Origin of the sequence: uncultured Lentibacter sp., assembly GCF_937123735.1 — a bacterium.
Taxonomy (GTDB): domain Bacteria; phylum Pseudomonadota; class Alphaproteobacteria; order Rhodobacterales; family Rhodobacteraceae; genus Lentibacter.
In genome coordinates, this window is the sequence record NZ_CAKZKL010000050.1 from 1 (window position 1) to 85,393 (window position 85,393).

The 85,393-nt window shown below is 58.7% G+C and carries 81 protein-coding genes, 1 tRNA gene, 1 pseudogene and 2 riboswitches; of the genes and pseudogenes, 44 read left to right on the forward strand and 39 right to left on the reverse strand.

Translation table 11 applies throughout. From position 1 onward, the window contains the following. The 3 genes from Q0478_RS14005 to Q0478_RS14015 all read left to right on the forward strand — a co-directional run. Positions 1-1,235, forward strand: a 1,235-nt coding sequence (locus Q0478_RS14005) for an ASKHA domain-containing protein (RefSeq protein ID WP_298680328.1), incomplete at its 5' end; no start/stop codon positions are given. A 70-nt stretch (positions 1,236-1,305) separates the two neighbouring features. Further along, positions 1,306-2,208 (forward strand): EamA family transporter, encoded by a 903-nt coding sequence (locus Q0478_RS14010; protein ID WP_298680330.1) that lies wholly within the window; start codon positions 1,306-1,308, stop codon positions 2,206-2,208. Between the two features lie 9 nt (positions 2,209-2,217). After that, positions 2,218-2,817 (forward strand): inner membrane-spanning protein YciB, encoded by a 600-nt coding sequence (locus Q0478_RS14015; RefSeq protein WP_298680332.1) that lies wholly within the window; start codon positions 2,218-2,220, stop codon positions 2,815-2,817. On the opposite strand, the gene Q0478_RS14020 is transcribed toward Q0478_RS14015, so the two are convergent. Continuing rightward, entirely contained in the window at positions 2,724-3,728 is a 1,005-nt protein-coding gene (locus Q0478_RS14020) for a DUF726 domain-containing protein (RefSeq protein ID WP_298680334.1), read from the reverse strand. The two genes, Q0478_RS14015 and Q0478_RS14020, sit on opposite strands and share 94 nt — an antisense overlap. 146 nt (positions 3,729-3,874) lie before the next feature. Next, positions 3,875-3,951: riboswitch (SAM riboswitch) on the forward strand. Between the two features lie 44 nt (positions 3,952-3,995). On the opposite strand from Q0478_RS14020, the gene Q0478_RS14025 reads away from it, so the two are divergent. The 4 genes from Q0478_RS14025 to Q0478_RS14040 all read left to right on the forward strand — a co-directional run bounded on the left by Q0478_RS14025 (position 3,996) and on the right by Q0478_RS14040 (position 8,371). Beyond that, on the forward strand, positions 3,996-5,177 hold the full coding sequence (locus Q0478_RS14025; RefSeq protein ID WP_298680336.1) for an aminotransferase class I/II-fold pyridoxal phosphate-dependent enzyme: 1,182 nt from the start codon (positions 3,996-3,998) through the stop codon (positions 5,175-5,177). Between the two features lie 192 nt (positions 5,178-5,369). Next, positions 5,370-6,470 (forward strand): GTP cyclohydrolase FolE2, encoded by a 1,101-nt coding sequence (folE2, locus tag Q0478_RS14030; RefSeq protein WP_298680338.1) that lies wholly within the window; start codon positions 5,370-5,372, stop codon positions 6,468-6,470. Between the two features lie 128 nt (positions 6,471-6,598). Beyond that, entirely contained in the window at positions 6,599-6,814 is a 216-nt protein-coding gene (locus tag Q0478_RS14035; RefSeq protein ID WP_298680340.1) for a hypothetical protein, read from the forward strand. A 108-nt stretch (positions 6,815-6,922) separates the two neighbouring features. Next, on the forward strand, positions 6,923-8,371 hold the full coding sequence (locus tag Q0478_RS14040; RefSeq protein WP_298680342.1) for a TrkH family potassium uptake protein: 1,449 nt from the start codon (positions 6,923-6,925) through the stop codon (positions 8,369-8,371). A 22-nt stretch (positions 8,372-8,393) separates the two neighbouring features. On the opposite strand, the gene Q0478_RS14045 is transcribed toward Q0478_RS14040, so the two are convergent. Beyond that, the gene (locus Q0478_RS14045) at positions 8,394-10,151 is read right to left on the reverse strand and encodes a serine protease (protein ID WP_298680344.1); all 1,758 of its coding nucleotides are present in this window, start codon (positions 10,149-10,151) and stop codon (positions 8,394-8,396) included. Positions 10,152-10,366: 215 nt separating this feature from the next. Here Q0478_RS14045 and Q0478_RS14050 point away from each other — a divergent pair, with 215 nt between their 5' ends. From Q0478_RS14050 to glmM, 8 genes are all read left to right on the forward strand, one after another. Then, on the forward strand, positions 10,367-11,296 hold the full coding sequence (locus tag Q0478_RS14050; RefSeq protein ID WP_298680481.1) for a glycine--tRNA ligase subunit alpha: 930 nt from the start codon (positions 10,367-10,369) through the stop codon (positions 11,294-11,296). Beyond that, a complete protein-coding gene (locus Q0478_RS14055; protein WP_298680346.1) occupies positions 11,293-11,811 on the forward strand; it encodes a DUF6446 family protein in 519 nt (172 codons plus the stop codon). Before Q0478_RS14050 ends, Q0478_RS14055 begins: the two co-directional genes overlap by 4 nt. A gap of 18 nt (positions 11,812-11,829) precedes the next feature. Then, positions 11,830-13,932, forward strand: a complete 2,103-nt coding sequence (glyS, locus tag Q0478_RS14060; protein ID WP_298680348.1) for a glycine--tRNA ligase subunit beta — start codon at positions 11,830-11,832, stop codon at positions 13,930-13,932. 38 nt (positions 13,933-13,970) lie between these two features. Further along, the gene (gene ppdK / locus Q0478_RS14065; RefSeq protein WP_298680350.1) at positions 13,971-16,514 is read left to right on the forward strand and encodes a pyruvate, phosphate dikinase; all 2,544 of its coding nucleotides are present in this window, start codon (positions 13,971-13,973) and stop codon (positions 16,512-16,514) included. A gap of 124 nt (positions 16,515-16,638) precedes the next feature. Next, positions 16,639-17,301, forward strand: a complete 663-nt coding sequence (locus Q0478_RS14070) for a cell wall hydrolase (protein ID WP_298680352.1) — start codon at positions 16,639-16,641, stop codon at positions 17,299-17,301. 91 nt (positions 17,302-17,392) lie between these two features. Beyond that, complete coding sequence (locus Q0478_RS14075) at positions 17,393-18,316, forward strand: dihydroneopterin aldolase (protein WP_298680354.1); 924 nt, start codon at positions 17,393-17,395, stop codon at positions 18,314-18,316. 24 nt (positions 18,317-18,340) lie between these two features. After that, a complete protein-coding gene (folP, locus tag Q0478_RS14080; RefSeq protein WP_298680356.1) occupies positions 18,341-19,357 on the forward strand; it encodes a dihydropteroate synthase in 1,017 nt (338 codons plus the stop codon). Next, entirely contained in the window at positions 19,354-20,697 is a 1,344-nt protein-coding gene (gene glmM / locus Q0478_RS14085; protein WP_298680358.1) for a phosphoglucosamine mutase, read from the forward strand. The genes folP and glmM overlap by 4 nt, the downstream gene beginning before the upstream one ends. Before the next feature lie 39 nt (positions 20,698-20,736). On the opposite strand, the gene Q0478_RS14090 is transcribed toward glmM, so the two are convergent. Both Q0478_RS14090 and ilvC read right to left on the reverse strand, forming a co-directional pair. Beyond that, positions 20,737-21,612: a DMT family transporter gene (locus tag Q0478_RS14090; RefSeq protein ID WP_298680360.1), complete on the reverse strand. Its 876-nt coding sequence runs from the start codon at positions 21,610-21,612 to the stop codon at positions 20,737-20,739. 162 nt (positions 21,613-21,774) lie between these two features. Further along, on the reverse strand, positions 21,775-22,797 hold the full coding sequence (gene ilvC / locus Q0478_RS14095) for a ketol-acid reductoisomerase (RefSeq protein ID WP_298680362.1): 1,023 nt from the start codon (positions 22,795-22,797) through the stop codon (positions 21,775-21,777). Between the two features lie 133 nt (positions 22,798-22,930). On the opposite strand from ilvC, the gene Q0478_RS14100 reads away from it, so the two are divergent. The 3 genes from Q0478_RS14100 to Q0478_RS14110 all read left to right on the forward strand — a co-directional run bounded on the left by Q0478_RS14100 (position 22,931) and on the right by Q0478_RS14110 (position 25,024). Further along, entirely contained in the window at positions 22,931-23,386 is a 456-nt protein-coding gene (locus Q0478_RS14100) for an Lrp/AsnC family transcriptional regulator (RefSeq protein WP_298680364.1), read from the forward strand. Next, positions 23,383-23,838 carry an Lrp/AsnC family transcriptional regulator gene (locus Q0478_RS14105; protein WP_298680366.1) on the forward strand — a complete coding sequence of 152 codons (456 nt, stop codon included), beginning with the start codon at positions 23,383-23,385 and terminating at the stop codon, positions 23,836-23,838. Before Q0478_RS14100 ends, Q0478_RS14105 begins: the two co-directional genes overlap by 4 nt. Before the next feature lie 61 nt (positions 23,839-23,899). Beyond that, a complete protein-coding gene (locus Q0478_RS14110; protein ID WP_298680368.1) occupies positions 23,900-25,024 on the forward strand; it encodes an aminotransferase class V-fold PLP-dependent enzyme in 1,125 nt (374 codons plus the stop codon). Here the strand turns inward: Q0478_RS14110 and Q0478_RS14115 are convergent. Both Q0478_RS14115 and Q0478_RS14120 read right to left on the reverse strand, forming a co-directional pair. Further along, positions 25,021-26,223, reverse strand: coding sequence for a UbiH/UbiF family hydroxylase (locus Q0478_RS14115; RefSeq protein WP_298680370.1), 1,203 nt, complete (start codon positions 26,221-26,223; stop codon positions 25,021-25,023). The genes Q0478_RS14110 and Q0478_RS14115 overlap by 4 nt on opposite strands. Before the next feature lie 131 nt (positions 26,224-26,354). Next, entirely contained in the window at positions 26,355-27,005 is a 651-nt protein-coding gene (locus tag Q0478_RS14120) for a pyrimidine 5'-nucleotidase (protein WP_298680372.1), read from the reverse strand. Between the two features lie 99 nt (positions 27,006-27,104). On the opposite strand from Q0478_RS14120, the gene Q0478_RS14125 reads away from it, so the two are divergent. Beyond that, positions 27,105-27,743 carry a GntR family transcriptional regulator gene (locus Q0478_RS14125; RefSeq protein ID WP_298680374.1) on the forward strand — a complete coding sequence of 213 codons (639 nt, stop codon included), beginning with the start codon at positions 27,105-27,107 and terminating at the stop codon, positions 27,741-27,743. On the opposite strand, the gene Q0478_RS14130 is transcribed toward Q0478_RS14125, so the two are convergent. The 3 genes and pseudogenes from Q0478_RS14130 to carA all read right to left on the reverse strand — a co-directional run bounded on the left by Q0478_RS14130 (position 27,699) and on the right by carA (position 30,875). After that, entirely contained in the window at positions 27,699-29,072 is a 1,374-nt protein-coding gene (locus tag Q0478_RS14130) for a glycosyltransferase family 2 protein (protein ID WP_298680376.1), read from the reverse strand. The two genes, Q0478_RS14125 and Q0478_RS14130, sit on opposite strands and share 45 nt — an antisense overlap. Positions 29,073-29,174: 102 nt before the next feature. Next, positions 29,175-29,612 (reverse strand): annotated as a pseudogene (locus tag Q0478_RS14440) (hypothetical protein); the annotation flags it as partial. Between the two features lie 108 nt (positions 29,613-29,720). Further along, positions 29,721-30,875: a glutamine-hydrolyzing carbamoyl-phosphate synthase small subunit gene (gene carA, locus Q0478_RS14135; protein ID WP_298680378.1), complete on the reverse strand. Its 1,155-nt coding sequence runs from the start codon at positions 30,873-30,875 to the stop codon at positions 29,721-29,723. 144 nt (positions 30,876-31,019) lie between these two features. Here carA and Q0478_RS14140 point away from each other — a divergent pair, with 144 nt between their 5' ends. Next, positions 31,020-31,478, forward strand: a complete 459-nt coding sequence (locus Q0478_RS14140) for a GatB/YqeY domain-containing protein (RefSeq protein WP_298680380.1) — start codon at positions 31,020-31,022, stop codon at positions 31,476-31,478. Positions 31,479-31,638: 160 nt separating this feature from the next. After that, entirely contained in the window at positions 31,639-33,927 is a 2,289-nt protein-coding gene (locus tag Q0478_RS14145; protein ID WP_298680382.1) for a right-handed parallel beta-helix repeat-containing protein, read from the forward strand. 37 nt (positions 33,928-33,964) lie between these two features. Here Q0478_RS14145 and Q0478_RS14150 read toward each other — a convergent pair whose 3' ends face one another. Then, positions 33,965-34,639, reverse strand: coding sequence for a hypothetical protein (locus tag Q0478_RS14150; RefSeq protein ID WP_298680384.1), 675 nt, complete (start codon positions 34,637-34,639; stop codon positions 33,965-33,967). A gap of 89 nt (positions 34,640-34,728) precedes the next feature. Here Q0478_RS14150 and Q0478_RS14155 point away from each other — a divergent pair, with 89 nt between their 5' ends. Continuing rightward, on the forward strand, positions 34,729-35,016 hold the full coding sequence (locus Q0478_RS14155; protein WP_298680386.1) for a zf-TFIIB domain-containing protein: 288 nt from the start codon (positions 34,729-34,731) through the stop codon (positions 35,014-35,016). Between the two features lie 173 nt (positions 35,017-35,189). Further along, a complete protein-coding gene (locus Q0478_RS14160; RefSeq protein WP_298680387.1) occupies positions 35,190-35,774 on the forward strand; it encodes a rhodanese-like domain-containing protein in 585 nt (194 codons plus the stop codon). Positions 35,775-36,013: 239 nt separating this feature from the next. Here the strand turns inward: Q0478_RS14160 and uvrB are convergent, their stop codons facing one another. Then, entirely contained in the window at positions 36,014-38,212 is a 2,199-nt protein-coding gene (gene uvrB, locus Q0478_RS14165) for an excinuclease ABC subunit UvrB (protein ID WP_298680389.1), read from the reverse strand. 163 nt (positions 38,213-38,375) lie between these two features. Between uvrB and Q0478_RS14170 the strand changes: the two genes are divergently transcribed. Further along, complete coding sequence (locus Q0478_RS14170; RefSeq protein WP_298680391.1) at positions 38,376-38,687, forward strand: ETC complex I subunit; 312 nt, start codon at positions 38,376-38,378, stop codon at positions 38,685-38,687. A gap of 108 nt (positions 38,688-38,795) precedes the next feature. Beyond that, a tRNA-Arg gene (locus Q0478_RS14175) sits at positions 38,796-38,872 on the forward strand. A gap of 17 nt (positions 38,873-38,889) precedes the next feature. Here the strand turns inward: Q0478_RS14175 and Q0478_RS14180 are convergent. From Q0478_RS14180 to irr, 9 genes are all read right to left on the reverse strand, one after another. Continuing rightward, positions 38,890-39,222, reverse strand: coding sequence for a metalloregulator ArsR/SmtB family transcription factor (locus Q0478_RS14180; protein WP_298680393.1), 333 nt, complete (start codon positions 39,220-39,222; stop codon positions 38,890-38,892). Between the two features lie 54 nt (positions 39,223-39,276). Beyond that, a complete protein-coding gene (locus Q0478_RS14185; RefSeq protein WP_298680395.1) occupies positions 39,277-40,509 on the reverse strand; it encodes a mandelate racemase/muconate lactonizing enzyme family protein in 1,233 nt (410 codons plus the stop codon). Positions 40,510-40,512: 3 nt separating this feature from the next. Next, positions 40,513-41,091 (reverse strand): HD domain-containing protein, encoded by a 579-nt coding sequence (locus Q0478_RS14190; RefSeq protein WP_298680396.1) that lies wholly within the window; start codon positions 41,089-41,091, stop codon positions 40,513-40,515. Next, on the reverse strand, positions 41,088-42,203 hold the full coding sequence (locus tag Q0478_RS14195; protein ID WP_298680397.1) for a TauD/TfdA family dioxygenase: 1,116 nt from the start codon (positions 42,201-42,203) through the stop codon (positions 41,088-41,090). The genes Q0478_RS14190 and Q0478_RS14195 overlap by 4 nt, the downstream gene beginning before the upstream one ends. An 18-nt stretch (positions 42,204-42,221) precedes the next feature. After that, positions 42,222-43,304 (reverse strand): Zn-dependent alcohol dehydrogenase, encoded by a 1,083-nt coding sequence (locus Q0478_RS14200; RefSeq protein WP_298680399.1) that lies wholly within the window; start codon positions 43,302-43,304, stop codon positions 42,222-42,224. Positions 43,305-43,373: 69 nt separating this feature from the next. After that, positions 43,374-44,594 carry a TCR/Tet family MFS transporter gene (locus Q0478_RS14205; protein WP_298680401.1) on the reverse strand — a complete coding sequence of 407 codons (1,221 nt, stop codon included), beginning with the start codon at positions 44,592-44,594 and terminating at the stop codon, positions 43,374-43,376. A 73-nt stretch (positions 44,595-44,667) separates the two neighbouring features. After that, positions 44,668-45,270: a superoxide dismutase gene (locus tag Q0478_RS14210; protein ID WP_298680403.1), complete on the reverse strand. Its 603-nt coding sequence runs from the start codon at positions 45,268-45,270 to the stop codon at positions 44,668-44,670. A gap of 240 nt (positions 45,271-45,510) precedes the next feature. Next, positions 45,511-46,500, reverse strand: a complete 990-nt coding sequence (locus Q0478_RS14215; RefSeq protein ID WP_298680405.1) for an NADPH:quinone reductase — start codon at positions 46,498-46,500, stop codon at positions 45,511-45,513. A gap of 168 nt (positions 46,501-46,668) precedes the next feature. After that, the gene (gene irr, locus Q0478_RS14220) at positions 46,669-47,097 is read right to left on the reverse strand and encodes a Fur family transcriptional regulator Irr (RefSeq protein ID WP_298680407.1); all 429 of its coding nucleotides are present in this window, start codon (positions 47,095-47,097) and stop codon (positions 46,669-46,671) included. Between the two features lie 196 nt (positions 47,098-47,293). On the opposite strand from irr, the gene fabA reads away from it, so the two are divergent. From fabA to Q0478_RS14240, 4 genes are all read left to right on the forward strand, one after another. Continuing rightward, positions 47,294-47,803, forward strand: coding sequence for a bifunctional 3-hydroxydecanoyl-ACP dehydratase/trans-2-decenoyl-ACP isomerase (gene fabA, locus Q0478_RS14225; RefSeq protein ID WP_298680409.1), 510 nt, complete (start codon positions 47,294-47,296; stop codon positions 47,801-47,803). 150 nt (positions 47,804-47,953) lie between these two features. Continuing rightward, positions 47,954-48,718, forward strand: coding sequence for a heparin lyase I family protein (locus tag Q0478_RS14230; protein WP_298680411.1), 765 nt, complete (start codon positions 47,954-47,956; stop codon positions 48,716-48,718). 155 nt (positions 48,719-48,873) lie between these two features. Continuing rightward, positions 48,874-50,103 (forward strand): beta-ketoacyl-ACP synthase I, encoded by a 1,230-nt coding sequence (fabB, locus tag Q0478_RS14235; RefSeq protein ID WP_298680413.1) that lies wholly within the window; start codon positions 48,874-48,876, stop codon positions 50,101-50,103. 5 nt (positions 50,104-50,108) lie between these two features. Further along, positions 50,109-50,897 (forward strand): enoyl-ACP reductase, encoded by a 789-nt coding sequence (locus Q0478_RS14240; protein WP_298680415.1) that lies wholly within the window; start codon positions 50,109-50,111, stop codon positions 50,895-50,897. Positions 50,898-51,164: 267 nt separating this feature from the next. On the opposite strand, the gene Q0478_RS14245 is transcribed toward Q0478_RS14240, so the two are convergent. The 5 genes from Q0478_RS14245 to ybeY form a co-directional block, all read right to left on the reverse strand. After that, positions 51,165-51,887 (reverse strand): tRNA (guanosine(46)-N(7))-methyltransferase TrmB, encoded by a 723-nt coding sequence (locus Q0478_RS14245; RefSeq protein WP_298680417.1) that lies wholly within the window; start codon positions 51,885-51,887, stop codon positions 51,165-51,167. A 100-nt stretch (positions 51,888-51,987) separates the two neighbouring features. Further along, positions 51,988-53,169: a methionine adenosyltransferase gene (gene metK, locus Q0478_RS14250; RefSeq protein WP_298680419.1), complete on the reverse strand. Its 1,182-nt coding sequence runs from the start codon at positions 53,167-53,169 to the stop codon at positions 51,988-51,990. Between the two features lie 4 nt (positions 53,170-53,173). Beyond that, positions 53,174-53,222: riboswitch (SAM-SAH riboswitch) on the reverse strand. 44 nt (positions 53,223-53,266) lie between these two features. Further along, on the reverse strand, positions 53,267-54,865 hold the full coding sequence (gene lnt, locus Q0478_RS14255; RefSeq protein WP_298680420.1) for an apolipoprotein N-acyltransferase: 1,599 nt from the start codon (positions 54,863-54,865) through the stop codon (positions 53,267-53,269). After that, positions 54,849-55,844: a hemolysin family protein gene (locus Q0478_RS14260; protein ID WP_298680423.1), complete on the reverse strand. Its 996-nt coding sequence runs from the start codon at positions 55,842-55,844 to the stop codon at positions 54,849-54,851. Before Q0478_RS14260 ends, lnt begins: the two co-directional genes overlap by 17 nt. Before the next feature lie 36 nt (positions 55,845-55,880). Beyond that, positions 55,881-56,384, reverse strand: coding sequence for an rRNA maturation RNase YbeY (gene ybeY / locus Q0478_RS14265; RefSeq protein ID WP_298680424.1), 504 nt, complete (start codon positions 56,382-56,384; stop codon positions 55,881-55,883). A 115-nt stretch (positions 56,385-56,499) separates the two neighbouring features. Here ybeY and Q0478_RS14270 point away from each other — a divergent pair, with 115 nt between their 5' ends. Then, positions 56,500-57,285, forward strand: coding sequence for a hypothetical protein (locus tag Q0478_RS14270; RefSeq protein ID WP_298680426.1), 786 nt, complete (start codon positions 56,500-56,502; stop codon positions 57,283-57,285). 172 nt (positions 57,286-57,457) lie between these two features. Here Q0478_RS14270 and Q0478_RS14275 read toward each other — a convergent pair whose 3' ends face one another. From Q0478_RS14275 to miaB, 4 genes are all read right to left on the reverse strand, one after another. Beyond that, positions 57,458-58,432, reverse strand: a complete 975-nt coding sequence (locus tag Q0478_RS14275) for a PhoH family protein (protein WP_298680483.1) — start codon at positions 58,430-58,432, stop codon at positions 57,458-57,460. Positions 58,433-58,642: 210 nt separating this feature from the next. Continuing rightward, complete coding sequence (locus Q0478_RS14280) at positions 58,643-58,993, reverse strand: hypothetical protein (protein WP_298680428.1); 351 nt, start codon at positions 58,991-58,993, stop codon at positions 58,643-58,645. Positions 58,994-59,006: 13 nt separating this feature from the next. Next, on the reverse strand, positions 59,007-59,513 hold the full coding sequence (locus tag Q0478_RS14285; RefSeq protein ID WP_298680485.1) for an OmpA family protein: 507 nt from the start codon (positions 59,511-59,513) through the stop codon (positions 59,007-59,009). A 331-nt stretch (positions 59,514-59,844) separates the two neighbouring features. After that, complete coding sequence (miaB, locus tag Q0478_RS14290) at positions 59,845-61,167, reverse strand: tRNA (N6-isopentenyl adenosine(37)-C2)-methylthiotransferase MiaB (RefSeq protein WP_298680430.1); 1,323 nt, start codon at positions 61,165-61,167, stop codon at positions 59,845-59,847. A 107-nt stretch (positions 61,168-61,274) separates the two neighbouring features. Here miaB and Q0478_RS14295 point away from each other — a divergent pair, with 107 nt between their 5' ends. The 4 genes from Q0478_RS14295 to Q0478_RS14310 all read left to right on the forward strand — a co-directional run bounded on the left by Q0478_RS14295 (position 61,275) and on the right by Q0478_RS14310 (position 65,191). After that, positions 61,275-62,150: a hypothetical protein gene (locus Q0478_RS14295; protein WP_298680432.1), complete on the forward strand. Its 876-nt coding sequence runs from the start codon at positions 61,275-61,277 to the stop codon at positions 62,148-62,150. Positions 62,151-62,238: 88 nt separating this feature from the next. After that, positions 62,239-63,585, forward strand: coding sequence for a 3-phosphoshikimate 1-carboxyvinyltransferase (gene aroA, locus Q0478_RS14300; protein ID WP_298680434.1), 1,347 nt, complete (start codon positions 62,239-62,241; stop codon positions 63,583-63,585). Positions 63,586-63,587: 2 nt separating this feature from the next. Further along, complete coding sequence (gene cmk, locus Q0478_RS14305) at positions 63,588-64,196, forward strand: (d)CMP kinase (RefSeq protein WP_298680436.1); 609 nt, start codon at positions 63,588-63,590, stop codon at positions 64,194-64,196. After that, positions 64,193-65,191, forward strand: a complete 999-nt coding sequence (locus Q0478_RS14310; RefSeq protein ID WP_298680438.1) for an aldo/keto reductase — start codon at positions 64,193-64,195, stop codon at positions 65,189-65,191. Before cmk ends, Q0478_RS14310 begins: the two co-directional genes overlap by 4 nt. A 119-nt stretch (positions 65,192-65,310) precedes the next feature. On the opposite strand, the gene Q0478_RS14315 is transcribed toward Q0478_RS14310, so the two are convergent. Beyond that, positions 65,311-66,171 carry a polysaccharide deacetylase family protein gene (locus Q0478_RS14315; RefSeq protein ID WP_298680440.1) on the reverse strand — a complete coding sequence of 287 codons (861 nt, stop codon included), beginning with the start codon at positions 66,169-66,171 and terminating at the stop codon, positions 65,311-65,313. Then, on the reverse strand, positions 66,168-67,910 hold the full coding sequence (locus Q0478_RS14320) for a carbamoyltransferase C-terminal domain-containing protein (protein WP_298680442.1): 1,743 nt from the start codon (positions 67,908-67,910) through the stop codon (positions 66,168-66,170). Before Q0478_RS14320 ends, Q0478_RS14315 begins: the two co-directional genes overlap by 4 nt. A 408-nt stretch (positions 67,911-68,318) precedes the next feature. On the opposite strand from Q0478_RS14320, the gene rpsA reads away from it, so the two are divergent. From rpsA to trpB, 6 genes are all read left to right on the forward strand, one after another. Next, positions 68,319-70,010, forward strand: coding sequence for a 30S ribosomal protein S1 (gene rpsA, locus Q0478_RS14325; protein WP_298680444.1), 1,692 nt, complete (start codon positions 68,319-68,321; stop codon positions 70,008-70,010). A gap of 274 nt (positions 70,011-70,284) precedes the next feature. Then, positions 70,285-70,566, forward strand: a complete 282-nt coding sequence (gene ihfB, locus Q0478_RS14330) for an integration host factor subunit beta (protein WP_298680446.1) — start codon at positions 70,285-70,287, stop codon at positions 70,564-70,566. A gap of 3 nt (positions 70,567-70,569) precedes the next feature. Next, on the forward strand, positions 70,570-70,929 hold the full coding sequence (locus Q0478_RS14335) for a LapA family protein (protein ID WP_298680448.1): 360 nt from the start codon (positions 70,570-70,572) through the stop codon (positions 70,927-70,929). Positions 70,930-71,000: 71 nt separating this feature from the next. Then, positions 71,001-71,642, forward strand: a complete 642-nt coding sequence (locus Q0478_RS14340) for a phosphoribosylanthranilate isomerase (protein WP_298680450.1) — start codon at positions 71,001-71,003, stop codon at positions 71,640-71,642. Further along, the gene (locus Q0478_RS14345; RefSeq protein WP_298680452.1) at positions 71,639-72,499 is read left to right on the forward strand and encodes a PHB depolymerase family esterase; all 861 of its coding nucleotides are present in this window, start codon (positions 71,639-71,641) and stop codon (positions 72,497-72,499) included. The genes Q0478_RS14340 and Q0478_RS14345 overlap by 4 nt, the downstream gene beginning before the upstream one ends. Positions 72,500-72,579: 80 nt before the next feature. Then, complete coding sequence (trpB, locus tag Q0478_RS14350; protein WP_298680454.1) at positions 72,580-73,830, forward strand: tryptophan synthase subunit beta; 1,251 nt, start codon at positions 72,580-72,582, stop codon at positions 73,828-73,830. Between the two features lie 101 nt (positions 73,831-73,931). On the opposite strand, the gene Q0478_RS14355 is transcribed toward trpB, so the two are convergent. The 3 genes from Q0478_RS14355 to pth all read right to left on the reverse strand — a co-directional run bounded on the left by Q0478_RS14355 (position 73,932) and on the right by pth (position 76,209). Next, positions 73,932-74,303 (reverse strand): DUF2237 domain-containing protein, encoded by a 372-nt coding sequence (locus tag Q0478_RS14355; protein WP_298680456.1) that lies wholly within the window; start codon positions 74,301-74,303, stop codon positions 73,932-73,934. Further along, entirely contained in the window at positions 74,300-75,466 is a 1,167-nt protein-coding gene (locus Q0478_RS14360; RefSeq protein ID WP_298680458.1) for a serine hydrolase, read from the reverse strand. The genes Q0478_RS14355 and Q0478_RS14360 overlap by 4 nt, the downstream gene beginning before the upstream one ends. A 68-nt stretch (positions 75,467-75,534) precedes the next feature. After that, positions 75,535-76,209: an aminoacyl-tRNA hydrolase gene (pth, locus tag Q0478_RS14365; protein WP_298680460.1), complete on the reverse strand. Its 675-nt coding sequence runs from the start codon at positions 76,207-76,209 to the stop codon at positions 75,535-75,537. A gap of 90 nt (positions 76,210-76,299) precedes the next feature. Here pth and Q0478_RS14370 point away from each other — a divergent pair, with 90 nt between their 5' ends. Further along, positions 76,300-76,974 carry an FkbM family methyltransferase gene (locus tag Q0478_RS14370; protein ID WP_298680462.1) on the forward strand — a complete coding sequence of 225 codons (675 nt, stop codon included), beginning with the start codon at positions 76,300-76,302 and terminating at the stop codon, positions 76,972-76,974. A 67-nt stretch (positions 76,975-77,041) separates the two neighbouring features. On the opposite strand, the gene Q0478_RS14375 is transcribed toward Q0478_RS14370, so the two are convergent. The 3 genes from Q0478_RS14375 to Q0478_RS14385 form a co-directional block, all read right to left on the reverse strand. Next, positions 77,042-77,671: a 50S ribosomal protein L25/general stress protein Ctc gene (locus tag Q0478_RS14375; protein ID WP_298680464.1), complete on the reverse strand. Its 630-nt coding sequence runs from the start codon at positions 77,669-77,671 to the stop codon at positions 77,042-77,044. 108 nt (positions 77,672-77,779) lie between these two features. Next, positions 77,780-78,400: a hypothetical protein gene (locus tag Q0478_RS14380; protein WP_298680466.1), complete on the reverse strand. Its 621-nt coding sequence runs from the start codon at positions 78,398-78,400 to the stop codon at positions 77,780-77,782. A 200-nt stretch (positions 78,401-78,600) separates the two neighbouring features. Next, positions 78,601-79,767 (reverse strand): alpha-hydroxy acid oxidase, encoded by a 1,167-nt coding sequence (locus Q0478_RS14385; RefSeq protein WP_298680468.1) that lies wholly within the window; start codon positions 79,765-79,767, stop codon positions 78,601-78,603. 133 nt (positions 79,768-79,900) lie between these two features. Between Q0478_RS14385 and Q0478_RS14390 the strand changes: the two genes are divergently transcribed. Together Q0478_RS14390 and Q0478_RS14395 are read left to right on the forward strand one after the other, a co-directional pair. Beyond that, a complete protein-coding gene (locus Q0478_RS14390; RefSeq protein ID WP_298680471.1) occupies positions 79,901-80,449 on the forward strand; it encodes a heme NO-binding domain-containing protein in 549 nt (182 codons plus the stop codon). Positions 80,450-80,451: 2 nt separating this feature from the next. Then, complete coding sequence (locus tag Q0478_RS14395; protein ID WP_298680473.1) at positions 80,452-81,828, forward strand: response regulator; 1,377 nt, start codon at positions 80,452-80,454, stop codon at positions 81,826-81,828. A gap of 21 nt (positions 81,829-81,849) precedes the next feature. Here Q0478_RS14395 and trpA read toward each other — a convergent pair whose 3' ends face one another. Further along, positions 81,850-82,641 (reverse strand): tryptophan synthase subunit alpha, encoded by a 792-nt coding sequence (gene trpA / locus Q0478_RS14400; RefSeq protein ID WP_298680475.1) that lies wholly within the window; start codon positions 82,639-82,641, stop codon positions 81,850-81,852. 184 nt (positions 82,642-82,825) lie between these two features. On the opposite strand from trpA, the gene ychF reads away from it, so the two are divergent. Next, positions 82,826-83,923 carry a redox-regulated ATPase YchF gene (gene ychF, locus Q0478_RS14405; RefSeq protein WP_298680477.1) on the forward strand — a complete coding sequence of 366 codons (1,098 nt, stop codon included), beginning with the start codon at positions 82,826-82,828 and terminating at the stop codon, positions 83,921-83,923. Here ychF and Q0478_RS14410 read toward each other — a convergent pair whose 3' ends face one another. Further along, positions 83,924-85,267: an NADH:flavin oxidoreductase/NADH oxidase family protein gene (locus tag Q0478_RS14410; RefSeq protein WP_366914923.1), complete on the reverse strand. Its 1,344-nt coding sequence runs from the start codon at positions 85,265-85,267 to the stop codon at positions 83,924-83,926. Positions 85,268-85,393: the final 126 nt, after the last annotated feature.

Here is an 85,393-nt window from a genome sequence, read left to right on the forward strand (position 1 = left end):
ATGCCTTAAAGGATCAGTGGGACATTGAAGATGTGACTTGTGATTTGGGTGTGATGACCAAATTACAGCCCCGTTTGCGCAAAGGAAATTGGCAGGCGTCTGTCGCCGTGTATCGCGATCACAAAACTGATCAGGCCCGTATTTTAGATGTGTGGCCAGGACTACACGAAGGTGGTCTATATGGTTTGGCCATCGATTTGGGTTCAACCACGGTGGCGACACACCTGACCGATTTGACCACGGGCGAAGTGGTTGCAAGCGCAGGTGTGATGAACCCACAAATCCGATTTGGCGAAGATTTAATGAGCCGCGTCAGCTATTCCATGATGAACCCTGGGGGAGACCGCGAAATGACGCGGGCGGTGCGCGATGCGATCAATACATTGGCAGAGGATATCGCAAAAGACGCAGATATTGATCCAAGCCTGATTTTTGAGGTTGTCTTTGTCTGCAATCCCGTCATGCACCATTTGTTGTTGGGCATTGACCCCGTTGAATTGGGTCAGGCACCCTTTGCCTTGGCCACATCTAAATCCGTGACATTACAAGCGTATGATCTGGACCTGACCAATATTGCAAAATCTGCGCAGATCTATGTCCTTCCTTGTATCGCAGGGCATGTTGGCGCGGATGCGGCGGCCGTTGCATTGTCCGAAGAACCCGGAAAATCCAATGATTTGGTATTGATCGTGGATGTGGGAACAAACGCCGAAATCCTGCTCGGGAATACATCGCGCGTTTTGGCCTGTTCTTCACCAACAGGTCCCGCATTTGAAGGGGCGCAAATCAGTTCGGGCCAACGCGCAGCCCCCGGTGCCATTGAACGGATCGAAATTGATCCTGTGACTAAGGAGCCGCGTTTCTGCGTGATCGGCAGTGATATTTGGTCAGACGAAGAAGGGTTTGCAGAAGCAACCGCCGCCTCTGGCATCACAGGTATCTGCGGGTCAGGCATTATTGAGGCGGTCGCAGAATTGCGCATCGCGGGATTGATGGATGAAAACGGTCTGATCGGATCGGCCGAGGCCACAGGCACCGCGCGCAGTATCCCAGAGGGGCGCACGCATTCTTATTTGGTCTATGACGGCACCGCCAAAGGCGGCGTCCTCGTGGCTCTGGCCGATAAATTCGGCCTGCCCATCCATGCCATCGGCGTCGGCGAACAGCTCGATGATCTCGCCCCGTTTGATCCGGAAGATTTCGCCGCCGCCCTCACAGGCCTGGAAAAAGAGTAGGCTTCATGCCCTTTCTTATTGCCAGAAATATCCCTGGGGGTGCGGGGGGCTGGCCCCCCGCTGCCGCCCTTTGAGCACCTGGCTGATCTCGCTTGAGGGCACAGAGGCGGGCCACACCCTCGCGCTCGGTCTCGCCCTCACAGCGGCCTTCCTGCACGCCGTCTTCGGCGCTCTGCAAAAGGGGCGGCACGATCCTTGGCTCACCCGCGGCGCGATTGATTTCTGCTATGCTGCCATTGCGGCGCCCTTCGCCTTTTTCGTCGTGCCCTGGCCTGAGCCGCATATGTGGCCCATCTTCGCTGCCGTCTTTGTGATCCATGTGGGCTATAAGCTCATGCAAAGTTGGGCCTACTCCAAGGGTGCCTACACGGTCGTCTACCCCGTGGTGCGCGGCACTGGCCCGCTTTTTACTGTCATCGGCGCCTATTTTCTCTTTGGCGAGCGTTTCAACCTTGTCCAATGGGGCGGGGTGGCCACGCTGCTTCTCGGCATCTACGGGCTTGCCGTCTACAACCTGCGCCATGTCACGGCCGAGCGCGACACGCTCAACTTTGCGCTCGTCCTCGCGGTGATCACGGGGCTTTTTGTGGCGCTTTACACCACATGGGACGCCTACGGCATCCGCGCCACGGCCAATCCCTTCACCTTCCTTGCGTGGTTTTTCTTCATCGACGGGCTGTTCTTCCCGTGGGTTGCCTATGCCCGCTACCGCTCGATGACACAGCCGCCCGCGCTTGGCCCGCTCATGCAGCGTGGCCTCATCGGGGCTTTCGTGGCCTTTGCCAGCTTTGGTTCAGTCATGCTGGCCACACGGCTTGATAACGTGGGCGAAGCGGCCATCCTGCGCGAAACCTCCACGGTTTTTGCTGCGCTCATTGGCTGGCTCGCCCTCAAAGAAACCGTCGGCCCGCGCCGGATTGCGCTTATGGCATTGATTGCTCTGGGCGCTGTGATAGTGGAAATGGGTGGATAAGGAGATCTCATGCCCGAGACAAAAGAAATCAACCCGCTGATGAAAACCGCGCTCGAGCTGGGGCCGGTGATCGCTTTTTTCGTGGCCTATATGGTGTTCAAAGATGATGTCTTCACCGTCGCAGGGCGCGCGTATTCGGGCTTTATCTTTGTGACCGCGGGCTTCGTGCCGCTCATTATGCTCACAACAGGCATTCTCTGGAAGCTCACGGGCCATCTCTCCAAAATGCAGATCATGACGCTGGTGCTGGTCATCGTCTTTGGCGGCCTCACCGTCTGGCTCAACGATCCGAAGTTTCTCAAGATCAAACCAACCATTTTCTTTACCTTGATGGGGGCGATCCTTGGCGTTGGCCTTCTGCGCGGCCAGTCCTATCTGCGCTATGTGATGGAAGGGATGATGCCGCTCAAGGATGAAGGCTGGATGATCCTCACCCACCGTTTCATGTGGTTTCTCTTTGCTACCGCGCTGGCCAATGAGCTGATCTGGCGTTTCATGTCCGAAACGACATGGGTCTATTTCAAAACCTTCGGCGATACGGCGGCGATGTTTGTCTTTTTCATCAGCCAGTCGAAACTTTTCACAGAATACGCAATCGAAGAAGAGTAGCCTTTGGCGAAAAGGTGCCAGCGTGCGTTGTCAGAGCTTGCCTGTGCGGAAGGCGGCGACGCGCATATCGCCGACAAAGGCGTCCGCTCCGGATCTTCAATCAAGGCCTGATACAACCCGAACGTGCCGTCTCGTAGATAGGGCGACCAGTGACAAAATCGCTTGCGTTGGCGGGTGATCGGAAAGCCAGCCAGCGCCAGGTGGGCAAGTGTCTCGTCACAGTCGATCTGCAGCTTGTATGTGGTTGAACGCTGGCGCACACATTGGCTCCACGGCCGGTCTCCTGCATGTTCCGGTTTTGAAAGCCCGGCCATCAACAGATCAAAGAGCCTGTTCTCGCCGCTGGTCACGATCAGCGTCTCCGTCATCGGATGCCCGTTAAACTCCAGCGCCCCCTCTGCCGCTTGGCGGTATTCGGCAGGGTTGAGCAGAATAATGCGGCGGAACGCGCCCAATTCTAGATGAAGTAGGCTTTGAAGGATGACACGCGCGCCGAGCGAATGCCCGATCGCATAGATTGGCCTGTTTGGTGCAGCCGCGCGTAAAATCCTGACCGCCTGGGCAAGGGCGCGCCCCGCCTGTTTGGCACGTTGATAGACCTTATGGAACGGTCCTCGTGCATCCCAGCCAAAGGCCACAGCCAGCGCAGCATCTTCGCATGTCTCGCTTATTCCCAAACGCTTCGGCCAACTCACCACCTTTTCCCTGCGACGCGGCTCTGTCAGCGAAAAGATGTGTTCGTGCGGGCAGTGCCGGCCCTGATGGGGGCGAAACGAATAGCCATGAATCATGAAAACAATTCGAGCCGAAGGGGACGTTGTTGCGGCGTGTTCAAGCAGGGAGCCTACCGATTGCGAGGCAAGGTGCGCTTGAAGGCCACCCTCGAAATAGTTGATCCTGCAAACCGGCATGTGGGTATCTCCACTATATCTTGTGGTTCCTCTATCTCAATTCGCTATGAAGCCTTTATGATGGGCCGGTGACAGTCCTATGACATGGGATGGTCACAACCGGGCCTGAAACCCGCGATATTGACCTTTGAGGGCGAAAGCGCTAGGCGGTGCGCAGTGGCGATTTGTTACCAGATTGCGGGCCACGTTAAACATTCTGCTAAAAGGTCGGGAAGAAGGGGCTCCTTCGGCTTGGCCGATGGGGCTTTTTTTACGGAGTCAAAACCGATGGCAAAATCACATAAGAACCGCACAGCGCTTGTCCATGGCGGCACACGCCGCTCGCAATATGGCGAGGTGAGCGAGGCGCTCTTTCTCACACAGGGCTTTGTCTACGAAACAGCCGAAGCCGCCGAGGCGCGCTTTGTCAAAGCGGGTGAGGACGAGTTCATCTATGCCCGCTACGGCAACCCCACCGTGCGGATGTTTGAAGACCGCATCTCAGGCTATCTCGGCTATGAAGACGGGTTCGCCTGCGCTTCGGGCATGGCGGCTGTCAATGGCGCGCTTATGGCCTTGCTCAAAGTGGGCGATCATGTGGTTGCCTCCCGCGCGCTGTTTGGCTCTTGCCTCTATGTGCTGGAAGACATCCTCGCGCGTTTTGGGGTTGAGATCACGCTGGTGGATGGCACCGACAACGCCGCATGGGACGCCGCCATTCGCGATGACACCCGCCTTGTCTTTCTGGAGAGCATTTCAAACCCCACCCTCGAGGTGATTGATCTCAAACATGTTTGCGAGCTGGCCCATGCCAAAGGCGCACTGGTGCTGGTGGATGATGCCATGGCCACGCCCGTGTTTTCTTATGCCCGCGATTGCGGCGCCGACATCACCATCATCTCCACGACCAAACATATCGACGGGCAGGGGCGGATGCTCGGCGGCATCATCTGCGGCTCCAAAGAGCTTATCCGCGGCCCCATCGAAACCTATGTGAAGCACACAGGTGGCGCGATGAACCCCTTTACCGCCTGGTCACACCTGAAGTCGCTTGAAACGCTAGAGCTGCGGGTGCGCGCGCAGGCTGCGGCGGCGCTCAAAGTGGCAGAGGCCCTGATGGGGCACCCCAAGCTCTCTGCTGTGCGCTATCCGACTCACCCTGCCCATCCGCAGGCGGCACGCGCCCGCGCGCAGGGTGAATCCGGCGGCACGGTGCTGACATTTGAAGTGATCGGGGGGCGTGACGCCTGTTTTCGGATGCTCAACGCCCTCAAGCTTGTGACCATCTCCAACAACTTTGCGGATTCAAAGTCCATTGCCACCCATCCTGCGACAACAACCCACCAGCGATTGCCACAGGCGCAAAAAGACCTGTTGGGAATCTCTGACGGCTTGGTGCGCTTTTCGGTTGGGTTGGAAGATGTCGAAGACATCATTGCTGATGTTCTCAGCGCGCTCAAAGCCGCTTGAGCTGAGGGGGCATGGCACAGACGTGGGGCTCTGCTGTCCATACAGCCAGCCATACAGGGCGCCATACAGGCAGCCCCACACGGAATTTTGCCACCAAAGGGTGACGCTTGTGTGAAGTTTTTGGTCTGAGCTGGCCTTCGCTGCGTAGTCTTTCTAGGTTACACTGACAGGCACCCGAGGGGGGACGAGACCATGAACAAGCAGGTTGGACCGATGATTGCCGCACCAGATCGCGCTGAAGCCGAGGCAGCCCTTGAGCGCCTGCGCAGTTGGGCCATGAGTGCAACAGCTGAAGAAGTTGCAGATCTTGATCCGGCGGTCGCGCGGCTGCTGCCTCAGGGAGCGGTTTCAAATTATCCTGCTTTGGCAAGGGCTTACCCCGAGGGTTTTGAGGTTGATGACGCTTACAAAGCAACTTTGCCTGATCTTCAGAACGGCCCCTCCAGCCTGATCAAAGGCGCGCCGCGGGTGATACAGCATGTTGGAATTTCCAATTTCCGGCTGCCGCTCAAGTTTCACACCCGTGACAACGGTGATCTGACTTTGGAAACATCGGTGACTGGCACGGTGAGCCTGGAGGCCGGTAAAAAAGGTATTAACATGTCGCGCATCATGCGCAGCTTTTATAAACATTCTGCTTCTACCTTCTCTTTTGACATCATCAAAGCCGCGCTTGACGACTACAAAACAGATCTTGAAAGTTTTGATGCCCGCATCCAGATGCGGTTTTCCTTCCCCATGAAGGTTTCAAGCCTGCGCTCGGGCCTAGAGGGCTATCAATATTATGACTTCGCGCTCGAATTGGTTGAAACTGACGGAATTAGACGCAAAATCATGCACTTAGACTATGTTTACTCGTCCACTTGCCCATGCTCGCTTGAGCTTTCCGAGCACGCACGCCAGACCCGTGGCCAGCTGGCCACGCCGCACTCGCAGCGCTCTGTTGCGCGCATTTCGGTTGAAAGTAGCGGTGCAGAGCGCTTGTGGTTTGAAGACCTGATCGAGATGTGCCGCGCGGCCGTTCCGACCGAAACCCAGGTGATGGTGAAGCGCGAAGATGAACAGGCTTTTGCCGAGTTGAACGCGGCGAACCCCATTTTCGTGGAAGATGCTGCACGCCTCTTTGCCCAGAAGCTGGAGCAAGACGAACGGGTGGGTGATTTCCGGGTGATCGCCAGTCATCAAGAGAGCCTGCACAGCCACGATGCGGTGAGTGTGCTAACCGAGGGTGAGCTGTTTGAGAGTGAAAGCCTTGATCCTAAAATGTTTTCCACGCTCTTTCATGTTGGCTAAGCTATGCACGCGGCGCGGTTTAGATATGTGAGAACAGCATTTGTAAGGTAATATTTGCTGACCTATATTCAGGGTGAGGGAGGAAGCCACACCATTGAATATGAGGTTTCCAAATGGCATATACGACTTTGAACACCACGGCCGAATTTGGCCTGTCGCGTTTTTTTTCTACGATCAAAGCAGGGTTCGTGCAGTGGGTAGAGCGGGCGGATGCGCAGCGCGTTGAACCTTACCGGCAGCGCATAGCGGCGCTCAAGGCGATGAGCGACGATGAGCTTTTTGCCTTGGGCCTTCAGCGCGGTGATATTGAACTGCGCGTGCTAAACCGCTTTTTCTATTGCTGAAAATCTGAACGGATCTGATCTGGGCACCGTCAGAAACAGCCACTTTCCAACAGAGCCTTGGTCTGGCTGTGCTTGACAGATCGGCAGCTTAGCGCCAAGCCTGCGGCCATGTTTGATCTGCGCCCTGTTGGATATGTTATCGGCCTGCTCGTCACTGCCCTTGGGCTGGCGATGCTGGGGCCCATGGCGGTTGATCTGATCGAGGGGCGCGGGCATTGGACAGCCTTTGCCGAAAGCGCCGTGATCACCGCGCTTGTCGGCGGGCTTGTGGCGCTGTCTTGCCAGAACGGGGTGAAGGAAGGGTTGAGTATTCAACAAACCTTTCTGCTTACCACGGGCGTTTGGGTGGCGCTGCCGCTGTTTGGGGCTTTGCCCTTTATCCTTGGTGATTCCGCCCTCTCACTCATTGATGCGGTGTTTGAAGCCATGTCGGGCCTCACAACAACGGGCGCGACGGTCATGACGGGCCTTGATGACATGCCCCGTGGCATTCTGCTTTGGCGCGGTATCCTCCAATGGCTTGGGGGGATCGGGATTATCGTGGTTGCGATGGTTTTTCTGCCAGAGCTACGCGTAGGTGGGATGCAGATTTTTCGTGCCGAATCCTTTGATACATTTGGGAAAATTCTACCCCGGGCGACCCAAATCGCCTCTCAGATTTCAGCAATCTATGTCTCCGTCACCGTGGCGTGCATCAGCACCTACATCTTGCTTGGCATGTCAGTCTTTGATGCGGTCACTCATGCGTTCACAACGGTTTCGACTGGCGGTATGTCCAATTATGATGCGAGCTTTGCCACGTTTTCTGGGCCGCTCGAATATGCCGCAGCCATCTTTATGCTGCTCTCGGCTTTGCCGTTTGTGCGTTATGTGCAAATGCTGAATGGCAAGTTTGATGCCCCGTTGTTGGACGTTCAGGTGCGGGGCTTTTTATATACGCTGGCCGTATTGGTTGCCCTAACGACTGTTCTCCTTACACAGATTTTTCCCCATCACTGGGAGCAGGCCTTTCGTGAGGCGCTGTTTAACATCACCTCCATTATCTCCGGGACAGGATATGCGAGCGTAAACTATATGCTCTGGGGGCCTTTTCTGATTACGATTTTTTTCTTTATCGGTTTGATTGGTGGCTGCGCTGGCTCCACGGCCTGTTCGATCAAGATCTTCCGGTATCAAATCCTCTTGGCGTCCATTGCCTCACAAATCAAGAAAATCAGGGCGCCACACGGGGTCTTTACGCCCAAATACAGTGGCCGCACAATCAGTGATGATGTTCTGAATTCGGTGATGAGCTTTTTTGTTTTTTTCACACTCACATTGGGGTTTGTCGCGGTCATGCTGTCCTTTACGGGGCTTGACTTTGTCACGGCCATTTCGGGCGCAGCGGCGACTTTGGCCAATATCGGCCCCGGTTTGGGCGATGTTATCGGGCCCGCTGGCAACTATGCGAGCCTCAATGATGCGGCGAAGGTGATCTTGACTTGTTCCATGTTGATCGGCCGGCTTGAGCTTCTGGTGGTGTATGCTTTGCTGATACCTGCTTTCTGGCGCGGGTAACGGTTCTGGCGGCCAGGTCTCCCTAATCCCAGCAGCTGACGAGCACGGTCATATCCTGTGCCTGGGTTGTAAGATCTTCCGGTGCGATGCGCCCGGTAGGTTCGGTTTGGCCTGTCACCAGCCCCGCGTTTTGCGCAAGTTGGCGAATGCTTTCCGATCCGATGGCAAAACGCACCTCTTTGGGCAACTGGCGCGGACCGGGCTGAGGGGGAAGAAGCATCCCCAAAACTGCGCCGGTTTCGTCAAAGACGGGCCCGCCCGCATCCCCCGGGAGCGCCGCAAGAGCCAGTCGCTTGACGAAGGGTTCCCCCTGAAGCCCTTTGACATCATCCAACCGTCCGAAAGTGAGGGTGGGCGCACCCAAAACACCCTCGTAACTGAAGCCGGCCACGGCAACTTCGCTTTGCAAAAGCGGATTGCGTTGGGTCAGCTCGGCGGATTTGGCAGGGCTGAGCGGCACCGCTGTCTTGAGGAGCGCAATGCCGGTTTGGGAGTCATTTGCCAGAACGGAAACCGCGAGATCTTGTTCGATGGTCAAAGATGCACAGGCGTCAACAATCTCCGTCGTGGTGACAATATGGCCCGCAGCATCAAGGAAAAACCCTGAGCGCGACAGCTTGGGGCGGCGGATTTCAAGGCCAGCCACAAGGTCAATGCTTTGATCGTCAACGCCTTCTGTTGGGTCTAGCACGCCGTCCAGCCGTTCAAACGAGCCACTCATTTCAGCGAGCAGGCGGCTGCGGCGCTCTTCATCGCCAGCGGGCCAGATTAGGGTAAAGCCCTTGATCTGCCCTGCCTCAAGGCTGACTTCGGTGTGCGAGATAAAGGTCGCGCTCTCTCCTACCAAGGTAAACTGCGTCTCTGTGATGCTGCGCGGGCCAGTGGGAGGCACGATCTCAAGCGTTTGCATGATGTCATAGAGACCGCGCAGGGTATCTTCAGTGCCGTCCTGGCTGATCAGCAGCAGGCGTGCATTGATATCGCTCGCACTTTCATATTTTGCAAAGGGTGGGCTGTATTCGGAGAACTCAATAACTTTGCGGGGTGCTTTGAGGGCAATGCCGGCTCCGGAATCCACAAGGCGCTCCAGCCCCAACCCGTTGAAAACGGCATTGTATTGGGCTGTCAGTTCGGTGCGTTGGGCTGTTGTAAGAACACCGTTCGCGGTGTGGCCGTTGGCAGCTTGCCACGCGGCCATCGCGTTTCTTGTGCCTCGCCCGAATGCTCCATCAATTGCCGCCGTATAGTGGCCAGCCCATGCCAATGCTGTCTGAAGCGCGGCGCGCTCATCGGCCGTCAACCGCGCTTCTGAGGCGCGTGCTTGCGCGATGGTTTCAGGCGGCTCCTGCGCAGGGGCTGGGGGGGTCTGCTGCGCCTCTGAGGCCGGTTCGCCCGCCTCAGCGGAGGCTTGCAGCGTTGCGGGGCTTGGCGCCTGCACCGGGGGTGTTGTGGGCGCGGCTGGCCAGAATTGTTGCTGGAAACTTGACGTATAAGCGATAAAGGAATCCCCCGGGATCAGACCGTCGCGACGATAACGGCGCAAGAGATCACGCGCATCGTCCGCGGCGTAGGGGCCGAGCACAATACCATACCAACCACCGCCAAGGGCAAAGCCGCTGACGTTGGTCAGGCTGCTGGCGTAGCTGCGAATGCGCTCTTGGGCTTGGGTGAGGCTGGGCTGCGCTTCAATCTGAACCCAGACTGGCTCGCGATTTTGGCCCTGTGCCACGCTGCTCCATAAGGTGACACAGAAGATAACAGACACAATAACCCGAAACATTTATTTAACTTTCTTGACCAATCTTCCCCGCAACTGCGGTTTGCCATCTTGTAACAAATTCCGCTGCCCATGCACTCAAATAACGCGTATGAGGTGGGAATTGTTTGTTTTTTACCTTTGATTGGCAGCGAAGCGGGCGGGTTGATTGACCTGCTGGCGCTGGCGTCATAGGTAATGCGCAAATGACAGTCCGAATGCTGAACAAAGGCAACGATATGGCCGAAAAAGCTGAGAAACCACGCAGTTTCCAAGAAATTATTTTGCGGTTGCAAACCTATTGGGCCGCGAAGGGCTGCGCGGTGTTGCAACCCTATGACATGGAAGTGGGCGCTGGGACGTTTCATCCCGCGACAACTCTGCGTTCTCTGGGGAGCCGGCCCTGGGCTGCGGCCTATGTGCAACCTTCCCGCCGCCCAACCGATGGCCGCTATGGCGAAAACCCGAATCGCCTCCAGCATTACTATCAGTATCAAGTGCTGATCAAGCCAAGCCCGCCTGAGTTGCAAACGCTTTATCTCGGCTCTCTGGAGGCGATTGGAATTGATATGGAGCGCCATGATATTCGCTTTGTAGAGGATGACTGGGAGAGCCCGACCCTTGGCGCCTGGGGCCTAGGTTGGGAAGTTTGGTGCGACGGTATGGAGGTGTCGCAGTTTACTTACTTCCAGCAGGTGGGTGGCCATGATTGCCATCCGGTATCGGGGGAGCTGACTTACGGGCTAGAGCGCTTGGCGATGTATGTGCTGGGCTGCGAGCATGTGATGGAAATGCCCTACAACGACCCTTCCGCCAGTATTGCGCTGAAATACGGAGATGTGTTCCGCCAGACAGAGCAGGAATTCAGCCGTTGGAACTTTGATGTGGCAGATACCGAGGTTTTGCTGCGCCATTTTGAAGATGCTGAAGCCGAATGTCAGCGCATTCTGGATCAGCCTGCTCGAGACCCGAAAACAGGCGCGCGGATCATTATGGCCCATCCGGCTTATGATCAGTGCATCAAAGCATCACATCTGTTCAATCTTCTGGATGCGCGTGGCGTTATTTCTGTGACCGAACGGCAAGCCTATATTGGGCGGGTGCGGGCGCTGGCGAAGCTTTGTGCCGATGCCTTTGTGCAAACGCAAGCCGGAGGGCATGTGGCATGAGCGGCAAGATTATTGCGGGGTTTATTGTTGTGATCTCTTTGATTGCGGGTGCTGCGATTTATTATTTGCAAGTCTATGCCTATTACGAGACCGTTTCGGCCCGAGGCCAGGAAGATGTGATGTTGACCGCTCTGAACAGCGGTGCGCCCGAGCCGGTTCTGCACGAGAGCTTTGAGGCGATCACGGCCACAAGCTCTCCTATCCGCTATCGCGCGTGTTTTAAGACGCCGCTCAGCATGGCTTTGCTCAGCGAAACATTTGAACCTTATGAGGATGCTGAACCCTTGGTCGCGCCAAGCTGGTTTGAGTGTTTTGATGCTGTTGAGGTTGGAGAAGCGCTTGAGAGTGGCGCGGCATTGTCCTTCTTGGGGCAAGAGAACATTCAATATGGGATTGACCGTGTTGTGGCCATCTTGCCAGACGGGCGCGGCTTTGTCTGGCATCAAATCAACGCATGTGGCGCAGAGGCTTTTGACGGTAAACCCGTGCCCGAAGGCTGCCCAGAGAAACCGTGAGCGAAGAAAGCCCAATCCATGCCAAATCTGTTGATTGAACTGTTTTCAGAAGAAATTCCTGCGCGTATGCAGCGCAAAGCGGCTGAGAACCTTAAGACGCTTGTTACCAACGGGCTTGTAGATGCCGGGTTAACATATGCGGGCGCGCAGGCCTTTTGCACGCCGCGGCGTCTGGCCCTTGCCGTGGAGGGGCTTACGGCAGAAAGCCCAACACTGCACGAAGAGCGCAAAGGCCCCAAGGTGGATGCCCCAGAGGCCGCGATCGAAGGCTTTTTGCGCGGGGCGGGCCTCACGCGAGAGCAGCTGGAAGAGCGCGACACGCCCAAGGGCAAGATCTTCTTTGCCACTATCGAAAAGCCCGGCCAAAGCGCTCAGGTGATTGTGGCCGACGTTCTGGAAAAAACGGTTCGAAATTTCCCTTGGCCAAAATCAATGCGCTGGGGTTCGGGCAGCTTGCGTTGGGTGCGGCCATTGCACTCTATTTTATGCCTGCTGGAAGATGAGTCGGGCAGCGAAATTGTGCCGCTTGATATTGACGGTATCAAGTCGGGTGACAGCACCGAAGGCCATAGGTTGATGAGCCCGGGGCGTTTTTCAGTTGCAAATTTCGAGCAATATGAAGCCCGTTTGAAGAAGGCCCATGTGATTTTGGACAGTGAAGAACGTGCGCAACACATCTGGCAGGATGCAATCAACCAAGCCTTTGCCAGTGGCCTTGATGTGGTGGAAGACACAGCGCTTCTCTCTGAGGTTGCGGGGCTCGTGGAATGGCCTGTCGTGTTGATGGGGCAAATTGGACAGTCCTTCTTGGATTTGCCGCCGGAGGTTTTGCAAACCTCGATGAAGGAACATCAAAAGTTTTTCTCTGTCAAAAATGCGCAAACTGGGCGCATTGAACGGTTTATCACCGTGGCCAACCGGGAGACTGTCGACAACGGAGACACCATTCTGGCGGGCAACCAAAAGGTTCTTGCCGCGCGTTTGAGCGATGCAAAATTCTTTTGGGAGAATGATTTGCGCGTCGCCAAGGCGGGCCTCGATGTTTGGCGCGAGAAGCTTAAAAATGTTACCTTTCACAACAAGCTTGGAAGCCAGGATGCCCGTATTGAACGCATCTCTGCTTTGGCGCGCGACCTCGCATCAGCCGTGGGCGCTCACCCTGAGGCTGCGCAGGAGGCAGCCGGTGTTGCAAAATTAGATCTCAGCTCAGAGATGGTTTATGAATTTCCAGAGCTTCAAGGGTTGATGGGCCGCTACTATGCGCAAGCGGCAGGGCTCTCAAGCGAGGTTGCGGCGGTCTGTGAAGAGCATTACGCACCACTTGGGCCGCAAGACGCTGTGCCCAGCGCTCCTTTGTCCGTTGCGGTGTCTCTGGCAGATAAGCTGGACACATTGACCGGATTTTGGGCAATTGACGAAAAGCCGACCGGCTCTAAAGACCCTTTTGCATTGCGCCGTGCGGCTCTTGGGGTGATCCGCTTGGTGCGTGAGAACGGGCTCTCTCTGAAGCTGGAAACGCTGCTCACGGCCCAGCTTGAGCGCCATTTTGCAAATTTGCCTGCCCAAGGGACAAAGGCGGCTGGCAGCGAGATTGCGCAGGATCTCTTGGTGTTTTTCCATGACCGCTTGAAAGTGCACCTGAAGGATGAAGGCATCCGCCATGATGTTATTGATGCCTGCTTGTCGACAGATCGCAACGATGATCTGAATCTGGTCGCCACACGCGCGACGGCATTGGGGCAGGTGCTTGCGACGGATGAAGGGGCCAACCTTGTGCAGGGCTTTAAGCGCGCGAACAATATTCTGTCGCAAGCCGAGAGCAAAGATGGCGTCGAGTATAGCTTTGGTGCAAACGTAAAATTTGCAGAATCCGACGAAGAGCGCAGCCTGTTCACAGCGCTAGATGCCGCAGAGGCCACGATCCAATCTGCCATGAGCGAAGACGCGCATGAAGACGCGATGACAGCGATGGCGCAGTTGCGTGGGCCGGTGGATGCGTTCTTTGAGGCAGTGCAAATCAACGCTGAAAATGAAGTGCTCAGGCGCAATCGGCTCAACTTGCTGAGCCGTATTCGAACAGTTTGTGGCCGTGTCGCTGATTTGTCGCGCCTTGAAGGCTAGGCTTGCGCCGCTTTCAGAACTGGGGTTAATGTGCCGCAGTGCAGAAAGATGATCCACATACCACGCTGATCACAGCAACAGCCCCGATTGCGCCAAATACGCATGGTGGGCGGGCAAAGTGTTTGCAGCGACTTGTCAGGCTTGACTTGCCTGTTCCAAGAACTGTGGCCCTCTCGTTCTCGGCCGTTCACGGGCTTGCGTCAGGTCAAATGCCCGACATGGCAAAGCTTTTGGCCCCTTTTGGTGAGCAGCCGCTTTTGTGCGTGCGGCCTTCCTCGGAAGATCCGGATTGGGGTGGTCCTGGCGCGGTTTTGAATATCGGTATGAATGACGCCATTTATGTCGATTTCTGCGATGCTTTGGGGCAGGAGGCGGCAGCCCAGATCTACCTGCGCTTTGTGCAATCCTATGCCATTCATGTTGCCCGGCTTGATCCTGATCTGTTTGAGGACATTGACTCAGACAGCCCTGACGGTTTGTCGGCGGCGCTCAAAGCCTATGAAGACGAGGCCGAGGAGAGCTTTCCTCAAGACCCGGCGGTGCAATTGGCAGCGGTTTTGCGCTCAATGGCGCGTGCTTGGGAGGGAACAACCGCACGGCTATTGCGACAGGCCAAGGGCGCACCTGCTGACGCAGGCCTAGGCTTGGTCGTTCAGCAGATGGTGTTTGGGATTGGGTCTGGAGAGAGCGGCTCTGGGGTGATTCAGCTTGTTGATTCATCCTCTGGTGAGCCACAGATCACCGGGCGGTATCTGTCTCAAAGTCAGGGTCGGGACGCTCTTGTGAAAGGAGCAGAAGCGCTGTTTCTTGAAGCTGACGCGCGTGGCCCCTCACTTGAGGAGCTGGCCCCGCAGGCTTTCGCTGATCTTAAGGCCTATACCGCCTTGATGCGTCGCAAGTTGCGAGAGGAAATGCAGGCAGAGTTTGCCATCGAGAACGGCAAGGTTCACTTGTTGGACGGCGTGCGTATTGCGCGCTCGGCGCGTGCGGCTGTACGTATCGCCGTGGATTTGGCGAAAGATAAAATTATCGCCAAAGAAGAAGCCTTGTTGCGGATTGAGCCGCGTGCTCTGAACGAGCTTCTACACCGCCAAGTTGATCCGGCTGCCATGCGCGATAGGATTGCCACAGGCGTGGCTGCCAGCCCGGGGGCTGCAACAGGTCGGATCGTGTTTTCGTCTTCAGAAGCTCAGGCCAGTGCCGCGCGCGGGGAAGCCTGCGTGCTGGTGCGGCGCGAGACGGCACCGGAAGATATTCGTGGAATGCACGCAGCCGTGGCCGTTTTGACAGAGCGGGGCGGCATGACCAGCCATGCCGCGGTCATTGGGCGTGGTATGGGGCTGCCCTGTGTCGTTGGGGCTTCTGAGCTGACATTCAACCTTCAAGCGCGCTTGATTTCAGCACCGGGAGGCCGCACCTTCAAGGAAGGTGATGTTATCACAATCGACGGCACCTCGGGGGATGTCCTGGCTGGAGAGCCTGCTATGCTTGAGGCGGCACATGATGACGCCTTTCAAGAACTGATGGTGTGGTCAGACGCTGTGCGCGACATTGGGGTGCGGGCCAATGCCGATACGCCAACGGATGCCGCCACGGCGCGCAATTTTGGTGCTGAGGGCATAGGGCTTTGCCGCACAGAGCATATGTTTTTTGAGGCGGACCGTTTGACGCCGATGCGCGAGATGATTTTTGCCGACAAAGCGCAGGATCGTCGGGCCGCTTTGGAACGCTTGCTGCCAATGCAACGGGAAGATTTTACTGAGCTTTTCCGGATCATGCAGGGAAAGCCTGTATGTATCAGGTTGCTTGATCCGCCTTTGCACGAGTTTTTGCCACATGACAAAGCAGGATGTCGCGAGCTTGCCGAGGCCTTGGACTTGCCGCTCTCAGATGTGACCCGACGGGTTGAAGCTCTGGGCGAGTATAACCCAATGCTCGGAATGCGCGGTGTGCGCCTTGGGGTGACCGTTCCGGAAATCTATGACATGCAGGCCCGCGCCATTTTTGAAGCGACGATTGCGGCCAGCCGGGAGGGAGCACCTGTTGTGCCTGAGATCATGATTCCGCTGGTTTCGGCCATGCGGGAGGTTGAACTCGTGAAAAGCCGTATTGACGCCGTGGCTGCTGAAGTCCGCTCTGAGACCGGGCAGGATTTTGAGTATCGGCTTGGCGTTATGGTCGAGACACCACGCGCCGCGCTGCGGGCTGATGAAATCGCAACGCAGGTTTCTTTTCTAAGCTTTGGCACGAACGACCTAACGCAAATGACATATGGCCTGTCGCGCGATGATGCCGGGCGCTTTATGTCGGCCTATGTGCAGTTGGGGGTTTACCCGGAAGACCCGTTTCACACGCTTGACACGGATGGTGTGGGTGAGCTTTTGAAGATCGGGGCCGAAAGAGGCCGCGCGGCCTCGCCTGATTTGGTTTTGTCTATTTGTGGGGAACACGGCGGCAACCCTGAATCTATCGCATTTTGCCGCAACGCGGGTTTCAGTTATGTGTCTTGCTCGCCCTTTCGCGTCCCTGTCGCCCGCTTGGCGGCCGCGCAGCTGGCCTTGCAAGACAAAATAGCACCCTAGGCATATTGTTGCCTGAATATGCCTGCAACTCTTGTTGAGGCGGCGTAAATATATCACAGAGCTGATTTTCGCGACATTACGCCCGCTTGCCATAACGGCACAAACCCTTAAGAGCACCGCAGATATGGATAACCACGTTAAGGAGGCCCTGCGTATGCTGCGGCTGCTTTTGGCATTTTCGATCTTCATTTGTAGCGCCGGTTCGGTGTTTGCGGATGTGACTCTCAAGCAGCTCTTCAGCAATGAACAGCGTGCACTCAATGCGATTCCTGATGCACGGATTGCAACGCTCTTTGAGCGTTCAAAGCAGGCGAAGCATAGTCTCAAAGACGTGACCTATACCAAGGGATGGCTGGCGGCTCAGCCAGATGCGACTGGTGGCGCGGAATGGCAGTGTCTGGCGGAGGCCCTTTATTTTGAGGCGCGCGGCGAGAGCGTGCGGGGGCAATTTGCTGTTGCCGAAGTTATTTTGAACCGCGTGAGCAGCACGCGCTACCCTGATACGATTTGCGAAGTTATCAACCAGGGAACGGGACGCAAACATGCGTGTCAGTTTTCATATACATGTGATGGCCATGCCGAAGTTGTTTCGGAGCCGCTGGCGTATGAGCAAGTGGCAAAAATTGCAGCCCTGTCCATGAAAGCCAGCGAGCGTCCGCTTACACAGGGGGCAACGCATTATCACACAAAGGCTGTTTCCCCCCATTGGGCTCGGAAATTTCCCCGGACAACGACGATAGGCTTTCACCATTTTTATCGCCAGCCCACGCGTCTTTCCAAGAAATAGGTCCGGCTTCCTGCGCCTCGCTGACAGCCTGGGGTTTACCTTGTGGCTACGGCGTGTATAGGCGTTGCAACCGAAAATGGGGAGCCACGCTTTGAGCTGCGAGATTACACAAGCCTTCGACCATCCCGACGCGCGATCGCACGCCACATCGGAACGCGAGCCGCTCGACCGCATTTCTGTGCGCAATCACATTGTTGAGGTTGAGATTGGGGCATTCCAGACGGAACGCGGCACCATGCAGCGTGTCTGTTTCAACATTGTGGTCGAAGTGCGCCCGCTTGCCAACGCTGTCGATGATGATGTGGATAAAATTTTATCTTACGACAAGGTGACTCAGGCAATTTCAATTGCGCTTGGGGAAGAGCGTTTGAATCTTCTTGAGACATTGGCTGAGCGTATCGCCGAGCGTATCTTGTGGGAACCACAGGCTGTGCGCGTTTTTGTCCGGATCGAAAAGCTTGATCGTGGACCGGGTGCTTTGGGGGTTGAGATCGTGCGGGCGGTCTCTGAGGCCAATGTTCCGATGGCTCCTCAGGAAAAATTGCATCCTACGATTGTCTACCTTTCAAATGCGGCGATAGCGTCGGAAAATCTCAAGGGCTGGCTTGATCAGATTGTGGCGCAAGAGCGGCCCGTGTTGATCTGTTTAGACGGGCCTGCCGAGCCGGCCCCACGCTCAGCCGCGCCCCTGGCACAGCGTCGCATAGACCTTTTGGCGATAGAACAAAACGCCTGGGTGTTGGCAGGGCGTGATCAACGCTGTGTTGTCGTGCAAACCCGCACCGAGCTTGATTGGGCAATGGAAAACGGCCAGATCAGCGTTTGGGCACCTTCCAAAATTGTTCTGGATGCCGTTGATGGGCCTGACGCAGAGCCCCAGAATGCTTTGGCGCTTGCGTTGTGGTTTGCAGAAGAAATGGAAGCAGCGCAGTTTGTGTCTTTGGGGTCAGCCGTGAAGAGTTCGGAGAAGCCATTCGATATTGTAAATGTCAGTCTTTCCGAGACGCGAGTGTGATGTGCGGTGGGTGGCCCGGGACATATGAGCAAAGTCTATTTTCGCCCTCTGGTGCAGGTCGGGCCGCTGCGGCCCGAAGGAAGCCTCCCCTTGGCGGGAGGCTGGGGCTGGTTTACGCAGCTTGAAGTCTTGGAGCGCAACCGGGCTGGCTTCGTGATCTCTGCGGCGCAAGCCCCCCAATCAATCCTGGACCTGTTGTGCCGCCCCCGGCCTGCTATCGCGGGCCTGTCTCTTGAACGCCCACGGTTGATGGGTATTCTCAACGTCACCCCTGATAGCTTTAGCGATGGTGGGCTCTTTGTTGAGCCCGAGGTTGCGCGCCGGCATGTAGAATACATGCTCACACAAGGGGCAGACATTATTGATATCGGCGGAGAAAGCACGCGCCCAGGGGCTTTGGAAGTCGCGGTAGAGGATGAAATTTCGCGCACAGCTCCGATCATTGAGGCGATTTGCGGATCTTTGAGCGCACCCGTTTCTATTGATACACGTAAAGTAGGTGTTGCGGCAGCCGCGCTCGACAGCGGGGCCGTCCTTGTAAATGACGTGTCTGGCTTCACGTTTGATAGCGCTCTTGCGCCGCTTTGCGCTGAGCGTCATGCCGGTGTCTTCGTCATGCACTCTCAGGGCGCGCCGGATACCATGCAGCTTGATCCGCGCTATGATGATGTTGTGTTGGATGTGTATGATTTCCTTGAAGAGCGTATTTCTGCCCTCAAAGCTGCTGGCGTGCCTGCGACGCAGATTGTTGTTGATCCAGGTATCGGGTTTGGCAAAACACTGTCACATAATCTCAAGCTGCTTGAGAAAATCAGCCTCTTTCACAGTTTGGGCTGTCCGATCCTTCTTGGCGTGTCCCGCAAAGGATTCATTCGAAAAATCGGCCAAGTGGACGCGCCTGAAAAGAGCGCCCCCGGGTCTATTGGGGTTGGTTTGGCTGCGCTCTCACAGGGCGTTCAGCTCTTGCGTATCCATGATGTTGGTGAAACAAATCAGGCTGTAAAGTTATGGATGGCGTCGGTGCAAGGAGACTATGGATGACACGAGAACTCTTCGGAACAGATGGGGTGCGTGGCACAGCAAACACCTATCCGATGACCGCCGAAATGGCTCTCAAAATTGGCGCTGCTGTTGGACGGTATTTCCGCAAAGATAAATCTGTGGCCCACCGTGTTGTCATCGGAAAAGACACGCGCCTTTCTGGTTACATGTTTGAAAGCGCCCTGACTGCCGGCTTGACCAGCACCGGAATGAACGTGCTTTTGTTGGGCCCGATCCCAACCCCAGCAGTTGGCCTGTTGACGACCTCAATGCGTGCCGACCTTGGTGTGATGATTTCGGCCAGCCATAACCCCGCTGTGGACAACGGCATTAAGTTTTTTGGGCCAGACGGGTTCAAGCTTTCGGACGAAGCTGAGCTTGAAATTGAGGCCCTTGTAAAGCTTGGGGCAGAGCCGGCCCAATCGCGCAATATTGGCCGTGCAAAGCGCATAGATGATGGACGGTTTCGCTACATTGAGAGAGTGAAATCAACTTTTCCGTCGGGGATGCGCCTGGATGGCGTGAAGATTGTTGTCGATTGCGCAAACGGGGCCGCTTACCGAGCGGCACCTGAGGTTCTTTGGGAGCTTGGTGCCGAGGTTATCCCTCTTGCGGTATCGCCGGATGGTTTTAACATCAACAAAGACTGCGGTTCGACGAAACCGCGGATTGCTTCGGAAACCGTGGTGGCCCATGGCGCTGATCTGGGGATATGCCTGGATGGAGATGCGGACCGAGTGGTGCTCATAGATGAGACCGGGGCTGTTGCCGATGGTGACCAGATCATGGGGTTGTTCGCCAGCCGCTGGGCCGCAGAGGGGCGGCTTTCTGGCAAGGCTTTGGTTGCGACAGTGATGTCAAACTTGGGCCTTGAAACATTCCTGAATGCCCAAGGCGTTGGCCTTGAGCGCACGGCCGTCGGGGATCGCTATGTCGTTGAGAGGATGCGTGCGGGGGGCTTTAATCTCGGTGGTGAGCAATCTGGTCATATTGTGATGACAGATTATGCGACCACAGGGGATGGCTTGATGGCCGCGCTGCAATTCTTGGCAGAGATGGTGCGGTCTGGCAAGCGGGCCTCCGAGCTGGCGCACGTCTTTGAAAAAGTGCCGCAGCTTTTGAAGAATGTGCGCTTTCAATCGGGTCAGATGCCGCTTGAAGAGGCTTCTGTGAAGGCGGAAATTGCGCGTGTAGAGCAGAACCTTGTTGGCCGCGGGCGCTTGCTTATTCGCAAATCGGGAACCGAACCACTTGTCCGAGTAATGGCGGAGTGTGAAGATGAAGATCTGTTAAGCCAATCGGTAGAAGCGATTGTCACCGCTGTTGAGCAGGTCTTATAGCGCACTGAGCCTGCTGAAAGCTGCGGCTTTTCAAAAAGTTCAAGAGCGCACAAATACTCTTTTTAAGGCGCTGAATTGGCTTAAGCCCACGCCGGCCAAGATCAGCGTGAGCGCTAAAAGCAGGCTTTGAGGGAGAGGCTCTGAGAGGAAAACTGCGCCCAGCACCACAGACCAGACAGGAACCTGATAATTGGTCAGGCTCATAAAGACGGGGCCTGCTGTTCTGATGACCCAAACACGCAGGAAATTTGCGCCTGCCGTTGGAACAAGCCCGAGGAAGCACAGAATCGCAATCGTGCGGGCGTCCGGCATGGGGGGGATGCCTTCGCTCATGAAAGCTGTCGGGATGATCAGGGCCGAGCCAAAAAGCAACGGCACTGCGGCCAGCCCGATTGGGTCAATTGGAGGCAAGCGGCGCATGACGACCGAACTGACGGCGTAGCAGCAGGCTGCGCAAACACAGGCTATTCGCCCGGGGGTTTCCAAATGAACGCCGGTCGAGCTGAACGCCTGCCCGCCAATCAGGATCACAACACCTAAAAAACCAATCACGAAGCCAAGAACTTTGCGCTGTGTCAGCTGTTCTCCCGGAACAAAGAAATGTGCCAGCGGCAGCACCAGAAGTGCGACTGCGGCCATCGAAACACCTGCAAAACCCGAAGTTACAAATTGCTGACCCCAACTGAGCAGCATGAACGGAACAGCCGAGGACAACGCGCCGACACATACGAGCGAAGCCCAGGCCCGTTCTTCAGTGCGCCAGAGTTTGCCACCCAAGACGCGCCACACAAGCACTGTGGGCAGTGTCGCAATGCTGATCCGCGCTGCGGCGATCCAAAAAGGGGTCAAGGTCTCAAGAGCCAGTTCGATGACCAGAAAGGTGCCCCCCCAAGTCAAGCCCAGAGCTGCAACCATGAGCCAACTCGCGGCTGTTATATTGGGGGGCTGTGACAGAGGCGCGCCTTTCGATGTGAGCGAAACTGGTGGAACACAGGCGCGCCCGCTATGAGCCGGAGCGTATCATGTTGAAAGGGCGCCAGCTAGGGGCGCCCTCTCCGAACTTGTGTGCGCGAGAATTTAGTTTTTCTCTTTGTCGACCATTTTGCCCGCTGAGATCCAAGGCATCATCCCGCGTAGCTTCGCACCGGTTTCCTCGATCATATGCTCGTCATTGGCGCGACGCGAGGCTTTGAGGGTTGGCTGGCCAACGGCATTTTCCAGCATGAAATCACGCACGAATTTGCCTTGTTGGATGTCAGCCAGAACCTCTTTCATACGGGCTTTTGTCTCGTCATACTTGAGGATACGCGGACCGGTCACATACTGGCCATATTCGGCAGTGTTGGAGATCGAGTAATCCATGTTGGCGATGCCGCCTTCATAGATGAGGTCCACGATGAGTTTCACTTCATGCAAGCACTCAAAATAGGCCATTTCGGGGGCATATCCGGCTTCAACAAGCGTTTCAAATCCGCAACGGATCAGTTCAACAAGGCCACCGCAGAGAACCGCCTGCTCCCCGAAGAGGTCAGTTTCGCACTCTTCACGGAAGTTGGTCTCAATGATACCCGAGCGTCCGCCGCCAATCGCCGAGCAATAGCTCAAACCGATTTCGAGGGCCTTGCCCGTTGCGTCGCGGTCAACAGCAACAAGGCAAGGCACACCACCGCCTTTGGTATACTCGCCGCGCACCGTGTGGCCCGGACCTTTGGGCGCCATCATGATGACGTCGATTCCCTCTTTTGGCTCAATGAGACCAAAGTGAACATTCAGCCCGTGTGCAAACGCGATGGCGGCGCCGGGTTTGATGTTATCGTGAACGTATTTCTTGTATGTTTCGGCCTGAAGCTCATCGGGCATAGTAAACATGATCACATCACACCATGCTGCGGCTTCGGCGATGCCCATCACGGTGAGGCCTTCGCCTTCCGCCTTTTTGGCACTTGCCGAGCCTTCGCGGAGGGCCACCACAAGGTTCTTGGCGCCAGAATCGCGCAGATTGAGCGCATGGGCGTGTCCTTGGGAGCCGTAGCCAAGGATGGCGACTTTCTTGTCTTTGATGAGGTTAATGTCACAATCACGATCATAATAAACGCGCATCGGAGGATCCTTTTGTTGGGGCTTTGGTTTGCAAAGAGATAGTTGTTTTGCCCTGTCAGAGATTTTCAAAATTCGTTGCAAAAGACATAAATGTGGATTATTTATTCGTATCTTCATCTAACTTGGAAAATTTATGCTTGATGATTTGGATAGGCGCATATTGCGACAATTTCAAGCGGCTCCTGACATCTCGGTGGCTGAGCTGGCTGAGCGTTGCGCCGTGACGGCGGCAAGCTGTTGGCGGCGATTGGAGAAGATGGAAAGCCACGGCGTGATCATTGGGCAAGAAACCGTCGTGGATTGGCAGGCGCTTGGCTTTGCTGTGGAGGTAAGCCTGCGGATCACTCTGGATAAAACCCAGACCAATGCATTCGATCTCTTTATTCGGAGCGCGCGTGAAGTGCCTGAGATCCTGGAAATTCAGACATTCCTGGGGCGTGTTGACGTGCGTTTGTCGGTGATAGCACGGGATATGGCGCATTATCAGCTCGTCTATCGTCAGCGCATTCTGACTTTGCCACATATCTCTGACATTGAAGCCTTGATGCATGTCGCGCAGATCAAGACAGATGAGAGCCTTCCAATATGATGGAACTGGATGACGCTGATAAAGTATTGTTGCGCGCTCTGATGCAAGATGCGCGCTTAAGCAGCAAAGCTCTGGGAGAAAGGCTTGGCCTGTCTCAGCCCGCAACCTGGCGGCGCATTCAACGGCTCAAGGAGGTTGGTGTCATCAAGGGGCGAAAGCTTGTGCTGGACAGGGAGAAGCTTGGGCTGGGAGTAACGGTCTTTCTTGGCGTCAAGCTGGCGACGAAAGGGCGTGTTAGCCTCGAGGATTTTGAGCGGGCGGTATCAGCTATCCCCGAGGTCTTGAGTGTCGAACATGTGTTGGGGCTGTATGATTACCGCCTCAAGGTTGTTGCGCGTGATATCCCTGATTTTGAGCGTGTCCTGCGGCGCAGGATCATGACTTTGCCTGGTGCGGGCGAAGTTGAAGCCAATGTTTTGCTGAGTGAGGAGCGGCGCCCAGGCCCAATTTGAGCTAGGCGGATGGAAAAGTTGCTGCTACCCAAAGTAGAAAATCGCGTAACGGAGATGGCCAATGGCTCTTTTGCAAACAGTTGACCCTCAGGGTCTTGATGAATTTTCAGTTGTCTTCACGGACCGCTCCCTCAACCATATGAGCCAGCGTTTCCAAGCCGTCATGAACGATATCTCTGATATGTTAAAAGAGGTTTATCATGCAGATGCTGTGGCCTTGGTTCCCGGGGGAGGGTCTTATGCGATGGAAGCTGTCGCGCGCCAATTTGGCGCTGGCGCTCATGCTTTGGTGGTGCGCAACGGTTGGTTCTCTTTCCGGTGGAGCCAGATATTTGACGCGGGCAATTTCGCTGAGCAGGTGAGCGTGTTCAAGGCGCGTCAGACGGGAAATGGTGCTCAAACACCTTTTGCCCCTGCGCCGCTTGCGGAAGTGACGGCAGCCATCAAAGCACAAAAACCTGATGTAGTTTTTGCACCGCATGTTGAGACATCGGCCGGGCTTATTTTGCCAGAAGACTATATCACAGCTTTGGCCGAAGCCGCTCATGAAGTTGGGGCTTTGTTGGTGCTGGATTGTATTGCCTCAGGATGCGCATGGGTTGATATGCGCAAAACCGGCGTTGATGTTTTGATTTCCGCGCCTCAGAAAGGATGGTCCGCATCGCCTTCTGCGGGTCTTGTCATGTTATCGGAGCGCGCTACCGAGCGTTTGGAGCATACGGTATCTGACAGTTTTGCCATAGATTTGAAAAAATGGCGGGACATCATGAAGGCTTATGAAAACGGTGGTCACGCCTATCACGCCACCATGCCAACCGATGCTTTGACGGCGTTTCGCGACACGATGCAGGAAACGAAAAAATTTGGCTTTGACAGGTTAGAGACGGCGCAATGGGAGTTGGGAGAGCGTGTCCGCGCGCTCCTTGCGAACAAGGGCGTTCGCTCGGTTGCAGCCGAGGGGTTTGGTGCTCCGGGTGTTGTCGTTAGCTATACCAGTGATCCTGACATTCAGAATGGCAAAAAATTTGCAGCACAGGGTATGCAAATTGCGGCGGGTGTTCCGCTGGCTTGCGACGAACCCGCTGATTTTATGACATTCCGGCTAGGGCTTTTTGGGCTTGATAAACTTTATGATGTGGACGCAACCGTGGAGCGCCTCAAAACTGTCCTCGACAAAGTGCTCTAAAGCTTGACGCCAAGGCCTGCTTTCATGAGGGCTTGGCGGACAGGCTTGAAGCCATATAGCGCGCTGAGCCCGAAAGCTCTGATGTCGCGCAGCGGGCGCGCTGCGACCATCGAGGCTCGGTTGAGCGCGTCGATTCCTAAAATACGGGTGCGCACCTCGGCGTGTCGGCTGCGATGGTATGCGCGGAGCATTTGAGTGTTTCCGAGGTTTTCTGGTTCGGCTTTCGCCAAGTCAAACAAGCTTCGGACATCCCCAAGCGACATGTTAAGCCCTTGCGCCCCGATGGGGGGCACAACATGGGCAGCCTCTGCGACAAGGGCGGTGCGTTGGGCTGACATGTTGTCTGCATACTGTGAAATGATCGGCCAAAGAGAGCGGGGACTTGTCAGTTTAAGTGGCCCAAGTATCGCGCAAGAGCGTTCATTGAGAGCGGCCTCAAAATCAGCGACAGGAAGGTTTTGCAGGCGCAAAGCTTCAGGTGCACGCTCCATCCAGACAACGGCGGAGGCTGGGAGGCCATCGTGATCAGGAAGTGGCACAAGCGTAAACGGGCCGCCGGAGCGGTGGATTTCAGTTGAGACATTCTGGTGCGCTAGCGGATGTTGAACCGAAAAAGCGAGCGCTTTTTGTCCGTATCGTAGCGTTTTGACGTTTATGCCAACGGATTTGCGGACTGCGGAGTTTCGCCCGTCGGCAGCTACCAGAAGACGGGCTTCTATGGTCTCTCCTGAGCTGAGCGTGACAAGAGCGCAGGATGTGCGCGTGAAGACGGTATCGACCGACACACCTGTTTTGAATGTGATATTCTGATGCTGGCGTATCATGCTGACGCATTCCCGCCGCAACAGCCAATTGGGGAAATTCCAACCAAAAGGCTGGTCTGATATTTCACGCGCATCAAACTCTGATTGGATGCGAGGTTCTGGCGTAACCCCTCCTGCATCTATTATTCGCATAATTTGTAACGGTGCGGCCTCTTTTGCCAGATGTTCCCATAGGCCAATTTCAGACAACAGGCTCTTTGCTGGTTGCAAGAAGGCGGTGCTGCGCATGTCTGCGTTATGCGCGGTTCTTTCAGTGATGGGGGTATCGGGATCTGCGCAGACCACTTCAAAGCCAAGCGCTGCAAAGCTCAGAGCCGTGATCATACCTGCTATGCCGCCACCTGCGACAAAAACATCTGTTTGACTGTGCTGCATGATCAAGCTCCAATAGATGCCTGCAAGTTAGCTTGGAGTTCGCGGCTTTCCAAGGTGTTGGGGCGCGTGAAAACAGCGCAATCCACGACAGCCGGGTTGTGCAATCTGTCGCAGTTTAGCGGTCACGAATTTCAGGCTTCACGCAGCGTATCCAAGAACGTGGAAAGGTGGTTTGTGTGGTGGTGAATATGATCTGCGGTTTCAGGTTGGGGAGCGACATGCACTGTGCGCATTCCCAAGGCATGTGGCACGATCAAGTTGCGTGGAACATCTTCAAACATAGCTGACTTGCGAGGGTTGAGCTTTGCGGTTCTAAACACACGCTCAAAGGCACGCCTGCGCGGTTTGGGTTCAAACTCTGCATGTTCTATCCCGAAGACAGCATCAAAAACACCTTCCAGTCCGCGGGCCTGTAACACTTTTTCAGCATAGGGCTGAGTGCCATTTGTGTAGACAATTTTTTGACCAGGCAAACCCTCAAGAGCGGCCCTGAGATCTGGGTCCTCTTGAAGCGGATGAAAAGAAATATCATGAACCTCCTCAAGATAAGGGATGGGATCAACTGCATGATGTGTCATCAAACCCGCAAGCGTTGTGCCGTAAGTCGCCCAGTAATTTTGTCGCAGCTGATCGGCTTCCTGTTGTGAAACCGTCAGTTCTCGCATGACGTAAGTTGTCATTTTGCGTTCAATTTGGTCAAAAAGCGCCATTTGCGGCGGATAGAGCGTATGATCGAGGTCAAAGACCCAGGTGTCGATATGGCTGAAGAGTTGTCTATTCATTTGCAGAGGGTTACCCAAGCCTATGAGGTTTTGCAACGGATGCGGACTTGCACCTTTTTCTTGCCGCGATAGGGTAACGGGATGCCAAAGGGGGCCTCTATGAAAGAAGTAAAAACATCACAGAAAGACGCTTATGGGCTTATCCTTGAGGCTATTGACAGAGGAGTTTATCGGCCCGGAGATCGCTTGGTTGAGAACGAGCTGGCCGAGCGTTTCGGGGTCTCGCGCACGCCCATTCGAGAGGCTTTGCAACGTTTGGAGACACAGTCTCTGTTGACACGCGACGGGCGCAGTTTGATTGTTGCCTCATTGGATCACAATCAGATGGCTGAGCTATATGCCGTGCGCACCGAGCTGGAAGGGTTGGCCGCTCAGCTTGCTGCGCGTCATGCAACGGATGAGGAAATGCGCGTTCTGCGCGATATGATTGAAGAGGACCGTGCCCTGGTTGACAGCCCAAATGCGCTGGCACAGGCCAACCGTAGGTTTCACCATCAGATACATTTGGCGTCACACAACAGGTTTTTGGTGCAACAGCTCAATCTGGTGCATCAATCGATGGCGCTGATGGCGACAACTTCGTTGGCGGCCGAAGGGCGCAGCGGGAAGGCTCTAGAGGAGCACGATATGATTGTGCGTGCAATAGAGGCGCGTGATGAGCACAAAGCGCGCGAAGCTTTGAAGTCCCACATATCAAAAGCCTTCATTACGCGCCTCAAGCTTGACGCCGGGACGTAAGCGAGAGGGCGTGTTACGCACGCCGTTTTCCAGAGCTTTCAAGGAATGCCCATGCTGTGTCTTGTCCCAGTAAAAGGGTTTGACCAGCAGTTCCAGAAGGGCCTTGTAGGCGGCCATCGCCCCGAGCGGGTAGTAAAAATGCATCGTGGGCACCCAGATAAACAGATGGCGCAGCGTGGGGCGTGATACCGCGGTCGCATTGATGAGCGCATTGATCAATTCAATAACCAGAAAGCTGGCACCAAGCGCCAATAGAATATCGCGCGAGACAAAAGCCTCAAGAGGATGGGGCAGGCCCAATAGGACCAGCCAGAAACTCCACAAGATGGGGGCCAGTATGAATTGTGATAGAGCCGTCACGAAATGCGCCTGCACACCGCAAAAGCGCCAAACTCCGATCTCTCGCATGAGACGCCTTGGGCTGCGCATATGAACAAGATAAGTCACCATATAGCCTTTGAGCCAGCGAGAGCGCTGACGCACCCAGGGCCAAAGGCGGCAAACAGCTTCCTCCCCCGTACGAGTAGGGATGACATCTGTTCGATAGCCATAACGGGCGAGGCGAAATCCGAGATCAGCATCCTCGGTGACATTGTGTGCATCCCATCCACCGAGCTTTTCCAGCGCATCGCGCCTGAAAAACAAAGTGGTCCCGCCCAGGGGGATAATAAAGCCAAGCCGCGCCATGCCGGGTAAAATTAACCTAAACCATGCGGCGTATTCGATGGTAAAACAGCGTGCGAGCCAGTTTTGACGGCTGTTATAATAGTCCAAGACACCTTGAAGGCACACAAGATCCTCGCCCGCGGAGTGAAAATAATCGGCCACAACATGCAATTGATCGGCTGCCGGAGCATCTTCGGCATCCCAAACACCGACAATGTCACCTTTGCAAAAGTCCAAAGCATAGTTCATCGCGCGTGGTTTTGTTTTGGGCACACCTTCGGGCACCTCCACAACTGAGAGCCACGGCGGCAGCTCACAAGATCTCAAGACCTCCTGTGTCAGCTCGTCATTTTCTTCCACAACCAGAATAACGTCCAACAGGGCCTTCGGATAGGTCAAGCGCTTTAAGCGCACAAGAAGCGCTGTGGCTATTTCTCGCTCCTTGAACAGAGGGACCATGACTGAGATGCGCGGGAGGTCTTTTTCGGGGCAGGTTGGGGGTGTTTGCTCAGGTTGCTTTGACATTTCGGCGATATACGAGACAAGGCGCATAACTGCGGAAATGATCAATGTTGTCACGGCCCAAATGGTGAGAATTCCGAGTGCAAGGCGCGGGAAGGCTGCAATGGCACCCACAAATGCGAGCAGTGCAAGAATCGTCATAACCAAACGCTTGCGGCTTGTGTGGTGTTGCCATGTGCGGCAGCTGAAGTCTTCTGATACGCGCGCTGATGCTCGCGTGCGCAGCGCAGATTTATGGTGTGTTGTGATCCAATCGATGATCTTGTCATGCTCTGCAAAAGCGAAAGTGAATTTTGAGCGATCCTTCACATGGTGAGCCAAAAAATCTCGGTAGCTTTCAGGGCAAGAGGCAAGAAGTGTTATCTGGCCATTGTTTTTTTGCCAGGGAATGATGGCGTAGCGCAGCAAGACCCCCGGATCAAAAAGAGCAGATAAGGTCTGATCAGGGGGGCTGGCAGTGAGGTCAATCAGCGGGAGGCGCAAAAAAGCTGCGTGGGCGTTGACGATTTCATCCGGGGTTAGAACGCTTTGCTGGCGTAAGCAGCGCTCAACACTGGTATCAAGGCGGCGAGCTTCGGTGACTGCGGCCATCAATGCACTGGGGCTGATTAAGCCGGCGTCCAAAAGGTAATGCCCAAAATCGCCTTGAACACCAGAAGGCCTGCGCTTTAACGGTTGCATCGCGGAACACTCACCCAAACAAAACTATGACTGGTTGAGGGTATGTGAATTTGGTTAACTGGCCGTTAACTAAATCTTAACAAGATGTTACCAGCTGCTCTTAAATAGTTAACGCGCCGCCATGTAGCCGGCAAACTTCTCAAACAGGTAAAAGCTATCTTGCGGGCCTGGGCTTGCTTCCGGATGGTGCTGGACAGAGTAAACTGGCCTGCCTTCAAGCGCGATCCCGCAATTTGACCCGTCAAAGAGCGATATATGGGTTTCGCGCACCCCTTTGGGGAGTGTTTGCGCATCAACCGCAAAGCCGTGATTCATTGAGGTGATCTCAACTTTGCCACTGTCGACATCTTTCACGGGGTGGTTGGCTCCGTGGTGCCCGTGGTTCATCTTGATCGTTTTCCCGCCCAAAGCCAACGCCAACATTTGATGCCCCAAACAAATGCCAAAAATCGGCAAGTCTGTTGTGTCCAAAATTTCGCGGATCATCGGAACGGCATAGGCGCCTGTGGCGGCCGGGTCTCCCGGTCCGTTTGACAGAAATACGCCATCCGGCTTGTGTGCAAGCACGTCTTCGGCAGTTGCTGTAGCTGGTAACACCGTCACGTCACAGCCAACTGAGGCAAGACACCGCAGGATGTTGCGTTTCGCCCCGTAATCGAGAGCAACAACTTTGTATTTTGGCGCTTCTTGTGCTGTGTAGCCTTCTGGCCAGGCCCAAAGCATTTCGTTCCATTGGTAGGTTTGCGCACATGTGACCTTTTTGGCGAGATCAAGACCTTCCAAGCCGCTAAAGCCTTTGGCCAAAGCCACAAGGGCGCTCGTATCAAAATTGCCGCTTGGATCGTGCGCCAGAGCGGCATGTGGTGCGCCCTGTTGCCGAATGGCACGCGTTAAACGACGGGTATCAACACCACCGATAGCAATACGTCCGCGCGCCGCCAGCCAGTTTGAAAGATCTTCTGTTGCGCGCCAATTGCTGGGGGATGTTGGATCCCATTTGACAACCATGCCTTCTGCAACAGGGTCTGCTGTCTCGTTGTCTTCTGTATTGACGCCCGTATTACCAATGTGGGGAAAGGTAAATGTCACGATCTGCCCAGCATATGAGGGGTCAGTCATGATTTCTTGATAGCCTGTCATGGCTGTGTTGAAGCAAAGCTCGGCAACACACTGTCCCGTTGCCCCAAACCCGTGTCCGTAAAAAACTGTTCCGTCAGCAAGTGCAAGACATGCTGTCGGATGCGAGGGGGTTGCCTGCGCCATTTGGGTCACTCCAGCCAGTAAATTGGCGCATTCCTACGTCTGAGGCCCGCGAGCGTCAAGGCCTCATGCGCCTGTTGTCTCGGGGCCCAGTCTTCGTTAATGTTGATAAGCTGATCCTCAACCTAGCTTAAAGGCGATTCAATCATGCGCGAAGAAATTACAGCCGCACTCAAGCAGGCTATGCGAGACAAGAACAGCGCGCGCCTGTCGACGCTTCGCCTGATCAGCGCTGCGATCAAAGATAGAGATATTGCCGTGCGCAGCGAAGGCAATGACAGCGGCGTGAGTGATGAGGAGGTCTTGGCTATTTTGGTTAAGATGGTGAAGCAGCGCCAAGAAAGTGCGCGGGTCTATGAAGAGGGTAACCGGCTTGACCTTGCCGAACGTGAGCTCTCGGAGGTTGTTATAATTAACGAGTTTTTACCACAGCAGCTGAACGCCGAAAAAACAGAAGAAGCGATTGCACAGGCAATCGCCGACACGGGCGCCGAAAGTATTCGTGACATGGGCAAGGTTATGGGCGAGTTGAAGTCAAAATTCACCGGTCAGATAGATTTTGGTGCGGCTGGCGCCAAAGTAAAGGCCGCTCTGACCAACCGTTGAGCACCGTGGCATCGCAGGCCTGCTCTCAGCCGGCTACGCGCGCGCAGCGCGCGCTGCTGTGAGGCACTGTTAACCATTCATAGATAATTCCCTGAACTCTGCGGGTTACCGCAAGATTTTGAATGCTCAATCTGCCTTTGCGGGCGAGGAAAGGGACACTATGAACAAAGTGATTACGGACGGTGTGCAGCTGATGCCGCCAAAATTCGTGGATGGTCTTGATCTTTGGTCAAGTCAAAACGGAACGCCTGGCTCTGATACCTATGCCAACAGCCCGAACGCTGCCTTTGTGCCCGCAGACCCTGACTTTGGTGGCTGCCTTGAGCTTGTAAAATCGGATGCCACCCAAAAACTGCGGTCTATGGCGCAGACACCCATTCTGCCCGGGTGCTACCTTCAAGTCCGTGCAAAGGTGAAAGCTGTCAGTGGTCCGCTGCCCAGCGTCAGAATAGCGGCTTGGGCGGGATCTTCCTCGGGAGGGCATTTGGCCGGGGTGATCGAGCAAGGACCAGAGGTGCCTCTGAGCTCTTACGGTGAGGTGAACGAAGTTTCAGCGATTATTGGCATGGGCAACCGAAGCGGAGTGGATCTGGCTTGGGGGCGTGAGGCAGCCTTTGCCCATATTGGCCTTGATTTGAGTGGGACAACGGGTGGAGTCGTGCGCATTGATGATATCGTCGTAGAAGACATCACAAGCGCGTTTCTACGCGATATGCTCGCGATGGTGGATGTGCGAGATTTTGGTGCCGTCGGCGATGGTGTTTCAGATGATTTGGCCGCCTTTGAGGCGGCGGATGCGGCGGCGGATGGCCGTTGCATTCTTGTGTCCAAGGGCACTTACTTTCTCGGAGACAGCATCACATTTGAGCACCGTGTTCGCTTTGAGGGCACCATCACCATGGCGGACGATCATGCTTTTGCCCTGACTAAGAACTTTGATTTGCCGGCCTATATCGACGCGTTTGGCGATGAAGAACTTGCTTTCAAGAAAGCACTGCAAGCTCTGTTTGGCAGCTCTGATCATGAATCCCTGAATATGGGTGGCCGCCGCATCAGCATCACGCAACCCATTGATGTGCAAGCGGTTGTTGGACGTGATACTTATTCAACGCGCCGTCACATCCACAGCGGTCAATTTGACGTAAAGTCTGGGGCCGCTTGGGATACGGAGGTCTTCTCAGGGCAGGGAACTTATTCAAGCTCAAACAGCTTCAAACTAACTGGGGTCACAAATATTGCGACTATTCCTGTTGGTGCTTTGGTGGAAGGAAATGGTGTTGGGCGTGAAGTATACGTCCGTGCAAAAAACATTGCGGCCCAAGAAATCACGCTGTCCAAACGGCTTTATGATGCCGAGGGCACCCAAAACTATACCTTCCGCCGTTTCAAATACGTCCTGGATTTTTCGGGGATGCAGGATCTGGATCGCTTCTCGCTTGAAGATATAGAGTTTCGCCTTCAAGGAGAGGCCAGCGGTATTCTTCTCGCGCCGACAGGGCTGATTTTTTCTGTCGAAAACTGCTTTTTTACAGGCCCAAAAGATCGTGGCATCACCAGCCCAGGGGAGGGGTGCCAAGGGCTTCATGTGGACAGGTGCCAATTTCTCTCAAATGAAAACCCAGTGCCCTCGCAAGATCGGACCACCATTGCTCTGAATACCAATGGCAACGATATTAAGTTGCGCAACAATCGGGCGGTCAAATTCCGCCATTTTGCTGTCATTGGGGGGTCCGGCTCGATTATCACGGGCAACCATTTCTTTCAGGGCGATGGGGAAACCAATGGATTGCGCCTCGGGGGGCTTGTGCTTACGGGCTCCAACACGCGCGCGACGATTGATGGCAACTACATTGACAACTGTTTTATCGAGTGGACCAATGAACATGATGACGAACCTGGGTTTAGTGCGGAGTATTCGTTTAGCCAGCTCAACATCTCCAACAATATTTTCCTCGCAAGCCATGTGGCGCCTTGGTTCAGCTACTTTGTTGTCAAACCTCATGGCAGTGGTCACTTCATCAATGGGTTGAATGTGCAGGGCAATTTCTTCCGAATTATCGGTGGATCAATTGAGCGGGTGGAGCGAATTGATACCAGCTTTGCCGACTTCAACTATAGCCGCATGAAAAATATTGTCTGGCGTGACAACATGTATGCAGCTGTTGACGTGGCAACGGTCAACCCGCTGGTGTTTTCGCATACAGAGCAGACCGAGAGTGACCGTTGGGTTATCTCGGGAAGTCCGCAGCTTCCGTTCGGAGGTTGGGTTCGCAAGGTAGAATCTGTGGTTGCAGAAGGGGCCATCCGCAACGCCTCCAATGTGAAGCGGTTTGACATGCCTTATGTCGATATTTCTCAAGGAACCAACAACGATCAGGTTTATGTCAATTGGGAGCAGCCAGTGCGCGGCCAGGTCGTCGTGACGATGCGGATGGATACACCAATTTAGGCTTGTTCTATAGGGTGGGGCGTTGGCGCGCCTCGCCCTAAAACGCTTTCCAAAGTCCGATCTTTAGCCCGTATTCGCGCCCGCCGGTCAGAGCGACGGAAGCGCCGAGCTCAAAATGCGCAGACGGGCCCATGGGCAAAGCAAACGACGGCGCTATGCGCAAAAAACTTGGGTCACCTCTTTGGCGACCCGCCTGAATTTGCCACATCGATTTGAAGCCACCGCGATGGTTTCTGCCGTAGGTTAAGTCAAGTTTTCTATCCGTTCGATTGCGCCCCAAATGGTGTTCCAACAAAATATCAACGGTCATCCAGCCCGAGCCTGTGCCATTTGAAAAACTGCGTCCGTAGGTCAGGCCTGGCCGGACAACAAAGTCTTCGGCAACTTTGCCAATTCCCAACTCTGCGGCAAAGAGATGTGGGGTAATCTGGCGAAATATGGGGCTGCGCAGGAACAAGATCGCCTTTGAGTCCCCCGAAACAGAATGACCAATGTCTGTTCCCAGTGTGAGCTCTTTGGTGAGGCCATATTCAATGTAGTTGCTCACATAGTAGTTTGCGGGCGTCCCCAGGTTTGGCGCGCTGATCTGAAGAGAGGTCATGGCGAAAATGTTACCAGCCCCGCGTGGCCAAGGTCCCGCGAGGGCAGTGCTGGCAAAGGCCAGCAGGAAAAAAAGAACACATCTGAACATCATGCTTAATCCGGTGTTCACTTTCCTTAAAATGAATGAAGGTTTGGTTAACGCGCTTGAAGCCAGCACAAGGCACCTTATCTTGTTAAAAACTCAGGAAAGGTGCGACTATGAAATGTCCAGTTGACGGAGAACTGCTTGTCATTACCGAGCGCAGCGGTGTGGAGCTTGACTATTGCCCGCGCTGTCGCGGGGTTTGGTTGGATCGGGGCGAATTGGACAAGATTATCGCCGTTGCGGCCAGCGAACCTGCTCTGCGCCCGGAACCAGCTCGGAGTGCGCAGACGGAACATGATTCGCGGCGCGAAGATGCGCGCGGTTATCGCGAGACGAGCCGCAAAAAGAAACGCAAAAGCGGTTTTGCGGATATCTTGGAAGATTTGTTCGATTTTGATTGAGAAACTGCGCTCCGCTCGCCTCTGTTCCGGCTTCCTTTGACCAATTGGGCTTTTGCAGGCTACAAATGGATAAAAAAGGAAGAATAATGCGATATTTTTTGTGTTTGACGGCTCTTGGGATGCTTTCCGGCTGTGGCGTGCCGTTTGTCCCGTTTGTTTGAGGCGATTTTCTGATGAAACGCTTGGTTTTAACGTGTTTTCTGGCAGCAAGTGCCGCACAGGCGCAGGATGTTTCAATCACCAAGTCCATGCGCTCTGTTTCGGTGCAAACGCCGCAAGGAGAGGTTAAAATTTCGCGTATTCAGGACCTTGAGAACAAGATTTCGGGTGACTGGGCGCTGACCTCGCGGGAATGTCCCAATTTTTGCGTTCAACCCATCATTCCGGCGCCCGGTGTGACGCCGATTGGCGAGCTGGAGCTTCTGGAATTTCTCAATGATCCCGAAGTTGTGGTGATCGACGGGCGCGTGCCGCGCGACTTTGCGGGCGGGGCCATTCCGGGGGCTGTGAACGTGCCCTATACGGAGGCCGCCGACAGGCTGGGCGAGCTGGGCTGCGAGCCTGATTTTGACGGGTTTATCTGTGAGGGAGAGGGCGTGAAAAGCGCGGCGCTCTATTGCAACGGGCCGTGGTGCGGCCAGTCGCCCACCGCCGCGCGCCGCATGATCGAAGCGGGCTTTCCCGCCGAAAAGCTCTATTATTACCGCCCCGGGATGCAGGGCTGGCGTATGCTCGGGCTGACTGTGACGGGGAAGTGAGGTGCGCGTCGTTGGGCCGGGGTGCGGCGATTGAAAGGTAGGTTTATGGCGCTTTATGCCAGCCAAATCCTTCTAACATCACTACATTGCGCATACTTCAGCCAAATCGCCGTGCCGTGGGGCGGCCCAGTCACATTGCCAAAAGCAATGTGACCCGTTGCGCGGCGGCCTGCGGCCTTGATTCCGCGCACAGAAGAAGCCAATAAGTTAGGGGAGTGCCCTTCTTCAATATCAATAGCTTACCGCCCCCGCCGCTTTACATTCCCGCCCCTTTGCCCCGGGCGGCCGGCTGTTGAGCGGCCGCGTGCTTTTTTGGCTTCGTCAGCCGCGGCCTCGACGGCGGATTGGCGCGCCAGCGGGTCGTCGGACACAGCCAAATCCACAGCTTCAAGCCGTTTGACCTCGTCTCTGAGCCTTGCGGCCTCTTCGAACTCGAGGTTTTCGGCGGCTTTGCGCATATCAAGGCGCAGGCCTTCGAGCACGGTTTGCAGGTTGCCGCCTTGCAAGGCCGGGTCAATCTTGGCGGTGACGCGGTTCATATCCACATCGCCCTGATAAAGGCCGGAGAGGATGTCATCGACGTTTTTCTTGACGGTCTCGGGGGTGATTCCGTGTTCTTCGTTGTAGGCGATCTGTTTGGCGCGGCGGCGGTCTGTTTCGCCCAAAGCGCGCTCCATGGAGCCTGTGATTCGGTCGGCATACATGATCACGCGGCCTTCGGCGTTGCGCGCGGCGCGGCCGATTGTCTGGATGAGCGAGGTTTCGGAGCGCAAAAACCCCTCCTTGTCAGCGTCCAGAATGGCCACAAGCCCACACTCGGGAATATCAAGCCCCTCGCGCAGAAGGTTGATGCCGATGAGCACATCAAACGCGCCAAGCCGCAGATCGCGCAGGATTTCGATCCGCTCCAAAGTGTCGATGTCAGAGTGCATGTAGCGCACGCGCACGCCCTGTTCGTGCAGATATTCGGTCAGGTCTTCGGCCATGCGCTTTGTCAGCGTGGTGCAAAGCACGCGCTGGCCGAGAGCGGCGACGCGTTTGACCTCATCGAGCAGGTCATCGACCTGTGTTTCAACGGGGCGGATTTCGACCACGGGGTCAAGCAGGCCCGTGGGGCGGATGACCTGCTCGGCAAAGACGCCGCCGGATTGCTCCAGCTCCCATTTGGAGGGGGTCGCGGAGACAAAAACCGACTGGGAGCGCATGGCGTCCCATTCCTCGAACTTGAGCGGGCGGTTGTCCATGCACGAGGGCAGGCGGAAGCCATGCTCGGCGAGGGTAAATTTGCGGCGGTAGTCGCCCTTATACATCCCGCCGATCTGGGGCACGGAGACGTGTGACTCGTCAGCAAAGACAATGGCGTTGTCGGGGATGAACTCAAACAGCGTGGGGGGCGGCTCGCCTGTTTTGCGCCCCGTGAGGTAGCGCGAGTAGTTCTCGATCCCGTTGCAGAAGCCTTGGGCTTCCATCATCTCAAGGTCAAAGTTGGTGCGCTGCTCAAGGCGCTGGGCTTCGAGCAGTTTGCCTTCGCTCACAAGCTGGTCAAGGCGGGTGCGCAGCTCGGCCTTGATCTGCTGGATGGCTTGCAGAAGGGTTGGTTTGGGGGTGACATAGTGCGAGTTGGCGTAGACGCGCACCTTGTCCATATTGCCGGCCTTCTCGCCGGTGAGCGGGTCGATTTCCTGAATGCTCTCAAGCTCTTCACCAAAAAAGCTCAGTTTCCAGGCGCGGTCGTCAAGGTGGGCAGGCCAGATCTCGAGGCTATCGCCGCGCACGCGAAAGGAGCCGCGCTGAAAGCCCGCATCGTTGCGCTTGTATTGTTGCGCGACAAGGTCGGCCATGATGCTGCGCTGGTCGTAGGTCTCGCCGACTTCGAGGTCTTGGGTCATCGCGCCGTAGGTTTCAACGCTCCCGATGCCGTAGATACAGGAGACCGAGGCGATGATGATGACATCGTCACGCTCAAGCAGCGCGCGGGTGGCGGAGTGGCGCATTCTGTCGATCTGTTCGTTGATCTGGCTTTCCTTCTCGATGAAGGTGTCAGAGCGGGCGACATAGGCTTCGGGCTGGTAGTAGTCATAGAAGCTGACAAAATATTCGACCGCGTTTTCAGGGAAGAAGCCTTTGAACTCGCCGTAGAGTTGGGCGGCGAGGGTTTTGTTGGGGGCAAGGATGATAGCGGGGCGCTGGGTTTCTTCGATAACCTTGGCCATGGTGAAGGTTTTGCCTGTGCCGGTTGCGCCCAGCAACACCTGGTTGCGTTCGCCCTCAAGGATGCCCTGGGCCAGCTCTGCGATGGCTGTGGGCTGGTCGCCCGCTGCCGTAAAGGGTGTGTGCATCACAAAACGCTTGCCGCCTTCGAGCTTTTCGCGGCCGCGCACATCGCTTGAGGGGGCATTGATGAGGGCGGGCGTTGAATCGGTGTGGACATGGGGCATGAGGAGCTCGCAATTGGTGCAGTCTTATAACTTGAGCTATTGGGGCTAAATTGCAAGGCCTTGCGCATGACGGGTTTGCGCAAACGATAAAGGCCTTTGTTTTTCTGTCTTGCAGCCTCAGGGCAAATCTTGGATAACCTCTGACAGTTAGAGGAGCCTCCCCATGCGCGCACGCATTTACAAGCCCGCCCGAAACGCCATGCAATCGGGAACAGCCAAGACGAAAAGCTGGGTTCTGGAGTTTGCACCATCGTCGCCCCGTCAGGTTGATCCTTTGATGGGCTGGACCTCATCTGATGATACGCAGGCCCAAGTGAAGCTGCGCTTTGAGAGCAAAGACGCCGCACTTGAGTATGCGCAGGCACATGGCCTTGAGGCTGTGGTGCGAGAGCCAAAACCGCGCAAGGCCAACATCCGCCCCGGTGGCTATGGCGAGAATTTTGCCACCAACCGCCGCGGCGCCTGGACCCACTGAAACGCCGGCGGCTTGGCCCAGGATTTTTCAAAAATCCTGCGGTGGGGCCGCTTTGGGCACACTCCGCTATTGCCTTCTGCGCAGGCTTTGCCCAAAACATCGTCTGACGGTCCTGTAGCTCAACTGGATAGAGCAGCTGACTTCTAATCAGCAGGTTGAGGGTTCGAGTCCTTCCGGGATCGCCATTTACCGAGAGTTTTGGCTACCGGCAGGTTGCGCCAGCGGGGGCGCAGAAAAGGCGGTAGAGCATGGAGATGACCTCCGAGGTTTTCTCGTCGGCCAAAGCATAGAAAATCGTTTTGCCTTCGCGGCGGGTGGTGACAAGGCCATCATCGCGCAGGCGGGCCAGCATCTGGCTCACAGCCGCCTGGCGCAGATCGAGCAGCTGCTCAAGCTCACCCACCGATTTTTCACCTGATCCGAGATGACACAAGATCATCAGCCGCCCCTCATGGGCCAGCGTCTTGAGATAGGAGGCCGCATCGGCGGCGTTCTGGGCCATTTCAGAGGGCGGTGCGGAAGGCTCTTGCAGCATGGTTTACTCACATAGGTTTTCCCCTATGTATCACGCCGTTTTGGTTTTGGCGAGTTAGAGGGTTGTCGCAGGTGCGCCGCCTTGGAAATTGTTGCCATTTTGATAGTCACAGGGCTCTTCCTGCATCTGCAAATGCAGGGCCTCGCCATGATAGGGGTGCGCCCGGGCCAGCTCTTCATTGACCTCAATTCCCAGGCCGGGCGCTTCAGAAAGGCGCACAAAGCCGTTCTCCACACGGATTGAGCCGTGAATGAGTGCATCGTGGAAGTCTGTCTCGATCGTTTCGGCGATGAGCAGATTGGGGATCGAGGTGGCCAGATGCAGGTTTGCGGCCCATTCAACAGGCCCGGCATAGAGGTGTGGTGCCATTTGCACGTTGTAGCATTCCGCCATGGCGGCAACTTTCTTCATCTCCCAGATGCCACCCGCGCGGCCCAAGGCAGGCTGCAAAATTTCGGCAGCGCCTGCGCGCAGGACAGCGCCGAACTCGGCCTTGGTGGTCATCCGCTCGCCTGTGGCCACGGGGATGCGCACGTTGCGCGCGACACGGGCCATATCCTCGATATTGTCAGGCGGGGTTGGTTCTTCATACCAGAGGGGAGAGTAAGGCTCGATGGCCTGACCGAGGCGGATGGCACCGCCTGTGTTGAACTGGCCATGAGTGCCAAACAGGAGGTCGGCTTTATCGCCCACCGCTTCGCGGATGGCTTTGCAGAAGGCGACGGACATGGAGATGTCGCTCATTGCGGGCATATGGCCGCCGCGCAGGGTGTAGGGGCCTGCGGGGTCAAACTTGACGGCGGTATAGCCGCGCGCGACACAGTCCAGCGCGCTTTCGGCGGCGGCGTCGGGGTCGATGAAGAAGCTGTCCATATCGTGATGCGGCAGCGGGTAGAGGTAGGTGTAGGTGCGGATGCGCGCGTTCATACGCCCGCCAAGGAGGGCATAGACGGGGCGGTTGCGTGCCTTGCCCAGAATATCCCAGCAAGCGATTTCAAGGCCTGAGAAGGCCCCCATGACGGTCAGATCGGGGCGTTGGGTGAAGCCGGAGGAGTAAACGCGGCGGAACATCAACTCGATGTTTTCAGGGTTTTCGCCTTCCATATGGCGCGCAAACACATCTTCAATCACCGCGCGCATGGCGTTTGGGCCAACAGAGCTTGCATAGCACTCGCCCCAGCCCACAAGCCCCGTGTCTGTCGTGACTTTCACCAAGATCCAGTAGCGCCCGCCCCAGCCGGGCGCAGGAGGGGCTGTCACGATGATATCGAGGTCTTTGAGGTGCATGGGTCAGGCTCCTAGGTGCTGATCGACGATGCGCTGCACCATCGGGGCAAAATGCCAGTAATCGGGGGTTTGCATGGTCGGATGCTTGCCCGCTTCGTCAAGGTAGCGAACCTGGATGATCTTTTGCAGGTTCGGGTTTTGCTCGAAAGCGGTGACTTCTTCGGGGCTCATCGGGCCGCCTTGCAGATTGAGCGAGTGGATCGAGGCTTCAGACAGGCGGTCATAGTAGCTCGGGCGCGTGGCGCAGAGGTAGCGCTTGGCGGCGACATGGTGGCGCACGCAGTCTGTGACGACCGAGGGGAAGAACTCGGCCAGAACCTTTGCACCGGCTTCTTCATGAAAGCGGTCTTCGGTGTCTTCCATCGAGAAGGTGCCGAACTCGGAGGTGAAATGGCCGATGTCATGCAAGAGCGCGGCGACGATGATGTCTTCAGGCAGGCCCTGCTGTTGCGCCAGAGTGGCCCCTTGCAGCATGTGCTGGGCCATGGTGACGGGCTCGCCGAGGTATTCCTCATGCCCGCAGCGCGCAAAGATATCGCCCAGAAAGGCCACGATGGTATCACGGGTGAGGGGCGTGCTCATATGGCGGCCTCAAGTGCTGCGAGGGTGCTGAGAAGCCCGTCCTTGTCGGCGTAGCAGCCTTGCAGCCAGCGGGTGCCTGTCCCCGAATAGCCCTTGCGGGCATGCAGAACGCGGGTGTTATCAACGATAAAGGCCTCGCCCTTGGCGAGCTTGAAGCTGACTTGCATTTCCGCGCTGTCGACCAGCTCGGAGAAGCGGCGGTAAGCACGGTAGTAGGTTTCCATCGCTTCAAAGGGCACATCGGTGATCGGCGCGGCGGAGCGGGCGTTGAAGCGCACGGCTTGCAGCGTGCCTTCGGGCAAAAGCTCGATCATCGGGCGGCGCGCGTGCAGCGCTACGCCTGCGCTGCCCGTATAGGCAAAGCGTGCGGAGTGACTTGTGAGCGCGGCGAAGCCCTCGGGGTCTTCTTCCTTGAGCCTGAGCGCGCAGGCAAAGCCGTCGACCACCATGTTCTCACCGCCCTCAGCGGAATTCTCCAAACAGGCGAGCACTTGCAGGGTGGGCTGTGGGTCGCGGTAGGGGTTGTCCGTATGCGCCTGAAGGCCGAGGCCTGTGTAGGCGAGGTTGACAGGGTTCACCTCAGTGCGCACCTCAAAATGGCGGCCATAGTTTGTTTCGCGCACATAGCCGAAGAGATCGACGATTTCGAAAAGCTCGCCCTCGCGGCCCTCCATCTCGGTGACTTTGGCGAAGCCGTAACTGCGGATCGCATCAAGCCAGCTAAAGCGCGTGGCCTCATAGGCCTTGAGCGCGCCCAGGGGGGCCGTAGGAACGGCAGACTGCAAACCAGAGCCCCAAGGGGTGCTCTGAGGCGGCATATGGCCTCTGGAGCGCTCCTGAGGGGTGTCGTAGGCGTGATCCTTGAGCCATTTGAGGGGGAAGCTGACGGTTTTTTCTTCAGGCGCGAAGGTGATTTCAACACTGTCGCCTGTCATTTGCGCTGCGCTGAGCGTCACATCTGCGGGGATGTCGGCCAGCGTGATGAGGCGCTGGCCATTGTTTGGGTCGCGGGTCTCAGCATCCAGCGCATTGTCGCGCAGCCAGACGGCGTGAAAGCGTTGCCCGTTGACGCGCAGTATGCGGCCTTCGGCTTCGATCAGGCTGTCTGGCATGGCGTTTCCCTCCCGCGCTTAAAAGACGATGACGTTACGCTTGGCCTTGCCTGTCTTGGTGTCGGCGATGGCCTCGTTGATCTGCTCAAGCGTGAAGCGGTTGGAGATCAGCTCATCAAGCTTGAGGCGGCCCTGACCGTAAAGATCGACCATCCAAGGGATGTCGCGCTGGATGACGGTATCGCCCATTTTGGAGCCGATCATGGACTGGCCCACGGCGGCGAAATTGGCTGGCTCATAGCTGGAAAACGCGCCCGTTGCGGGCATACCGACCATGATGACCTTGCCGCCATAGGCAAGATAGCGCGGGGCCTCGTCATAGGCGCGTGGGGCACCGACGGTGACAAGCACGGCATCTGCGCCACGGCCCATGGCCTCTTTTGCGGCGCGCCAAGGGGATTTTTCGGTGGCGAGCACGCCGTCTGTTGCGCCGAACTGCTTGGCGACCTCGAGTTTGTCCTCGCTCATGTCGACAGCCACGATACGCCGCGCGCCAGCGATGCGCGCGCCCTGAATGGCGTTGAGGCCCACGCCGCCTGCGCCGATGACCACGACATCCTGACCGGCCCTGAGCTGGGCGGCATTGACCACCGCACCGACGCCGGTGATGACCCCGCAAGAAATCAGCGCGGCGGCGTCTTTGGGCATCTCATGCGGGATAACGACGATCTGGCTCTGATCGACCACGACTTTCTCGGCGAAAGCGCCACAGGCCATGGCCTGGTGCAGCTTGCCGCCGTCGGCGGTTTTGAGCGGGCCGTGGTCGCCATCATAGGGCGTTTGGCAGATGACGGGTTTGCCACCCGCGCAGGAGGGGCAGGTGCCGCAGGCGCGGATGAGCGTGACGATGACACTGTCGCCCAAAGCAAAGCCTTTGACACCCGCGCCAAGGGCTGTGATGCGCCCTGCGGCCTCGTGGCCATAGACCGCCGGAAGCGAGCCGCCCCACGCGCCATCGGCATAGGAAATATCGGAGTGGCAGATCGCTACGGCGTCGAGAGTGACTTCGACTTCGCCGTCTTGAGGCGCGCGCAGCTCGACAGTTTCGACGGTCAGAGGTTTGCCGAATTCGTGGCAAACGGCGGCTTTGATTGTTGTCATATGACTCTCCCTGTTTGGAGCGAGCCTGACAAGCCTTGCGCGGGGCTGCAAGCCTGAATGACGACGTCGTTACGTCGCGTTTTGGATATGGCGGCTGGTTTTGTCGCTGATGTAGAGGATGAGCGCCAGACCCATGATGAGCGCGGCCAACAAGAAGGGCGCACCGGGCAGATAGAGCGCGGCCTCAGGGCGGGAGAATTGTGCGAAAGCCTGGGTCATGATCAATGGAGACAGGATCATGGAGAGCGACGCGAGCGAGCCAAGCACGCCTTGCAGCTCGCCCTGAGCATTGTCAGGCGCGGCTTTGGACATGGCCCCCTGAAGGGCGGGCATGGCGATGGCACCGAGCGAAAACAGCGGGATCAGCCAGAGCAGCAAGGTGCCATCGGTGATGACAGTGAGCATCAGAAAGGAAGCCATGCTAAAGCCCATGCCCGTGACAACAGCGCGCCGCTCGCCCAGGATCCGCATGGCAGGGCGCACGAAAAGCCCCTGTGCAAAGGCAAAGCCAATGCCATAAAGGCCGAGGCTGAGGCCGATGGTGCTTGCTGGCCAGGCGAAGCGCTCGGTCACGAAATAGGCCCAGACGGCTGGGTAAACATGCGTGGCGATATTGAAAAAGAAATAGACCGCCAGCAGCCGTTTGAGCCCGTCAAGCCGGGCGACCGCGCGCAGGGCCCCAAAGGGGTTGGCGCGGCGGGCCTCAAAACGCCTGACCCTGCGCCGGGTCACGGTTTCACGCAGCACCACATAGCCGAGCCCCGCGTTGAGCAGCGCCAGCGCCGCCGCAGCCCAAAAAGGCGCACGGGTGCCGTAATCGGCCAAAAGCCCGCCAAAAACCGGGCCAATGACAAATCCGATCCCGAAACCGGCCCCGATAAGGCCAAATCGGGCGGCTTTTTCATGCGGGGCCGAAATATCGGCCATATAGGCCATCGCGGTGCTGTGAGTCGCCGCTGTGATCCCTCCGATCAGGCGGCCAGCCAGCAATAGCCAGATCGACCCTGCAAGAGCCATGACAACGTAATCCGCAGACATGACCAAAAGACTAACAAGCAGGACGGGGCGGCGCCCGAAGCGGTCGGAAAGCGCCCCCAACAAAGGGGAAAACAGAAATTGCATCACCGCAAAGGAGGTGGCGAGAATACCGCCCCATACGGCAGCCTGCCCCAGATCGGCCCCCTGAACCTCGCGCAAGAGCGCGGGCATCACCGGCACGATGAGGCCGATGCCCATGGCATCAATCACCACGGTCATGACGATGAAAAAGACGGGCAGGCGCGAGGACATGGGCGGGCTTTCGAAGTAAAACGCCTCACAAGGGATGCTTGCGAGGCGCTTAAAGGTTTGGTTTTACAGAGGCTTAGCCGAGGCGGCTGGCCACGTTTTCCCAGTTTACCAGATTGTCGAGGAAGTTGGTGAGGTAAGCGGGGCGCTTGTTGCGGAAGTCGATGTAGTAGCTGTGCTCCCAAACATCGCAGCCGAGCAGGGCTGTCTGACCAAAGCAGAGCGGGTTGACGCCGTTTTCGGTCTTGGTGACGGCGAGGGAGCCGTCGGCGTTTTGCACAAGCCAGCACCAGCCGGAGCCGAACTGGCCCGCGCCTGCGGCGGCGAAGTCTTCCTTGAATTTGGCGACCGAGCCAAAGCTCTCGGTGATGGCTTTTTCGAGCGCGCCAGGCATGGCTGTTGTGGTTGGGCTCATCATCTGCCAGAATTCGTTGTGGTTCCACAACTGGCTGATATTGTTGAAAATACCATTCTGCGCCACGGCAGATTTGTCGTAGGTTCCGACGATGATCTCTTCGAGGCTCTTGCCTTCCCACTCGGTGCCGGCGATGAGCTTGTTGCCGTTGTCGACATAGGCTTTGTGGTGCAGATCGTGGTGGTATTCGAGGGTCTCGGCAGACATGCCGTGGCCTGCGAGCGCGTCGTGTGCATATGGAAGGTCTGGAAGTTCAAAAGCCATTGGTGTCCCCTTTGGAGTTCGCGTTTATCTTGTGCTCAGATGGGGCCTTGGGGCGGGAAAGGTCAAGGGGCAGGGGGCAAAAAAAGCCCTCATTTGAGCACCGTCCCAGCGGGTTAACGGCGCTCAACCCTGCCAATAATAGGGGGGGTGATATGCGTGCACAATCCGTGCACCAAGCGTGCACCGCCTGATGCACCGTTTTTGTTAAGACAAAATTAGCTAATGCGCCGTGCGCAGCCTTTAGGCGGTGTTTACCAGAATGGCCCCGTGGCGGTTTGCGGCCTCCACGGCCTCATGGGCTTTTGCAGCCTCTGCCAGATCAAAGACTTTGTGCACCCGCGCGGTGAGCGCCCCTGCGGTGAGTGCGCGGTGGATGTGCGCGATGGCCTGCGCCCGCTCGGCCTCGCGCAGGATGTAAACCAGCGCAATGTCGATGGTGATCGCTTTGAAGAGGAGCGGGCCGAAAGGCAGAGTCGGCGTCATCTCAAGGGCAGAGCCGTAGGCGGAGATGGTCCCGTTGGGAGCCATGACCTCGGCCAGTGTCGCGATGTTTGCGCCGAACTCGCATTCAACCGCGCGGTAGATGAAGTTGCCCGAGGTGGCTTGCAGGATATCCTCGGCCAGAGTGGGCGAGTGGTGATCAAGCACCAGATCGGCCCCCGCAGCGGCGGCATGATCGGCCGAGGGGCCGGCGGAGGCGGTGGCGATCACACGCGCGCCCGCCCATTTGGCGAGCTGCACGGCCATGAAGCCGACAGAGCCGCCGCCGCCCGACACCAGCACGGTTTTGCCCGCCACATCGCCACCGCCGAGCACGCAATGCGCGGCTGTCATGGCGGGGATGCCAAGGCTTGCGCCGGTTTCAAAGCTGTGATCGCCAAGCGGCACGGCCTGGGCGGCGGGCAGCGCGATATATTCGGCGCAGGTGCCTTGGGCGCGCTGCCACTGGCCGTTGTAGACCCAGACGCGCTCGCCCACGCGGGCGGGGTCAATGCCCGCCCCCACGGCCTCGATCACGCCTGCGCCATCGGAGTGAGGGATGATCTGGGGGAAAGGCGGCTTTGTGACGCCGGGGCGCCCGCCTGCGCGGGCCTTCACATCCGACGGGTTCACGCCGGAAAGCGCGAGGCGCACCAGCACCTCGCCGGCTTGGGGCGTCGGGGTCTCAAGCTCGGTGAGAGCGAGCACCTCGGCGGCGGGGCCGAAGGCGGAATAGGTGATGGCGCGCATAGGGTGTCTCCTTTTGGGGCGAGACTAGCGCAGGGGCGGGGGGCGTCAAGGCGCGCAAATCGAGCGTCAGCCGAGCATCGCCTGCCCGTGGGACGGTCAGCCGATGCTCGGCGGCCTGCGGCCTTTACTCCGAGCAAGGCAGAAACTGGAGGTTATGAGATTCCGCCCTCAAGTGCGGCGCAGGCGGATGACCACATCGACGGAGGCGATTTCGGCATCGGCGGGCGCGCTGGGCAGGTTGGTGATTTCCATGCGCTCGGTGGAGGCATCTGTCAGCTCGCCGCTGTCTTCCCAGAAGAAATGTGGGTGCTCGGATGTGTTGGTGTCAAAGTAGCTTTTGTTGCCGTCGACCGTGATCTCATGCATGAGGCCTGCCTCGCAGAAGGCGCGCAGGGTGTTATAGACCGTGGCCAGAGAGACGGTTTCTGCACAGCCCTGAGACGCTTCAAACAGGCTCTCGGCGGTGACATGGCGGTGCTTGCCATCGCCCACAAGCAACTCGGCCAGAGCAAGGCGCTGGCGCGTGGGGCGCAGACCTTTCTGGGCCAGCCATTGGGTGCTGCGCGCTTTGGGTGTGGAAGCCTGTGGCAGGGTCATAGGTGTTGTGTCTCTTTCAGGCGCGGCTGCGCAACGGGCCCAATATAGGGCGAAACATGCCATGCTTTCAAGAGAGTGTGCGAATGCTTCGCAACTTGCTTTGAGGCGCAGGGCGCGGGCGCACCCTTGCAAGGGGCTTGGGCCGGGTGCTAGAGGAGGTCAACAACCCTTACGCAGAGACAGAAAGGCGGCCCCCATGGCTCACTATCCCAGCAGTTTTGATCGCGAAGACCTGCTCAAATGCGCCCGTGGCGAGCTATTCGGGCCCGGCAATGCCCAGCTTCCCGAGCCGCCCATGCTGATGATGGACCGGATCACCGATATTTCGCAGGATGGTGGCGCGCATGGCAAGGGGCATGTGCTGGCGGAGTTTGATATCACGCCGGAGCTTTGGTTCTTTGACTGCCACTTCCCCGGCAACCCGATCATGCCTGGCTGCCTGGGGCTGGACGGGCTGTGGCAGCTCACCGGCTTCAACCTTGGCTGGCGCGGCTGGCAGGGGCGCGGCTATGCGCTGGGTGTGGGCGAAGTGAAGCTCAAGGGCATGGTGCGGCCTGACCGCAAGATGCTGACCTACAAGATCGATTTCACCAAGGCGATCCAGACCCGCAGGCTGACCATGGGTGTGGCTGACGGGATCGTGGAGGCCGATGGTGAGGTGATCTATGAGGTCAAGGATATGAAAGTGGCGCTCAGCGAGAGTTGATCCTGAAACAACAGGTTATGTGACATCAGCGGTCCCGTATGGTTTTGGAACTGTCGCGATTTCAATGGTTTGCGCGAACGTGTTTTAAGGTTGCTTTATTGAGTTGGGTTACTGTCAAACTTAGTGGCCGTTTTTTTGGGAGGAAGTTAAATGATTTGGAAAGCTTTGATGAGTTTTACGGCAATGTTAGCTTTGTCGACACAACTGCAGGCCTCTAACGAGACATTTCGCGACCGCGACTGGAATGTCAGGGCCGTAGATAACTGTGGCTTTCCAAACACCAGCCGAAAGGACCCGTCGGTTTCATGGGTAAGAATTAATGGCGACAAGAAGCTGAAATTCACTTTACGACAGGGCGAAAAAGGTAAGTGCTCCACTGATCAGAAGCCGCGCCATCGGGCCCCTTATTGGGAGCGTGCCGAAGTCCGCCAAGACCCCAAAATGAGACTCGGCTCTATCAGCATGATCTCCTTTGAAGCGACTTTTCTGGAAGGGTTCACGGGTGACAGGGAAACCTTTTTCCAGATACATTCTTGGGACAACGGCTGCAGCGCTTATCCGCTTGCTATGATGAAATCCCAAAAGGGAAGATTGGTTGTCTGGTCGTTGCATAAGGTGAGCGGAGACGGGACTGGTGCAGGAGCTGGCCAGCATCGTGAAGTGCAAGCCCAGTCGGTGCGAATTCCTCAGCTCTATGGAAAGCCGATAAAGTTCGAATTGGACCTGGATACAAGAACTTCGCCCGGCAAATTGTCAGTACGAATGAATGGCAGGACGATTGTATCAGATGCGGCAACCAGTTTCGCGCCCTGCGCAAGACCACACATGAAGTTTGGCGTGTATCGGCCAGGCGGCGCGGGCAGCAGTACATCGACCGTGCTCATAGACGATGTGGTTGTGAAGAAAGGCAAGTGAGCATGCGCATTGCTCGGCTTCAGGCGCTTATCCCGTGACCAGCTGCTAACATCTGGACAGGCCGCCGCATTGTTTGGCGTTGTAGCACACGTCAAGCGCTTGCCCTCCTACCAATGCTCGCCTACACAGGCATTAGCACCAAAGTAGGAGGCCACATGCGCCGAGTAGTTGTCACAGGGTTGGGCGTTGTCTCATCCATCGGGAACAATGCAGAGGAGGTTCTGGCTGCGCTCAAGGCGGGCACCTCGGGGATCACCTTCAACGAAGATATGGCCGAGCACGGCTTTCGCAGCCGGATTGCGGGCAATGTAAAGCTCGATGTGGCCGAGCATGTGGACAAGCGCACGCTGCGCTTTATGGGCCCCGGAGCGGCCTATGCGCATATTGCCATGGGGCAGGCGATTGCCGATGCGGGGCTTGAGCCAAGCGATGTGGTCAACGAACGCACAGGGCTTGTGGCCGGCTCGGGCGGGCCATCCACCAGTGCCATGCTGACCGCGCATCAGGCGGTCTTGAGCTCGGGCGCGACCAAGCGGATCGGGCCGTTTGCGGTTCCCAAGACCATGTGTTCAACTGTGAGCGCGAATCTCTCGACGGCCTACCAGATCAAGGGGATCAACTATTCGATCACCAGCGCCTGCTCGACAAGCCTGCATTGTATCGGCAATGCGGCGGAGCAGATCATGATGGGCAAGCAGGACATCATGTTTGCCGGGGGGGGCGAGGAGCTTGACTGGACCTTGAGCTGCCTGTTTGACGCCATGGGCGCCATGAGCAGCAAGTATAACGACACGCCGCAGAAAGCGAGCCGCGCCTTTGATGCGCACCGTGACGGCTTTGTCATCGGCGGCGGCGGGGGCATCTTGGTGCTCGAAGAGCTGGGCCATGCGCAGGCGCGGGGGGCGAAGATCTATTCAGAAGTCACCGGCTATGGCGCGACCAGCGATGGCGCCGACATGGTTGCCCCATCAGGTGAAGGCGGGATGCGGGCGATGAAGCTGGCGCTCTCCACGCTGCCCGAGGGGCGGCGGGTGGATTACATCAACGCCCATGGCACCTCCACGCCTGTGGGCGATGTGGGCGAGGTGGAAGCGGTGCGCAGCGTTTTTGATGGGATGAAACAGCCGCTGATAAGCTCGACCAAGTCGATGACGGGCCATTCACAGGGCGCAACGGGTGCGCAGGAGGCGATTTACTGTCTTCTGGCGCTGGAGCACGACTTTATCATCCCCAGCATCAACGTGGAAACGCTCGACCCGGCCATTCGCGAAGGCGAGATTGCCACGAAGCTCGTTGAAAATGCGGGGCTGGACAGTGTGATGACCAATTCCTTCGGCTTTGGCGGCACGAATGGGTCGATGATTTTGTCAAAGTTCAAGGGATAACGCAGATGGGCGCGATGACAGGAAAACGCGGGCTGATCATGGGCGTTGCGAATGAGCGTTCGATCGCCTGGGGCATTGCCAAGGCGATGGCGGAGGCCGGCGCCGAGCTGGCGTTTACCTATCAGGGCGAGGCTTTTGGCAAGCGGCTGGAGCCGCTGGCAGCCAGCGTGGGCAGCGACTTTATGGTCGATGTGGATGTCACCGATGATGCCTCGCTCGATGCGGCTTTTGAGCAGCTTCAGGCGCGCTGGGGCACGCTTGATTTTGTTGTCCATGCGATTGCCTACTCTGACAAGAACGAGCTCACCGGGCGTATTCTCAATACCAGCCGCGAAAACTTCCGAACCTCTCTGGATATCAGCGCTTACAGCTTTATCGAGGTGGCGCGGCGTGCGCACCCAATGATGGTGGAAAACGGCGGCACGCTTTTGACGCTGACCTATATGGGCTCCACGCGAGTCACGCCAAATTACAACGTGATGGGCGTGGCCAAGGCCGCGCTGGAAGCAACTGTGCGCTATCTGGCGAATGACCTTGGGGCTGAGGGCATCCGTGTGAACGCGATCAGCCCCGGCCCGATGAAGACGCTCGCCGGTGCGGCCATAGGCGGCGCGCGGGCGACGTTTAAACATACCGACAAGAACGCGCCCCTGCGGGCCAATGCGACTCTGGACGCGGTGGGTGGCACGGCTGTCTATCTGGCCTCTGAGGCCGGCGCCTGCACCACCGGTGAGATCATTAGGGTGGATGGCGGCTTTCATGTGCTGGGAATGCCGCAGCAGGAGAACCTCTGAGAGCCTTCGAATTTGCTTTGCAAATCCGATCCGCGGGGGCGTCGCCCCCGCACCCCCGAGAGTATTTTGCCAAGAAAAGCCTGAAGATTCAGAGAATATTAACCTGCGGTGGTTAGTGTGAACGGGCGTCACAGGCTGGAGAGCCGATGGGCGTCCAAGGAAAAGCCGCCCTGTTTGTGATGACGCGTCTTGTTCGTGTCAGGCGCGCCGGATCAGACAGGGTGCATCTTTCGGTTTTTTCTTGGTGAAAATACTCATTGCCCGTGCTCAGCTTTTGCGAAACGTCAGGTAGTGGGGCGTCCGGCCCTCGCGCAGGGCCTTTTGTTCGTAGCGTGTCGGGATCCAGTCTTCCCAGGGGGTGCGCCAGTCTGAGGGGCCTTCCGCGAGCCATTTAAAGCCCGCTTTGGGGGTTTCTTCCAGCGTTTGGCGCACATAGTCGGGGATATCGGTGGCCACGCGCAGATGTGCCCCCTGCTTGAGTTTGGCGCTCAGGGGGATGAGATGTTCTTGGGTGACAAAGCGGCGCCGGTGGTGGCGTTTTTTGGGCCAGGGGTCTGGATAGAGCAGAAAGGCGCGCGACAGGCAGCCATCGGGGAGCACATCAAAAAGGTCGCGGGCGTCGCCGGGGTGGATGCGGATATTTTGGCTTTTGGCCTTGCGGATTTTGCCCAGCAGCATCGCGACGCCATTGATATAGGGTTCACATCCGATAAAGCCGGTATCGGGGTTTTGGCTGGCTTGGTGCACCATATGCTCACCACCGCCAAAGCCGATTTCCAGCCAGATGTCGCGCGTGCCAAAGAGCGCGTTGAGGTCGATCTTTTTGCGGGTGGGGTTTTCCTCCCAGCTGACCGCACCGGGCGAGAGGCTTTTGAGATCTTCTTCCAGATAGCCTTCTTGAGAAGGGCGCAGGCCCTTGCCTTTGAAGCGGCCATAAAAGTTGCGCCAGGGCGCGCCGGAGGGGTGTTTTTCGGGGTGTTTATCGCTCATGGGCCGCCTTTAGCGCGAAATCCAAGCAGGCGCAACGGGGCGGAGCCTGTGAAAAAGGCGCAAGCTGTTCTGTGCTTGCGCCGTCTTGTGGGTTGTCGGATCAGACTGCTTTTTTGAGCTGCTCGACCAAATCGGTGCGCTCCCATGAGAAGCCGCCGTCGGCCTCGGGGGCGCGGCCGAAGTGGCCGTAGGCGGCGGTGCGTGCATAGATCGGTTTGTTGAGCGAGAGGTGCTGGCGGATGCCGCGGGGTGTGAGGTCCATGCATTGGGCCACGGCGCGCTCGATGGCGGCGTCTTCGACCTGGCCGGTGCCGTGGGTGTCGACATAGATTGACAGCGGCTTGCTCACCCCGATGGCGTAGGAAAGTTGCAGCGTGCAGCGCGCGGCCATGCCCGAGGCGACCACGTTTTTGGCCAGATAGCGCGCGGCATAGGCGGCGGAGCGGTCAACCTTTGTTGGGTCTTTGCCGGAAAACGCGCCGCCGCCGTGGGGGGCTGCGCCGCCGTAGGTATCGACGATGATCTTGCGCCCGGTGAGGCCGGCGTCGCCATCGGGGCCGCCGATGACGAATTTGCCGGTCGGGTTCACATGCCATTCGGTGTCGGGCAGGATCCAGCCTTCGGGCAGCACTTCGCGGATATAGGGCGCAACCACGGCGCGCACGTCTTGGGAGGTCATGCGCTCATCGAGGTGTTGGGTGGAGAGCACGATCGAGCTCACACCGACGGGCTTGCCATCGCGGTAGGTGACCGAGATTTGGGATTTGGCATCCGGGCCGAGGGTTGGCTCTGTGCCGTTTTTGCGCACCTCGGCGAGGCGGCGCAGGATGGCATGGGCGAACTGGATCGGCGCGGGCATGAGCGCCTCTGTCTCGGTGCAAGCATAGCCGAACATAATGCCCTGGTCGCCAGCGCCTTCGTCTTTCTCGCCGGAGGCGTCAACGCCCTGGGCGATATGGGCGGATTGCTCGTGCAGAAGGTTGGTGATTTCGCAGGTGTTCCAGTGGAACTTCTCTTGCTCATAGCCGATGTCACGGATGCAGCTGCGGGCGATGTCTTCGATCTTGCCCATGTATTCCACGAGCTTGGCCTGATTGGCGAGGCCCACTTCGCCGCCGATCACCACACGGTTGGTGGTGGCGAAGGTTTCTGCGGCGACGCGTGCCTCTGGCTCCTGGGTCAGAAAGGCATCAAGGACGGAGTCTGAAATGCGGTCGCAGACTTTATCGGGGTGGCCTTCGGAGACGGACTCCGAGGTAAAAATATAGTTCTGACGTGCCATGAGCTGCTCCATTGATGTTATTCCGCTCCGTCAGGAAGCCGTTGGAGCGGCGGATTTTGAAACCGTGGACTGTTGGTCGCTGCTTAGGGGGGAAATGTCAATGCGCTTTGGGCGCAGGCGGGGTTCTGCGCTTTGGCGCGCGCAGAGAACCGGCCAGCAGCGCGAGGGCCAGCGCGATGGCGGGGATGTCTTTGGTGCGCGCATAAAGTGTTGGCGCAGGCAGCGGCGCGGGCAGGGGGGCGTCCAGATATCCGCTTTCGCCAAGCTTCAGGGCGGCGGTGACACGGCCTTGGGCGTCAATGATGGCGGAGATGCCGGTGTTGGCGCTGCGGATCATGGGTTTGCCCTGTTCTATGGCGCGCATCCGGGCCTGTGCGAGATGTTGCTGTGGGCCGGAGAAGCGGCCGAACCAGGCGTCATTGGTGATTTGCAGCAGATGGGTGCTTTGCTCGTGAAAGGCGTTGGCATAGGCGGGAAAGACGGCCTCATAGCAGATCAGGGGCGCAAAGCGGCCAAGGCCGGGGATGTCGATGAGCTTGGGCCCTGAGCCGGGCGAGAAGCTGTAGAGGGCGCGCTCGGCCAGACCGCGCAGCCCGAGGCGGGCGAGGGCCGTGCCAAAGGGCAGATACTCGCCGAAGGGCACGAGGTGATGCTTGTCATAGAGCGCGCTGATTTGGCCTGTGCCGGACAGCAGCGCCAGCGTGTTGTGCAGTTTTTGCCCTTCAAAGCGCTGAATTCCGAAGACTACCGGCACATCGCCCGCCGCCTCGGATATTTCGGCCAGCTCCGGCCCGGCCTGAGACAGGCTCCAGGGCAGGGCTGTCTCGGGCCAGACAATCAGATCGGGGCGCTGGCCGCCCGCTGCAGGCGCGCGCGTGAACGCCAGCTGGCGGGCATAAAACACGGGGATCCTGTCGGGTGACCATTTCTCGTGTTGCGCGGCGTTGGGTTGGATCAGGCGGATCAGCGGCGCATTTGCGCGCGCAGGGCTGTCTTGACGCAGCAAGGGCGTGAGTGCGAAGGCCACAAGCAAGGCCAAGAGGGGCAGAAGGGCGCCCAAAGAGGCAGGGCGGGGCCTTGTGGCCCTCCCTTTGGCCATCAGGGCCGCGCCCGGCAGCCTGCTCAGCACCAGAGCTGGCACAGCCAGCGCCAGAGCACTTGCGCCTGCCAGCGCCAGAAGGGTCAGCCCATGCGGGCCGATAAAGGCAGCCAGAAGCGCCAGCGGGCTGTCGGTCCAGATATATCCGAGCAGCGCCCAGGGGAAACCTGTGAACAGATGGGCGCGGGCAAATTCGGCCAGCCCAAGCGCGCCGATCAGGCCCAGGCGGCCGCGCCCCTGCGCCAGAGCCGCCGCGCCTGCCCAGAAAAGGGCCAGGCCTGCGGACATGAAAAACAAGGCAAAGGGCGCCATCCAGCCATGTCGCCAGGGCTCGATCAGGAAAGGTTCCACGATCCAGATCAGGGCGAGGGCAAAATAGCCTGTGCCGGCGGCCCAGCCCAGTGCGGCGGCGTGTCGCCGCCCTCGGGCGCGCAAAAGCCCCTCAAGCAGCGCGGCCAGAGCGAGCAGCGCCAGTGGCCAGAGATTGAAAGGCGCAAGCCCCAGAGCCGTGCCAGCGCCCGCCAGCGCCGCCAGCGCCATCTGGCGATGCTGCGGCGTATTGGGGCCGCTGGCGGCAGGCTCAGGAGGCTGCGGCATTGCCGCTGCTGTTGGCGGGGGGCGTGGTGTTGGGCGCGGTTTTGGGCGTGGCCGCTGTGGCACGGGCGGCGCGCTCGGCATGATCCGGCAGGCGCACGCGCAGCCGCTTGATGCGGCGCGGATCAGCATCGACCACCTCAAACTCAAAGCCCTCAGGGTGTTTCACGACCTCGCCGCGCACCGGCACGCGGCCTGTGAGCATGAAGACAAGGCCGCCGAGCGTGTCTACCTCTTCGCCGTCGACTTCATCGACATCGGTGAGGGGCAGGCCGATTTCCTGCTCGAACTCGTCCAAAGGCGTCTTTGCAAGCGCGAGGTAGCCGCCTTTCTTGTCGGCGGTGAAATAGACATCTTCCTCGGCGTCATGCTCATCCTCGATCTCGCCGACGACCTGTTCGATCAGGTCTTCGATGGTCACAAGCCCGTCAACGCCGCCGTATTCATCAATCACCAATGCCATATGTTTGCGCTCGGCCTGCATTTTGGCCAGCAGAACGCCGATGGGCATGGACGGGGGCACGAACATCAAGGGACGCAGAAGCGCCTTGAGCGAGAAGCGCCCCTTGGCCGCGCCGTTAAAGCCGTGTTGGAGTGCGAAGTCCTTGAGGTGCGCCATGCCGATGGGGCTGTCGAGCGTGTCTTCATAGACGGGCAGGCGGGTGAGACCACTCTCGCGAAACACGGTGACGAGCTCGTCTTTGGTGATGTTTGCGGGCACCGCCACGATTTCGGCGGCGGGCAGCATGACATCTTCCACGGCCATGCGCCGCAGGTTGAGCACCCCATGGGCGATATGCGCCCCCGGCGTATAGGTCGGCACGGGCGCGCCCTGGCGGGGGGCTTTGGGGCCGAGGGCTGAGAAGATGCGCTTGAACACCCCTGTTTTCACAGGGGGCTGTGGCTCTGATTGTGATGTGAGGGGAGGGTGGGGGAGCGCGCTTTGCGCTGCGCTAGAAGATCCGTCTTTGCTGTCGCCCATAATACCTTACCTTGCGGGACTGTCCGCGTATCTTGTCTAATATGGGTTAGCAATGCCCAATTTGCCAAGTATTTCTGTCTCGATCGTTTCCATCAGCGTGGCATCTTGGTCACGGATGTGGTCATAGCCCAGCAAATGCAGGGTGGCATGGATGATGAGATGGGTGACATGGGCCTCAAAAGCCTTGCCCTGATCGGCGGCTTCGCGCGCGCAGGTGTCATAGCTGATGGCGATGTCGCCGAGAAAAACCACCTCGTCGGGCCCTTGCAGGCCCGCCTCGGGGCGCGTTGGTGTGTCGCCGTCGGCTTTGGGTGCGAGATCGGTTTCGGGCCAGCTGAGCACGTTTGTGGGCGTGGCCTTGCCGCGAAATGCGGTGTTGAGCGTGGCGATGCGGCTGTCATCACAGGCGAGCAGGGCGATTTCACAGGCTTCTGGCGCAAGGCCGAGTTCCGCCAGCGCCGCCGTTGCGGCTTTCTCTGCGAGAGGGGCGAGGCCGGTCGTGTCCCAGCGGGGGTCTTCTGTGACGAGATCTATCAGCATGCGCGGGAGATAGCCGCTTCTGGCCGCAGGATAAAGCCCATTGCTTGACAGTTGGGCGGGAAAGATTTTATCTGACAAAAAGAATCAGGTATACGTTTTGAGAAAGGATTGTAGGATGTCACAGACCGAGATGGCGCGCGCAGCCGCTTGCCCGCGCATGGAGATGTCGCGCCGTAGGGCGTTGGCCGGGTTGGCGGGGGCTGTTGTCACATTGCCTTTATTGGGGGCCGCAGCGGCCCGGGCCACGCAGCTGGCCGAAGCGGGTGCGGCGGCGTTGGACGCGGGGCCGGCGGGGCTGCTCACCCGGCTGGGGTATTTTGAAGCGACTTACCGGATTGTTGCGGCGCTCTATTTGGGCGGCGCGCGCGCTTTGGCGCGGGCGCATCTGGAAGAGTCCCATCATGCGTTTTACGAGGATATCGCGCCTGCGTTGACTGAACTGGGCGCGCCCGGTTTTGCCGCAGAGGCGGGAGACTTTCTGGGCGCGGTGAAAGGGGGCAGGGATGTTGAGGCCGTTGCGGCGGCCTATGAGGCGCTTTTGGGCGCGCTGGCGCAGAATGGGGCGTTCGCAAGGCCAAGTGCTTATGACAGGCTCATTTCCGTGCACGCGCTGCTCATGCTGGCGGCGGCGGAATATGCGGGCGGTGTAGACGCGGGGCGCGTGGTGATGGCGATTGAGTATCGCGACAGCTGGGGGTTTTATGCCACCGCCCAGGCCCGGGCCGAGGCGATGGCGGCGAGCGGTGATCTTGGGCTTGTCAAGGCCGGGGCAGATGTGTTGGCGCAGCTGGACGGGGTTGAGGCGTTGTATCCGGGGTTGACGGCCAAAACGACCTCTGGGGATGTGTCGCGCTTGAGCGCGGCGGCGGGTTGGGCCCAGATCATTGCGCTGAGGGTGTGAGGCGGCGTGAGGTTTCGGATTGCCTTGTAGGACCTCCGGCGCGAGAGGGGCGCTGCCCCTCTCGGGTTCAAAAGCCTGTTGGCTTTTGAACCCTCACTCCCCGAGGTATTTTTGACCAGAAGAAGGGCTGGAGCTGTGATCGTGTGTCCGGTGGCCTTGGGGCCTGAGCGGGTCAGCCTTGTGGCGCGTCGGCGTCGTAGGCTTTGATGATGGCGGCAACGAGCGGGTGGCGGACCACATCATCGGCGGTGAAATAGTTGAAGCTGATGCTGGGGATGGTTTTGAGCAGGCGCTCGGCATCGGCGAGGCCGGAGGTGACGCCGCGGGGGAGATCGACCTGGGAGCGATCACCGGTGATGACCATGCGCGAGCCTTCTCCGAGGCGGGTGAGAAACATTTTCATCTGCATGGCAGTGGCGTTTTGGGCTTCGTCGAGCACCACGAAGGCATTGGCGAGGGTGCGCCCGCGCATGAAGGCCAGCGGGGCGATCTCGATGCGCTTTTCCTCGATCAGCTTGGCGAGCTGTTTGCCGGGGAGAAAGTCGTTCAGCGCGTCATAGAGCGGCTGCATGTAGGGGTCGACCTTGTCTTTCATGTCACCGGGCAGGTAACCGAGCTTCTCGCCGGCCTCGACGGCGGGGCGCGAGAGGATGATGCGATCAACATGGCCCTCGATGAACATATTCACGCCCACGGCCACGGCGAGATAGGTTTTGCCTGTGCCGGCGGGGCCGATCCCGAAGCCGAGCTCGTTGTGAAAGAGGTTTTGCACATAGGCTTTTTGCGCGGCGGTGCGCGGCTCGACGGTTTTCTTGCGGGTGCGGATTTCGATCTTGCCGGATTTGAACATTTCCATCTGGCCTTCCGGCGCGCGCGTCAGGCTGGCGCCGGTTGCATCCAGGCCCGCATCGAGGCGATAGGCGCGGTCGATATCGCCCGGCTCGACGGGGCGGCCCGCCTCCAGGCGCCCGTAGAGGCTGTGCAGGATTTTGGAGGCGGCCTCTGTCTGGAAGGCATCGCCGATCACCGCGAGATGGTTGCCGCGGCGCAGGATCTGGACGGCGAGCTTTTGCTCGATGTCGGCGAGGTTGCGGTCAAATTCGCCGCAGAGCTCGATCAGCAGGCGGTTGTCGGGAAAATCGAGCAGGACCTCGCTGGGCGTGGCGCGGTCTTTGGGAGCGGCGGCCTGGGCCGATGTTTCGCTGGGGGGCGGTGTTGACGGGCTCACGCGAACCTCCTGAAGCCTGTATCTGTCCTCCCACTTATGGGGCAATCCGGGGGGGGCTACAAACGTTTTCAGGCCGCGGCGCTTGCTGCGCTGCGGCCGGCTCGTTTTTGGCCTCTCCCGGACATGCGCTTAGAGCGGGTCGGTGATGGTTTGATCGCCTTTGTAGGGTCCGATGGCCGTATTGGGCGGGGCAATTCCGGAGCAGACAGGCTTGCCGTAGGGGTCAAGCCGCTGGCTGAGGTAGCCTTCGATGCCGTCGTCAATGATCCAGTGGTCACAGCCGTTTGGATCAACCCAGATGCCGGCGACAAGGTTGGAGAGGTGTTCCTCTTCTTCGGAGCCTTGGCCGTAATCGAAGGTTTTATCGGTGTTGACGCGCCCTTGGCCGCCCTCGGCCCCGAGACCGACAAGCATGGCTTCGCTGCACCCTGTGATCAGCAGGGCACCCGAGAGCATGGCTGCGAGTTTGATGTTAAGCATGGTTTTGCTCCCTTTAGCGCACACAGATGATTTCAACGCGGCGGTTTTGCTTCATGCCGCCGGCTGTCTTGTTGGAGGCGACGGGCATCCGCTCGCCATAGCCGCGCACATCGGCGATTCTGGCTCCGGCAGATTTGGCCACGGCGGCCACCGCATTGGCGCGGTTGTAGCTGAGCTTCATGTTGTATTGGTCAGAGGCGCGGCTGTCGGTGTGGCCGGCAATGATGAAGGCCGTGGCCTTGGCGGTGCGGAAGAACTCGGCGAGGCTTTCGCGGCCTGACGCGCTGATCTTGTAGCTGTTGGTGGCAAAGAACTGGTCGGAGTTCATTACGCCGCACACATCGCCGCGATGGCAGACGGGAATGCCCTGGCGGGTTGTATGTGGCGACATATAGCCTTCAAAGCCGTCGTCCATGACCCAATGTTCACAGCCGTCTGGATCAACCCAGATGGTTGGCGCATATCTTTCGCCGGTTACAGTGCGCGTTGCGTCTTGTGCTTGGGCGGCGCTGACTGTCATCACCGCGCCCATGGCAAAAGCAGCAAGGCTTGTTACTGATTTTGAAATCAAATTCGCCACAGCAGATGTCCTTACAATTGTTACCCCCGATCAGGCCCATAAAATGGTATGGCAGCCATAGGCTCTGACACTCGTCTACGGGGGCAGTCTAGCAAGATTGCGGCGCTTGTGAAGTGGAGAAATCACAATATCTTGTGGGTAACTTTCATTTCATGCGCAGTCTGGGTGGTTTTGTGCCGGTCCCGCGAAAGCCTGCAGGGCGCAGCTGTGGCCCTGGGCGCAGGGCCAGCGTAAGGTTTGGCACCGCTGTGCGCCGTTGGGGTTTTGCGGCTCAGGCTGTGATCAGCTCACCGGCGAGGGAGTTGCGCACGCTCTGGACAATGCGCACCCGTGCCATCGCGCCGCGCGGCAGGGGGCAATCCTTGACATGGACCGCGTGAAGGTAGCCGGTTTTGCCCATCATCTGGCCTTCAAGCTTGCCGGGTTTTTCAAAGAGCACATCGAGCTCGCGCCCGACCATGCTGTCCTGGATCGTCTTTTGCTGCTGGGCGATGAGCGCTTGCAGCTCTTGCAGGCGCGCGTCGGCCAGGGCGGGCTCGACCTCGGGGCGCTCGGCGGCGGGGGTTCCGGGGCGGGGGGAATATTTGAACGAAAAGGCCTGCCCGTAGTTCACTTCGCGGATGAGATCCATGGTGTCGGCGAAGTCCTGATCGCTCTCTTCGGGGAAGCCGACAATGAAATCACCGGAGATGAGAATATCGGGGCGAGCGGCGCGGATGCGCTCGATGAGGCGCAGGTAGCTGTCGCGGGTGTGGCTGCGGTTCATCCGTTTCAGGATCCTGTCGGAGCCGGACTGCACGGGCAGATGTAGGTAGGGCATGAGCTTGGCGCAGGTGCCGTGGGCTTCGATGAGATCATCGGTCATGTCGTTGGGGTGGCTTGTGGTGAAGCGGATGCGCTCCAGCCCGTCGATTTTATCGAGCTGCCAGATGAGCTGGGCAAGGGTGGCTTCCGCGCCGGTTTCACCAAGGCCGTGGTAGGCGTTGACGTTCTGGCCCAGGAGGGTGATCTCGCGCACGCCGCGCGCGACCAGATCGCGTGCTTCGGTGAGGATGCGCGCCACGGGGCGGGAGACTTCGGCACCGCGCGTGTAGGGCACAACGCAGAAGGCGCAGAACTTGTCGCAGCCCTCCTGAACGGTGAGAAAGGCCGTGGGGCCGCGCGCGGCCTTGGGGCGGGCGGCGAGGTGCTCGAATTTGTCATCGATGGGGAAGTCGGTGTCGAGCGCCTTTTCGCCGGCGCTGGCCTTGGCCTCAAGCTCGGGCAGGCGGTGATAGCTTTGCGGGCCGACGACCAGATCGACCATCGGCTGGCGGCGCATGATCTCGGCGCCTTCGGCTTGGGCCACACAGCCGGCGACACCGATTTTCAGATCAGGGCGGGCCTCTTTGAGCGGTTTGTAGCGGCCCAGCTCGGAATAGACTTTTTCGGCGGCCTTTTCGCGGATGTGGCAGGTGTTGAGCAGAATCATATCCGCATCATCAGGGGTGTCGGTTTGTTCGTAGCCCTTGAGCGCCTCGGCCATGCGCTCGCTGTCATAGACATTCATCTGGCAACCATAGGTCTTGATGAAGAGCTTTTTGGGGCTGGTCATGGCTATCTGTCCTGAGTGCGCGGTTTGGGCGTTGGTTAGCGAAAATGCTGCCCACTTGCAATGCACGAAGAATTCCCCAATTCTGCGCCAACAGAAGGCCGAGGTTTATGCAGAGTTCATTTACGAGTTTGAAGAGTTTTCTCGCCGAGGGCGCAGGCGCGCTGGCCAAGGGGCCGGTTGCGCTGGTGTTTGCCGAAGACGGGGCGGAGCTTGACACCACGCTGCGCCATCATCAACAGCTGGGCTTTCAGACGGTGATCGGCTTTGTGCCGCCGGAGTTTGACCTCGCGCCAGACCTTGAGGAAACGGTGGTGCGCGTCTGTTATGATGCGCGTGTCCAAGGGGGGGCGCTGCCGGCGATCAATGCGCTGATCCCGCGGGCGGTGGGGCAATGGCTCTATTTTTGCTATAATGCGGAATATCTCTTTTATCCGTTCTGCGAAACGCGCGCCGTGGGGGAGATGCTGGCCTTTCACACCGAAGAGCGCCGCGACGCGTTGCTGACCTATGTGATCGATCTTTATGCTGACGATCTTGAGCGCCACCCCAATGCGGTTTCGCTGGACAGTGCGTTTTTGGATCGCACGGGCTATTATGCGCTCGCCCGCCCGGATGCGGCCAATCACAACCACCCCAAGGAGCGCCAGCTTGATTTTTTTGGCGGTTTGCGCTGGCGGTTTGAGGAGCATGTGCCCCTGCGGCGGCGCAAGATTGACCGGGTCTCGCTGTTTCGGGCCAAGCCTGGCTTGGAGCTGCGCGCCGATTTTACCTTCAACGATGAGGAATATAACACCTACGCCTGCCCCTGGCATAACAATCTCACGGCGGCGGTGTGCTCGTTTCGCACCGCCAAGGCGCTCAAGCGCAATCCTGGCTCGACCTATGATATAGAGACCTTCCAGTGGCACAATTCGGTGCCCTTTGAGTGGCATTCGCGCCAGCTGCTCGATCTGGGATTGATGGAACCAGGCCAGTGGTTTTAGAAGCGGTTCGGCCCCCTGTTTGAGCGGTGGACCTTGGCTTGAGCCTCGTCTAAAACGCTGGGAACACACTCGCGGGGACCAGACCAATATGTCATCACATGGCGCAGCACTTCCAATGCTTTCACGTAAGAGCACAGGCCTGTCGGGGCAGGCGCATGTGCCGGGCGATAAATCCATATCGCACCGGGCGCTTATTCTGGGCGCGCTCGCGCTGGGAGAAACCCGGATCACCGGGCTTCTGGAGGGGCAGGATGTGCTTGATACGGGCCGCGCCATGCGCGCCTTTGGGGCCGAGGTGGAAGACCTTGGCAGCGGCAACTGGCGGGTGCAGGGCGTGGGCGTGGGCGGCTTTGGCGAGCCGGATCACGTGATTGACTGCGGCAATTCGGGCACCGGTGTGCGCCTGATCATGGGCGCGATGGCCACTTCGGATATGACGGCGACCTTTACGGGCGATGTCTCGCTCAACGGGCGGCCCATGGCGCGGGTGACAGACCCGCTGGCGCTTTTTGGCGCGCGCGCTTACGGGCGGCGCGGCGGGCGCTTGCCGATGACCATTGTGGGCGCGCCCGATGCCGCGCCTGTGCGCTATGAGGTGCCTGTGCCGAGTGCGCAGGTGAAATCGGCGGTGCTTTTGGCGGCGCTCAATGCGCGCGGCGAGACACAGGTGATTGAGCGCGAAGCGACGCGCGACCATACCGAACGGATGCTGGCGGGCTTTGGCGCGACCCTCGAGACCGAGGACACCGCCGAGGGGCGGCTCATCCGCCTTGAGGGGCAGCCCGAGCTGAAGGCGCAGGACATCACCGTGCCGCGCGATCCGTCTTCGGCGGCCTTTCCTGTCTGTGCGGCTCTGATCACCGAGGGTTCGGATGTGTTTGTGCCCAACATCGGCCTTAACCCGACGCGCGCGGGGCTGTTCACCACATTGCAGGAGATGGGGGCTGACCTCACCTATGAGAACCTGCGCGAGGAGGGCGGCGAGCCTGTCGCGGATTTGCGCGCCCGCTTTTCGCCCGAGCTGAAGGGGATAGAGGTTCCGCCTGCGCGCGCGGCGAGTATGATTGACGAATATCCGGTGCTCTCTGTTGTGGCCGCTTTTGCCGAGGGGCGCACCGAGATGCGCGGCGTGAAAGAGCTGCGTGTGAAGGAGAGCGACCGCATTGACGCGATGGCCAAGGGGCTGCGCGCGGCGGGAGTGAGCGTGGAGGAAGGCGAGGACTGGTGGATCGTCGAGGGGCGCGGCCATGGCCATGTGGCGGGCGGCGTGACGGTGGAAAGCCGGCTCGATCACCGGATTGCGATGTCCTTCCTTATTCTGGGCATGGCAAGCGAAAAGCCCATGCAGGTGGATGATGGCGGGCCGATTGCCACCTCCTTCCCGATTTTCGAGAGCCTTATGGGCGGGCTTGGCGCCGTGATCGAGCGGGTGTGAGCATGGGCTTTGCCATTGCGATTGACGGGCCGGCGGCGGCGGGTAAGGGCACGATCTCCAAGGCTGTTGCGGCGCATTTCGGCTTTGCGCATCTGGACACGGGGCTGCTTTACCGCGCGGTGGGTGCGAAGGTGCTGACGGGCGTTGACCCGATCGAGGCGGCCCGCGCGCTTGTGGCCGAGGACCTGGACAACGCCAGCCTGCGCAGCGCTGAAGTGGCCGAGGCGGCGAGCCGCGTGGCGGTGATTGGCGAGGTGCGGGCGGCATTGGTCGATTTTCAACGCGCCTTTGCGCGCCGCGCGGGCGGAGCCGTTCTGGATGGGCGCGATATTGGCACGGTGATTTGCCCGGATGCACAGGCGAAGCTTTTTGTCACCGCGAGCGCTGAGGTGCGCGCTGCGCGCCGACTGGCCGAGCTGCTTGCGCGGGGGGATGCGACCAGCTTTGAGGCCGTGCTGGCCGATGTGCAGGCGCGCGATGCGCGCGATGCGAGCCGCGCGCAAGCGCCGATGGTGGCGGCAGAAGATGCGGTGCTGATTGACACCTCAAGCATGAGCATCGAGGCGGCCGTAGCAGCGGCGATAACGGCGGTTGAGGAGGCGAGGACATGAAGACACGCAGGCTGGGCAGAGATGGCCCCGAGATTTCGGCTATGGGCTATGGCGCGATGTCCTTCTCGGACTTTTATGGCGCGACCAGCGAGGCCGAAAGCCACGCCATTCTGGACCACTGCCGCAGTGTCGGGCTGACGCATCTGGACACGGCCAATATCTACGGCATGGGGCGCTCCGAAGAGGTGATTGGCAGCTACCTTGCGCGCCACCCCGAAGCGAAGCGGGAGTTTGTCATTGCCACCAAGGCCTCGATTGCGCGGGATGATGCGGGCAACCGTGTTTTCCGGAATGATCGCAAGCACTTGGAGGCAGAACTTGATAAATCGCTTCAACGGATGGGTGTCGATCATGTCGCGTTGTTCTATGTCCACCGCCGTGACCCTGATGTGCCGATTGAAGAGGTGACGGAGGGGCTTGCCGAAATTGTGAAGACGGGCAAGGCGGGCGGCTTCGGCTTTTCGGAGATTGCGCCGAGCAGCCTGCGCCGCGCGGCGAAGGTGGCGCATGTGGCGGCGGTGCAATCGGAGTATTCGCTGAGCACGCGCAGCCCGGAGCTGGGGCTGGTGCAGACCTGCGCAGAGCTTGGCACGGCGCTGGTGGCCTTCAGCCCCGTGGGGCGCTCTTTGCTGACGGACCGCCCCCTGAGCCTTGAGGCGGTGCAAAAGCTTGACTTTCTGCGCGGCAACCCGCGGTTTATGAGCCCGAATTACGAGGCCAATGTGCGTGCCGCTGAGGCGTTTTGTGCGCTGGCGGCGGAGATGGGCGTTTCGGCGGCGGGGCTGGCGAACGGCTGGCTGCTGGCACAGGGCGAACATGTGATTCCGATTCCGGGCACGCGCTCTGCGGCGCATTTGAACGACTGTTTGCAGGGCGCGGCGCTTGCGCTTTCAAGCGAGGATCTGGCGCGGATCGAGGCGGTTTTGCCTGTCGGCTGGGCGCATGGGGACCGCTACTCCGAATCGCAGTGGATTGGACCTGAGCGGTATTGTTAGAGATCGAATTTTCGCTGCGCGAAAATCCGATCCTCTGGGGGCGCTGCCCCCAGACCGCAACTTTTACTGTGGGGCCAGCCCCCCCAACCCCCCGGGATATTTAAGGCAATAAGAAAGACTTAGAGGGCGAGGGGGGTGAGGTTTTCGTCTAGTCGGCCGCCGAGGGTATGGTTTTGCAGGAGGGCAGAGAGCTTTTGCGGCAGGCTGCGGTTGCCGATCTTGTGCCATTGGGATTGGCGGGCGTGCCAATAGGCGGCGCGGGCGGGGCCGAGGGGGGCCAGCTCGGCGCGGCTGAGGGCGAAGCTTTGATCGGCCACGAACTCATAAGGGTGCAGGTAGATGTGCGGCGCCAGGCCGGCCTGTGTGCTGGCCTTGATGAGCCTTGCGGCGGTGGCGCGCGAAAAGAGCTTTAGGTATGTTCCGCCGAGGCGCATTTTGGGGGCCAAGGCTCTGGGGCGCGCGGCGAAAATGGGCAGAATTTTGAGTGGAGGCGCGAGGCTGGCAGAGAAGTGGCGCGCGGCTTCGGCGGAGTTGCACAGATAGGAGCTGTCATATTCGACATGCTTGGCGAGCAGGGTGTAATGCGCAGATCTGCTTTGCGGGATGCGGAACTTGGGCGCGCGAAAGCCTGTGACGGGCTGGCCTGAGGCGGCGCGCAGGGCGCTGAGGGCTTTTTGCAGATTGGCGGCGAAAGCCTCGGGGGTTTCTTGATCGATGCAGTCGTGAAAGTGGTGGTGGCAGGCGATTTCATGGCCCTCAGCGGCGATGCGCGCGATGAGCTCTGGGGCTTGTTCGGCGATGATGCCGGTGCAGAAGAAGGTGGCGCGCGCGCCGCCGTGGGCCTGAAGGAAGCGCTCGATGGCCTCATAGGCGCGTGTGAGCGCCGCGATGCGCAGAGGGCGGGTTTCCCAGAGGCCGAGATCGCGGCCGAGGTCATGGGAAAAATCTTCAAAATCAATGCTGAGGAAGAGTTTGCTCATGTGAGCAGCTCTCGAGGGATGATATAGGGGCCGATCACCAGAGCATCGACGCCGCTGGCGCGGAAGGTGGCCAGAGCATCGGCGGGAGAATAGACGATGGGTTCCTGAATGTTGAAGCTTGTGTTGAGCAGGACAGGCACGCCGGTGCGCGCACCGAAGGCTGTGAGCAGCGCGTGATAGAGCGGGTTGGCGCTCTGTCTCACGCTGTGCACGCGCGCGGAGCCATCGGTATGGGTGATGGCGGGGATCTGGCTGCGTTTGTCGGCGCGCACGGGGGCGACGATGTTCATGTAGGGGCTGGGCTGGGAAAGCTCGAAGAACTGCGCGGCGGCCTCTTCTGTGACCGAAGGCGCGAAGGGGCGGAAGAGCTCGCGCTTTTTGATCTTGTCATTGAGCGCGTCGCGGATTGCGTCATGGCGCGGATCGGCGAGAAAACTGCGCGCGCCCAAGGCACGCGGGCCGAATTCGGCGGCGCCCTGAAACCAGGCGATGAGCTGGCCGCTGGCCAGCAGCTCTGCGGTGCGCTCGGCCAGCGCCTGCGCGGGCAGGGGCGCGGGCAGCTTGGTGACATGGCCTTCCAGCGCGGCGGCGATATCGGCCTCCTCAAAGCGCGCGCCAAGGTAAGGGCTGCGCAGATTGGCGCTTTGCGCCCCAACAGCTGTGCCTTGCAGCGCGGCGAGACAGGCACCTATGGCACAGCCCGCATCATGGGGCGCGGGGGGGATGGACACCTCACTCATGAGGCCGCGCGCAAGCAGCGCGCCATTGGCCGTGACATTGAGCGCACAGCCGCCGGAGAGCACGAGGCGGGTGATTTCGGGGTGGCGCGCGCGGGCCGGGGCGAGCACATGGGCCAGTGCTTCCTCATAGGCGGCCTGCACGGAGGCGGCGAGGTTGATGTGATCTTGCGTGGGCGCTTCATCCGGTGCGCGGGGCGGGCAGAAGAGCGCCGCAAGGCGGGGGTGAAAGCGCCCCTTGCGGGCATCGTGATAGTCGGCGAGCCGCGTGTTGAGCTGGTAGCGGCCCGGGCTGCGCAGGCGCAGGATATGGCGCAGGATATCGTCTTTCCAGACCGGCGTACCATAGGGCGCGAGGCCCATCATCTTGTATTCGCCTTCGAGCATCTGAAAGCCCAGATAGCCTGTGAAGACGGAGTAGAAATGCCCCAGCGAGTTGGGCCAGCGGTGGCGTGACAGCTCTGTGCGGCGGCCGTTCTGCACGGCGGTGAGCACGGTGGAGGCATCTTCACCGCCGCCATCATAGCTGAGCGAGAAGCATGTCTCCCAGCCACGCATGGCTTCGGCGTAGAGCTGGTGGGTGAGGTGGTGGTCAAAGTAGCGGATCGTGGCGGGGAAAGCGCCATAGCGGCTGGCAAGCTTGCGGCGCAGGCGGAAGAGATCGGCCCAGGAGCCGGTGGGGGCGGCGCTGGCCGAGTGGCGAAAGAGCTGGAGAGCTCTGGCCGCAGGGGCCGCAGCCCGCGAGGGCGCGTGCAGCATTTTGGCGAGCGTGCCAAAGGTGCGGGTGCGCAGCCGCCAGGGCTGCCAGTAGAGCGCGATCAGGCCGATATCGCCAAAGCTGATGCCCGCGATGCGCAGAACCTCGTCGATGGCGTCAAAGGGGAAGTGGCCGTCGTTCTTTATGCGGCTCAGGCGCTCGTTTTCCACGGCGGCGAGCAGGACGCCGTCTTTCATCAGCGCGGCGGCGGAATTGTCCATGGTGGCAAGGCCAAGGGTATACACAAACAGGCTTTCACAGTTACACTGCCGACTATCCGGCGGCTACACGGGCGGCTACACGCGCCGCGCAGAAGGCACCGCGCGCCGCCACCGGCAAAGTTAACATTGGCCGGTGGGTTTCACAACGCCCGAAGTGGCCGGGCTTGGGGCGGTGAGGCGGGCGCAGGCGCCTGTCTTTGTGGGCTTTGGGTGCAATGAGGCTTGCGCTTGGAGCGGGAGCGTTATATACGCGCGCCTGTCGAACAAGGCGGATCAACCGCAGGGCAGAGGAAAGCAGGGTCGGACACTCCGGCCCTCTTTGTTTTGAACGCTGCGGGGCTGCGCTGACCAACTAGAGAGTGTCCGCTTTTGGCGGGCCGAAACCCAAGAGACCGGCGGAGACAACCGCGCGGCCAGAAACACTTAAAAGGAATGAAACGCCACATGGCTCACAACGTATCTATGGAAGACTTTGAAGCGCTTTTGAACGAAAGCTTCGAAATGGACACGCCCGAAGAGGGGTCTGTTGTCAAAGGCAAGGTGATCGCGATTGAAGCGGGCCAAGCCATCATCGACGTCGGCTACAAAATGGAAGGCCGCGTTGATCTGAAAGAATTCGCAAACCCAGGGGAAGAAGCCGAACTCGCCGTTGGCGATGAAGTGGAAGTCTTCCTGCGCTCGGCAGAGAACGCCCGTGGCGAAGCTGTTATCTCGCGTGAGATGGCGCGCCGCGAAGAAGCCTGGGACCGTCTGGAAAAAGCCTATGCCGACGAAGAGCGCGTGGATGGCGCGATCTTTGGCCGTGTCAAAGGCGGCTTCACGGTTGACCTCGGCGGCGCCGTGGCCTTCCTGCCCGGCTCGCAAGTTGATGTGCGCCCTGTGCGCGACGCGGGCCCGCTCATGGGCCTCAAGCAGCCTTTCCAGATCCTCAAGATGGACCGTCGCCGGGGCAACATCGTTGTGTCGCGCCGCGCGATTCTGGAAGAAAGCCGCGCCGAACAGCGCGCCGAAGTCATTGGCAATCTGGCCGAGGGCGACAGCGTGGATGGTGTGGTCAAGAACATCACCGAATACGGGGCCTTTGTGGACCTTGGTGGCGTCGACGGCCTGCTGCACGTCACAGACATGGCCTGGCGCCGTGTGAACCATCCTTCAGAGATCCTCACAATCGGGGAAACTGTGAAGGTTCAGGTCATCAAGATCAACAAAGAGACGCACCGCATCAGCCTTGGCATGAAGCAGCTTCAGGACGACCCATGGGATCTGGTTGCGGCCAAGTATCCGCTTGAGTCTGTTCACATGGGCCGCGTGACCAACATCACCGATTACGGCGCATTTGTTGAGCTGGAAGCCGGTGTTGAGGGGCTTGTGCACGTTTCTGAAATGTCCTGGACGAAGAAGAACGTCCACCCCGGCAAGATCGTTTCAACTTCGCAGGAAGTTGAAGTCATGGTTCTGGAGATCGACGGTGCGAAGCGCCGCGTATCGCTTGGCCTCAAGCAGACACAGCGCAACCCATGGGAAGTCTTTGCGGAAACGCATCCTGAGGGCACGGAAGTGGAAGGTGAAGTCAAGAACATCACCGAATTCGGCCTGTTTGTCGGGCTGGACGGTGATATCGACGGCATGGTCCACCTGTCTGACATCTCCTGGGATGAGCGCGGCGAAGACGCGATCCAGAACTACCGCAAAGGCGATATGGTTCAGGCGGTTGTCTCGGAAGTTGACGTTGAGAAAGAGCGCATTTCGCTCTCCATCAAGGGCCTTGGCGGCGACAAGTTTGCCGAAGCCGTGGGTGGCACGAAGCGTGGCAGCATCATCACTGTTGAAGTGACGTCGATTGAAGATGGTGGCGTTGAAGTTGTGTATGAAGGCATGAAAAGCTTCATCCGCCGCTCCGACCTCTCGCGTGACCGTGCCGAGCAGCGCCCCGAGCGTTTCTCTGTCGGTGACAAGGTGGATGTGCGCGTGACCAACGTTGACGCGAAAACCCGCCGTCTGGGCCTCTCGATCAAGGCGCGTGAAATCGCGGAAGAGAAAGAAGCCGTGGAGCAGTATGGCTCCTCAGACAGCGGTGCTTCGCTGGGCGATATTCTGGGTGCGGCGCTCAAGTCTGAAGACTGAGCCGACCCCCGAGCAGACAGAAGGCCCCGCAGCGCAGGTTGCGGGGCCTTTTCTTTTGCCCGAATCGCGCTGGCCTCGGCGCAGGGCTAAGTCTGCTGTTTGCCCCGGTGCTGCGTTGCAGCAGGCGGCTTGTTGCCCAGAATTGCGGCAAGAGCCCTGATTTCACTTCTGTTTTTGCACAATTGTGGCTTGCTTAGAGGTTCCTCAAGGCAAATTTTCTTCTATAGTCTTGGTCAGATATAATTAAGAATTCGACTTGGGGAGATACATTCACATGATCCGCTCGGAACTTGTTCAGAAAATTGCAGAAGACAATCCGCATCTCTTTCAGCGCGATGTAGAACGCATTGTGAATACGATATTTGATGAAATTATCAACGCCATGTCGCGTGGCGACCGGGTTGAGCTGCGCGGGTTTGGTGCCTTTTCTGTCAAGAAACGCGATGCGCGCACCGGCCGCAATCCGCGCACGGGCGAAGCTGTGCAGGTGGAAGAGAAGCATGTGCCGTTTTTCAAAACCGGCAAGCTGTTGCGCGACAGGCTGAACGGAAAATAACAGATGCGTTTTGTCAGATACCTGTTTTTGGCTGTTTTGGCCGTCTGTTTGATCACTCTGGCGCTTGCCAATGCCCAAATGGTGACACTGACAGCGCTGCCCACTGGGCTTGAGCAAGCTTTGGGGCTCTCCTTTGCGATTGAGCTGCCGCTGTTTTTGGTGATTTTTGTCGGGATCCTCGCGGGTCTGCTGATGGGCTTTGTCTGGGAGTGGCTGCGTGAGCACAAGCACCGCGCCGAGGCCGCGCGCCGCCGGGGCGAAGTGCGCAAGCTTGAGGCCGCACTCAAAGAGGCCAAGGGCGCGCCTGCCGCCCCTGCAAGCGAGGCTGATGAGGTTCTGGCTTTGCTGGAAAAAACAGGCTGACACGCAAGCAACACGCCGGACAACGGCGGCGGGCCGTGGCCGCGCGCCATCCAAGAATGTGAGAGGCCACAATGGATATTCGGGTCAAGATATGTGGGCTGACACGGCCTGAGGACGTGGCCGCCGTGGCCGCGGCTGGCGCGCAGTATGCGGGGTTTGTCTTTTTTCCCAAGTCACCGCGCAATGTGTCTGTGCCGACGGCTCGGGCGTTGGCGCTTGCGGCCCCGGTGGGGTTGGCCAAGGTGGCGCTTGTGGTGGATGCAGAAGAAACCCTGCTGGACCAGATTGTCGAGGATGTGCCCTTGGACATGCTTCAGCTGCATGGCCATGAGAGCCCAGAGCATGTGGCGCACCTGCGGGCCCGCTACGGGCTGCCTGTGATGAAGGCGATCGGGGTGGCTGGCGCCGACGATATGGCGCAGATCGCGCTCTATGAAGAGGTGGCCGACCAGCTGTTGATTGATGCCAAGCCCCCCAAGGGGGCCGATTTGCCGGGGGGCAACGGGCTGTCCTTTGATTGGCGGCTTCTGTCGGGGCGCAAATACTGGCGCAAACCCTGGATGCTGGCCGGGGGGCTGACAGCGGCGAATGTGGCCGCGGCGGTGCGCATGACAGGCGCGCGCCAGGTTGATGTCTCGTCAGGAGTTGAAAGCGCTGCCGGTGTGAAAGACGCGGGCAAGATAGCTGATTTTGTCCGGGCGGCACGCGATTGAGAGGCCGGCGTCTGGCCGCAGTGATCTGTGTGGCGCTCCTTGGGCTCGCGGCGCTGGCTTTGGCCAGAGACGGCGAGACCCACCATGTGCGCTATGCGGGCGAGCGCCATGCCTACCAGCTCTTTGTGCCGCCGCGTCAAGAGGGTGTCGCGCCGCCGCTCCTTGTGATGTTGCACGGGTATGATGGCAGTGGCCGGCTTTTGCGGCGCGAGTCAAACATTGACGCTGAGGCGCGCGCGCGCGGTATGGCTGTCGTCTATCCGCAGGCGCTCAAAGACAAGACGGGCCGCGCCCATTGGAATGCCAATATGAAGCTCTCGCGGCGCGATGATGTGGGGTATTTGAGCGCTTTGGTGGCGCATCTGGTGCCGAGCCATGGGTTTGATCCTGCAAGGGTTTTCGTGGCCGGGGAGTCCAACGGTGGCTATATGGTCTATACGCTTTTGTGCCAGACACAGGGGGTTTTTGCCGCCGGTGCCAGCGTGATGGGCACGATGAGTGGCGCGGATTGGAAGAGCTGCAAGCCCCAGGCGCCTGTGCCTGTGTTGCATGTGTTTGGCACGGCGGATGACGTTGTCTCGCCCAGGGGCACAGCCGAAGATATGGAGGGCTGGGGCGGTGCGCCCGAGGCCGGGCAGGTGCTCTGGCGTTGGGCTGCCTGGAACGGGGCGGTGAGCGCGCGCCAGAGCCAGCTCTATTCCGATGCGCAGCGTTTGAGCTACCTGCGCGCCGATGGCAGCCTTGCGGCGGAGCTCGTGACCCTGGAGGGAATGTGGCACGACTGGCCCGCAGGCCATCACGGGCGCGCCGATGCCGCTGCGCTGATGTTTGATTTTTTCACCCGCGCGCGGCCCTGAGCCACGATAAACATGCGATCGCTGTTTACCCCTGTGCAGGCATGGGCTACATCCTGAGCAACAGGGACTGGAGCAAACAGATGGATGATCTCTTTAATTCGTTTATGAACGGACCAGATGAAAACGGCCGCTTCGGTGAGTTTGGCGGGCGCTTCGTGTCCGAAACGCTGATGCCGCTTATTCTGGAGCTTGAGGCCGAATATGAAAAGGCCAAGACCGATGACAGCTTCTGGGCCGAGATGGATGATCTCTGGGCGCATTATGTGGGCCGCCCCAGCCCGCTCTATTTTGCCGAACGGCTGACAGAACATCTCGGTGGGGCCAAGATTTACCTCAAACGCGACGAGCTCAACCACACCGGCGCACATAAGATCAACAACGTGCTGGGCCAGATCCTGCTGGCGCGCCGCATGGGCAAGAAGCGCATCATCGCCGAGACAGGCGCAGGCCAACACGGTGTGGCCACGGCGACGGTCTGTGCCAAGTTCGGCCTGCAATGTGTGGTCTACATGGGCCAGCACGATGTTGAGCGCCAGGCGCCCAATGTCTTCCGGATGCGCCTGTTGGGGGCCGAGGTTATTCCTGTCACCTCCGGTCGCGGCACCCTCAAAGACGCCATGAACGATGCGCTGCGCGACTGGGTGACCAATGTGCGCGACACATTCTACTGTATCGGCACGGTGGCGGGGCCACACCCTTACCCCGCGATGGTGCGCGATTTTCAGAGCATCATCGGCAAGGAAGTGCGCTGGCAGCTTGCCGAGCAGGAGGGTGCGGGGCGCCTGCCCGATACGCTGATCGCCGCCATCGGCGGTGGCTCCAATGCAATGGGGCTGTTCTACCCGTTTCTGGACGATGCGAGCGTCAACATCATCGGCGTGGAAGCCGGCGGCAAGGGTGTGAACGAGAAGATGGAGCATTGCGCAAGCCTCACCGGCGGGCGCCCCGGCGTGCTGCACGGCAACCGCACCTATCTGTTGCAAGACGATGACGGCCAGATCCTTGAGGGCTTCTCGATCTCGGCGGGGCTTGATTACCCCGGCATCGGCCCAGAGCACAGCTGGCTGCATGACACGGGCCGCGCGCAATATGTCAGCATCACCGATCGCGAAGCGTTGGAAGCCTTCCAGCTCTCCTGCGCGATGGAGGGGATCATCCCGGCGCTGGAGCCGAGCCATGCACTGGCGCATGTGATGAAGATCGCCCCCGATCTCCCGCGCGACCATATCCTCGTGATGAACATGTGCGGCCGTGGCGACAAGGACATCTTCACCGTTGCCAAGCACCTCGGGTTCGACATGTCCGACACAGAAGGGCGCGAGCTCGACTGAGGCGGCCCTTTCGTCTTTTTTCTTTCTGAAAATATCCTGGGGGAGTGTGAGGGGGCAAAGCCCCCTCACGGATCGGATTTGCGAAGCAAATTCGAAATGCCTCAGCCCAAAGCATGGTCTTTCAAAACCCTGAGCGGCACAATTTCCAGCGCACGGATATGGGTGGCTTGCAGATGCACTTTCGGGGCGCAGCCTTCGTCATGAGCCTGCAAAAACCGCGCGGCACAGAGGCACCAGCTGTCGCCAGCCTTGAGGCCGGCAAAGCCGAAATCCGGGCGCGGCGTGGAGAGGTCGTTGCCGACATATTTCGAGAAGGCGAGGAACTCTTGCGTCATCACCGCGCAGACGGTGTGGCTGCCGGTATCGGCGGCGCAGGTGTTGCAGCTGCCATCCCGGAAATAGCCGGTGAGCGGCGCTGTTGAGCAGCTGTCCAGCGGCCCGCCCAGAACATTGATTGCGGGTTCCGGTGTCATTGGGCTGCCCTCGCGAGGGCGCGAAACATGGCCACATTGGACGTAAAAACACCGGTCTCGCGAAAACGCCTGTCTGCGGCGTTTGCGGCAATCACTGTGCCCAGGGGCTGATTGATATAGATATATTGCCCATAGACGCCGCGCGCCAGAAACTCGCCCGGCGCGGCATCCGGAGGGATCCACCACTGGTAGCCATATTGGGTGTTGCCGGGCGCTGTCTTGGCCGAGGGGCGGGTGCTTTGGGCAATCCAGGCAGCGGGGACAATTTGCCGCCCCCCCGAGCGGCCGTTTTGCAAGATCATCTGGCCAAAGCGGGCGTAGTCGCGGGTGCTCAGGTTCAGCCCGCCCAGCACAAAAGCCACCCCTTGGCCATCTGTGACATAGTAAGGGCTTTGCTCAAGCCCGAGCGGGGTGATGATGTGCTCAGAGAGCAGATCGGGGATGTTGCGCCCCGTTGCGCCGCGGATGACCATCGAGAGCACATGGGTGTCGATCGAGACATATTGCCAGGCCGTGCCGGGGGCGGCGTCTTTTTCTGTCAGCGCTGCGGCGAAGCCATCCATCGACTGCCCGAAGGCCAGTACCCGGCCCATCTTGTTGATATCGGACCAGAAGTCGAGGTAGTCCTCGTTAAAGCGCACGCCGCTCTCCATTTGCAGCACATCCTCGATGGTCGCGCCGTCATAGGCGCTGCCGGCAAGTGCGGGGGCATATTGCGTGACAGGGTCTGTCAGGCTGTCGATGGCCCCTTCTTGCAGCAGCACGCCGAGGAGGGCGGAGAGGTAGGATTTGGCCACCGACCAGGAGATGCGCAGATCATCCGGCCCTGTGCCGAGATAATAGGCCTCGTGGCGCAGAAGCCCGTCCTTGAGCACCACAACGCCGGTTACGGCGCGCTCGAGGGCCCATGTTTCAAATGTATCCGGCAGCGCAAGCGGCTGGCCGATGACCAGCTCGGACACGGGCCCATCGCCGCGGGAGACCGGCTTGGAGAGGAACATGCTGTCCATATGGGAGAAGTTGTGCACGATCTTGTCAGCCGAGAAGAGCGAATTGACGGCCATTACGCGGGTGATTTCCTCGCGCTTTCCCAAATAGAGCGCCGCCCCGATGAGGACGAGCAAAAGCAAGATGCGGCCAAGCCATTTTCCGAATGTGCGCATGGTATCTCCTGTTGCCTTGGCGCTAGGATGCATGAGTGCTGCGCACAAGGCAACGGGGGCGCGGGGGGTTACTTGAATTTGTCCATGAGCTTTTGCATGGGCGAGCGGCTGTCTGCCTCTGCTGGCTGGGCTGGCGCGGGGGGTGTTGGCATGGCTTTGGCGGGCTTTTCGCGCGGGGGCTGCGCGCGCAGGGCGACGGCATTCATGAAGCGCGGCGCATCGCCTGCGGCCAGCGCGGGCGCACCCTCTGCAATCCCGCGCAGCACGTCATCGAGCCAGCCGGCCTCGGCCTTGGCAAAGTCTGCGAGCACATAGCGCGAGACAGCGTCTTTGTGGCCCGGATGGCCGATGCCGAGGCGGATGCGCTGGTAGTCGGGGCCGATATGGGCGTGGATCGAGCGCAGGCCATTGTGGCCTGCGTGGCCGCCGCCTTGCTTCACGCGGCATTTGCCGGGGGCGAGGTCGAGTTCGTCGTGAAAGACCGTCACATCCTCGGGGGTGAGTTTGTAAAAGCGCATGGCCTCGCCAACCGATTGGCCGGAGAGGTTCATGAAGGTTTCCGGCTTGAGCAGCAGAACCTTCTCAGAGCCAAAGCGCCCCTCGCTCACAAGGGCTTGGAACCCTTTTTTCCAGGGGCCAAACCCGTGATCTCGGGCAATTTCGTCCAGTGCCATGAAGCCGATGTTGTGCCTGTTCTGTGCATATTTGGCCCCCGGGTTTCCGAGACCGACAAAAATCTGCATGGGCGCATCCTTCGCTGCTGTGCATTGTGCTTACGGCATCTGCGCCCTAAGTTTCAACCAAAGAGGCTGTTCACGGTGCAGGAGTGTGGGTTGGAACGTTTTGAGTTAAATGGTGTGCAGTTGACCTGCCCGGAAGCGCAGCTGAGTGCAAAAATCCGCGGTAAGCTGGCTTCGGGAGACTATGAGGGCAGCGAGGCGCGCGCGGTGTTGTTGCGGCTCAAGCCGGGTATGCGGGTTTTGGAACTTGGCGCAGGGCTTGGCTATATCAGCGCCCTGGCGGCGGCGATCACCGGAGCGCAAAATGTCACCTCGGTTGAGGCCAACCCAGATATGCTGGCCACCATTCGCGACAATCACGCCCGCAACGGGCAGGCGGCCATCACCCTGCATCACGGTGCGGTTGTGGGCCCTGATTATGAGGGCGAAACCCTCGCTTTTGCGCGGGCGCGCCAGTTCTGGGCCTCGCGGATTGCCGGTGTCTCTGACAGCGGTGCCGGGGTTGTGCAGGTGCCTGCACTGCGGATTGACGGGCTCTTGGAGGCGGTCAAGCCCGGGTTTGTCATCATGGATATTGAAGGGGCTGAGCAATATCTGTTCACAAAACCCTGGCCGCGTTCTGTGCGCCAGGTGGTGCTTGAACTGCACCCCAAGCAATATGACAGCGCAAAGACCATCAAACAGATGATGGATATGCTGTCACTCTCCGGGCTGACTTACGATCCGGTGGCCTCGCGCGGCACGCTGCTGGCGCTGCGCCGGGTGTGAGCCAAAGGCACAAAAAAGCCCGCGCTCACTGAGAGGCGGGCTTTTCGGTTGGCTTTTGCGCGGCAGGTTATTCTTCTGCGGCGGTTTCGGCGTCTGCCTCGTCCTCGTCATCCCCTGCGGAGCGCAGGCTTGAGGGGGCAGAGATATTTGCGATCACAAAATCACGGTCAATCGTGGGTTTTGCGCCTGCGGGCAGGGTCACGTCAGAGATGTGAACGATATCGCCCACATTCATGCCCGCCAGATCCACTGTGATGCTTTCAGGGATGTCGCCAGCTGTCACATTGAGCTCAACCTCGGGGCGCACAACTGTCAGAACGCCGCCTTTCTTGATTCCGGGGGCTTCTTCTTCGTTGATGAAGTCCACGTTGATGAAGAGGTTGATCTTTGAGGTGCGGCGCAGGCGCAGCAGGTCGATATGTGTTGGCAGGTCTTTGACCACGTCGCGCTGCACGTTGCGGCAGATCACGCGCACATCTTCCTGACCTTCAACCTTGAGGTTGAACAGGGTTGAGAGGAAGCGGCCTTCTTTAAGCTTTTTCAAGAGCTTGTTGAAGGGAATGTTGATGGGCAGCGGGTCTGCTTCGCCCCCATAAACGATTCCGGGAACCATGCCGGCGCGGCGTGCCTGACGAGCGGCGCCCTTGCCTGTCCCCGTGCGTGCCTCGGCGTGAAGATCTGGGATCTGTCCAGCCATATTGAATACTCCATAAGTTAGGGCGGGGATCCTCCAAGGCTGTATCCCCGCGTGAAGGCTGCGCGATAGCCCAGTTAGGGCATATTGGCAAGGGGTTTGGCGCAGTTTTCAGCCGTATTCCAGCTGCAAATGCCCACCCGCCGCGCGGATGCGCTCATAGAGTGCATAATCCGGCGCGCGGGCGGCTTTGAAGCGGGCTTCAGTTTCTCGGCTGAGAGAGGTGTCAAGCGCGGGGGAGGCATTGGCGGTTTTGAGCACAATTTCCCGTCCGAAACGCGCTTGCAGGAACGCCAGCAACGCCCCCATCTCCTCATAGGCAAACAGATGATGCAAGGGCGGTTGGCCGGTCTTGAGTGTGAGAAACTTATGTTGCGTGCCCACATTCGCATGAGCCGCGCAAGGGCGCTCCAGCGCATCTCGCACAAAGGTTTCAAAATCCAGGCCCGCGGTGGATTTGGGGCTGCCGTCAAGCGCGCTGCGGCTGCGGTATTTATACCAGCTGCGCAGATGGTTGAGCGGGTCGCGCATCACTGCCACGCGCTCGGGGGTGAGGCCATAGGCCTTGCGCAGAAAGGGCGCGCAGTCCCTGTCAAAGGCAGCGGCAGACATGTGCTTGCGCCGCCCCTTGAACAGGATGTCAGCCTTGCCGCGCAACGCCGCCTCCAGCGCGGTTGTGCCTGTCTTGGGCACAGCCAGAAGGGCCAGGTTCTGTTTGAAAAAAATTTGCACGCGTGACCACACCTTTCCCGCTCGTTCGCCCAGCTTAAGCTGAGAGGCAAGGTGTGAAAATACCCTTTCTTTTCGCGCCCAACCTTCTTGGCTGTGGCGCTTGGCCACAACAGGGGCCGCCAGATTGGCTGTGACGCCGTCATTCCTTTGGGGGCGCAGCCCCCAGCGGGTCGCGCGCGCAGCGCGTGAAACCCCTTTTGTCAGGCTTGCCAGTCGCCTTCAAAGCCCTTCGGGATCATGAGGATGTCACGGTCCACAGCGGTGATATCGGTCTTGCCGCAGAGCGCCATGGAGGTGTCGAGCTCCTTGTGGAGGACCTCCAGCGCGCGGGTCACGCCGGCTTCGCCCATCGCGCCGAGCCCGTAGATATAGGCGCGCCCTATGTAGGTGCCTTTTGCGCCCATGGCCATGGCTTTGAGCACGTCCTGCCCAGAGCGGATGCCGCTGTCGATATGCACTTCGATTTTGTCGCCCACAGCATCGAGGATGGCGGGCAGGGCGCGGATGGAGCTCAGCGCGCCGTCCAGCTGGCGGCCCCCGTGGTTGGAGACAATGATCGCATCAGCGCCCACGTTAAGCGCCTCACGCGCGTCGCGGGCATCCATGATGCCTTTGATGATCAGCGGACCATCCCACATCTTGCGGAAGGCGCGAATCCGGTCCCAATCAAGCGATTGATCAAACGCCTCCGCTGTCCAAGTGGTGAGCGAACTGGCGTCTTCCACGCCCTTGGCATGACCGACAATATTGCCAAAAAAGCGCCGCTTGGTGCCCAGCATCCCAAGGCCCCAGTGCACCTTGGTCATCATATTGGCGACAGATTTGGCGGTCAGTTTGGGCGGGGCGGAGAGGCCGTTCTTGATATCTTTGTGGCGCTGCCCGAGGAGCTGAAGATCCACGGTGATCACCGCGGCGGAGCATTTGGCGGCTTTGGCGCGGTCAAAGAGCCGCTGCATGAAATCATCATCCTTGAGCGTGTAGACCTGCATCCAGAAGGGTTTTTCGGTGTTTTCGGCCACGTCCTCTATGGAGCAGATTGACATGGTGGAAAGCGTGAAGGGCACGCCGAATTTTTCGGCGGCGCGGGCGGATTTGATCTCGCCATCGGCGTTTTGCATCCCTGTGAGGCCGACGGGGGCCAGCGCCACGGGCATGGACACATCCTGTCCGATCATCTGGGTGGCCGTTGAGCGGCCCGCCATGTCAATGGCCACGCGCTGGCGCAGGTAGAGCTTGTCAAAATCCGAGCTGTTCTCGCGGAAGGTTTGCTCTGTCCAGCTGCCACTTTCGCAATAATCATAAAACATGCGCGGTGTGCGGCGCGCGTAGAGGCGCTTTAGGTCGTCAATCTGGGTAATGACAGGCATATGGGGCTCATTTGTCTAAAATTGGTTAGAAATGGTTACCAATTTTTATGTCTCTTCACAACGCATTTTGGCGCGGGTTAGGCATTGGTTTACCTTGGATGTCTAAATTTGGGAGGAATGTGAGGAGACATCTATGAAGGGTTTGGTCTTTGTCGAGTTGCTCCGGATGGCGGAGGCGGCGGCGGGGGAAGAACTGGTCGACGAGGTTTTGGACAGTCTCGCCTTGGAGAGCGGCGGCGCATATAGCACTGTCGGGAGCTACGGCTGTGGCGAGCTTTTTGCGATTGTCGGGGCGCTCAGTGCGCGGTTGGATGCCTCGCAGAGCAGTTTGCAAAAGCAGTTCGGCCATTGGATGTTTGCGCATTTTTTGCAAAATTTTTCAGCGTTCTTTGCCGATAAGGCGAGTGCCTTTGAGATGCTGGAGTCGGTGGACGGGGAGGTGCATCTGGAGGTGCGCAAGCTTTACCCGGATGCTGAGCTGCCCCGGTTTGAGGCGCAGCGCCTCTCTGGGCAGCAGATGGACATGGTCTATCGGTCTTCACGGCCTTTGCAGTGTTTTTGCTATGGGTTGATCGAGGCCTGCCTTGCGCACTTCGGACAAGAAGGAGAGATTGCGATTGAGGATCATCACCCGGAGGAGGGTGCGCATGTCACATTTCATATCCGGCTGGACGCGGCCTGAGCATGGGGTATCAGGAGCAGACGGCCGGATCGGGCGGCCCGGTGGCGCGCCGCCGCTATGAGCGCGAGCGCTCGGCGCGGCGGACGGCAGAACAGCTTCTGGAGGCCAAGAGCCGTGAGCTTTACGAGACAAACCTGCGGCTGACCGAGCAGCGCGAAGCCCTGGAGCGTGCCGTATTGGAGCGCACCGCTGAGGCCGAGGAAGCGGCCAAGGCGCGCACCCGCGCGGAAACGGCCAATGAGGCCAAATCAAACTTTCTGGCCTCGATGAGCCATGAAATCCGCACGCCGCTGCATGGGGTTCTGGGCATGATGAGCGCGATGGAGGGCACGCCGCTTTCAAGCGAGCAGCGCGACCTGTTACAGGCGATGAAGGAGTCCGGCACGCTGCTGCGCACGGTGGTCAACGACATTCTGGACATCAGCAAGATTGAAGCGGGCCAGCTTGAGTTGAGCCCGGCCCCGTTTTATCTGCCCAATGTGTTGAAGAGCCTCAAGCAGCATTTTGGCCTGAGTGCGGCAGCCAAGGGGCTGACGCTGATGTTTGATGCCGAAAAGAGCTGTGAGTGCTGGCTGACGGGCGATGAATTTCGTTTGCGGCAGGTGTTTGGCAATGTGCTGTCCAATGCGATCAAGTTTACCGCCCACGGCACGGTGCTTTTGCAAGCCAAGGTTGCCAAAGAGGGTGGCGGTGTCTTGCGGTTGGAGGTGCGGGTGGAAGATACGGGCATTGGCATGAGCGATTATGCCCGCGCGCGCCTTTTCAAGCCTTTTGCCCAGGCCGACCCCAAGATTGCGCATCTGTTCGGCGGCAGTGGCCTTGGGCTGACAATCTGCCGGCGGCTGTGTCATATGATGGAGGGCGCCATCACGCTGGATGGAGAGGAGGGGCGGGGCACCGTGGCGGAATTTCAGGTGCGTTTTGCCATGGCTGATCCGCCTTCCCAGCGGGCCAATTGCGCCGATCTGGACAGTGCGGAGGCCCTTTTGCGGCGGGGTCAGTGGTGTATCCTTGTGGTGGATGACAGCGCGGTCAACCGCAAGGTGGTGGCGCAATATCTCAAGCGCTATGAGGTAACCGTCATCGAGGCAGAGGACGGTGCCAAGGCGGTTGATCTCTGGCGACGGCGCAAGCCGGACCTCATTTTGATGGATATCAACATGCCGGTGATGGGCGGGATTGCGGCGGCGCTGCGCATCCGTGAGGAAGCGGTGGAGCGCTCAGAGGCCCGTGTGCCGATTGTTGCGCTCACCGCCAATGCCATGTCCCATCAGGTGAACGACTATCTGGAAGCCGGTCTGGACGCGCATGTGGCCAAGCCCGTCGGGCGCTCCGAGCTTGTGCGGGTTATTGGCTCGTTTTTGGTTGCTGCGCAGTGACGCGGCGCTGAAGAGGCGCCGTTAAGCCCGGTGGGCCCCGTCGGAAAGAGATTTGACGAAGGCCAGCACCTGCGCAACGGTTTCACCCCGCGCAATGCGCTCGACAATCGCAGAGCCGACAACCGTGCCATCAGCAACCGCCGCGATAGATTGGGACTGTTCTGGCGTCTTGACACCAAAGCCGACAATCACCGGGAGATCTGTCTTGGCTTTGATCCGCGCCACTTCCGGAGCAACATCCGTGGCCTGGGCCTCGGCTGCGCCGGTGATGCCGGTGATGGACACATAATAAACAAAGCCCGAGGTGTTTTGCAAAACCTTTGGCAGGCGGGCATCGTCTGTTGTGGGGGTTGCGAGGCGGATGAAATCAATTCCGGCGGCCTGTGCGGGCAGGCAGAGCTCGCTGTCCTCTTCGGGGGGCAGATCCACCACAATCAGCCCATCAACCCCGGCAGATTTGGCATCGGCGAGAAAGCGCTCCACGCCATGGGAGTAGATCGGGTTGTAATATCCCATGAGGACAATCGGGGTGACGTTGTCTTCTTTGCGAAACGCGGCCGCCATGGCGAGTGTTTTCTTGAGGGTCATACCGCCTTCGAGCGCGCGCTGCCCGGCCAGCTGGATGGTGGGCCCATCTGCCATAGGGTCGGTGAACGGCAGCCCCAGCTCGATGATATCCACCCCTGCGCTTGGCAGCCCTTTGAGCACGGCCAGCGAGGTTTCTTCATCCGGATCACCTGCCATGATGTAGGAGACAAAGGCTTTTTTGCCCTCGGCACGAAGGCTGGCGAATTTGGCGGCGATACGGCTCATGAATATTTCCTCTTTGTCTTGGGGTGATGTGCCCAATCCTTTCAGGAAAATCAATAGCCCATGGTGGGGCGCCGGTTTTGGGCTGTATTGCGGGCAATATTGATCCGCCGGGCTTCAGCAGGTGTTGCAGCCCAGCAGGTGACAGCTTATGAGGCGCAAGAAGCGAAAAGCGAAAGGTGCGGCCATGGGCTTTAAGATGGGAATTGTCGGTTTGCCGAATGTGGGCAAATCAACCTTGTTTAACGCGCTGACAAAGACAGCCGCAGCGCAGGCGGCGAATTTTCCGTTTTGCACGATCGAGCCGAACGTTGGCGAGGTCAATGTGCCCGATGCGCGGCTAAGCAAGCTGGCCACGATTGCCAGCTCCAAAACGATCATCCCGGCCCGCATGACATTTGTGGACATCGCCGGCCTTGTCAAAGGTGCGAGCAAGGGGGAAGGCCTGGGCAACCAGTTTCTGGCCAATATCCGTGAGGTGGATGCCATTGCCCATGTGTTGCGCTGTTTTGAAGACGGTGATGTGACCCATGTGGAAGGCCGCGTGAACCCGGTTGAAGATGCCGATGTGATCGAGACCGAGTTGATGCTGGCCGACCTGGAAAGCGTGGAGAAGCGCCGCGCAGGGCTGGTGCGCAAGCTCAAAGGCAACGACAAGGAAGCGGTGCAACAAGACCGGCTTCTGGCCGCGGCACAGGCGATGCTGGAAGAGGGCAAACCGGCGCGCCTTGTTGAGGTGGACGCCGAAGATGCAAAGGCCTGGAAAGGGCTTCAGCTGCTGACTTCCAAGAAAATACTCTATGTGTGCAATGTTGATGAGGCCAGCGCCGCCACAGGCAATGCGCATTCTGAGGCGGTTGCGGCCATGGCGGCAGCGCAAGGCGCGGGGGCTGTGGTGATTTCTGCCCAGATCGAGGAAGAGATCAGCCAGCTTGATGATGAAGAAGCGGCCATGTTTCTGGACGAAATGGGCCTGGCAGAGGCAGGGCTCGACCGTCTCATCCGCGCGGGCTATGCGCTCTTGCATCTGGAAACCTATTTCACGGTCGGCCCCAAAGAGGCGCGCGCCTGGACCATTCGCGAGGGCACAGCAGCGCCCCAGGCCGCTGGCGTGATCCACGGAGACTTCGAAAAGGGCTTTATCCGCGCCGAAACCATCGCCTATGACGATTACGTGTCGCTTGGTGGTGAAAACCCGGCGAAAGAGGCGGGCAAGATGCGTGCGGAAGGCAAAAGCTACATCGTCAAGGATGGCGACGTCTTGCACTTCTTGTTCAACACCTGATCAGCGGAATTTGCATCGCAATCCTTTGTAGGTTGTGGCCGTCAAATACCACAGGAAGTTGCCAACCGTGCTGTTTCGGTGGATGGTCTGCGGTGGCTCACCGCGTGACATGCGGGTCATCTGCCACGCGTAATATTCAACGCTGGAGACCGTGTTCATCAAGTTGACGAACCAGTTCCTGGTATTTGCGCCAAGCGATCCGGTGCCCAGCATCAGCCCGGCTTCGTCAATACCGATCTGGCGCTTTGTCCCGTCGATCAGTTTCCCCGCTGCATCAGGATCAATGCAGAGTGGCCGCGCGAGGCCGATCATTTCGATTCCGTCTTCACCAAGTGCCTGCTCCATCGCGTCGGCACTGCGAAACCCGCCAGTTACCATGATCGGTGCTTTCACCGCCTTGCGCACCTCACGCGCATATTCGAGGAAATATGCTTCTCGTCTTCGGGTGCTGTCACGCTGTTCGGTTTCGTCTGTGCCGTTCACGAAACTCATCTGCTCATAGGTGCCGCCGGAGAGTTCAATCAAGTCGATCCCGTCTTCCTCGAGCCACGCTGCCACACGCGTGCTGTCTTCAAGACTGAACCCGCCTTTTTGAAAATCGGCTGAGTTCAGTTTGACCGCTACCGGAAAGCCTGGCCCCACAGCTGCGCGTACCGCAGCAAAGACCCGCCGCAGAAACCGCGCCCGGTTTTCGACTGATCCTCCCCATTGATCGCTGCGCCTGTTGGTGATGGGCGACAGGAACTGGCTGATGAGATAGCCATGGGCTGAATGGATCTGAACGCCGTCGAACCCGGCCTCCTGTGCGATCTGCGCCGTTGTCGCATAGCGTTGGATCGCATCCTCGATTTTGTCTTCGGTCATTTCCTGTGGTTTGCCGAAAAGGCCAAGAATACGGAGCTTTTCTGCCGACGGGGACAGGGGTTTGGTGTTGACGACGATGGGGCACTGACGTCCTGGATGACTGATCTGCATCCAGACGTGGCTACCCCCCGATTTGGCAGCCGTGGCCCAGGTTCTGAGCGCTTCAAGGTCACGTCTGTCTTCAACTACCACATTGCCAGGTCGTTCCAGATATCGGCGGTCGATCATCACATTGCCTGTTACCAGCACCGCCATGCCTCCTTTTGACCATCGCGAGTAAAGGGCGTCATGTGCGGCATTGGGCGCATCGTCCGGCCCCGCCAAGGCTTCGGTCATGGCACTTTTGCCGATGCGGTTTGCCAGCTGCACGCCGCATGGCAGGTCCAAAGGTGTCGCGAGTGGGGAAGAGGGCATTAGTGGTGGTCCTTTCGGCAAAGCGAAATCCGGCCGTCCCAAGGACATAGTCTTTTCGCACCACATAGGTCAATTTGGCCTTGTCCCCGCCTGCACGCTTCCTTAAACGGGTCGACGGAGACGTGGCCGAGTGGTCGACGGCGCTCCCCTGCTACGGGCGTAGGCCCGCAAGGGTCTCGAGGGTTCTAAGCC

Bases quoted from the DNA above. Each gene is read 5' to 3' on its own strand.
- uvrB (WP_298680389.1), bottom strand. From the start codon at position 38,212: ATGCCCCATGTCCACACCGATTCAACGCCCGCCCTCATCAATGCCCCC.
- Q0478_RS14230 (WP_298680411.1), top strand. From the start codon at position 47,954: ATGATTTGGAAAGCTTTGATGAGTTTTACGGCAATGTTAGCTTTGTCG.
- Q0478_RS14055 (WP_298680346.1), top strand. From the start codon at position 11,293: ATGAGCGGCAAGATTATTGCGGGGTTTATTGTTGTGATCTCTTTGATT.
- Q0478_RS14270 (WP_298680426.1), top strand. From the start codon at position 56,500: ATGTCACAGACCGAGATGGCGCGCGCAGCCGCTTGCCCGCGCATGGAG.
- Q0478_RS14045 (WP_298680344.1), bottom strand. From the start codon at position 10,151: ATGTTTCGGGTTATTGTGTCTGTTATCTTCTGTGTCACCTTATGGAGC.
- Q0478_RS14340 (WP_298680450.1), top strand. From the start codon at position 71,001: ATGGATATTCGGGTCAAGATATGTGGGCTGACACGGCCTGAGGACGTG.
- Q0478_RS14410 (WP_366914923.1), bottom strand. From the start codon at position 85,267: ATGTGGTGCGAAAAGACTATGTCCTTGGGACGGCCGGATTTCGCTTTG.
- Q0478_RS14335 (WP_298680448.1), top strand. From the start codon at position 70,570: ATGCGTTTTGTCAGATACCTGTTTTTGGCTGTTTTGGCCGTCTGTTTG.
- Q0478_RS14295 (WP_298680432.1), top strand. From the start codon at position 61,275: ATGCAGAGTTCATTTACGAGTTTGAAGAGTTTTCTCGCCGAGGGCGCA.
- Q0478_RS14285 (WP_298680485.1), bottom strand. From the start codon at position 59,513: ATGACAGTCAGCGCCGCCCAAGCACAAGACGCAACGCGCACTGTAACC.
- glyS (WP_298680348.1), top strand. From the start codon at position 11,830: ATGCCAAATCTGTTGATTGAACTGTTTTCAGAAGAAATTCCTGCGCGT.
- Q0478_RS14115 (WP_298680370.1), bottom strand. From the start codon at position 26,223: ATGCAGCACAGTCAAACAGATGTTTTTGTCGCAGGTGGCGGCATAGCA.
- ihfB (WP_298680446.1), top strand. From the start codon at position 70,285: ATGATCCGCTCGGAACTTGTTCAGAAAATTGCAGAAGACAATCCGCAT.
- Q0478_RS14190 (WP_298680396.1), bottom strand. From the start codon at position 41,091: ATGAGCACGCCCCTCACCCGTGATACCATCGTGGCCTTTCTGGGCGAT.
- ilvC (WP_298680362.1), bottom strand. From the start codon at position 22,797: ATGCGCGTTTATTATGATCGTGATTGTGACATTAACCTCATCAAAGAC.
- glmM (WP_298680358.1), top strand. From the start codon at position 19,354: ATGACACGAGAACTCTTCGGAACAGATGGGGTGCGTGGCACAGCAAAC.
- Q0478_RS14070 (WP_298680352.1), top strand. From the start codon at position 16,639: ATGGATAACCACGTTAAGGAGGCCCTGCGTATGCTGCGGCTGCTTTTG.
- pth (WP_298680460.1), bottom strand. From the start codon at position 76,209: ATGCAGATTTTTGTCGGTCTCGGAAACCCGGGGGCCAAATATGCACAG.
- Q0478_RS14050 (WP_298680481.1), top strand. From the start codon at position 10,367: ATGGCCGAAAAAGCTGAGAAACCACGCAGTTTCCAAGAAATTATTTTG.
- folP (WP_298680356.1), top strand. From the start codon at position 18,341: ATGAGCAAAGTCTATTTTCGCCCTCTGGTGCAGGTCGGGCCGCTGCGG.
- Q0478_RS14120 (WP_298680372.1), bottom strand. From the start codon at position 27,005: ATGAATAGACAACTCTTCAGCCATATCGACACCTGGGTCTTTGACCTC.
- Q0478_RS14170 (WP_298680391.1), top strand. From the start codon at position 38,376: ATGCGCGCACGCATTTACAAGCCCGCCCGAAACGCCATGCAATCGGGA.
- Q0478_RS14200 (WP_298680399.1), bottom strand. From the start codon at position 43,304: ATGACAACAATCAAAGCCGCCGTTTGCCACGAATTCGGCAAACCTCTG.
- Q0478_RS14395 (WP_298680473.1), top strand. From the start codon at position 80,452: ATGGGGTATCAGGAGCAGACGGCCGGATCGGGCGGCCCGGTGGCGCGC.
- Q0478_RS14355 (WP_298680456.1), bottom strand. From the start codon at position 74,303: ATGACACCGGAACCCGCAATCAATGTTCTGGGCGGGCCGCTGGACAGC.
- Q0478_RS14280 (WP_298680428.1), bottom strand. From the start codon at position 58,993: ATGCTTAACATCAAACTCGCAGCCATGCTCTCGGGTGCCCTGCTGATC.
- Q0478_RS14040 (WP_298680342.1), top strand. From the start codon at position 6,923: ATGTTTGATCTGCGCCCTGTTGGATATGTTATCGGCCTGCTCGTCACT.
- fabA (WP_298680409.1), top strand. From the start codon at position 47,294: ATGGCTCACTATCCCAGCAGTTTTGATCGCGAAGACCTGCTCAAATGC.
- Q0478_RS14385 (WP_298680468.1), bottom strand. From the start codon at position 79,767: ATGCCTGTCATTACCCAGATTGACGACCTAAAGCGCCTCTACGCGCGC.
- Q0478_RS14245 (WP_298680417.1), bottom strand. From the start codon at position 51,887: ATGAGCGATAAACACCCCGAAAAACACCCCTCCGGCGCGCCCTGGCGC.
- Q0478_RS14140 (WP_298680380.1), top strand. From the start codon at position 31,020: ATGCGCGAAGAAATTACAGCCGCACTCAAGCAGGCTATGCGAGACAAG.
- Q0478_RS14100 (WP_298680364.1), top strand. From the start codon at position 22,931: ATGCTTGATGATTTGGATAGGCGCATATTGCGACAATTTCAAGCGGCT.
- lnt (WP_298680420.1), bottom strand. From the start codon at position 54,865: ATGCCGCAGCCTCCTGAGCCTGCCGCCAGCGGCCCCAATACGCCGCAG.
- Q0478_RS14185 (WP_298680395.1), bottom strand. From the start codon at position 40,509: ATGCACCTCAAAGACCTCGATATCATCGTGACAGCCCCTCCTGCGCCC.
- ychF (WP_298680477.1), top strand. From the start codon at position 82,826: ATGGGCTTTAAGATGGGAATTGTCGGTTTGCCGAATGTGGGCAAATCA.
- Q0478_RS14310 (WP_298680438.1), top strand. From the start codon at position 64,193: ATGAAGACACGCAGGCTGGGCAGAGATGGCCCCGAGATTTCGGCTATG.
- Q0478_RS14145 (WP_298680382.1), top strand. From the start codon at position 31,639: ATGAACAAAGTGATTACGGACGGTGTGCAGCTGATGCCGCCAAAATTC.
- Q0478_RS14360 (WP_298680458.1), bottom strand. From the start codon at position 75,466: ATGCGCACATTCGGAAAATGGCTTGGCCGCATCTTGCTTTTGCTCGTC.
- Q0478_RS14195 (WP_298680397.1), bottom strand. From the start codon at position 42,203: ATGCCAGACAGCCTGATCGAAGCCGAAGGCCGCATACTGCGCGTCAAC.
- Q0478_RS14215 (WP_298680405.1), bottom strand. From the start codon at position 46,500: ATGCGCGCCATCACCTATTCCGCCTTCGGCCCCGCCGCCGAGGTGCTC.
- trpB (WP_298680454.1), top strand. From the start codon at position 72,580: ATGGATGATCTCTTTAATTCGTTTATGAACGGACCAGATGAAAACGGC.
- Q0478_RS14125 (WP_298680374.1), top strand. From the start codon at position 27,105: ATGAAAGAAGTAAAAACATCACAGAAAGACGCTTATGGGCTTATCCTT.
- cmk (WP_298680436.1), top strand. From the start codon at position 63,588: ATGGGCTTTGCCATTGCGATTGACGGGCCGGCGGCGGCGGGTAAGGGC.
- rpsA (WP_298680444.1), top strand. From the start codon at position 68,319: ATGAAACGCCACATGGCTCACAACGTATCTATGGAAGACTTTGAAGCG.
- irr (WP_298680407.1), bottom strand. From the start codon at position 47,097: ATGACCCTGCCACAGGCTTCCACACCCAAAGCGCGCAGCACCCAATGG.
- Q0478_RS14375 (WP_298680464.1), bottom strand. From the start codon at position 77,671: ATGGCTGGACAGATCCCAGATCTTCACGCCGAGGCACGCACGGGGACA.
- Q0478_RS14205 (WP_298680401.1), bottom strand. From the start codon at position 44,594: ATGTCCTCGCGCCTGCCCGTCTTTTTCATCGTCATGACCGTGGTGATT.
- Q0478_RS14260 (WP_298680423.1), bottom strand. From the start codon at position 55,844: ATGGGCGACAGCAAAGACGGATCTTCTAGCGCAGCGCAAAGCGCGCTC.
- Q0478_RS14090 (WP_298680360.1), bottom strand. From the start codon at position 21,612: ATGGTTGCAGCTCTGGGCTTGACTTGGGGGGGCACCTTTCTGGTCATC.
- Q0478_RS14020 (WP_298680334.1), bottom strand. From the start codon at position 3,728: ATGCCGGTTTGCAGGATCAACTATTTCGAGGGTGGCCTTCAAGCGCAC.
- Q0478_RS14240 (WP_298680415.1), top strand. From the start codon at position 50,109: ATGGGCGCGATGACAGGAAAACGCGGGCTGATCATGGGCGTTGCGAAT.
- Q0478_RS14105 (WP_298680366.1), top strand. From the start codon at position 23,383: ATGATGGAACTGGATGACGCTGATAAAGTATTGTTGCGCGCTCTGATG.
- carA (WP_298680378.1), bottom strand. From the start codon at position 30,875: ATGGCGCAGGCAACCCCCTCGCATCCGACAGCATGTCTTGCACTTGCT.
- Q0478_RS14315 (WP_298680440.1), bottom strand. From the start codon at position 66,171: ATGAGCAAACTCTTCCTCAGCATTGATTTTGAAGATTTTTCCCATGAC.
- Q0478_RS14015 (WP_298680332.1), top strand. From the start codon at position 2,218: ATGCCCGAGACAAAAGAAATCAACCCGCTGATGAAAACCGCGCTCGAG.
- miaB (WP_298680430.1), bottom strand. From the start codon at position 61,167: ATGACCAGCCCCAAAAAGCTCTTCATCAAGACCTATGGTTGCCAGATG.
- ybeY (WP_298680424.1), bottom strand. From the start codon at position 56,384: ATGCTGATAGATCTCGTCACAGAAGACCCCCGCTGGGACACGACCGGC.
- Q0478_RS14110 (WP_298680368.1), top strand. From the start codon at position 23,900: ATGGCTCTTTTGCAAACAGTTGACCCTCAGGGTCTTGATGAATTTTCA.
- Q0478_RS14130 (WP_298680376.1), bottom strand. From the start codon at position 29,072: ATGACGATTCTTGCACTGCTCGCATTTGTGGGTGCCATTGCAGCCTTC.
- Q0478_RS14180 (WP_298680393.1), bottom strand. From the start codon at position 39,222: ATGCTGCAAGAGCCTTCCGCACCGCCCTCTGAAATGGCCCAGAACGCC.
- Q0478_RS14390 (WP_298680471.1), top strand. From the start codon at position 79,901: ATGAAGGGTTTGGTCTTTGTCGAGTTGCTCCGGATGGCGGAGGCGGCG.
- Q0478_RS14025 (WP_298680336.1), top strand. From the start codon at position 3,996: ATGGCAAAATCACATAAGAACCGCACAGCGCTTGTCCATGGCGGCACA.
- metK (WP_298680419.1), bottom strand. From the start codon at position 53,169: ATGGCACGTCAGAACTATATTTTTACCTCGGAGTCCGTCTCCGAAGGC.
- Q0478_RS14155 (WP_298680386.1), top strand. From the start codon at position 34,729: ATGAAATGTCCAGTTGACGGAGAACTGCTTGTCATTACCGAGCGCAGC.
- Q0478_RS14210 (WP_298680403.1), bottom strand. From the start codon at position 45,270: ATGGCTTTTGAACTTCCAGACCTTCCATATGCACACGACGCGCTCGCA.
- fabB (WP_298680413.1), top strand. From the start codon at position 48,874: ATGCGCCGAGTAGTTGTCACAGGGTTGGGCGTTGTCTCATCCATCGGG.
- aroA (WP_298680434.1), top strand. From the start codon at position 62,239: ATGTCATCACATGGCGCAGCACTTCCAATGCTTTCACGTAAGAGCACA.
- Q0478_RS14160 (WP_298680387.1), top strand. From the start codon at position 35,190: ATGAAACGCTTGGTTTTAACGTGTTTTCTGGCAGCAAGTGCCGCACAG.
- trpA (WP_298680475.1), bottom strand. From the start codon at position 82,641: ATGAGCCGTATCGCCGCCAAATTCGCCAGCCTTCGTGCCGAGGGCAAA.
- folE2 (WP_298680338.1), top strand. From the start codon at position 5,370: ATGAACAAGCAGGTTGGACCGATGATTGCCGCACCAGATCGCGCTGAA.